The sequence below is a fragment of the Salipiger sp. PrR002 genome (genome assembly GCF_010500775.1).
Lineage (GTDB): Bacteria > Pseudomonadota > Alphaproteobacteria > Rhodobacterales > Rhodobacteraceae > Salipiger.
The window spans coordinates 167618-278669 of sequence record NZ_JAAGOU010000003.1 but is presented as its reverse complement, the minus strand read 5'-3'; the positions used below and the strand labels follow the sequence as shown (position 1 = coordinate 278669).

Genomic DNA, 111052 nt, shown 5'->3' with positions numbered 1-111052 from the left:
GACGACGTGCGCAAGGCAGAGCTGACGATGACGGTGAAGGGCGAGGATGGTTTCGTGCTCAACGGTGCCTCGTCGATGAGCCAGATCAGCCGCGATCCGGCGTCGATCGTCGGCCAGACCATCGGCCGCCACCACCAGTATCCCGACGGGTTCATGCTGTTCCTCGGCACGCTTTTCGCGCCGACCGAGGACCGCGACGCACCCGGTCAGGGCTTCACCCATCACGTCGGTGACGTGGTAACCATTTCCGAACCCGCGCTCGGTGCGCTAGAGAACACCGTACGCCTGTCGACCGAGGCCCCGGAATGGACCTTTGGCGCTGGCGCATTGATGCGCAACCTATCCCGGAGAAACCTTCTGTGACCGCTTTCCTCGCCCTCGGAGAATGCATGGTTGAACTGTCGCAGGCCGGAGACGGCCTCTACAAGCGCGGCTTTGCCGGCGACACGTTCAACACTGCATGGTACGCCCGCCGCCTGCTCCCGGAGGAGTGGTCGGTGAGCTATGGCACCTGCGTGGGCGAGGACGCCGTGAGCACCGAGATGCTCGATTTCATCTCGGGCGAAGGGGTCGACGTGTCGACGGTCAAGCGTGTCTCGGACCGCACCGTCGGGCTCTACATGATCTCGCTCGACGGCGGAGAGCGCAGCTTCTCCTACTGGCGCGGCCAGTCGGCGGCAAAGCTGATGGCCGACGATCTGACGTGGCTCGACGGCATTCTGAAGGGCCGCGAGATGATCCATTTCTCGGGCATCACGCTGGCCATCCTGCCGCCGAAGCAGCGCGAGATGTTCTGCGGCGCACTGGCGCGGGCGCGCAAGAAGGGCGCGATCGTCTCCTTCGACACCAACTTGCGGCCCAAGCTGTGGGAAAGCACCGAAGCGATGCGCGCCGGGCTGACCATGGGCGCCCGCACCGCCGACATCGTGCTGCCAAGCTTCGACGAGGAAGAAAGCCTTTTCGGCGATGCCACCCCCACCGAAACCATCGAGCGTTACCGCGAAGGCGGGGCCGACATGGTGGCGGTCAAACAGGGCGGCGACGCGCTGCACCTGTGGCAGCGCGAGGCCGGGATGCACCAGATCGAGGCGCAGACCGTGACCGATGTGGTCGACACCACCGCCGCGGGCGACAGCTTTGCCGCCGGTCTGCTGGCCGGGCTGGCACAGGGCAAGGCGCCGCAGGACGCCGCAGCCGAGGCGATGCAGCTGGCCGCCAAGGTCATTCAGGCGCGCGGCGCGCTGGTGCCCGGCATCTTTGCCTAAGACATTGCTTTAGAACGATGTACCGGCGCCGCGTCAGGCGCCGGTCTCTCAGGCGCCGGTTTTCTGCGCGATCCAGATCGTATGTTTGGCGCCGCGCTTGGTCCGCCCGGCGCGCACCATATGCGCCTTGGCGGCAAAGCCGTTCTGCCCGAGCCGCCGGGTGAACCCCTGATCCTGCGCCGCCGACCAGACCGCCAGCACGCCGCCCTTGCTCAGCGCCCGCCGCGCGTGCTGCAGCCCGCGCTCCCCATAAAGCGAGTCGTTGCCCGCCCGTGTCAGCCCGTCGGGGCCGTTGTCCACGTCGAGCAGGATGGCATCGTAGCTGCCCGCCTCGGCACCGCGGATCTCTGCGGCCACGTCGCCAGTGCGGATCTCCACCCGCGGGTCGTCGAGGCAATCGCCAAAGACCGCGCCCATATGCTCGGTGGCCCAGCCGACAAGCTCCGGCACGATTTCCGAGACGATCAGACGCGCGTCCTTGGCGGCCACCTCCTGCGCCGCGCGCAGGGTGAAGCCCATGCCGAGCCCGCCAATCAGCACCCGCGGCGCGGCGCGCCCGCCGAGCGCCTCTAGCGCCAGCGTCGCCAGTGCCTCCTCCGAGCCGCTGAGACGGCTGCTCATCAACTCGTTGCCGCCCTGCAGACGGATCGAATATTCATGCCCGCGCCGCAGCAGCCGCAGCGTGTCGCCCTGCGGCGCCTGCGCCGTCGCGAGAAGTTCCCATGGCTGCATGATGCGGTCCTCAAGTGGTGGCTGCGCCCGCCCTACCCGATCCGGCCCGCCAAGAGAAGCGGCGCAAGGAAAAGCCCCCGCCAGCGGCAGGGGCCAAATCTCTTGCAAGAGATTTGCAACGTCCTTCGGAGGACGTTGCGCCTCAGTTCACCCGGCTCAGTTCACCGCCTTCAATTTACCGGCGTCAGCAGGTCCTTGCCCGCAAGGAAGGCCGCGACGTTGTCGCGCTGCAGCTGGCCCATCGCCGCGCGGGTCTCATGCGTGGCCGAGGCCTGATGCGGCTGCAGCACGGCGTTCTCCAGCGTCAGAAAGCGCGGGTCCGGGTTCGGCTCGTTGAGGAACACGTCCAGCCCGGCACCCTGAATGGTGCCCTTCTGCAGCGCTTCGATCAGCGCCTCTTCGTCCACCGTGGTGCCGCGCGAGATGTTGATCAGCACGCCGGTCGGCCCCAGCGCCTCGATCACCTCTTTCGAGACATAGCCTTCGGTGGCCGGGCCGCCGACGAGGGCGATCACCAGAAAATCCACCTCGCGCGCCAGCGCCACCGGATCGGCGTGGAAGGTCCAGCCCGGCGTCTCCTTCTCGGAGCGCGCGTGATAGTGCATCTCCATCTTGAAGGCGGCCAGCCGGTCGGCGACCTCGCGCCCGATGCGGCCCATGCCGAGGATCCCGGCCTTCTGCCCGCTCATCTTGCGCTGCAGCGGATGCGGGCCTTTGTTGCCCCAGTCGCCCGAGCGCACATGCGCCTCGGCGCCGCGCATGTCGCGGCAGAAATCCAGCAGCATCGCCACCGCAAGATCGGCCACATCATCGTTCAGCACATCGGGCGTGTTGGTCACCTTGATGCCGCGCGCCGAGGCATCACCCACGTTGATCGCGTCATAGCCGACGCCGAAGTTGGCGATCAGCCCAAGCGCCGGGAAGGCCTCCATCTGCGCGCCTGCAAAGGGGCTGTGACCAAAAAAGGCGATGGCCTTCACGCCCTTGCGGGTCTCTTCACCCAGCGCCTGCGCGGCGTCGAGGCTTTCCACATGGGTCCAGCCCAGTTCAGCCAGCGCCTCGCGGCTTTTCTGGTCGGGGCTGCCGACCGCCAGTACATCCGTCATCTCAACAATCCTTGTTGGGTCAATTCAGCGCCGCGCGCAGGGGCGCGAGCCAGCCGAGACCGGCCTTCGTATCCCCGCCGCGCGGCTTGTATTCCGCGCCCACCGGCGCCGCCCAGCCCGCCTCGGCAAGACCGGCCAGCAGGCGTTCGAAGCAAATCTCGCCGCCATCGGGCTCGCCCCGGTCGGGCACTGCGGCGATCTGCACATGGCCGACCAGCGGCAGATGCGCCTTGAAGCGCATCAGCAGATCGCCCTGCATGATCTGCGTGTGATAACAGTCGAACATGATGCGCAGGTTGTCCTTCCCCAGCGCGTCGATGATCTCGGCGGCATGTTCGACACGCGACAGGTGATAGCCCGCCACGTCGCGATGATTGATCGGCTCGATCAGCACGCCCATGCCCTTCTCGCCCGCCAGATCGCAGGCAAGGCTCAGCGTCTCGCGATAGGCCGCCTCGGCCTCGGCGCCGCCATCGGTCCGACCGGCCATCACATGCACGTTCTGCGCGCCGATCGCAGCGCCATAGTCCACCGCCTGCTTCACCGCCGCCGCCGCCTCATCGCGACGACCGGCAAGCGCGGCAAGGCCGAAATCCCCGCCCGCCACATCGCCGGGCACGGTGTTGAGCCCGAGCATGGCAAAGCCGGTCTCGTCGAGCGCCGCCTTCATTTCGGCCGCAGGCACGTCATAGGGGAAATGGCACTCCACCGCGTCGAACCCGTCGCGCTTCGCGGCGCGGATACGCTCGGGCAGCGGCAGCTCGGTGTAGAGAAATCCGATGTTTGCGGAAAACTTCATGTCTCAGTCCCACTCCACGTCAAACTTGTCGACCACCTGCTTCACCTGTCCAGAGGTGAGCATGCGCGGCCGGTGCCCCTGCAGCAGCAGCGCCAGCTTGGCGGTCTCTTCCAGTTCTTCCATCGCATAGACCGCTGCCTCGAGATCCTTGCCCGCGACCACCGGGCCATGGTTGGCCAGCACCACTGCCGAGCGCTTGCCCGCCAGCCCGCGCACCGCATCGCCCATGGCCGGATCGCCCGGCACGAAGAACGGCAGCAGCCGCACCTTGCCGAGCCGCATGACCGCATAGGCGGTGAGCGGCGGCAGCAGGTTCTCGGGATCGATGTCGGGCATCATCGACCACGCCACCGCATGGCTCGAATGCAGGTGCACCACGGCCCCGGTCTTGCCGCGGGTCTCGTAGAAGGCGCTGTGCAGCGGCATCTCCTTGGTCGGTTTGTCGCCGCCGATCAGCATGCCGCGGTCGTCGAAACGCGACAGCCGCGCCGGATCGAGGCTGCCGAAGCTGGAGCCGGTGGGCGAGACCAGCAGCCCGCCATCCTCGGTGCGCGCCGAGATATTGCCCGATGCGCCGCCGGTGAGGCCGCGCTGGAACATCGAGGCGGCCATCTCGCAGATCTGCTCGCGCAGCTTGGTCTCGCTCATGCGCCCTGCTCCATCACGCGCGCGGCCTTGGCAAAGAAATCCGCCCCGCCGAAGTTGCCCGACTTCAGCGCCAGCACCATCTCGCCCGCGCGCATGACCGGCACGCCGGGATCGATCTCCGGCCCGATCTCCAGCGCCTCGGGAGCCAGCGCCTCGACCACCGCGCCCGAGGTCTCGCCCCCGGCACTGATGATCCGCTTTACGCCCTTGGCGGCCAGCGCGGCGGCGGTCTGCGCGAAAAGCCCCTCCAGCGCCGCGGCGACCGTCTCGCGCCCGTGCTTTTTCTGCGCTTCGGCCACCGTCGCTGGCTCTGCCGAAGAGTAGATCAGCGGCAGCCCATCTTGGGCCACCGCCCACTCAGCCAGCGTCTCGGCGGTCAGCCCGCCAAGCGCCTCTTCTGCGGTGACCTCGCGCTTCGGCCCACAGTGGGCCGCGACCTGCGCGCGGGTGGCGTTCGAGCAGGACCCCGAGAGCGCGACCACCTGCCCGCCCTGCCCCGTCCATGCCCCGGCCTTGCCCGAAAGCGCGAAGTTGCCCGGCAGACCCAGCGCAATGCCCGAGCCGCCGGTGAGCAGCTTGCTGCCCCCCAGCGCCTTGCCCCAAGTCAGCAGATCCGCGTCGCGGATCGCGTCGGCGATGACGAAGCCGCGCCCCGCCTCCGCCTCTTCCGCAAGCCGCGCGCGGATCGCCTCCGGCCCCTGCCACACCGCGCTGGCGGGCACATGGCCGACATCGCGCGACACCTGCGCGGCCAGCACGCGGCGCAGGTCGGGGTCTGTCATCGGGGTCAGCGGATGGTTTTCCATGCCGCTTTCGGACAGCAGGTGATCCTGCACGAAAAGATGGCCCTGATAGATCGTCCGCCCCGTCGCCGGAAAGGCCGGGCAGAAGATCACGCTCTGGGTGCCGAGCGCATCCGCCAGCGCCTCGGCGACCGGGCCTATGTTGCCCGCTGCGGTCGAGTCGAAGGTCGAGCAATATTTGAACAGAAACTGCTGACAGCCCTGCGCCTGCAGCCACTCCAGCGCCTGCAAAGACAGTCTCACCGCCTCGGCGGCGGGAATGGAGCGCGACTTCAGCGCCACCACCCCGGCCTCGACCTCCGGCGCCGCATCGCCCGTCGGCACGCCAACGTATTGAACCGTGCGCATGCCCTGCTTGACCAGCGTGTTGCCAAGATCGCTCGAGCCGGTGAAATCATCGCCGATACAGCCCAGCAGCATCACGCGTCTCCCGGCAAGGTGAGACCCGCCGCGCGAGCATAGACCTTGATCACCGCCGCATCATCGATCAGCCCGTCGCCGGCCTCGGCCGCGGCCTTGAACTGCGACAGCGCCGCCTCGGTCATCGGCACCGGAAGATGCGCCTCACTGGCGATGCCGCCGACGATGCCCAGATCCTTGGGCCAGATGTTGACCGCCGAGCGCGGGGTGTAATCGCCCTCGACCACATGCGGGCCGCGGTTCTCGAACATCCAGCTGGTGCCCGCCGAAGCCGAGATCACCTCGACGATGCGCGCCGGATCAAGGCCTTGGCTCACGCCCAGCGCCATCGCCTCGCCCATGGCGGCGATATGCACCCCCGCCAGCAACTGGTTCACCGCCTTCATCGCGCTGCCCGCCCCGGCCTCATCCCCAAGCGGATGCACGGTGGCCGCCATGGCGTCCAGCGCGGGCTGCGCCGCGGCAAAGGCCTCGGGCGTGCCCGACGCCATGATCGACAGCGCGCCCTGCGCCGCCTTCACCGCGCCGCCAGAGATCGGCGCGTCGAGATAGTGCAGCCCTTTCGCCGAGGCCTCAGAGGCGAACTCGCGCGCCTGACTGGGCGCGATTGTGGCGCAGGAAATGATCGCCGCGCCCTGCGGCAGATGCGCCGCCGCGCCTGCCTCTCCGAACAGCACCTCGCGGGTCTGCGCGGCGTTCAGCACCACGCAGACAAGGATCGAGCTTGCCGCCAGCGCCTCGGCGAGACTGCCCTCGGCACCGCCTTCGGCCCTGAAGGCCTCCATCCGCTCGGTCGAAATATCCAGCCCGTGCACGACGTGTCCTGCCCGCAGCAGCGATTGCGCCATGCCCATGCCCATCGAGCCGAGCCCGATCACCGTGATCTCTGCCAAAGTGCTCCTCCCGCAAAATGGTATACCAAATGAAGATGAAGCCTGCGGCCCGGAGTGTCAATGCGGCTGGTGGCGGTAACACGCCATTCCGGCCAAGGCAGGTCCTGCACTTCTTCTCTTTGAAAATACGCCGGGGAGCGCGAGGGGCAGCGCCCCTCGCCCTGCTGCGCGCCACGCAAGCTCTGTGGCCGGGCACGAAAAAGCCGCGCTCGGCGGGCGGCGCGGCTTTGGGGTATTTTGTGTCAGGGTGCGTTCGATCAGGCGACGTTTCGCCTCCTACGCCGGGTCAGGCGCGATGCGCCCCATCGGCGAGGGATTTGACGAATCCCAGCACCTCGGCGACCGGCTTGCCCTCCGCCATGGCCGCGACGATGGCCGAGCCGACGACGCAGCCATCGGCGACACCGGCGATGCTCTCGGCGGTTTCCGGCGTGCGGATGCCGAAGCCGACGATCACCGGCAGATCGGTGCCCGCCTTGATCCGCGCGACCTCGGGGCCGACATCGGTGGCCTGCGCCGCAGCGGCGCCGGTGATCCCGGTGATCGAGACGTAATAGACAAAGCCCGAGGTGTTCTGCAGCACTTTCGGCAGGCGCTTGTCATCGGTGGTCGGCGTGGCGAGGCGGATGAAATTCAGACCCGCCTTCTGCGCCGGGATGCAAAGCTCTTCGTCTTCCTCGGGCGGCAGGTCGACGATGATCAGCCCGTCGATGCCCGCCTCGCGCGCCTCTTCAAGGAACTTGTCCACGCCGTGGCTGTAGATCGGGTTGTAATAGCCCATCATCACGATCGGCGTGCTGTCGTCGCCCTTGCGGAATTCCCGCACCAGTTCCAGCGTGCGGTTCAGCGTCATGCCTGCTTCGAGCGCGCGCTGCCCGGCCAGCTGGATGGTTTCGCCATCGGCCATCGGATCGGTGAAGGGCAGACCCAGTTCGATCACGTCGACACCCGCCTCGGGCAGACCGCGCACCAGTTCCAGCGAGCGGTCGAAATCGGGGTCCCCGGCCATCACATAGGCAACGAATCCCTTCTTGCCCTCTTCCTTCAGGGCGGCGAATTTGGCGTCGATGCGGGTCATGGCGGTCCTTCCCTTCGCAGGCGGGCGCGCGGGGCGCCCGGAATGTCGCGAAAGCTCTGCCGGATACCCAAGGGAAAATCAAGCGCATGTCTGACGGCGGCGGCCCGCTCGGCACGCCATGATGCTGCGGGAGCCCGCCAAATCCTCCGCCGCCTCTGGACCTCGCCGCGCCCCACGCCTTAGCTGCACGGCGAGGAGACATCACGAGGAGACCCCCATGCGCATTCTGTTCACCGGCGGCAGCGGCAAGGCCGGGCGCCATGTCGTGCCGCATCTCGCGGCACGCGGCCACCGCATCCTGAACGCCGATCTCGCGCCGCTCGGGCATTCCGGCGTGCACGATCTGATCACCGATCTTGCCGATCCCGGACAGGTCTGGGGCGCGCTCACCTCCTACGCGGGCTTCGACGAGCTCGAGACCGGCACCGGCCTGCCGAAGTTCGATGCGGTGGTGCATTTCGGCGCGCTCGCCCGCATTCTGATCCAGCCCGATTGCGAGACCTACCGGGTCAACACGCAATCCACCTACAACGTGCTGGAGGCCGCCGCCAAGCTGGGCATTCCCAAGGTGATCTTCGCCAGTTCCGAGACGGTCTATGGCATCTGCTTTGCCGATGGCCCGCGCCAGCCCGCCTATCTGCCCATCGACGAAGAGCACCCGACCGTGCCCGAGGATGCCTATGCGATCTCGAAGGTCTGCAACGAGGCCACCGCGCGCAGCATCCAGAAGCGCAGCGGGCAGGACATCTACGGGCTGCGCATCTCCAACGTCTGCGAGATCGAGGATTATCACCGCGACTTCCCGGCCTTCGCCGAGGACCCCGGCCTGCGGCTGCGCAATATGTTCGGCTATATCGACGTGCGCGATCTGGCGCAGATGGTCGAGCGCTGCCTCGACACCGATGGGCTGGGATATGAGGTGTTCAACGTGGTCAACGACGACCTTGCCGTGCCGCAGGACAATGAGGCACTGCGCAGCCAGTTCTACGACGGCGTGCCGGTGAAAACCCCGATGCAGCCGCGGCAGGCGTTCTTCAGCAACGCCAAGGCGCGGCAGATGCTCGGTTTCGCCCCGCAGCATGATTGGCGCAGCGTATTGCGCGGATAAACCGCTGGGCGGGATTTGACAGGTATCAAAGGCAGGCGCAGGCTTTGGGCGTAGGCTGGGACATCACATGCCCAGCCGCCGCCGAGGAGTTCGCGATGACCCAGATGCCCAAGACCCCGCAAGCAGATGAGCCCACCGCCGACACTCCGGCCGTGGCGCCGGATGGCGCCGCCGCTCCCGAGATCGCCATCCCCCCGCATATGCCGCATCACCGCGGACCGACCCCGGACGAGATCCGCCACGCGTTCGAGACCGGCGAGTATCCCTATGCCAAGAAGATGGCCCGGCGCAGCTACGAACGGCAGAAGGCGCAGCTTCAGGCCGAATTGCTGAAGGTGCAGCTTTGGGCGCAAGAGACCGGCATGAAGTTCGTGCTGCTCTTCGAGGGGCGCGACGCCGCTGGCAAGGGCGGCACGATCAAACGCTTCACCGAGCATCTCAACCCGCGCCACGCCCGCGTCGTCGCGCTCAACAAACCCAGCGTCGAAGAGCGCGGGCAATGGTATTTCCAGCGCTACGTCGAACATCTGCCCACCGCGGGCGAGATCGTGCTCTACGACCGCTCGTGGTACAACCGCGCGGGCGTCGAGCGGGTGATGGGGTTCTGCGAGCCCAATGATTACCTCGAGTTCATGCGCCAGACCCCCGAGCTTGAACGCATGCTCGTGCGCTCGGGCATCCGGCTTTACAAATACTGGTTCTCGGTCACCCGCGAAGAGCAGAAGTCCCGCTTCCAGAGCCGCGAGACCGACCCGCTGAAACAGTGGAAGCTCTCGCCGATCGACAAGGCGAGCCTTGGCAAATGGGACGACTACACCGAAGCCAAAGAGGCAATGTTCTTCTACACCGACACCGCCGACGCGCCATGGACGGTGGTGAAATCCGATGACAAGAAGCGCGCGCGCATCAATTGCATGCGGCACTTTCTGTCGACGCTGGACTATCCCGGCAAGGACCGCCGCATCGCCACCCCGCCCGATCCGCTGATCGTCGGCGGCGCGGCGCATGTGATCCACCGCTCCGAGCATATTCTGGGCACGGCGCTGAGCCCGACGCCTGCCGCGCCAGCAGCCAAGCAAAGCGCGCCCGAGTGAGCGTCAGAGCCGCTGGCCCAGCCAGTCCTGCAATGGTTGCAGCCGCGCATAGCACTGCTGCAACGCACCCACCGGGTCCGGGCTGAGCGTATCGTAAATGCCGTCGATCCAGAGCACGCAGCCCGGCCGCCGCATCAATTCCGACCGCGGCCCGGAAGGGACCATCTGGTCTGGATCCGGTGCCGGATCGATCCGCGCGCCGCTGCGCTCGATGAAGCGCTCCAACTCTTCCCCCTCATGCCCCATAAGCGCCGCCTGCCACGCCAGCATCTGACGCGCGTCGAATTTGAGAATCCCCGCCCCCGCGGTGGCGTAGCTGGGCGACAGCGCGAAATACCATGCCCTGCCGTCGGGCAGCGCCCAGAGCGCATGAAGATGCGTGTGAAACGGCAGTTTGTCGTCACTGAAGCGCACATCCCTATGCGCCCGGAACAGCTTGGGTCGGGGCCGCTCGCCGCACAGGGTTTCAAGCTCGGGGGTGAGTTGCGCCATCATGAGTTCGGCGGGGCGTTTCACCTCGCTGTCGTAGCGTTGCCGGTTCGTGTGAAACCACGCCCGGTCGTTATTGGCTTCAAGCTCGGACAAAAACTGCCGGGCCTGTGGGGCGAACCCCGTCAGATCAATCAAACTTGCCATAAAAATTTCCCAAGGGAATCATGTCTCAAATGAGGCCACCCTAGCACGAAGCCGCCGAAGCTCGGGGCAAAAGCTTGTGGCGGCTTCGAAACGCTGTAACGTCGCGCCGCCATGCACCCTTTTCGAAAACTCCTTCGCCGTCTCGTCGCCCTGCCCGCCGCCGCATTGCTCTGCGCCCCGGTCGCGCAGGCGCATCCGCATGTGTTTGCGGATGTGGGGCTGGCGCTGGACCTCGATGCCGAGCGCAATGTCGTCTCGGTCGAGGTGACTTGGCGCTACGACGATTTCTTCTCGCTGCTCATTCTCGAGGACATGGGGCTCGATGCCGACGGCGATGGCGCCCTCACGCCTGCTGAACTCACGGCGCTGGAACGCTTCGATCTCGACAATTGGTACGAGGGCTTCGAAGGCGATCTTTACATGTATTCGGGCGAGCAGAAGCTGACCCTCGGCGCGCCAGAGTTCGTCTCCGTCTCGGTCGACGAGGGGCGGATCACCTCGGTGCATCGCCGCAGCGTCAGCCCTGCCCCCGCCGATGGTCTGGTGATCGAGCCCTATGACCCGACCTATTACATCGCCTTCGAAGCGAGCCTGCCGATCACCCTGCCCGCCCCCTGCACGGCGGCGGTCGCAAAGCCCGACCTCGACGAGGCCGCGCGCAAGATGCAGCAGGAGCTGGCGCAGATCCCCGAGGATCAGTTCCTCGAGATCGAGCCCGGCCGCGACTTCGCCGACCGCATCGAGGTGACATGCGCCGCCTCCTGACGCTCGCCGCCCTGCTGGTGCTGGCGGCGGCGGTCTGGCTCTGGGGTTTTGGCGGTGCGGACCGGCTGGCCGTGATGGCGATGGAAGGCCAGCGCGAGGCGCAGAACGCCATGGCGCGCGGCCTCCGGGCTCTGCGGGCTGGCGAGCCGGGAGCGATGATGGCGCTGATGGCAATCTGCTTCGGCTACGGCTTTTTCCATGCGGTCGGACCGGGCCACGGCAAGCTGCTGATCGGCGGCTACGGGCTGGGTCGGCGCGTGGCACTGTTGCGACTGTCGGCACTGGCGGTGGCCTCGAGCCTCGCGCAGGCCGCCGCGGCGGTGCTGCTGGTCTATGCCGGGGTTTGGCTGCTGCGCTGGGGGCGCGAGCGGATGACCGCCGCCGCCGAGGAGTGGTTCGCCCCGGCAAGCTACGCCGCGATCGCCGGGATCGGCCTTTACCTGCTGCTGCGCGGGCTGCGCCGCCTTCTGGCCAACCGCCACGCGACACACGTCCACCACGACCACGACCACGACCACGACCACGACCACGACCACGAGGGCATCTGCCAGACCTGCGGCCATGCCCATGGCCCCAGCCTTGAACAGGCGCAAAAGGTGCACTCCCTGCGCGACGCGGTCCTGCTAATCGGTGCCATCGCCATCCGTCCCTGCACCGGCGCGCTGTTCCTGCTCATCCTCACGTGGCGGATGGGCATCGGCATGGCCGGCATCCTCGGCGCCTTCGCCATGGGGCTGGGCACCGCCTCGGTGACGCTCGTGGTGGCGCTGGCCTCGGTCTCGCTGCGCGAAGGCGCGCTGACCCGCTTCGCCTCCGGCCCCGGCACCGCCCGCGCGCTGGCATTGCTCGAGGCGGCGGCGGGCGCGATTGTCACACTCTTCGCGGCCCAACTCCTGTTGCGCACACTCTGAGGTTGCGCGAACAATTGCGTCAGAATAAAGCCCGTATATGACGCAAGACCTGCCATATTCCGCCCATATCCGCGCCGTTCTGGTGATGGGCCTGCCGTTGATCGGCGGCCATCTGGCGCAGCTCACCATCGGCCTGACCGATACGGTGATGATGGGGCGCTATGGCGTGCCGGAACTGGCTGCCCTGACACTGTCGATGACGCTGTTTCAGGTGCTGTTCCTCTTTGGCTCGGGGTTTGCCTTTGCGGTGATGCCGATGGTCGCGCAATACGCCGCGCGCGGCGACGAGGTGCATGTGCGCAGGGTCGCCCGCATGGGCCTGTGGCTGTCTGCCGCCTTCTTCCTGCTGGCGCTGCCGATCCTGTGGTTCTCGGGCCCGCTGCTGCGGCTGCTGGGACAGGACGATATCGTTGCGGCAAACGCCCAGACCTACCTGCGCATCGCGGGCTGCGGCCTGCTGCCCGCGCTCGGCGTCATGGTCTTCAAAAGCTATCTGGCGGCGCTTGAACACACCCGCGCGGTGCTGTGGATCACCGTCGCGGCGGCGCTGGTCAATGCGGCGGCGAATTACGCCCTGATCTTCGGCAATTGGGGCGCGCCAGAGCTTGGCATCCGCGGCGCCGCCATCGCCTCGATCTGCGCCCATAGCGCGTCGTTCTTCGGGGTGATCCTCTACGCGCGGCTGCGCCTGCCCGAGCATCAGATCTGGTTCCACTTCTGGCGCCCCGACATGGAGATGCTGCGCGAGGTGTTCCAGCTTGGCTGGCCCATCGGCCTCACCACGCTGGCCGAGGTCGGGCTGTTTGCCGCCACGGCGGTGCTGGTCGGCTGGCTGGGCACGCTGCCGCTGGCGGCGCATGGCATCGCGATGCAGCTTTCGGGCGCGATCTTCATGATCCACCTCGGCTTTTCCAACGTCGCCACGGTGCGCGCCGGTCAGGCCATGGGCCGCAGCGACCTGCCCTTCCTGACCCGCGGTGCCATGGCCGCGCAGATCCTCTCCATCGGCACCGTGATCCTGACGGTGATCCTGTTCCTCGGCATGCCCGAGACGCTGATCGACCTCTTCTTGTCGGACGACGAGCCGCGCCGCGCCGAGATCCTGCGGCTCGGCACGCTGCTGCTGCTGCTCGCCGCGGTGTTCCAACTGGTCGACTCGATTCAGGTGATCGTGCTGGGCGTGTTGCGCGGGCTGCAGGACACCAAAGTGCCGATGATCATCGCCGCCGTGTCCTACTGGCTGATCGGCCTGCCCGCCGCCTATGTGCTGGGCTTCCCGCTGGGCTATGGCGCGGGCGGCGTCTGGATGGGCCTGAGCCTCGGCCTCGGCGTTGCGGCGCTGCTGCTCTACTGGCGCTTCTGGTACCGTCAGGTGCCGCATCTGTCGGGGCTGGCGCTTGCAAGGGGCGCGGGCGGCGACTAGAAGCGGCGCGACCGCAAGAACGCCAAGCCCGAGCCTTAGGAGCACGACATGGGATTTCGCATGGGGATCGTGGGTCTGCCCAACGTGGGCAAATCGACCCTTTTCAACGCCCTGACCAAGACCGCCGCCGCGCAGGCGGCCAACTTCCCCTTCTGCACGATCGAACCCAATGTGGGCGACGTGGCGGTGCCCGACAGCCGCCTCGACACGCTGGCGCAGATCGCCGGGTCGAAGCAGATCATCCCCACGCGGATGACCTTCGTCGACATCGCCGGGCTGGTGAAGGGCGCGTCGAAAGGCGAGGGCCTCGGCAACCAGTTCCTCGCCAACATCCGCGAGACCGACGCCATCGCCCATGTGCTGCGCTGCTTCGAGGATGACGACGTCACCCACGTCGACGGCCGTGTCGATCCGGTGGCCGATGCCGAGACCATCGAGACCGAGCTGATCATCGCCGACATGGAGAGCCTCGAGAAGCGCCTGCAGAACATCGTGCGCAAGGTGCGCGGCGGCGACAAGGAGGCGATCCAGCAAGAGCGCCTGATGAAGGACGCCATGGCGATGCTCGAAGCGGGCAAGCCCGCGCGCCTCGTCGAGGTCGATGCCGAGGACGCCAAACAGTGGCGCATGCTGCAGCTGCTGACCTCCAAGCCGGTGCTCTACGTCTGCAACGTCGACGAGGATGAGGCCGCCACCGGCAACGCGCTGTCGGAAAAGGTCGCCGAGATGGCCGCCGCGCAGGGCAACAGCCACGTGGTGATCTCCGCCAAGATCGAGGAAGAGATCAGCCAGCTCGACGGCGAGGAAGCCGAGATGTTCCTCTCGGAGCTGGGCCTCGAAGAAGCCGGGCTCGACCGCCTCATCCGCGCCGGTTACGAGCTGCTGCACCTTGAAACCTATTTCACCGTCGGCCCCAAAGAGGCCCGCGCCTGGACCATCCCGCAGGGCACGCTCGCCCCGCAGGCCGCTGGCGTCATCCACGGCGATTTCGAGCGCGGCTTCATCCGCGCCGAGACCATCGCCTATGATGATTTTGTCGCCTGCAAGGGCGAACAGGGCGCCAAGGAAGCGGGCAAGATGCGCGCCGAGGGCAAGAGCTACATGGTCAAGGACGGCGACGTGCTGCACTTCCTGTTCAACACCTGAGCCCGCCACAGGTCTGAATTCTCGAACGCGGAGCCTCCCCGGAGGCGCCGCGTTTTTCTTTGCCCGCGCGCAGCGCCGCCCTCCCCCGCGCAGCCCACGAAAAAAGGCGCCGCCCCGCCGGACCGCGCCCCTTCTTCTCTTTGCCAAATACGCCGGGGGAGTCCGCGTCAGCGGACGGGGGCAGCGCCCCCTCCCGGCACCAGCGCTCAGGCTGCCGCGGCCTCGGCCCCCTCAAGCCCTGCGGCCTCGTCGCAGCCGAGCATGATGTTGAGGTTCTGCACCGCCGCGCCCGACGCGCCTTTGCCGAGGTTGTCGAGCACGCCGATCAGCGTCACCGCGCCGGTCGCCGGGTTGCCATGCACGGAAAGCGCCAGCGCATTGGTGCCGTTGAGCCGCTGCGGCATGACCCGCGGCTCATGCACCGATGCCTCGACCACCGACACAAAGCGCTCACCGGCATAGGCCTTGCGCAGCGCCGCCTCGGCCGCGGCCTGGCCCTCGCTGCCCATGGCGGGCAGTTGCACCGCCACCGCCATGCCCTGCGCATAGGCGCCCACGGAGGGCACGAACACCGGCACCGCGCTCAGCAGCCCGTGCTTGACGATCTCGGGCAGGTGCTTGTGGCCCTGCGACGCGCCATAGAGGAACGAGCCATTGGTCTCGCCGCTTTCATACTCGGCAATCATGCCCTTGCCGCCGCCGGTATAGCCCGACACGCCGGAAATGGCCGGCCCTGCGGCGGGGTCGATCAGCCCCGCCTCCACCAGCGGGCGAATGAGCGCGATGGCGCAGGTCGACCAGCAGCCGGGGTTGGACACGAATTGCGCCGCGGCGATCGCCTCGCGCTGGCCCTCGGCCATCTCGGCGAACCCGAAGACCCAGCCTTCGGCGACACGGTGCGCGGTGGAGGCGTCGATGATCTTGGTGCCATGCGGCTCGGCCAGCCGCACGGTCTCGCGCGCGGCATCATCGGGCAGGCACAGGATGGCCACATCGGCTTCGGCCAGCGCCTCGGAACGCGCATCGGCGTCCTTGCGTCGGGCCGGGTCCACCTGAACGAGCGTGATATCCGCGCGCGCTTCGAGCCGCTCGCGGATTTGCAGACCGGTCGTGCCAGCCTCGCCGTCGATGAACACCTTATGGGCCATGGCCTCTCTCCTTAGGTAAAGATGCCGCCGCCATAACATGGCCGCAGCACAAAAGGAACTATGCCAGCGGCGGGCGCGGTCAAAAGCCTTCGACGGCTTTTGCAAGTTTCTTCGAAGAAACTTGCCTAGCCCTTCTCGTGGAAGAAATCGTAGATGCGCTCGGCCAGCGCCTCGCTGACCCCGTCCACCGCCTTCAGATCCGCCAGATTCGCCCGCGCCACCGCCTTGGCCGAGCCGAAATGCTGCAGCAGCGCCCGCTTGCGCGCCGCGCCGACGCCGGGCACCTCATCGAGCGGGTTGGCCATCTGCGACTTGGCGCGCTTGGCGCGGTGCGTGCCGATGGCGAAGCGGTGCGCTTCGTCGCGCAGGCGCTGGATGAAGTAGAGCACCGGATCATTGCGCTGCAACGCAAAGGGCCGCTCGCCGATGCGGTGGAATTCTTCCTTGCCATGGTCGCGGTCGATGCCCTTGGCGACGCCCACCATCGGGATATCCTCGACGCCGTATTCCTGCATGATCTCCCAGACCGCCGAGACCTGCCCGGCGCCGCCGTCAATCAGCAGCAGGTCGGGCCAGAGCCCTTTGTCGCGCTCGGGGTCTTCCTTCAGCAGCCGGGTGAAGCGGCGCGTCAGCACCTCTTTCATCATGCCAAAGTCGTCGCCCGGCACCAGATCCTCACCGCGGATGTTGTACTTGCGGTACTGGTTCTTCATGTAGCCTTCCGGCCCGGCGACGATCATCCCGCCGACGGCGTTGGTGCCCATGATGTGCGAGTTGTCATAGACCTCGATGCGCTGCGGCGGCCCGTCGAGCCCGAAGGCCTCGGCCACACCGCGCAGCAGCTTGGCCTGCGTCGCGGTCTCGGCCATGCGGCGCCCGAGGCTCTCACGCGCGTTGCGCGCCGCGCCCTCGACCAGCTCCGCCTTCTCGCCGCGCTTCGGCACCGCGATCTCGACCTTGCGGCCCAGCTTGCCGCTGAGCGCCTCGGACATCAGATCCGGGCTCTCGATCTCATGGCTCAGCAGCACCAGCCGCGGCGGCTCCTTGGTGTCGTAGAACTGGCCGAGGAAGGCTTCGAGCACCTCCGCCTCCTCCACGTCATCGCCGACGCGCGGATAGAAGTCGCGGTTGCCCCAGTTCTGCCCCGAGCGGATGAAGAACACCTGCACGCAGGCCTGCCCGTGCTCCATATGCAGCGCCACGACGTCGGCCTCTTCCACGCCCTGCGGGTTGATGCCCTGCACCGACTGCACCTGCGTCAGCGCGCGAATGCGGTCGCGCAGCGCCGCGGCGCGCTCGAACTCCATCGCCTCGGAGGCGGCCATCATCTGATCGGCCAGCCGTGCCTGCATCTCGGTAGATTTGCCCGACAGGAAGCGCTGAGCGTCGCGCACCGATTCCGCGTAATCCTCGGCGCTGATCTCGCCCGTGCACGGCCCCGAGCAGCGGCGGATCTGAAACAGCAGACAGGGCCGCGTGCGGCTGTCAAACATCGAGTCCGAGCAGTTGCGCAGCAAGAACACCCGCTGCAGCTGCGTCAGCGTGCGGTTCACCGCCCCGGCGCTGGCGAAGGGGCCGTAGTAGGCTCCTTTCTCGCTCTTCGCGCCGCGGTGCTTCTTGATCTGCGGAAAGTCATGCTCGGTGGTGACAAGGATGTTCGGAAAGCTCTTGTCGTCGCGCAGCAGCACGTTGAACTTCGGCTTGAGCTGCTTGATCAGGTTCTGTTCCAGCAGCAGCGCCTCGGTCTCGGTGCGCGTGGTCAGGAACATCATCGACGCGGTTTCCGAGATCATCCGGCTGATCCGCCGCGAGTGCTGCGCCGAGGGCCGCGAATAGCTCGACACCCGCGCCTTCAGATTGCGCGCCTTGCCGACGTAAAGCACCCGGCTCTGGTCATCCAGCATGCGATAGACGCCCGGACTGGAGTCGAGCGTCTTGAGGTAGCCGTGGATGACCTCGTAGCCGCGTTTCGGCGCCACTTTCGGAATGTCTGCTTCGTCGTTCATCACGTCGTTTCCGGTCTGTTCACCGCTTGCCTTGATTCTGCATCTCGCTGCAATGCCGGCCCCCTGAGATCAAGGAAGAATACATCCACTGTTCCTGTGGATAACCCTGAGGGGGAATTCCGGGGTTCTGCGTTTTTCCCTTGAATCCTTGCCGTTTCGTCGATTTGCACAAAAATTGTGCCAAAAAATAACGTATTGATTTTGCTTGAAAGATTTACGCCGCTTCGCGCAAACCCTTGAAAGCTTGATGCTTTCCTAACACTTGGGTAACGCGCGTGTGACAGGTGCACAACTTGTCGCAGCCGCCCCGCCGCGACCTTAGTCGCGGTCGCAGGTGTCGGGTGTCTGCCATGCCAGATGCTGGCCGCCATCGGTGCAGAGGAACTGCCCGGTCACCCCCGGCGCATCGAGGAAATATCCCAGCGCGCCGCAGATGTCCTCGGGGTTCGATCCGCGCTGCAGAACCGTCGCCGCGCGCTGCGTGGCGAAGCCCTCGGCGCTCTGATCGGCGCCCTGCAATGTCGGCCCCGGCCCGATGGCGTTGATCCGCACGTTCGGCGCCAGCGCCCGTGCCCCGGTCTGGGTCAGCGTCCAGAGCGCCGATTTGGCCAGCGTGTAGCTGATGAACTCCGGCGTCAGCTTGCGCAGCCGCTGGTCGAGCATATTGACGCAAAGCGCGCGGGCCCGCGGCTCGCCGCGCGCGTCGGTCTCGGCCTCGGGCGCCTGCGCCGCGAAGCTCTGCAGCAGCACGAAGGGCGCGCGCAGGTTCGATTCCATCGCCCGGTCCCAGCTGTCGCGGGTCGCGGTCGCCATGTCGTCATGCTCGAAGATCGAAGCGTTGTTGATCAGCAGGCCGAGCGGCCCGCCAAGCGCCTCGGCAGCGCGCCCCACCAGCGGGATCACTTGCCGCTCGTCCAGCAGATCGGCCTGCAGCGTCACCGCGCGGCCGCCCTTCTCGCGCACCAGCGCCGCGACCTCTTCGGCCGCCTCCGCCGAGCCGCCGTAATGCACCGCCACGTCAAAGCCGCGTTCTGCCAGATACAGCGCCATCGCCCGGCCCAGCCGCTTGCCCGCGCCGGTCACCAGCGCGCGTTTCTCGATACCCATATGTCTTCCCCCCGAAACCGATCAGATCAGAACGTAGCTGACATATCCGATGTAAAGCGCCGAGAGGACCACCCCCCAGACGCGTCCGATGTCGCGCTTCATGAAGACGAAGGGCACGAGGATCAGCGAGGCCGCCAGCATCACCCACAGATCGAAGCTCAGGAATTGCGGATCCACCGGCATCGGCTTGATCAGCGCCGCGACGCCGATGATCGCCAGCAGGTTGAAGACGTTCGAGCCGATGACGTTGCCAAGCGCCACATCCGCCTGCCGCCGGATCGCCGCCATCACCGTGGTGGCAAGCTCGGGCAGCGAGGTGCCAAGCGCCACCAGCGTCAGGCCGATCACCGTGTCGGGCACGCCGAACATGGCGGCGATCTCGGTGGCGCTGTCGATCAGCAGGTTGGCGCCCACCGGCAGGCCGACGAGGCCCAGCACCAGATAGAGCGCGATCTTCCAGCCCGGCATATCCGGGTCGGCACCCTCGGGCTCTTCCAGATCCTCAAGCTCGGCATCGGCCTTGCCGTTCTTGCGGTGGCTCAGCGCGTCGCGCACCGAATCCCACAAGATCAGCGCCATGACGCCCAGCATCACCAGCCCCGCGATCCAGTCGAAGGTGCCGCGGAAGGCCAGTGCGATGAACAGCACCGAGGCGCCGATCATGATCGCATAGCTTTTACGCGTGTCGTGGCCGGAGGTGTGCAGCACGGTGATCAGCGCCGGAATGCCCAGCACCAGCAGCACGTTGGCGGTGTTCGAGCCCACCACATTGCCCAGCGCGATCCCCGGAACGCCGTCGAGCGCGGCCTGTATCGAGATCAGCAACTCGGGCGCGGATGTGCCGAAGGCCACGATGGTGAGGCTGACGATCAGCGCCGGGATCCCCATGCGCAGAGACAGGTTCACCGCCCCCTTGACCAGCGCATCCCCCGCCAGAAGCAGGATCACAAGGCCTAGGGCCGCGTAGACAAAAACCATTTCAGACCTTTCGTTCGCCGCAGGGACAGGGCCCCTTGCCGATCTTATGCCGGCCGCAGCGCGGACATTTCTTTCCCGCCTCGCGGCGGCTCAACCGCCCCACTCCCGGCATGCGCAGCTTGCCGAAGATCCCCAGCACCGCGATGACCACAAGGAAGAGGGCGACAATCTTTGCAAGCATGTCAGAGCCCGAAGCGCGCGAAGCCCGCGCGTTCCTCGATCAGCCCCATCGTCTCTTCGGCAAGGCTCAGGCCCAGCTTCGGGATCAGCCGCTTCTTCAGCCCATAGCGGCGGAATTTCACCTTGTCGCCGAACCGCGCCTTCATCCCCGGCACCAGATGCGCGGTGCCATCGGCCAGCCCGACCTCCACCGCCGAGCGCCCGATCCAGATCTCGCCGGTGAAGAGGTCGGGATCATTGGCAAGCTTGCCGCCCCGCCGCTCCTTGATCTGCGCGATGAAGGTCTCGTGCAACTGGCCGAGGATACGCTCGAGACGGGCCACGTCCTCTTCGCTCTCGGGACGGAACGGATCGAGCATGCTTTTCGATTTCCCGGCGGTATGCACCCGCCGCTCGATCCCTTGCCGGCTGAGAAAGACATGCGCGCCGAAGCCCGCCGAGATCACCCCGATCGAGCCGAGGATCGAGCTTTCGTCGGCAAAGATCTCATCCGCCGCCGAGGCGATCCAATAGCCGCCCGAGGCCGCCACATCCTCGACAAAGGCATAGACCGGCACTTTGGTCTCTTCCGACAGGCGCCGGATGCGCGCGCCGATGAGCGAGCTCTGCACCGGCGAGCCGCCGGGCGAATTGATCTCCAGCGCCACCGCCTTGGGCTTGCCGCGCCGGAACGCGCGTTCCAGCACCGGGGCCAGCGTGGTGTCGTTGAGACTGCCGCGTCCCGCCATGCCGATGGCGCCCTGCAGGCGCACGACCGAGACGGTGGGTTTGCTTTTCAGGAAGGGGATCGGGCTTTTCATCCCGGTGATGTAGACACGCCCCCCCGTGACGACAAGGCGGGGCGCAAAAGAACTCTCAAGTGATGCAGCCCGTCGCGCAAAGCGCGGGCATTTGCCGAATATGCCGACTGAATTCCGGCATTTGCGGCCCGCCTCCAACGCAGCCACCGCAACCACGCCCAATCGCCGGACGGCACAGAAAAGGGCAGAGCGCGCCCACGCCCTGCCCTTCTTCTCTTTTACAAATACGCAGCGTTCCACGCGCGCAGCCTCGGGCCCGGCGCAAACCGCCACCCGCCCAAGACCCGCATCTCAGGCCCGCAACCTAAGCCTGCGGCGGCTGGCCGTTCGAGGCCGACAGCCCGCCATCCACCGCAAGGTTCACACCATTGATGAAACAGGCATCGCGCGAGGCCAGAAAACAGATCGCCGCGGCCACATCCTCGGGCTCGCCGGGGCGGCCCAGCGGCAGGCGCTCCATGAATTTCTGCAGCAGGTCCTCGTTCTCGAACATATCTTCGGTCAGCGCCGAGCGGGTGATCGAAGGGTTCACCGCGTTCACCCGCACGCCGCTTTCACGCGCATCCAGCGCCAGCGCATGGGTCAGATTGGTCACCCCGCCCTTGGCGGCATTATAGGCGAACATGTTCCAATCGCCCCCCGTGCCCGAAACCGACGAGGTGTTGACCACATTGCCGCGCGCCCTGCGCAGCGCGGGCCAAGCCGCACGGGTGACCATGTAAAGCCCGGTGAGATCGGTATCGATCACCTTGTCCCAGCTTTCGCGATCCACCTCCTCGATGCTGCCCATGACGGCGGTGCCGGCGTTGTTCACCAGCACGTCGATGGCGCCGAAATGCGCCAGCGTCTCCGCCGAGATGCGCTTGGCATCCTCTTCCCTCGACACATCGGCGCTGATTTTCAGCACCCGCGCCTCGGGCAGCCCCTCTGCGGCCTCGGTGAGGTCACCTTCGCTGCGTGCCACCATGGCGACATTGGCCCCCTCCAGCACGAAGCGGCGGGCGGTGGCGCGGCCAATGCCGGTGCTGGCGCCGGTGACGATCACCGTGGCGCCCTCGAAACGGTCGAGGCTCTCATAGGGCTGCGGGGCGATGGCGGGCTCTGCAACAATATCTTTCATCTCAATCTCCATTTGGTCCGGTCCGGCGCGCCGCGCTTCGGCGCTGCGGGTCAAAGATCAAACGGAAAGGCCCCCCTGCCCTGTTCCCGCCGCGCGGGCCACATCGGCGTGAACGTGGTGCCCGCCCGGCCCGATGAAACGCCCGGACCGGTGAAACGCAAAGCGCCCCCGCGATGGCTCGCAGGGGCGCTTTGATGGCGGGGTCTTGGCCGCCGTGTCAGCCTGCGGCGCGGGCCGAGGGCTTGAAGCTGATCCGGTCGGAGACGGTGAACCGCCCGCCGCCGGTCTTCTCGATCTTACCGTCGCGCAGAAGCTGGCCGAAGCTGCGCAGACGATCCTCGCGGCTCGAGTCCTCCCCGTCCACCTGACGCACTTTGGTCATCAGCTGCGGGCGCGAGAACTGGGCGCGGCCCTCGATATACGACAGGTAAGAGGCTGCGGCCTCAAGAAGATCCGGCAGGTCGTGCGCGCCGACGCTTTCGGCGTAGCTGGCGAAATCGCCCTGAACGCCTGCGGGGGCTTGCTCTTCCAGATCGGCCAGCGTCACCCGGCGCGGACGCAGCGGCGCTTCCGGCGCATCCGCGGTTTCGTTCACGCGCTGCTCGGCAACCAGCTTCAGCGGCGCGGGGCGCAGCGGAGCCTCGGCGGCGGGGCGCTCGGTGGCACCCTGCGGGGCCGGAGCGGGGCGGCGCGGACGCACCACATCCGCCAGATCCTCGCGGTAGGGCTGCGCCTGCTCTTCGGCGTCCTTCTTGCGGCCCAGCAGACGGTCGGCACGGGTTGCGGCCACGGCGGCGCGCAGATGCGCGATGGCGCTGCGGCGGCGGTTGCCCTCGGGCTCTTCAAGCTGGGTGTTGGTCTCGTTCAGGATGCGCGAGGTGTCATTGTCCTCGACGCTGGTCTCGGTCAGCATCACGCGCGCCGGGCTCGAGAGCTTCACCGCCTTGCGCACGTCCTGCTGCGCGACGCGGATCATCTCTTCGATCTCACCGTCCTGATCGTCACCGTCTTGATCATCACTGGCCTGATCGTCCCAGTCTTGATCGTCACCGTCCTCATCGGCCTCATCCAGCGGCGCGTCGAATGCTTCGGCGAAATCCTCGGCCAGATCGTCGTCTTCGTCATCCTCATCGTCGAGCAGGGCATCGCGGGCGGCTGCGGAGGCGGCGAGGTCTTCCTCGTCGTCATCCTCATCGTCCCAATCGTCGTCGCCCCATGCTTCGTCGTCGAAATCCTCATCCTCAAGGTCGTCTTCGAGGTCTTCGTCGTCCCAAGCGCTCTCTTCTTCGGTCTCGGCCTCAAGCTCGGCAAGCAGCGTCTCGGCAGGCACGGGCGTTTCCGCCTCAGCCACGTCCGCCGCCGCGCGGATCTGGTCGAGGTCGTCGACCTCGTCCCATTCATCCTCGAGACCGGCGGCCAGCTCGGCCTTCACCGCTTCAAGCTCGCGGGCAAGGTCGGCCTCGTCATCGGCGCTGAGGCTGCTCTGGGCAGGCTCTTGGCGCACTTCTTCCAGCGCACCCGTCGCCACGGCGGCGTCAAAGGCAGCGCGGCTCACCTTCACCACGCGCACCCGGCGCGGTTTGGACGGCTTTGCGGCCTCCGGCGCGGTGTCGGTGGCGGTGTCGGTGGCGGCTTCTGCGGAAGCCTCATGTGCAACCCGGACCACTTTTGCGGGGGCCGCAGCTGCGGGCTCAGCCGCCTCGACCTCGGCCTCGATCTCTGCCTCTTCAGCATGGTCCGGCGCGGCGGCAAATGCCTTGGTCAGCGCAAAGGGGGCGTCCGCGACGGGCGCGTCAAGCTCTGCCTCAAGCTCTGCATCCGTGGCATCCTCTGCGACATCCTCTTCGTCGTCCCAATCTTCGCCCTGCAGCACCGACAGATCGATCTGCATGTCGTCCGCGTCGTCCGCGTCTTCATCGCGGGCCGCATCACGGACCTCGGGCGCATCCATGTCGAGCGTGCCGAGCATGGCGGAGACGGCGGCAACCGTGTCTTCACCGTCCTGATCGGCGTCTTCGCTCACGTCCGGCGCGGTCGCGGCAACGGCCCCGCCCGACACAACGGCGCGAATGCGGCGCAGCTTGGCGGCAACGCTGTCGTCGGAGGCCGGAACGATGCCTGCAACCGGCGCGGCGGGCGCCGCAGCAGCGGCAACCGGCTCGTCGTCGTAATCATCGTCAAAGGCGTCAAGGGCGGGCGCGGCGCTTTCCGCCGCAAAGAACGCCGCCTCGGCGGAGAGGCTGTCATCGCCTTCGGCCAGAATCTCGGCCTGCGTCTCGATCTGCGTGGATTCGGCGGCGGATTTGGTGGCGGCTTTGGCAGCAGCCTCCGCTTCGCGCTGCAGCTCAGCTTCCTCGGCGGCGGCTTCGGCGGCAGCGCGCTCGGCGGCCTCGCTCAGTGCCTTTTCCATGCCGCGCTCGGCGTCGGGGCCGACCACATCGGCACCAGCCGGCGCTGCCGCAGGCATCGCCGCATCGGCCAGCGGCCCGCGCAGCACCAGACGGCCGCTCTGCGCGTCGGCACTGACCTGCGCCTGCATAAGCTGCGCGGCAAGCTCGGGATCAAACTGCGGCGGCTCGGCACCGAAGAAGCGATCTTCCCGCACCACACCACGGAAGAAATTCGTGCTCTCCTTGACCACCGCGAGGGGATCCTCGAACCCTTCTGCCGTACAGGAGAAGGTGCCGTAGGAGACCGTCAATATCTTGCTGGAACTCACCATGTGCCGCTCACTCTTTCACTCGATCTGCAACAAACTGTTTACCATCTACTAGGAGACCAAAGCTGACCGAATCTGAGGTTTTCACCGTATCATTTCATGACCAAATTGTGGTCGTTTTCGCGAAAAGCCACTAAAAAGCCATGAATCCCGGAACTTCCGAACGTCTCAGGTCCGACGGACCCGTCTTGCTGGCGGGCGGCGGAGACTGCCCGCCCGACCTCTTGTCGCCGCTGCTGGACAAGGCCCAGCTGCGCGTGGCGGCCGATGGCGGCGCAGATGCGCTGCTGGCAGCCGGGGTGATCCCCGATGCGGTGATCGGCGATCTCGATTCCCTGACAGACGACGCCCGCGCCGCGATCCCGCCAGAGCGAATCCACCTTATCACGGAACAGGACAGCACCGATTTCGACAAGTGTCTGCGCAACATCGCGGCACCTCTGGTCTATGCGGCGGGCTTTCTTGGTGCACGGCTTGATCACCAGCTTGCGGCGATGACGGTTCTGGCGCGTCACCCCGACCGCCGCTGCCTGCTGGTGGGCCGCGATGACGTGGTGGCGCTCTGCCCGCCGCGGATCTCGCTCGACCTGCCCATCGGCTGCCGCTTTTCGCTTTATCCGATGGCGGACTGTGGCGGCACCAGTTCCGGGCTGCGCTGGCCCATCGACGGGCTGCGTTTCCGCCCCGATGGGATCACCGGCACGTCGAACCAGACCGATGCGCCGCGTGTGGATCTGAGCTTTGATGCCCCGAAGATGCTGATCATTCTGCCGGCGCAGCATCTGGCGCCACTGGCGCACGCGCTGCTGCAAGCCGACGCGCGATGGCCCGCTCGCGCATGAGGATATAAAGCCCCGAGGCGACGGTGATGCAGATCCCCACCGTCGCCAGCCCGTCCGGCAGGTCGTTCCAGACCAGAAAGCCGAACAGCGTGGCGAAGGGAATCTCCAGATATTGCATCGGGGCCAGCGTCGCGCCGGGCGCAAAGCGCAGCGACCATGTCATCAGCAGATGCGCCAGCGTCCCCAGCAGGCCAATGCCAAGGATCAGCCCCCAGACCTCGGCCCCCTCGCCGCTCCACTCCAGCGCGGGCAGCATCGCCCCCGGCAACAGCGCCAGCACCGGCACGAGGATCAGCACCGCCAGCCCGCCCGAGATCGCCTGCAGCGAGATCGCATCGGTTTCGCGCGCGATTTGACGCGTGACCAGCATGAAGAGCGAGAAGTTCAGCGCCACGCCCAGCGGCAGCAGCGCCGGCCAGCCGACCTCGGCAAAGGCGGGCTGCACCACCAGCAGCGTGCCGACAAACCCGACGCCGCAGGCCGCAAGCCGCCGCCAGCCCACCTCCTCGCCCAGCACATAATGGCCGAGCAGCAGCATGAAGAACGGCATGACAAAGGCGATGGCCACCGCATCGGCCAGCGGCAGATGGCGCAGCGCGGCGAACATCAACCCAATGCCCAGCATATGCAGCAGGGTGCGCAGCGCGGTCAGGGCGAAGATTCGCCGCCGCATCCGCCAGACCCGATGGGTGGCGATCACCAGCGGTGCCAGCACCAGCGCCTGAATGGCAAAGCGCAACAGCAGCAGCTGGCCGATCGTGACCTTGTCCCCAAGCAGCTTGGCCGTCGCGTCGCCCATCGGGGCGACGATGCAGAAGCCAAGCATCAAAAGGACACCAAGAAGAGGACGATCACCAACCATGAGGCGAACGGTAGCCGCACCCTTTCACTCAGACAAGAATTTCTGTCATGTGCTGCACCGGGTCTGAGCGAAAATCCCCCGCTCTCAGCCCCATCGAGGGCCGCCCGGCCGCTGCGCCCAAGAGTGCGTATTTGTGGAACAATGAAGCGCGGGCGGCGCGAGGTTCTGCGGCTGTTTTCGCGCCTCGCGCCTGACCTCCATCCTGACGTCCATCCTGACTTACATGCCGCAACGGGCGGCTGCCGCCGCATTGCCGCCAAGAGCCGGGTTGCGTGTGCAGTCGCCTTGCCCTACACAGCGCCCGTTCAACACAGCCGGAATGCCTGAGACGCCCCATGGAAAACGTGATCCTCATCGTGCACCTCCTCCTTGCGCTCGCGCTCATCGGCGTGGTGCTTCTGCAGCGATCCGAAGGCGGCGGCCTTGGGATGGGCGGCGGCGGCGGTGGCGCCATGAGCCAACGCGCAGCAGCCACGGCACTGGGCAAGATCACCTGGGGGCTCGCCATCGCCTTCATCATCACCTCGATCACCCTGACGGTGCTCGCGGCGAGCGATGCAAGCGGCACCTCGGTCATGGACCGGCTCACCGGCGGCAGCTCCGCCGAAGAGAGCGACGGCTCCGCTCCGGCACCTCTCGACACGGATGGCCTGCTGCCGCCGCCGTCGGGCGATACGGGCACCGATTCTGGCGCAGATGCGCCGATGGTTCCCAGCGCGGACTAATATCCGCCAGACTAACAACAGCTTGAGGGCCGCCTGTCAGCCGCAACAGCATCTTGCGGTTGGCTAGACAGTGCGGCCCGAATCCTTTATACGTGGACTCCCGTGATGCTGCGGCTCGTTGGGCCGTGGGTGTCCTACATTTTGACGCAAATCACGGGGTCGCGCTGCCAATGGCACGTTTCATCTTCATCACCGGCGGTGTCGTTTCTTCGCTCGGCAAGGGTCTGGCTTCCGCGGCGCTTGGCGCGCTGCTGCAGGCGCGGGGCTTTTCGGTCCGCCTGCGCAAGCTCGATCCGTATCTCAACGTCGATCCGGGCACTATGAGCCCCTTCGAACACGGCGAGGTCTTCGTCACCGACGACGGGGCCGAGACCGATCTCGATCTTGGCCATTACGAACGCTTCACCGGCGTTCCCGCGCGCAAGACCGATTCCATCTCGTCGGGCCGCATCTATACCAATGTGCTCGAGAAAGAGCGCCGCGGCGACTACCTCGGCAAGACCATTCAGGTCATTCCGCATGTCACCAACGAGATCAAAGACTTCATCTCGATTGGCGAGGATGAGGTGGATTTCATGCTCTGCGAGATCGGCGGCACGGTCGGCGACATCGAGGGCCTGCCCTTCTTCGAAGCCATCCGCCAGTTCAGCCAGGACAAGCCGCGCGGCCAATGCGTGTTCATGCACCTGACGCTGCTGCCGTGGATCAAGGCCTCGGGCGAGCTGAAGACCAAGCCGACGCAGCACTCGGTCAAGGAACTGCGCTCGATCGGTCTCGCGCCCGATATTCTCGTGTGCCGCTCCGAGGGGCCGATTCCCCAGAAGGAACGCGAGAAGCTCGCGCTCTTCTGCAACGTCCGCCCCGACAGCGTGATCGCCGCGCAGGACCTGTCGTCGATCTACGACGCGCCGCTCGCCTATCACCGCGAGGGGCTCGATCAGGCGGTTCTCGATGCGTTCGGCATCACCCCGGCGCCGCGCCCCAACCTCGAAAAGTGGGAAGACGTCTCGGAACGCATCCACAACCCCGAGGGCGAGGTGAATGTCGCCATCGTCGGCAAATACACCCAGCTCGAAGACGCCTATAAGTCGATCGCCGAGGCGCTGACCCACGGCGGCATGGCGAACCGGGTGAAGGTGAATGTCTCTTGGGTCGACGCCGAGCTCTTCGATCAGGAAGACCCGGCGCCGCATCTCGAAGGCTTCGACGCGATCCTCGTGCCCGGCGGCTTCGGCGAGCGCGGCACCGAGGGCAAGATCAAGGCGGCGCAGTTCGCCCGCGAGCACAAGGTGCCCTACCTCGGCATCTGCCTCGGCATGCAGATGGCGGTCATCGAAGCGGCGCGCAACGTCGCGGGTGTGGCCAAGGCGGGCTCGGAAGAGTTCGACCACGAGAAGGGCGAGAAGCGCTTCGAGCCGGTGGTCTATCACCTCAAGGAATGGGTGCAGGGCAACCAGCGCGTGAACCGCTCGGTGAGCGACGACAAGGGCGGCACCATGCGCCTCGGCGCCTATGACGCGGTTCTGACCGAGGGCTCGAAAGTGGCCGAGATCTACGGCACCACCGCCATCGACGAGCGTCACCGTCACCGCTACGAGGTCGACATCAAGTACCGCGAGGCGCTGGAAAAAGGCGGGCTCTGCTTCTCCGGCATGTCGCCCGATGGCCGTCTGCCCGAGATCGTCGAATGGCCCGATCACCCGTGGTTCCTTGGCGTGCAGTTCCACCCGGAACTGAAATCGAAGCCCTTCGATCCGCACCCGCTGTTCAAGGATTTCGTGCGCGCGGCGAAAGAAGCCTCGCGTCTGGTCTGAGCGCCACCAGCGCAGACATTGAAAAGGCCCGGGCATACGTCCGGGCCTTTTTGCGATAGGGCCTGCGCCCGCGGATCACCGCAGCGCGCCGCGCCCGGCCAGCGCGGGCATCGCGCCCACCGCCCAGCCTTCCAGCGCAAAGACATGCCGCCGCAGCCGCAGCGCCGGGCGCTCGATCAGCACCCACGACAGATGCGCCACCAGCGCCGTCACCGGCAGCGACACCAGCGTGATCCAATACCATTCGCGCAGACCGGGCAGCAAATAGGCCACCAGTTGCTCGATGATGAAGTGATACAGGAAGATGCCATAGCTGAGATCGGCCCGCTTCAGCACACCAAGCCGCGGCGCATTCATCAGCCCCAGCCCCACCGTCACGTAAGAGATTGCGAAAATCCCCACGTATTGGCCCAGCCCGCTGAGGCTGAACGCGATCACCGCGATCACCGCGCCGGCCAGCACGAATCCAAACCGCACGGCGATCACTTCGCGCCACGCATGCAGGCAGACGCCGCAGACGAAGGCCAGCACCAGCGCGCGTCCGGTGACCGTGCCGACCCAAGGGTCGAAATGCCAGCCGGTGCTGAGCCCCATCTTCACCACCGACAGCGTCAGGAAGGCCAGCAGACCCAGCAGCAGCACGCGCCGGTCGCGCCGCGCGCCAAGCAGCGTCAGAAGGCCAAGGCCGATGTAGCAATAAAGCTCGTAGGGCACGGTCCACAGCTGACCGTTCGCCATGCCCTCCTGCGGGTTGCCCGCGAAGACCCCCGGCAGATACATCGACTCGTTGCTCACATGGCCGGTGGCGTTGAGCAGGTAGCGGGCAAACTCCTCGGCGGCGAAATATTCGGGCCATGCCAGCGAAGTCACCAGCGGCCCCAGCACCACCGCCGACAGCACCACCTCCACCGCCAGCGCCGGATAGATGCGGATGAACCGCAGCCCCATGAAGGAAAACAGCGTGCGGCAGCGATAGAGGCTGCCCGCCACCAGAAAGCCCGACAGGGCAAAGAACATCGGCAGCACGGTCATCGCCAGCCCGTCGCTGGGGAAATGGCTCCAGATCACCTCCATGTAGAATTGCTGCCCATAGGCGATCTGCACGCTGTGAATTGCCAGAACCAGAACCGAGAGCAGCAGTCGCATATAGTCAAAGCCGCTCGGGCGGCCCTCGGCCGCCGTCATGAAGTCCTCGATTGTCACGGTTTCGCTCCTCGGCGCGGCAGAGGGGCGTCCCTTCCTCTCGCAGCCGCGCCTACAAATGTTTAAAAATTTATTCCATCAATGACCGCAGCATCGCGCGCGTGGCAGGGCCCCACAAGGTCAAACCACCCGCGCCGCCGATGTGGGCGCTCTGTTGCTCGCATTTGCGCCGCCCTGCGCGCCGACCTGCCCAGCACGGCGGCAGGCCGAAAGCACGCGCCAAAGGCCACCGGCTCGACAGGGCGCGCCGCAAGGGCTATCTGCTGCGGCATATGCATGGGTTGTGCATGCTTTGTGCATCGCTTGTGCCCCCCTGCTCCGAGGCCCAGATGCTTTCCTACCAACACGCCTTCCACGCCGGGAACCTCGCCGATCTGCAAAAGCACGCGCTGCTTGCAGAGCTGCTGTCCTACCTCACGAAGAAGGACAAACCGCTCACCTATATCGAGACGCATGCCGGTCGCGGGCTCTATGATCTGACCTCCGACGAGGCGGTGAAAACCGGCGAGGCGGCGCAGGGCATCGGTGCCCATGCAGGCATCTTCGGGCAGGACCATCCCTATCTTGCCGCGCTGGATGCGGTGCGCCGCGAGCATGGGCCCAACGCCTATCCGGGCTCGCCGCTCATCGCCTCCAAGCTGCTGCGCCCGAAGGATAAAATCCACCTCGCCGAGCTTCATCCGCAAGAGCATCAGGCGCTGACGCTGGCGCTGCGCGCGCCCAATGTGACGCTGCACCGGCAGGATGGGTTCGCCCTCGCCCACAGCCTCTGCCCGCCCGAGCCCCGGCGCGGCGTGCTGCTCGTCGATCCGCCCTATGAGCTCAAGCAGGACTACGTCGAGATCCCGAAATTCTTTCGCCAGATCAACAAGAAGTGGAACGTCGGCGTGCTGGCGCTCTGGTATCCGATCCTCAGTTCCGCCGCGCATGTGCCGATGCTGGCAGCACTGACCGAGGATTTCCCCGACGCGCTCTGCCACGAGATCCGCTTTCCCCCCGTGCGCGAAAATCATCGGATGATCGGCTCGGGCATGTTCGTGGTGAACCCGCCGTGGGGTCTGTCCGAGGCGGCAAGCGCCCTCACCGATCGGCTGCGCCGTGCCAAGGCCGCGCGCTGACCGCGCAAGACCATTGCCCGCCGCCGGAACCTGACGCAAAGTAAGTCAGGCGACACTCAGCGAACAGGGCCGAAATGCAACCGACCATGCATAAGCGCAGCCGCGCGCACCTAGGCTAAGACTTTGCCGCGCGGTCTGAAATTCTGGATGGCAGCCCCCGAGGCGACGCCGCTCGAACCCTGCGATGTGCCGCTGGCGCTGGGGGCATTGCTGCTGCGCGCCGCCGCCGAGGCGCAGGGCCAGCCGCCATTGCTGCGCGTGTCGGTGGTCGATGCGGTTCTGGCCCGCCGCCACGAATTGACCCCGCGCGAGGCCGCCGAGATGCGCATCTCCTGTCAGGCCGTCGCGGCGGCGGCCCCAGACACCGCCTGTTTCGCCGCGCTTCTGGCCCGCGCGGTCGGCTATCGCGAGCGGCTGGCGCTGGCGCATTGTCTTTATGAGGTCATGGCCGACGCCGAAGCGCCCGCCGCCTCGCTGCAGAGCGCGCTATGGCTGTCGGAACATCTGCTTTTCGTGACGCCGCAGGACCTTGCCGAGCCCAACCGCGCGAATTGACCACCGTAGCTGGGGGCTCTGCCCCATCCGCTGACGCGGATTTCCCCCGGGATATTTGCCTCTAGACGAAGCCGGAAACCGTGGCACACAGCTTCGTGCGGCCCCCGCCGCGCTCTGCCGTTGGCGCGGCGGCAAGAGGCGGCTATATCTTGCCTATGTTTGCGGATTTTCTGAAACGGCTGGTCGATCCCGGCCCCGAGCTCCTGCCCGACGCCGATGCGCGGCTGGCGCTCTGCGCTTTGCTCGTGCGTGTGGCGCGGGCCGATGAAACCTACGACCAGTCCGAGCAGGACCGGATCGACCGCATTGCCGCGACGCGCTATGGCCTGTCGCCCTTCGAGGCCAGCAAGCTGCGCCGCGAGGCCGAGGCGCTGGAGGCCGAGGCCCCCGATACCGTGCGTTTCACCCGCGCGATCAAGGACGCCGTGGCCTATGAGGATCGCATCGCGGTGATCGAGGCCTTGTGGCAGGTGGCGCTGGCCGACGGCAGCCGCGACGACGAGGAAGACGCGCTGCTGCGGCTGGTGTCGAACCTGCTCGGCATCAACGACAGAGATTCGGCGCTGGCCCGGCAAAGGGTCGAAGCCGCGGGCTGAGCTGCCTCCGAAAGGTCTGATTTCCGGGCAATTGCTCGGTTACGCCGCGCAAACTCGGCCACAGGGGCTGTTTTGCGCATGGACATCGCGGGGGGTTTCCGCTCATTCTCCCCGCCAGTTTCTGCAATAGCCCAAGAAGGTGAGGCTTGACCGATCCCGCTCCTGCAGCCGCCCCGGCCACCGCGACGCCCCTCGATCCGGTTATCGAGATCCGCGATCTGCACAAGGCCTATGGCGAGCTTGAAGTCCTCAAGGGCGTCAGCATCACCGCCAAGCGCGGCGACGTCGTCTCGCTGATCGGTTCTTCGGGCTCGGGCAAATCCACCCTGCTGCGCTGCTGCAACCTGCTTGAAGACAGCCAGCAAGGCGAGATCCTGTTCAAGGGCGAGCCGGTGCGCTGGCACGGCTCCGGGCACAACCGCCGCCCGGCGGATCCCAAGCAGGTGCTGCGCATGCGCACCAATCTTTCCATGGTGTTCCAGCAGTTCAATCTCTGGGCCCATATGACCATCCTGCAAAACGTGATGGAAGCGCCGCTCACCGTGCTCGGCCGTCCGCGCACCGAGGTCGAGGCCGCCGCGCGGCGCTATCTCGACAAGGTCGGCATCGGCGACAAGGCCGACGTTTTCCCGGCGCAGCTTTCCGGCGGCCAGCAGCAGCGCGCGGCGATCGCGCGCGGGCTGTGCATGGAGCCCGAGGCGCTGCTCTTTGACGAGCCGACCTCGGCGCTCGATCCCGAGCTGGAGCAGGAAGTGGTCAAGGTGATCAAGGATCTGGCCGCCGAAGGCCGCACCATGATCATCGTCACCCACGATATGAAGATGGCCCATGACGTGAGCGATCACGTGGTGTTCCTGCACAAGGGGCGCATCGAGGAAGAAGGCGCCCCGGCCGAGCTGTTCGGCGCGCCGAAATCGGAACGACTGCAGGGCTTCCTGCGGTCGACCAGCCATGTCTGACAAGCGGCCAAGAACCGCAATCGGACGCGTAAACCAGGGAGCAAGTTACATGAAATCCATCCTTCTCGGCACCGCCGCGCTGGCGCTGACCGCCAGCGTTGCGCTGGCACAGGACGTGGTGCGCATGGGCACCGAGGGCGCCTACCCTCCGTACAACTTCATCAACGACAGCGGTGAAGTGGACGGTTTCGAGCGCGAGCTGGGCGACGAGCTCTGCACCCGCGCCGAGGTGACCTGCGAGTGGGTGACCAACGATTGGGATTCGATCATCCCCAACCTCGTGTCGGGCAACTACGACACGATCATGGCTGGCATGTCGATCACCCCCGAGCGTGAAGACGTCATCGCCTTCACCCAGAACTACACCCAGCCCGATCCCTCGGCCTACCTCGTGCTTTCGGGCATGGAAGACGTCGATCTGAAGGGCGCGGTGGTCGCTGCGCAGACCGGCACCATTCAGGCCGCCTTCGTTGCTGAAATGGGCGCGACCCTCGTGGAATACGCCACCCCGGACGAGACCGTCGCCGCCGTGCGCAACGGCGAAGCCGACGCGGTTCTGGCCGACAAGAGCTATCTCGCGCCGGTCGCCGACGAGAGCGACGACGTGGTGCTGCTCGAGCAGGAAGAGCTGATCGGTGGCGGCGTCGGCATGGGCCTGCGCCAGAGCGACACCGAGCTGAAAGAGAAGTTCGACGCGGCGATCCAGTCCATGAAGGACGATGGCTCGCTCAACGAGCTGCTCGTGAAATGGGAAATCGGCGCTCCTTTCTGAGCGCCCCAAGACGAGGGGGCCTGTCCGGCCCCCTCGACGGCTGATCCGACATGTTCTCTTGGTGTACCGACCCCGACGCGATCTCTGGCCTGAGCTGGCTGAGCTGCTACCTGACCACGGGCAAGCACATGTCGATCTATGTCTCGGTCGGCACCGTGCTGCTGCTGCTGGCGATCACCGCGCCGGTGGCGCTGGCCTTCGGTTTCGGCGGCGCCATGGCGGCCCGCTCGCCCTTCCCGCCGCTATCGTGGCTGGGCAAGGGCTATATCGCCATCGTGCGCGGCGTGCCGGACATCGCCTTTTTCCTGTTCTTCGTCATCGCCCTCGACCAGTTCTTCGAGTGGATACGCCACGAGGTGAAATGCCCCGACTGGGATCAGCCGATCCGGCAGGGCAATGACTTCGTGGTCTGTCCCGAGGCCAAGCTGCCGCTCTCGACCGCGGCGCAATGGGTGCATGAGACCTATGGCTTCTCGCTGGCGGTGCTGACCTTCGCCATCGTCTTCGGCGCTTTCGCGGGCAATGTGCTCTTTGGCGCCATGCGCGCCGTGCCGCATGCCCAGCTCGAGACCGCCGAGGCCTATGGCATGACCCGGCGCCAGACCTTCTGGCGCATCCTCGTGCCGCAGATGTGGGTCTATGCGCTGCCCGGCCTGTCGAACCTGTGGATGGTGCTGATCAAAGCCACGCCGCTGCTTTTCTTGCTGGGGGTCGAGGACATCGTTTACTGGGCGCGCGAACTCGGCGGCTCGAAGACCGCGCGCTTCACCGACTATCCGCACCCCGACTGGCGGGTGTGGTATTTCGCGGCGCTGCTGGTCTTCTATCTGGTCTTCACCCGCGTGTCGGAGATCGTCCTTGACCGCATCATGAAGCGCCTCACCCACGGTCAGGCGACCATGGGCGGCGAAGCGCAGAGGAAGGCCTCATGAGCTGCTGGGAAACCATCGCGGACTACGGGCTGCGCTCGATCGGCATCGGCGAGCGGCTGCTGCCGCGTGACAATTTCACCCTGTGCCAGCAATTCACGCTGATCGGCTCGGGGATGCTGTGGAACATCTACTTCGGCATCGTCAGCCTGATCACCGGCTTCTGCCTCGCCACGGCGCTGGCCATGGGCAAGGCATCAAAGATCACCCCGCTGCGCAAGCTGGCGGAATGGGTGATCTTCGTGTTCCGCGGCTCGCCGCTCTTCATCCAGTTCTTCTTTGCCTACTTCCTGTTCCTCAGCCTCAAGAGCGTCTCGCCGGTCTTCGATCCGCTGACCTCGGCGTGGCTGGGCGCGGCGATCGTGCTGTTCTTCAACACCGCCGCCTATTCGGGCGAGATCTTCTACGGCGCGCTGCTGTCGGTGCCCAAGGGCGATGTGGAGGCGGCTGACGCCTACGGTTTCTCGGGGCTCCCGCGCTTCCGCCGCATCGTCTGGCCGACCATGCTGCGCCTCGCGTGGCCTGCCTACACCAACGAGGCGATCTTCCTCTTCCACGCCACCACGTTGGTGTTCTTCTCGGGCTTCCCGGCGTGGCAGCAGCGCGGTGACGCGCTCTATTACGCGAATTACTTCGCCGACAAGACCTTCAACCCGTTCATCCCCTACCCGATCCTTGCGGGCTATTTCATCCTGCTGACGCTCTGCGTGGTCGGCGTCTTTGGGCTGATCAACAAGCGGCTGAACCGGCATCTGCCTAAAGAGCGTCGCCAGAAGATCCGGATGCGTCCGCGGCTTTTGCTGCGCTGAACCAATGGCACGTGAGGCGCTCCGTCTGAACGCCTCAGCCCAACGCCCCTACCCTGCCCTGGCATGTCTTGCGCCGCCCCCGGAGCCCGGGCGCCCGGCCATATTTCGCGTGGCACGCCGCCGCTCTGCGCGCCCGCTCTTTCATCTTTCCAAAAATACTCATCTCCTCCCGCCAAGCCCCCGCTTGCCAGCGTGCATCCGAGTCGCTACGCTTAATTTGATCAAATTTCCGGATAGACCATGACAGACCCGAAAACCTGGCTCCGCAAGAACCCCCAGGTCCGCACCATCCGCGTCGCCGCCTGCGATCTCAACGGCCAGCCGCGCGGCAAGCGCGTGCCCTCCCGTTTCGCCCATAAGGTCGTCGAGGATGGCACCCGCTTCCCCTTCTCGGCCCTCAACCTCGACATCTGGGGTGAGGACATCGACGACAGCCCGCTGGTGTTTGAAAGCGGCGACCGCGACGGCGTGCTCAAGCCCACCGAGCGCGGCTTCGTGCCGATGCCGTGGCTCGAGGCGCCCACCGCGCTTCTGCCGATCTGGATGTTCCACGAGGGCGGCAAACCCTATGAGGGCGATCCGCGCCACGCGCTGGCGCAGGTGGTGCGCCGCTACAAGAAGCACGGGCTGACCCCCGTCGTGGCGCTGGAGATGGAGTTCTTTCTGATCGACGACAGCACCCGCAAGCTGCAGGTGCCGGTCTCGCCGCGTTCGGGCAAGCGCCGCAAGGCCGCCGAAGTGCTCTCGATCCGCGCGCTCGACACGTTCGACATCTTCTTCACCGATCTCTACGACGCCTGCGAGGACATGGACATCCCCGCCGACACCGCCATCTCCGAGGCGGGTCTGGGCCAGTTCGAGATCAACATGATGCATCAGGACGACGCGCTGCGCGCCGCCGACGATGCGTGGCTGTTCAAGATGCTGCTGAAGGGGCTGGCGCGCCGCCACGGATTTGCCGCCTCCTTCATGGCCAAACCCTATGAGGATTACGCCGGTTCGGGGATGCATATGCATTTCTCGGTGCTCGACGAGGATGGCAACAACATCTTCGACGACGGCGGGCCCAAGGGCACCGATGTGCTGCGCCATGCCATCGGCGGCTGCGTCGAAGCCATGCACGACAGCACGCTGATCTTCGCGCCGCACCTCAATTCCTACGAGCGGCTGATCCCCGAGAACCACGCGCCCTGCGGCATTTCCTGGGCCTATGAGAACCGCACCGCGGCGATCCGCGTGCCCTCGGGCAGCCCCGCGGCGCGGCGCATCGAACACCGTGTGGCGGGCGGCGACGTGAACCCCTACCTGCTGATCGCCACCATCCTCGGCGCTGCGCTGAACGGCATCGAGGACGAGGTCGAGCCCCCCGCGCCGATCACCGGCAACGCCTACGCGCAGGACCTGCCGCTGATCCCGGCGGATTGGGAATCGGCGATGGACGCCTTCGAGGCGAGCCCGATCATGCCGCGCATCCTGCCGCCCGAACTGATCCGCAACCTGCTGCTGACCAAACGGCAAGAGCAGCTCTACATGGCGGAACTCTCGCCGCAGGAGCAGGTGGAAATCTATCTCGATACGGTCTGAGCACCACCTTGCCGCCCTCGGGCGGCAAGGCTACCTTCGGCGCAGAACGCCCTGGCCTGAAAGACGCGCCAGACAAACCGCGCCACATAAACCGCGCCAGCGAAACCAACGTGTGATCCATGAAAATCGGCATCCTGCAAACCGGCCTCGTCCCCGCGGAACTCGCGGCAGAGACCGGTGAATATCCCGCCTTCTTCGCCCGCCTTCTCGATGGCTACGGCTTCGACTTCGCCAGTTGGTCCGTGGTCGAGGGGCAGTTCCCCGAAGGCCCCGAAGCCGCCGACGGCTGGCTGATCACCGGATCGCGCCACGGCGCCTATGAAGAGCACGACTGGATCCCGCCGCTCGAACAGCTGATCCGCGACATCTACGCCGCTGGCAAACCGCTGATCGGCGTCTGCTTCGGCCATCAGATCATCGCGCAGGCGCTTGGTGGCAAGGTCGAGAAGCACCCCGGCGGCTGGATCATCGGCCCCACCGCCTATCACTTCGAGGGTGGCGACAAGATCATCAACGCATGGCATCAGGATCAGGTGACCGAGCTGCCGCCCGGCGCCGAGGTGATCGCCAGTTCGGACTATTGCGATTATGCCGCGCTGCTCTATCCCGGCCATGCCTACACGGTGCAGCCGCACCCCGAGTTCGACGACAGTTTCACCCGCGCGCTGATCGACACCCGCGGCCCCGGCGTGGTGCCGCAGGACAAGCTCGACGCCGCCGACAAGGCGCTTGGCACGCCGCTCGACCAGCGCGCGCTCGCCGATCAATTCGCGCATTTCTTCAAACAAAAGGCTCTCGCATGACCGAAGACTGGACCGGCCAGCTTCCGCAACCCGCCACCGCCTATCTCGAAGGGCGGCGGCTCGACGAGGTCGAATGCGTGATCGCCGACCTGCCCGGCATTGCCCGCGGCAAGGCGGTGCCTGCGTCGAAATTTGCCCGGCAGGACTATTTCCACCTGCCGGAGTCGATCTTCTACCAGACGATCACCGGCGACTGGGGCGAGGCGGCGGATGAAAACGAGGGTTTCATCGAGCGCGACATGATCCTGCGCCCGGACATGACCACTGCCACCGCCGCACCGTGGACGGCCGACTGGACACTGCAGGTGATCCACGACGCCTTTGACCGCAAGGGCGAGCCGATCCCCTACGCCCCGCGCAACGTGCTGAAGCGGGTGGTGGAGCTGTACCGCAAGCAGGGCTGGGAGCCGGTGGTGGCACCGGAGATGGAGTTCTTCCTCGTGGCGCGCAACGTCGATCCGGCGATCGACATCAAGCCGATGATGGGCCGTTCGGGCCGCCCCGCCGCCGCCCGTCAGGCCTATTCGATGACCGCCGTGGACGAGTTCGGCCCGGTGATCGACGACATTTACGACTTCGCCGAAGCGCAGGGCTTCGAGATCGACGGCATCACGCAGGAAGGCGGCGCCGGTCAGCTCGAGATCAACCTCCAGCACGGCGATCCGGTGAAGCTGGCGGACGAGATCTTCTACTTCAAGCGGCTGATCCGCGAGGCGGCGCTGCGCCACGACTGCTTTGCCACCTTCATGGCCAAGCCGATCGCCGATGAGCCGGGCTCGGCCATGCACATCCACCATTCGGTGATGGAGATCGAGACCGGGCGCAACATCTTCTCCGGCCCCGCCGGCGGCGAGACCGACGCCTTCTATCACTTCATCGGCGGGCTGCAGGCGCATCTTCCGGCGGCGATCGCCGTGCTGGCGCCCTATGTGAACAGCTACCGCCGCTACGTGCGCGACAGCGCCGCGCCGATCAACCTCGAATGGGGCCGCGACAACCGCACCACCGGCATCCGCATCCCGATCTCGGGTCCGTCGTCGCGGCGCGTCGAGAACCGTCTCGCGGGGATGGACTGCAACCCCTACCTCGGCATCGCCGCCTCGCTGGCCTGCGGCTACCTCGGCCTGATGGAAGAGCGGCGCCCGTCGAAGCAGTTCCGCGGCGACGCCTATGAGGGTGAGGGCGACATCCCGCGCGTGCTGGGACAGGCGCTGGATATCTTCGACGAGGCGACCAAGCTGCACGAGGTGCTGGGGCCGGACTTTGCCCGCGTCTACTCGATCGTGAAACGTACCGAGTACGAAGAATTCCTCGCGGTGATCTCGCCGTGGGAACGCGAGCACCTGCTGCTCAACGTCTGAGCCGGGGACGGGCGCGAACAGGCCGGGGGCGCTGCCCCCGGACCCCCGGGATATTTGCATCTAGACGAAGCGGAGGCGGTGTTTCATGGACCTGCTGTTTTCCAACGACCGGCGCGGGGAATACCCGCAAAGCTGGTACGCGGCCACGGCGGATGCGCTGCCCCCCTTCCCCGCCCTCGAAGGCGAGGCGCGGGCGGATGTCTGCATCATCGGCGGCGGCTATACCGGGCTGTCGGCGGCGCTGCATCTGGCCGAAGCCGGGCTCGACGTGGCGCTGCTGGAGGCGCATCGGGTCGGCTTTGGCGCTTCGGGGCGCAATGGCGGGCAGCTTGGATCGGGGCAGCGGCAGGATCAGCTGAGCCTCGAGAAGATGGTCGGTGAGGCCGACGCTCGGGTGCTTTGGGATCTTGGCGAGGAAGCCAAGGACCTCTGCCGCGACCTTATCGCGAAGCACGGTATCGACTGTTATCTGCGCGACGGCGTGGCATGGTGCGGCTCCAGCAAGGGCGACGTGCAGCACCTGCATGAGTATGCCGAGCATATGGGCACGCGCTATGGCTACGAGATCGAGCGGCTCGACGCCAGGGCCTTCCATGAGCTCTGCCCCTCGCCCGACTATTGCGGCGGCGTGCTCGACATGGGCGCCGCGCATCTGCACCCACTGCGCTTTGCCCAAGGACTGGCGAAAGCGGCGGCAGGCGCCGGGGCACGCATCTATGAGACCAGCCATGTCACCAAGGTCGATCAGGGCCCGGAGGCGGTCATCCACACGGACAAGGGACGTCTGCGCGCGGGCCATGTGATCTATGCCTGCAACGGCTATCTTGGGGATCTGCAGCCCAAGGTCGCGGCGCGCGTCATGCCGATCAACAATTTCGTCGTCGCCACCGAGCCGCTCGGGGAGCGCACCCGTGAAGTGCTGACCCGCGACGTGGCCGTGGCCGACAGCAAATTCGTGGTGAACTACTTCCGTCTCAGCCACGACGGGCGGCTGCTGTTCGGCGGCGGTGAGAGCTACGGCTACCGCTTCCCCTCGGACATCCGCGCGCTGGTGCGCAAGCCGATGCTGGAGATTTTCCCTCAGCTTGAGGATGTGAAGATCGACTACGCTTGGGGCGGCACGCTGGCGATCACCATGAAGCGCCTGCCGCTGCTGGCGCGGCTGGGGCCCAACGTGCTGTCGGCCTCGGGCTATTCCGGCCACGGCGTCGGCACGGCGGTTCATGCCGGGCGGCTGCTCGCCGAGGCGGTGCGCGGCCAGTCGGCGGGCTTCGACGCCATGGCGGCGCTGCCGGTGCCGAGCTTCCCCGGCGGCGCGGCGCTGCGCTCGCCGCTGCTGGTGCTTGCGATGAGTTGGTACGCGCTGCGCGACCGCCTCGGAATCTAAGAAAAAATCCGCCGACCCCCGCAAGGCCCCCGTTTTTTGCGGGGGCTTTATACTTGGCTGTCACAAACACGGTGTTTAAGGTTTTCGAAAGAGACAATTCGGGATTTGTGAAATGAGCAGCCTTCCCAACATGCATGACGCCGAGCCGATCCCCGAAGAAGCGCGGGCCGAGATCGAGCGTCTGCTGCAATCGGGCGACCTTTTCCGCTACACCGCCCCCGAGGATGCGCCGGTCGCGCTGCTGGAACGCGAGTTCGCGGCGATGATGGGCAGCAAATACGCGCTGGCGGTGTCGAGCTGCTCGGCGGCGCTGTTTCTGTCGCTGAAGGCGCTCGGCCTGCCGCGCGGCGCAAAGGTGATGATCCCCGGCTTCACCTTCGCGGCCGTGCCTTCGTCGATCGTCCATGCCGACTGCGTGCCGGTGCTTTGCGAGGTGGGCGAGAACTACCGCATCGACCTGAGCGACTTCGAGGCCAAGCTCGGCGACGTGCAGGCGGTGATCATCAGCCATATGCGCGGCCACACCTCGGACATGGACGCGATCCTGTCGCTCTGCGACGCGCGCGGCGTGCCGGTGATCGAAGACGCGGCGCATTCGCTGGGCACCACTTGGGCGGGCCGCAACATCGGCACGCTGGGCAAGGTCGGCTGCTTCAGCTTTCAGAGCTACAAGCTGGTCAACGCTGGCGAGGGCGGCATCCTGATCACCGATGATGCCGATCTGGTGGCGCGGGCGGTGATCCTTTCGGGCGCCTACGAGCACAATTGGAAAAAGCACATGACGCCGGGCGACAATTCGGCTGAGCTGGAAGAGGCTTTTGCCCGCTGGCAGAACCGGCTGCCGCTTTATAACCTGCGCCTGTCGAACCTTGCCGCCGCAGTCATCCGCCCGCAATTGCCGCAGGTCGCGCGCCGGGTGCGCGACGGGCGCCGCAACCACGATCACGTGGCCGCCATCCTGAACCGCTCGCCGTGGATCGAGGTGCCGGAAAAGCTTGGCCCCGAAGAGCGCGCGCCGGACTCGCTGCAGTTCAACCTCGTGGGTATGGATGCCGCCGAGATGCGCGGCTTCATCGAGGCCGCGGCGGAGGCGGGCGTGAAGGTGCAGCTCTTTGGCCTGTCGACCGACAACGCCCGCGCCTTCTGGAACTGGCAGTTCCTCACCGAGATCCCCGAGCTGCCGCGCACCCGCGCCATGCTCGAGCGCGCCTGCGACACGCGGCTGCCCGCGCGGCTGACGCTGGAGGAATGCTCTGCGGTGGCCGAGGTTCTGGTCAGCGCGGCGGAAAGCGTGATGGGGCCGCTGCGCGCCTACGGCACCTGAGTGCTGCCCTTTGACCGGCGCTTGGGCTGGCGGCGCAGCCGCGCCGTCAGCCGCCCGTCGGTCACCAAGAGCCCCAGCGCGATCACCGCAAGCCCGAGGTAGACCCCCGGGGACAGACGCTCGCCAAGGAAGAGCGCGCCCAGAAGGATCGCGAAGGGCGGGATCAGCAGCGTCACCAGCATCAGGTTCGCCGCGCCAGCCCGTGCGAGAATGGCGAAATAGAGGATGAAGGCCAGCGCCGTGGCCAGCAGCGACAGCGCCAGCAGCGCGCCCCAGACCTCGGCCGGATAGTCGAGGCTCGGCAGCCCCTCGCGCCAGATCACCAGCGGCAGCAGCAACGCCGTGCTTCCGGCCAGCATCCCAAAGGCGTTGACCAGCGGCGGCTGCCCCGCAAGGCGCAGCTTGGCCCAGACGCTGGCGAGCGAATAGCTCAGCGCCGCCAGCAGCACTGCCCCCTGCCCGAGGTTGCGCGGGTCGAGCGTCGTCAGCCGCTCGGGGCCGATCACCACCGCCACCCCGCAAAGCCCCAAAGCTGCGCCCGCCAGCTTGTGCCAGCTCAGCCGCTCGTCGCGCAGCAGCAGCCCGGCGACCACCGCGCCCAGCACCCCAGTCGAGGCATTGAGGATGGCGGCCAGCCCGCTTTCGATATGGGTCTGCCCCCAGAAGATCAGCGTGAAGGGGATGGCGTTGTTGAGCCCGCCCATCACCAGATAGGCACCCCAGACACGCGCGCTGCGCGGCAGGGCAAGCCCGCGCCAGCGCAACACCAGCCAGAGTGCCGGCAGCGCCAGCGCCACGCGGTGCAGCGTCACCTGCATCGGGCTGAGCGCGCGCAGGGCAATCTCGGCAAAGAGGAACGTGCTGCCCCAGAGCGCCGCGAGGGCGAGCAGCAGCAGGGCGGCGGTGCGGTCGATACGGGGGGAAGCTGCATGATCCATGCCCCCGCTTTGCCCGATCCGGGGCGGCGGGGAAATCCGGATCCTGCGCAAAGCGGCCGAGAACGCGGCGCCAAAAAGCAGATCGGGCCCCGAAGGGCCCTGGATCATTTGGGTATCTTGATCACTTGTCCATCTTGGAGAGCTTCTGCTGCAGCTCGGCGAGTTGTTTCTTGATCGCCGCGAGGTCTTCCTCGCTCTCGCCGCCGCTCTCGTCTTCCTTCGAGGGGCCGGACCAATTGCCGCCCATCTGGCCAGACATGGCTTTCAGGAAAGCTTCTTGCTGCGCCTGCATCGCCTCGAGGCCGGGGATCTTCGGCATCATCGGATTGACCTGCGCCATGCCCTCGGCCCATTTGCTCTGGCTGTCGCGGAACATCTCGAAGCTGGCCGCAAGGAACTGCGGCACCGCCGAGGTGGCCTGCGTCGTATAGCTGCGCACGAGGTCGGTCAGAACGTTGATCGGCAGCACGCTCTCGCCGCGGCTTTCATGCTCGGCGACGATCTGCAGCAGATATTGACGCGTCAGGTCATCGCCCGATTTCAGATCGACGATCTGCACGTCGCGACCGTCGCGGATGAAACCCGAGATGTCCTCGAGCGTCACATAATCGCTGGTCTCGGTATTGTAGAGCCGCCGGCTCGCATAGCGCTTGATGAGCAGCGGTTTTTCGGTGTCAGCCACGTTGGACCCTCCCTCCACGCAGAGTTGAGGAAAAGCCTATGCGAGCGCAGAAAAAAAGAAAAGCACCAGTTTCACCGACACTTGCCGGACGGCTCACCGCCGCGATGCTGCAACATGCTGCATCGCGGCCTGAAAAATGCTGCGCAGCATTAGCCCTGCGGCGCCGCGGCGAAGATACGGTCGACGAATTCCTGCGTGCCACGGCAGAACTCCAGCGGCAGCGGATAGTCGGCCTCGCCCTTCACCGCCCTGTTGAACGCCTCCACCTGCAGCACGTAATGATTCTCGGCGGGCCAGCGCCACGTGCGCGTCTCCGTTCCCGGCCCGTACAGTTCGATGCGCGCTTCGCCAAAGACCTGCGCGTTGTACGGCACCGGCAGGCGCATCACCGCCTTGGTGCCATGCAGCACGATCTCTTGCCAAGGCGCCGCCCGTGTCGAGACCCGCCCGGTGTAGAGAAACCCCGGAAACTGCGCCATCACATGCGCCGAGGCATCCACACCGTTCTGCCAGTCGATCTGGGCCGCGAGGATCTCGCCGGGCTCCTGCCCGGTGATCAGCCGGATCGAGCCAAAGGCATAGACCCCGACGTCGCGCATCGCGCCGCCGCCGACATCGGCCTGATTGCGGATGTTCTGCAGGTCGTCGTTGTAGAAGCTGTGGGTCGAGTCGACGCGCACGAGATCCCCAATTTCACCTGCCTGCAGCAACTCGCGCGCCTTGGCATATTGCGGGTGATGGGCAACCATCCACGCCTCGGCGATCAGCTTGCCGGTCTTCTGCCGCACCGCCACCAGATCGTCGATCTCTTCGGCCTGCATGGCGATGGGCTTTTCGCAAAGCACATGTTTGCCCGCCTCCGCAGACTTGCGGCTCCATTCTACGTGCAACGCGTTGGGCAGCGGGATGTAGACCGCGTCGATCTCGGGGTCGGCCAAAAGCGCGTCGTAGCTGTCATGCACCCGCAGGCCGGGCGCAAAGGCGGCGAAGGGCTCGGCCTTTTCGGGCTTGGAGGTCGCAAGCGCGGTCAGCGCCCCGCCCCGCCCCGCATGGATCGCTGGCCCCATGTGGTTCTTTGCGAAATTCGCAGCGCCAAGAATGCCCCATCTGACGTAATCACCCATGCTCAAATCCTTTCAGCCTTTGCGCAGATGGTAGCGTTGCCGCGGGGGGCTGCAAGCAGAACGCCCGCCGCGGGTGCGACGGGCGTTCGGGGACACGTTCGGGAGGCGCGGCGTCAGGCGTCGCTCAGCATTCCCTGTTCCTGCGCAAGCTCTCGCATGCGCTTCTGCAGCTTCTCGAAGGCGCGCACCTCAATCTGGCGGATACGCTCGCGGCTGACGTCATAGACGCTCGACAGCTCCTCCAGCGTCACCGCCTGTTCGGCAAGACGGCGCTGGGTGAGAATGTCCTTCTCACGGTCATTCAGCACATCCATGGCCTGCGCCAGCATCGCACGGCGCGCATCCATCTCGTCACGCTCGGCATAGTCGGCAGCCTGATCAGCGTCCTCGTCTTCAAGCCAGTCCTGCCACTGCATCGAGCCTTCGCCCTCAGCGCCGACGGTGGCGTTGAGCGAGGCGTCGCTGCCCGACATGCGCCGGTTCATCGAGATCACCTCATCCTCGGACACACCGAGATCGGTGGCGATACGCTCGACGTGCTCGGGACGCAGATCGCCGTCCTCCAGCGCGCCAATGCGGTTCTTGGCCTTGCGCAGGTTGAAGAACAGCTTCTTCTGCGCCGAGGTGGTGCCCAGCTTCACAAGGCTCCACGACCGCAGGATGTATTCCTGGATCGAGGCGCGGATCCACCACATGGCGTAGGTCGCAAGGCGGAAGCCTTTCTCGGGGTCGAAGCGCTTCACCGCCTGCATCAGGCCGACGTTGGCCTCCGAGATGACCTCGGCCTGTGGCAGACCGTAGCCGCGATAGCCCATGGCGATCTTGGCCGCGAGACGCAGGTGGCTGGTGACCATCTTATGGGCCGACTCGGCGTCCTGCTCTTCGACCCAGCGCTTGGCCAGCATGTATTCTTCTTCCGGCTCCAGAAGCGGGAACTTCCGGATTTCTTGCAAGTACCGGCTGAGGCCGGCTTCCGGCGACGGCGCCGGCAGATTGGCGTAGTTGCTCACGTGTCCGTTCCTCCAATGTTATGGGGGTTAACATGCCATATGGGCAGGCCCCCGGATCATTTCAAGGCCGCGATGTTAGCGGTCTTACGAAGGTTTCACGTTTCTAACGCATGGATCCGTCGCGCGGATCCGTATTTCGCCGCTTTCACGCAGATGGGAAGCTTATGTCATTCCCCGCGCAGCACCTGCAAAAGATCGGCCATGTCTGCGGGAAGCTCTGCCTCGAAGCGCAGATGCTCGCCGGTGACCGGATGCTCAAAGCCCAGCAGAGCCGCGTGCAGCGCCTGCCGGTCAAAGCTGGTCGCCGCCGCCAATGCCTCGGGCGACAGCGCCTTTGGCGAGAGCTTGCGCTTGCCGCCATACACCGGATCGCCGATCAGCCCGTGACCGGCATGGGCCATATGCACACGGATCTGATGGGTGCGCCCGGTCTCCAGCCGGCATTCGACCAGCGCCAGCGACGGCGGCGTGCCAAAGCTTTCCAGCACCCGCGCGCGGGTGGTGGCGTGGCGCCCCTGCCCGTCGAAATAGACCGCCTGCCGCTGCCGGTCGGTCTTGTGCCGCGCCAGCCCCGACTGAATGCAGATCACCTCGCCCGGCTCGACCGACACGCCGCGCACCCCGCGCAGCCGCGGATCGGCGGTCGAGGGCACACCGTGCACCACCGCCAGATAGGCGCGCTCGGCGCTGTGCTTCTCGAACTGCGCAGCCAGCCCGTGATGCGCGCGGTCGGATTTGGCCACGACCAGCAGGCCGGAGGTGTCCTTGTCGATCCGGTGCACGATGCCCGGTCGCTTCATGCCGCCGACCCCAGACAGATCGTCGCCGAAATGGAACAGCAGCGCGTTGACCAGCGTGCCCGAGGGCGTGCCCGGCGCGGGATGCACCACCATGCCCGCGGGCTTGTTCACCACCACGAGGTCGGCATCCTCCCAGATGATGTCGAGCGGGATGTCCTCGGGTCCGATGTGGCTCTCTTCGGCCCGCGGCACAGAGATCTCCAGCACATCGCCCTCGGCCACTTTGGCCTTGGGGTCCGACAGCACCTCGCCGCCACGGGTCACCGCGCCCTCGGCGATGAGCCGGGCCAGCCGGGTGCGCGAGAGGGCCGCTTCCTCTGGCACATCGCGCGCCAGCGCCTTATCAAGGCGCGGCGGCGGGGCTTCCCCGATGACGATGCGCAGAGGCTGCTCCATGTCCAATACTCCCGAAAATCCTGAGGATTTGCCCGAACCCGCCAACCTGCGCTTCCTGCGCCGGCTGGTGACGTTGCTGACGGCGGTGATGATCGCAGGGCTTGTAGCGATCCTGTCGCTGATTGTCATCCGCTTCACGAACGCCCGCGCGCCGCTTCCCGACGAGATCACCCTGCCCTCCGGCGCCAAGGCAACAGCCTTCACCCAAGGCTCGGATTGGTATGCGGTGGTGACGGCGGACGATGAGATCCTGATCTTCAACCGCGAAAACCACAAACTGCGCCAGACCATCGCGGTCAAGACCAACGAATAGACCTTCGTCTAGACGAAAATATCCCGGGGAGTCCGCGCGCCCGCGCGGACGGGGCAGCGCCCCGAAACACCCGCATCCACCCACCAGGCGAGCGGCCATACGAGCGACATCTGTCCTGCAGCGCAACATGCAATTTTCCGAAGGGGGGAGATGGTACCGCCTTCCCGGTTCGAACGGGAGACCTCTTGATCCACAATCAAGCGCTCTAACCTACTGAGCTAAGGCGGCACGCTCGGGGGGAATAACGCCCTCCATTTTCGAATGCAAGCAGAAATCCGGCACTAAATTTGCCGCTCCCAATGCTGTTCGACCAGCGCCTGCCCGAAGCTGGTCACAGGTGTCGACGAGACAAGGGAAAACCCGTTCTTGGCGTAGAGCGCGCAGGCGGCCTTGTGGCTTTCATGAGTCCAGAGCGTCATGCGCCCGTAGCCCGCCTCGCGCGCGAATCCCATGCAGGCGTCGAGCAAGCGCTGCCCCAGACCCAGCCCGCGCGCCTCGGGCACCAGCAGAAAGAGCCGCAGCTTCGCCAGCCCTTCGCCCGCGCGCACGCAAAAGATGCTGCCGAGCCGCTGCTCGCCCGCCCATGCAATCCAGCCGCGCTCGCAGGTAGGATCATGCGCGGCCTCGAACTCCTTCAGGATGCTCTCCACCAGCACGCCGAAGCTTTCGTCGAACCCTTCGGCCTTTGCGTAAAGCTGGGCGTGCTGCGCCACCAGCCAGCCGCGATCGGCGGGCTTATAGGGTTTCAACGTGACCTGATCGCTTACCTGATCCATGGACTTCCGCCCCCGCGCTTGCATTATGATCGGTGCGGGACTAAGTCCGCGCAATTCCATTCTGATGAGGGTGATCATGGGGATCAACAGCGAACGCGACATCGAGGCCAACCTGCAGATCGGCCCGACCGACCAAGGTATGGTGCGCCTTTACGTCTTTGCCGGCGACCTCGAGATCCCGATGGATTTCGATCCCGAAGAGGCCGAGGAAATCGCCGAAGAACTGCGCGCCGCAGCCGCCACCGCGCGCAAGGTCAAGCGCTGAGCCAGCGCCGCAGCTAACTCACCCCCAGGCGTCGAGGCGCGCCTCGGGGTCGCGCAGCGCCTGCAGGCGCCGCGCCGCATGGATGGCGAAGCGCCGGATCAGCGCGTTGCGCCGCGCGCCGCTGAGCTTCACCTCTGGCGCCATCCGCAGCACCTCCGCATCGTAGGCATCGGCGATGATCAGCCCCGTCCCTTCCGGCAGCAGATCGGTCGGGAAGGCCTCATCCACCGCCCAGAAATAGCGGTCGCACCAGTCCAGATAGCCCTCCCATTTGCCGTCCGACATGAAATCGGCGCGGCTGCTCTTGCATTCGACCACCCAGATCTCGCCCTTCGGCCCCAGCGCCATGACGTCGACGCGCTTGCCACGCTCGGGGGTGAACTCCTCGACCACGGCAAAGCCGAGGCTGGCAAGATGACGGCACACGCCCCGCGCCAGAAGCTGGCCGGGCATCAGCGGGATATCACTCTGCGGGATCATGGCCCCAATATGAACAATACGTGAACAAAAGCAAGCGCAGAGCCGCTCACTCTTTTTTGCGCCGCCTGCGCGCCTATTTCTTGTCAAATGGTTGCAGGAGGCCAGACGCATGACCGCCACGACTGACGACGCCGACAGGACCGGCGATATCCGCTCCGGCCAGTCCAAGACACGCGGGCTGCGGCACGCGCGCGAGCTGGAATCGCACCTCGGCTGGCTCGACACGTTTTCCGGCACCGCGCTCGGGGTTCTGTCGGTCGCTTCGGGCATTTACACCTATCTCGGTGTGTCGTCGCTGCTCGAAGAAGGCGGCGCTTTCACCGTCTTCGCCGCCGTCGCCTATTCGGTCGCGGTCTCGGTCGGGATCTTCGTCTTCTGGTCCTACCTGATGCGGCTTTTCCCGGCGATGCGCTCGACCCGGGCGCGCATGGGGCTGCTGGGGGCCATGGGGCTCGGCTCGCTGGCGATCATCGCCATGTCGTCCTGGCTCAACGCCGCGGCGCTGGCGGGCTCCGCGGCGGTCGAACAGCATCTCGCCACAACCGTGCAGCAGTATCAGGGCGCGCTGGAGCGCACCCATGAGATCGCCCTCACCGGACAATCCCTCGAACGCGACGTGGCGCGCGTCCGGCAGAGCTTTGAGGATCTGTCGGAACAGGAGGCGCAGGGCTCGCTGTCCGGCCTCGCCGGGCGCGGCGCGGTGTTCCGGGTGCTGCGCCAGAAGGCCGCCGAACTGTCGGCGCTCGAGGCGCAGATCGCCGAGCAGACACCGCTGGTCGACAGCGCCTTCGCGCAGGGCAACGCCATCCTGTCGCGGATGCGCGCGCTGACCGTCGAGCCCGGCCCGGTGGAGCCGCGCTCGGTGGAGTTTTCCGAGGCCGCGGTGGAACTGCAGGGGCTGATCGCGCAGCTGCGCCAGCTCTCGGTCGCGCCGCTGGTGGAACGCGCGGCGCAGGATCTCGCCGCCTCGGTGGTGCTGCCCGAGCTTGACGGCCAGAGCGACGCCGACCGCGGCAATCAGGCCGCCACCATCACCTCGGTGCTGGATGTGCTGGCGCAGCGCGCCACCACGCTGGAACGCGCCGCGCAAAACGTGCTGGCGCTGCAGCCCGCCGCCGAGGTCACCTATACGCCGGTCTCTGCCGCCGACGCGGTGATCATGTACGCCCGCAACTTCGTGCCGTCCTGGGCCGGGGCGATCGCCATCGACCTGCTGCCCGCGGTGCTGGTGCTGATCCTCGCGGTCACCCATGGCGCCATCCGCCATGGCCGCGAAGGTGCCGAGATCGAGGACACGCTGACCCTCGCCGAGCTGCGCGCCGCGCTGCACGCCATGCGCGACGTCGAGGCCACCATGGCCCGCACGCCCGCTGCCGCCGAAGCCGCGCCGGTCGCGCCCGAAGACACCCCAGAGCGCGACTCTGCAGTTCCCCCCGCAGATCACCCTGAGGTCTCGCGCTTGCCGGGACGCGGCACATGAAACTCAGCGTCTCGCGCGCGCTGACCGGTGCGCTGGTGCTGCAGATCGCACTGGGGGCCTTTCTGGTCGTTGGCGATCTCGGAACCTCCGATTTCTCCCTGCCCCGCTTCGGCCCCTCCGCCCCGCGGCTGTCGCAGCCGGTGCAGCCCGGCGACCAGCGCCGCACCTTCGCGCCGAACCGCGATCTGCCGCCGCTCTCGCCGCTGCGCGATCCCGGCGATCTGCCGGATCGGCTGACGCTGACCCAGACCGAGGGCGCCACGTGGCGGCTGGAAGGTACAATTGCCGAAGGGGACGCCGAGCGCGTCATCAAAGCCCTCGACGAGTCGCAGCCAGAGACGGTGATCCTGCAAAGCCCCGGCGGCTCGGTCCCGGACGCGCTGGCCATCGGGCGCCACATCCGCGAGATGGGCCTCGGCACGCGCATGCTGAAGGGTGAGTTCTGCTATTCCGCCTGCCCCTATCTGCTCGCCTCCGGCGTCACCCGCGACATCCCCGAGGGCGCCTCGGTCGGCGTGCACCAGCATTACTTCGGCGAAAGCACGATCCTGCCCGCCTTTGTCGCGGTCGAGCAGATCCAGCGCGGTCAGGGCGAGGTGATGGAATATCTCGACGAGATGGGCATCGACCCGATGCTGCTGCGCCCGGCGCTCGCCACGCCCTCCGATCAGATCTACGTGCTGCTGCCCGAGGAGCTGACCCGTTACAACTTCGTGACCGGATCATGACGGTGCCGCGCCGAGGATTTGCACCCTGCCCCTTGCCGCGAGGCCGCGCAGAGACTATCTGCGGCTCAGGCGGGTTCTGACCTTTGCGTGCATGGTTGCATTCCGGTGGCCTTAAGCAATTCCGAGGGAGTTGGCTCTGTCCGGGCCCTGGTCCGGTTACCTGACGCCCACCTGTATATACAGGTCCTCGGGAATGAGATAACCCCACGGAAGGACCGGTTCCCGCCACTTCTCCCCCCTTCAAGATTTCCGGTCGCGACGCAGGTTAGGGCGCGGAAATCTGCCGTTCCTCCCCGAGCGGCCCCGCTCCCGCCCCCCCCCGGAAACGAAAAAAGCGCCCCGCAAGGAGGCGCTTCGATTCGGCAAACAGACCTGAGGCGATCAGAGATGGCGGCGCTTGCGCGGCGCGTCCACCGGCACGCGGATCGGCATCGGCTCAAGCGCCATGCGCTTGCCACCAGCCGGCGGAAGCGCGTCGTCGCCCATGCGCATCACGGTCATCGCGAATTGCACGCTGGCAAAGACCAGACCGTTGAAAAGCCACAGAAGAAACACCGCCAGACCACCCATGTCGGAATGCGTTACCAGATGCTGCAGGTTGGCGACGTTCTGCCACAGCAGCAGAGCCACAAAACCCGCCGACAGGCCAAAGCCAATCGCGCATTGGGTGATGTAGAGGCGGACGAGTTTCGGCATATGACTCTCTCCTTCATCAGGTCGACAGAGCGTAACGTAACCTCTGCAAAGCTCAAGTCTCTTGCAAGATTCCGCTCCGTCACATTCAAATGTAGGGATACTTTTACGAAACGCAAGCAATCCTGCCGCGACGAAAGCGCTGCCGGGCCAAGTCCCGCCCAGCCACGCCCGCTAGATCACACGCAAGTAGCTCTCATGCAAAAAGGCCGGCGTCCCCCGACCCTGGCCCCTTCTTCTCTTTAAAAATACGCCGGGGGAGTCGCGGCGCAGCCGCGGCGGGGGCAGCGCCACCCCTCTCTCCCCAGAACGCCTCAGAACGCCTCGGGCTTGGCCTCGCGCGCCATGTGGTCGAGGATCGCGTTGACGAATTGCACTTCGCGGCCCTCGGGGAAAAACGCCCGCGCCACGTCGAGGAACTCGGTGATCACCACTTTCGGCGGCGTGTCGAGCGCCACCATCTCGGCCCCGGCGGCACGAAACAGCGCGCGCAGGATCGGATCAATGCGGTCGATCGGCCATTTCGCCACCAGCGCGCGGTCGGTCATCTGGTCGATCTTCGCCTGCCAGTTCACCGCCTCGCCGACCAGCTTGCCGAAAAGATCAATGTCACCCTCGACCAGCTCCACGCCCTCTTCGACCTCCGCGCCGAAGCGGTAGTCGTAGAATTCCTGCATGGTCTTCTCGGCCGTCGTGCCCGAGAGCTCCATCTGATAGAGCGCCTGCACGGCATAGAGCCGAGATGCGGATTTCATACGGCGTTTCTGATTGCCGGAGGGGGGGACCGGGGTCGTCATGCGCTATGCTTTCCTTTGGAAGCGCCCGCGATCTGGTACTCGTCCTGGGCAGGAACGAATCCCACCCCCTTGCGGGCGCCGCCCCACCTACGTTCGAGCGCGATAAGATGCAAGGCCGCAGCAGCCGCGCCGCCGCCCTTGTTCTGGCCTTTCGCCTCGGCGCGCACCCGCGCCTGCTCGTAGTTCTCAACCGTGAGGATGCCGTTGCCAATGCACAGGCCCTGCAGGCCCAGCAGCGTCAGCCCGCGCGAGCTGTCGTTGCAGACGGTGTCGTAATGGGTGGTCTCGCCGCGGATCACGCAGCCAAGCGCCACATAGCCGTCGAAGTTCGACATGCGCTCGGCGATGCCGATGGCGGTGGGCACTTCCAGCGCGCCGGGCACTTCGACGATCTCGTGGAAGCCGCCCACGGCCTCGATTTCGGCGATGGCACCGGCGATCTGCTCGTCGGCGATTTCCTTGTAGTAAGGCGCGACGACGATGAGGATTTTCACCGGCTTGTCGAACTCGGCGCGCGGCAGGGTGTAATGGGTTTCGTTCGAGGCCATCACTTCTCTCCGATCTTGCGGGTGCCGACGATCTCGAGCCCGTAGGCCTCGAGCCCGACGACGCGCGGGGTGGGCGAGTTGGTCAGCAGCACCATCTTCGACAGGCCGAGCGACGACAGGATCTGCGCGCCCAGACCGTACTGCCGCAGGGTGCGCGGGGAAACGTCGTCATGCAACTCCAGTTTCATCGAGGTGTCGCGCAGCAACACGACCACGCCGCGGCCCTCTTCGGCGACTTCTTTCATCGAATCGCGGAACTCGTCCGAGCGGCCGCCGTGGCCAGTGCCGATGATGTCGAGCATAGGGTCGAGCGCATGCATCCGCACCAGCACCGGCTCTTCGCCGGAGATGTCGCCCTTGGTCAGCACGATATGCTCGTCGCCATGGGACTGGTCGGTGTAGATGCGCATGTTCCAGTCGCCGCCGAACTCCGAGTGGATCACCTCTTCGGAGCGCACGCGCACGAGGTTGTCGTGGCGGCGGCGGTAAGCGATGAGATCAGAGATCGTGCCGATCTTCAGGCCGTGGCGCTGTGCGAAGGCGACCAGTTCAGGCAGGCGCGACATGGTGCCGTCTTCGTTCATGATCTCGCAGATCACGCCCGCGGGGTTGAGCCCGGCAAGGCGCGAGACGTCGACGGCGGCCTCGGTATGACCGGCCCGCACCAGAACGCCGCCATCCTTGGCGCGCAGCGGGAAGACGTGGCCCGGCGTGGCGATATCGGCGGCCCCCTTCGACGCGTCGATGGCAACGGCAACGGTCTTGGCACGGTCGGCAGCAGAGATGCCCGTGGTCACCCCTTCGCGCGCTTCGATCGAGATGGTGAAGGCCGTCTCGTGGCGCGAGGAATTGTTGACCGACATCAGATGCAGGCCCAGCTCGTCGATCCGCTTGGAAGTCATCGACAGGCAGATCAGACCGCGGCCGTGGGTGGCCATGAAGTTGATCGCGTCGGGGGTCGCCCATTGCGCGGGGATCACCAGATCACCCTCGTTCTCGCGGTCCTCGTGGTCGACGAGAATGAACATCCGCCCGTTGCGGGCATCCTCGATAATCTCCTCGACCGAGGAAATCGCGTCTTTCCAGTTCTCTTCAACCGGACCCGGGTTTTCGTAATCCGCCATGTCGCCTCTCAATTCTGCACCCGCCAAATAAGACAGGCGGGCGCGAAAGACTAGGCCGGTTTTTGTGCGTGGCTGTATTGCACCCTGTGCAAGACGGTCAGTCGAAAATATCGTCCAGAAGGTCGAACATGCCCGACAGCGCTTTTTTCGCCGGCGACTTGCGCTTGCGCTTCTTCGCCTTCTTGGTGGCCTTGCGCGCCGCCTTCTCGGCCTTGCGCAGCATGTCCCGGTCCGGATGCGGCTTGGGGTGCAGGATGACCCCGGCCCGCGATTTTTCGGCTTTCAGGTTCTTCAACTGCCGTAGCGGCGCCCCGCAGGAGGCGCAACTGAGTTCGTGACGGGCCGTCCCGTCCAGCACAAGCGCGGCGCGGGCGCCGCAGTAACAACAGGTCGCAATCGTCTGGGCCATCAGCAGCATATGGGCGCGGCGGGCGCGCCCCGCAAGCTCAGGGCTTGGCCGCGTAAAGCGCCACCGCTGCCGCGTTCGAAACGTTGAGCGAGCCGAAGCCGCGGGCGAAGTCGATCTTCACCAGTTGATCCACCGTCTCCTTGGTACGCTGGCGCAGCCCCGGCCCCTCGGCGCCCAGCACCAGCGCCACGGCGCGGTCGCGCTTGCCCTCGAGCGCCTCTTCGATGGAGGCCTCCGCCTCGCCGTCGAGGCCCAGCACCAGATAGCCCATGCCCTGCAGCGCAATGATCGTGTCCGCAAGGTTGCGCTCGCGCAGGTAGGGCTGGCGTTCCAGCGCGCCCGAGGCGGTCTTGGCCAGCGCGCCCGTCTCGGGTGCCGAATGGTGCAGCGTGCCGATCACCGCCTGCGCGCCGAAGACCTCGGCAGAGCGCAGGATTGCCCCGACGTTATGCGGATCGGTCACCCGGTCGAGCAGCACCAGGCGCGGCGGCAGCGTGCCATCCCCCAGCGCCACATCGTCCAGGCGGCCCCAATCCAGCGGCTTCACTTCCAAAGCGGCGCCCTGATGCACCGACTGCGGATCGAGCGGCGCGCCGAATTTGCGCGGGTCGTGGATCTCGGGCTCGATTCCCCCCGCTTCCAGCGCATCCTCCAGTTTTGCCTTGGCATTCAGGGTCAAGATCAGCCGCAGCTTCTCGCGCTTGGGGTTCATCAGCGCGTCGCGCACCGCATGCAGGCCGAACAGCCAGACGGTCTCGGCCGCCTTGGCCTTTTTCGACTGTTCTTTCTCGACCACCCATTTCGGTTTCTTGACCATGGCACGCGTCCCTTTTTCCTGAGCTTCGGTCTCTGCATCGCCCTGTGACGCGCTGCAAGAGATTTTCCTGTTGACGGCAGTTTTCACTGATTGTAGTCAGCGCCCCACGACGCCGGGCAGCCGGCGGAGGACACCGCCAGACGGTGGAAAGTGGGCGACAGGCCGCAAGGTGTGGCAGGGGACTGTAACTCCCTCGCGGAGACGCACGCTTGGTTCGATTCCAAGGTCGCCCACCACTTTCCCTCTTCAAATCAGAGACCAAAGTGGCAGCTTTCTGCGGCATGTCCAGCCGTGGCTTTGCGCGTTTCGCGCGTGCCTCACAGTATCCTGCACCTTTCTGTCTCAGCGCAGCGCCCCCTCTCTCATCACGAAAAATCTTCATCAAATGAAGCACCTGCGGGAACCCGCAGCGCTGGCGCCTGTTAATGTCCTGCGACTGGCCTGACTTTTCCGCCTCCGGCAAGCCGACCGGCGCATCCAGAGAATCAGAGAAAGCAGGACACCCATGGCAGAATCATCGGGAGAAAGCCCCATTGCGGTCTACGGGGCGCTCGCAGCCAATCTTTTGATTGCCGTTGCCAAATTCGCCGCCGCGCTCTTTACCGGCAGTTCGTCGATGCTGTCCGAGGCGTTTCACTCTGTGGTCGACACCGGCAATGAGGGGCTGCTGCTGCTTGGCCTCGCCCGCAGCCGCAAAAAGCCCGACGCCAAACACCCTTTCGGCTACGGCAAGGAGCTTTACTTCTGGTCGCTGATCGTCGCGATGCTGCTCTTCGCCATCGGCGGCGGGCTCTCGGTCTATGAGGGAATCGTCCACGCGATGAACCCCGAGCCGATCGAAGAGCCGATGTGGAACTACGCCGTTCTGGGAATCGCCTTTCTGGCCGAGGGCGCCTCTTGGATCATCGCCCTGCGCGCCATGCTCAAGACCCGCAAAGAGGGGGAGAGCGCGCTGCAGACCTTCCGGCGCAGCAAGGACCCGTCGGTGTTCACCGTCGTCGCCGAAGACACCGCCGCACTTCTTGGGATCATCGCCGCCGCGCTTGGCGTCTATCTGTCGGTGACCTTCGACGCGCCAATTTTTGACGGCATCGCTTCGATCGTGATCGGCGTCATCCTCATTGCCGTGGCCTGCCTGCTGGTGTCCGAGACCCGCTCGTTGATCATGGGTGAAAGCGCCGACAGCGAAGTGACCCGCTCGGTCCGCAACATCGCGCTGGAGGAGCCCGCGATCTCCGAGGTGTCGAGCCTGCTCACCATGCACTTCGGCCCCAAGCAGGTACTTCTGAACATGGAGGCGCGGTTCCGCACCGACTTGAGCGCCGCCGATATCTTTGAAACCGTCGAGCGGGTGCAGGCCCGCATTCAGGAAGCGCACCCCGACGTGCGGCGCATCTTCTTCGAAATCGAAGCGATGCGGCGGCCGGGCGCGCAAGCGGCCTGAACGGGGGCGACCGTCTGGCATCCTTGGGGCATCGGCGATAGGAGGTCGCCTCCTTCGCCGCCTTTTTATATAGAAGAGGCGGTTACACTGCGGCACCGGCGGCCCGGCGGCTGCCCTCTGCCACTTGGATGCGCCGAACCCGATGTTTTTGTACCGCCTGCTTCTGTCGCTCTTTGCCATCGCGATCCTTGGCCGCGCCGCGCTCCGGCGCGACGGCGACACGCTGCGGGCGCGGCTGGCACTCGGCCCCGGCAACCCCGGTGCGCATGTCTGGCTGCATGCCGCGTCGAACGGCGAATTGGCCTCGGCCAAACCGGTGATCGAAGCACTGCGCGCCTCGCGCCCGGACCTGAAGCTGCTGATTACCTGCAACTCCGCCTCCGGTGTCAGCCTTGCCGAAAGCTGGGGGCTGGTGGCGTGTCTGGCACCGCTCGACCTCGCGCGCGCCTCGCGGCGCATGCACCGGCGCTGGAACGTGCGCACCCATATCACCATGGAATCCGAGCTCTGGCCGAACCGGCTGCTCACCTGCCCCGGCCCGGTGCTGGTGCTGGGCGGGCGGCTGTCCGAGGGCACCGCCCGCGGTTGGCGCATCTTTGGCGGCCTGCAGGCGCGGGTGCTGCGGCGCATCGCCTTTCTTTCGGCGCAGGATTCCGGCTCGCGTGATCGCTTCATCGCCGCCGGGCTGCGCCCCGAAGCGCTTGGCCCCGTGGTCGACCTCAAGGCGCTCTACATCCCACCCGAGCAGCGCGACCCGGCGCTGGAAGCAGAATTCCCCCGCGCCTCCACTTGGCTGGCGGCCTCGACCCATGAAGGTGAGGATGAGATCGTCCTCGCCGCCCATGCCGAAGCCCGAAAACACGAGCCGGGCCTGCGGCTGATCCTCGCCCCGCGCCACCCGCGCCGGGCCGAGCAGATCACTCGCCTTATCGCCGCGCAGGGCCTGAGCTGCGCCCGCCGCAGCTTGGGCGAGCCGCCGCAGGGCGCCGACGTCTATCTTGCCGACACGCTTGGAGAGATGGCGCTCTTCTACCGGCTCGCGGGGCGCGTGTTCATCGCCGGAACGCTCACCGACCGCGGCGGTCACACGCCCTATGAGCCCGCCGCTTTCGGCGCGGCGCTGATCCACGGCCCGGACGTGCGCAACTTCCGCGCGCCCTTTGGCCTGCTCGATGCCTCGGGCGCGGCGCTGCAGATCAAGGATTCCGCCGAACTTGCCGCTGCGCTGCAAAGGTTGCGCACCCCCGGCGCGCAGAACGCCGCCGGAGGTGCCGCCCGAAGCCTGCTCGAACCCGAGGCGTCGGCGCATGACCTCGTCTCCCTGCTTACACAATATGTAGACGTAGCCGAAAAATAGGCGCAAGATCCCGGAAAAAGACCACGAGCAGGGATCTAGGATGAAAGCGTTGCCGGCCCTCGCCGTCCACAGCCTCAGCCAAGGGCGGCAGCCTCAGAACACCCAAGTGCAATACGCCGCGCTGTGCTTTCGCGTGCGCAACGGCAAGCTCAAAGTGCTGCTGATCACCAGCCGGGGCCGTGGTCGCTGGACGCTGCCCAAAGGCTGGCCGATGCCCGGTCACAGCCCGGCTGGGGCCGCCGCCCGGGAGGCTTGGGAAGAGGCCGGCATCCGCGGACGCGCACATGAGGTCTGCGTCGGCTCCTACACCTATCGCAAGCGCAACTCCCCGCACCCTCATCTGGCGCTGGTCTACCCGCTCGAAGCCGCCTCGCGCGACCGCAAGTTTCCCGAGCGCGGCGAACGCAAACTGCGCTGGGTCAGCCCCAAGCGCGCGGCGCATCTGGTCGAGCATCCCGAACTGGCACGGCTGCTGCGCAACCTCAGGCCCGCCTGCGACGGCGGGCAGATACGCTTGATCTCCGCGTAAAAAACATTACGTATCAGGGATCATTTCGGAAACTGCCGCATGATCCAATATTCTCTCAAATGCGCGGAAGATCACCGCTTCGACAGCTGGTTCCAATCGGCCAGCGCCTTCGACAAGCTGCAGGCCGCGGGCATGGTGGCCTGTGCCACCTGCGGCTCCACCAAGGTGGAAAAGGTGCCCATGGCGCCGCGCGTGAACAATGGCGCCCCCGTCCCCAAGCCCGAAGCGCCGAGCCTCTCCGAACCGGCCAATCCCGCCGAACAGGCGCTGCGCGCCCTGCGCGAGCATGTGGAGAAAACCTCGGATTACGTGGGCCGCGACTTTGCCCGCGAAGCACGCGCCATGCACAGCGGTGACGCGCCGCAGAGGGCGATCTGGGGCGAGACCCGCGGTGACGAGGCCAAGGCGCTGATCGAAGACGGCGTGCCCGTCGCCCCCCTGCCCTTCATGCCGACCCGGAAATCGAACTAGGACATTCCCATGCGACTGCTCATCACCGGCGCCAACCGCGGCATCGGCGCCGCGCTGGCCGACACGCTGCGCGCCCGCGGCAACGAGGTGCTGGGCACCGCCCGCAGCACCGAAGGCCTGCTGAAGCTCGACGTGGCCGACCCCGCCTCGCCGCCCGCGCTGGCGGCCCAGCTGGGCGAAGCGCCGCTCGATGCGCTGATCTGCAACGCCGGGGTCTACTTCGACAAACCCGAGACGCTCGACACCGGCTTCCCGGCGCAGATGTGGGCCGATATGTTCGCGGTCAATGTCACCGGCGTCTTCCTGACGGTGCAGGCCATGCTGCCGCTGCTGGAGCGCGCCGCCACGCCGAAGATCATGATCATCAGCTCGCAGATGGGTTCGAACGCGCTCGCCAAAGGCAATGCGCTGATCTACCGCGCCTCCAAGGCCGCGGCACTGAACCTTGGCAGCAACCTTGCCGTAGCCCTGAAGCCCCGCGGCATCGCGGTGGGCATCTATCACCCGGGCTGGGTCGGCACCGAGATGGGCGGCGCTGGCGCCGATCTCACCCCGGCGCAATCCGCCGAAGGGCTCGCCGACCGGTTGGACGCGCTGAGCCTCGATGCCACCGGCTGTTTTGAGACATGGGATGGCCGCGCCCACCCCTATTGATCTGCCGCAGCGGCCCGGAGATTTCCCCGCCGCTTTCGCCCGCGCATGGGCCACGCGCGAGGGCGCGGCCATCGCCGCGCTCTTTGCCGAGGACGCCGAGTTCGTGAATGTCACCGGCCTATGGTGGCAGGGCCGCGCAGCGATCGCCCGCCCGCATGACTACGCGCTGAAAAGCTTCTTTGCCGAAACCACCCTGCGGCCCGGCCGTATCTCCACCCGGCATTTGGGCGAGGACCACGCGGTGGTGCGCTGCCGCTTTCACATGACCGGCCAGCGCGCCCCGGATGGCAGCGCCGCCGGTCCGCGCCAGACCATCCTGATCTTTGTCCTGCAGCGCACCCCGCAAGGCTGGCAGGCCGTCTCCGCGCAGAACACCGAGGTCATGCCTGGGCAAGAGACCTATGTGGCACAGGGCGGGATCTCGACCGCCGATTACCGCAAGCCATGAACCTCTCCTGCGCCCCTTCCCGCGCCCCGACCGGAGCGCGCGCAAGGAACCGGGATAGGAAGGCGCTTTCATCTTTCCAAAAATACTCAAAAGCCCCCTGCCCGCGCAGTGATCGCTCACGGCGGCGGTGCAAGGCTCTTGCGCAGCCCGCCCCCCGCGCGTAAACGACCGCTGATTCAAAGGCCACCCCGGGGAAAACGCCATGCCCGTGCTCGTGATGAAATTCGGCGGCACCTCCGTCGCCACGCTGGACCGCATTCGCCGGGCCGCGAAACGCGTGGGCGTTGAGGTCGCCAAGGGCTACGACGTGATCGTCATCGTCTCGGCCATGTCCGGCGAGACCAACAAGCTGGTCGGCTACGTCGAAGAGACCTCGCCACTGTTCGACGCGCGCGAATATGATGCCGTCGTCTCTTCGGGCGAGAATGTCACTGCGGGGCTGATGGCGCTGACGCTGCAGGAAATGGACGTGCCGGCGCGCAGCTGGCAGGGCTGGCAAGTGCCGCTGCAGACCACTTCCTCGCACAGCGCGGCGCGGATCGTCGACATCCCCACCGACAACATCAACCGCAAGTTCGGCGAGGGCATGAAAGTGGCCGTGGTCGCGGGCTTCCAGGGCATCAGCGCCGAGGGCCGGATCACCACGCTGGGCCGTGGCGGCTCGGACACCACCGCCGTCGCCTTTGCCGCCGCCTTCGAGGCCGAGCGCTGCGACATCTACACCGACGTCGATGGTGTCTACACCACCGACCCGCGGATCTGCGAGAAGGCCCGCAAGCTCGACAAGATCGCCTTCGAGGAGATGCTCGAACTGGCCTCGCTCGGCGCCAAGGTGCTGCAGACCCGCTCGGTCGAACTTGCGATGCGTTACAACGTGAAGCTGCGGGTGCTCTCCAGCTTTGAAGAACAGTCCGACGAAGCCGGTACGCTCGTCTGCGACGAGGAGGAAATCATGGAACTGAACGTCGTTTCCGGGGTCGCCCATTCGCGCGACGAAGCCAAGATGACCCTTGTTTCGGTCGCCGACCGTCCGGGCATCGCCGCGGCCATCTTCACCCCGCTCTCCGAGGCGGGCATCAATGTCGACATGATCGTCCAGAACATCTCGGACGAGGGCCGCACCGACATGACCTTCTCGTGCCCCACCAATCAGGTGGCGCGCGCCGAGAAGACCCTGCAGGACTGCAAGGAAGCTGGCAGCATCAATTTTGCAGAGCTGAAGGCCGACACCGAAGTGTGCAAAATCTCGGTCGTTGGCATCGGCATGCGCAGCCAGCCGGGCGTCGCGGCAAAGATGTTCAAGGTGCTTTCCGACGAGGGCATCAACATCAAGGTCATTACAACCTCAGAGATCAAGATTTCGGTGCTTATCGACCGGAAATACATGGAACTTGCGGTGCAGGCGCTGCATGATGCCTTCGAACTCGAGAAGGCGGCCTGACAGACACCGCGGGCTCCCTTCCAAATAATTAGGGACAGGGTGGCCGAATGCCGGACGGCACGGAAAGCGAAAGTCGCAAGCTTCTCGGGCGGCTGCGGGACACCATGGCCGAGGATGCCGCCGGACAGGCGCGCCTCGACAAGATCACGCATCTGACCGCCGACTCGATGGGCACCGAAGTGTGCTCGATCTACCTCTTCCGCGATGAAGAGACGCTGGAGCTCTGCGCGACCGAGGGCCTCAAGAAAGAGGCCGTGCACCAGACCCGCATGCGCATGGGCGAGGGTCTGGTGGGCCGCGTCGCGCGCAGCGGTAAGGTGGTGAACACCGCCGATGCGCCCTCGGCCAAGGGCTTCCGCTACATGCCCGAGACCGGCGAGGAGATTTACTCCAGCTTCCTCGGCGTGCCGATCCAGCGCCTCGGCGAGACGCTGGGCGTGCTGGTGGTGCAGACGCGGGCCAAGCGCGAGTTCACCTCGGACGAGGTTTATGCGCTGGAAGTCGTCGCCATGGTGCTGGCCGAAATGACCGAGTTGGGCGCCTTCGTCGGCGACAGCGCGGCACTTTCGGCACGGCACACCCAGCCCACCCTGCTGCGCGGCGGCACCGGACAGGAAGGCACCACCGAAGGCCACGTCTGGCTGCATGAGCCGCGGGTGATGGTCACCAATTTCGTCGCCGATGACCCCGAGCGCGAGCATGAGCGGCTGAGCGAGGCGATCGAGCGGCTGCGCGTCAGCGTCGACGAGATGCTCGCTGGCGCGGGCCATGACGCTGAACAGCTTGAGGTGCTCGAAGCCTACCGGATGTTCGCCAACTCCAAGGGCTGGCGCCGCCGCATGGAAGAAGACATCCAGCGCGGCCTCTCCGCCGAAGCGGCTGTAGAGAAAGAGCAATCCGCCGCCCGCGCCCGCATGAGCCAAGTGGCCGACAACTACCTGCGCGAGCGGCTCCATGATCTCGACGATCTGTCGAACCGCCTGCTGCGCATCCTCACCGGTCAGGGCAGCGACACTGGCGCGTCGATGCCGCATGATCCGATCCTCGTGGCCCGCAACATCGGCCCCGGCGAGTTGCTGGAATACGGCCGCCAGTTGCGTGGCATCGTGCTCGAGGAAGGCTCGGTCGGCAGCCACGCCGCCGTGGTCGCCCGCGCGCTGGCGATCCCGCTGGTGATCAACGCGCCGCGCATCACCACAGAGGCGCTCAACGGCGATCACATCATGGTCGACGGCGATCAGGGCCTCGTGCACCTGCGCCCCGATGACACGGTGGTGTCGGCCTTCCGCGACAAGATCGCCATGCAGGCCGAGGCGCAGGAACGCTATGCCTCGATCCGGCAAAAGCCGGCGATCTCGCTCTGCGGCAAGCGCATCAGCCTTTACATGAACGCGGGCCTTCTGGCCGATGTCCCGTCGCTCGAAACCTCGGGCGCCGAGGGTGTGGGCCTCTTCCGCACCGAACTGCAGTTCCTCGTACGCAACAAGATGCCCAACCGCACCGAGCTGGCGGCGGTCTACAAGCGCGTGCTCGATGCCGCGGATGCCGCCGGAAACAAGCCGGTGGTGTTCCGCACGCTCGACATCGGCTCGGACAAGGTGCTGCCCTACATGAAGCCCACCGACGAGCCCAACCCGGCGCTCGGCTGGCGGGCGATCCGCGTCGGCCTCGACCGGCCCGGCGTCATGCGGATGCAGCTGCAGGCACTTTTGCGCGCCGCCGAGGGCCGTCCGCTGACGCTGATGTTCCCCTTCGTCGCGCAATGGGAAGAATTCAGCGCCGCCCGCGAAGAAGTCTATAAGGCCATCGCTTTGGAGAAGAAGCTGGGCCATGTGGTGCCGGACAAGATATCGGTCGGCACGATGCTGGAAACCCCCAGCCTCGCCTACGCCTCGAACAAGTTTTTCGAAGACGTGGAGTTCCTGTCGATCGGCGGCAACGACCTCAAGCAGTTCTTCTTTGCCGCCGACCGTGAGAACGAGCGCGTGCGCCGGCGCTATGACACGCTCAACGTCAGTTTCCTGACCTTCCTCGAACAGATCGTGCAGCGTTGCTCGGCCACCGGCACACCGCTGAGCTTTTGTGGCGAGGATGCGGGTCGCCCGATCGAGGCGGTCTGTCTGGCCGCCATCGGGCTGCACCGCCTGTCGATGCGCCCGGCGTCGATCGGGCCGGTGAAGAGCCTGATCATGCGCACGGATCTAGACGCGCTTTATGACGTGATCTGCGACGCACGTGAGCGTGGCGAGCAGTCGGTGCGCGACGCGGTGATGGAATACATGCGCTGGCAAGGCTGAGGCGGGGCACGATCAACAAAGGATCAACCAGTGCCTTCGGCTTTGTTCCGGGCGTTCTTTGACCTTTCCAATTTACGGGACCAAGGCTCGCCCGGCGCATCGGTCCCCCGCGCCCCGGGCGATTTGGATGTTGCGCGCATCGCCGGCCGTTCTGGCACGGGACACAACCCGCACCTTCTGCGCGGGCGTTGCGGCGCGGGTTTCACCGCGCCTCGCGCAAGGCTCTAAGCCATTAACCTTGCGAAGCGGTTAACCGATCTGCTTCTGCAGTGCCGCCACCAGTTCGGCACGCGGACGCCCGGTCTGCTGCGACAGTTTCAGCAGGCCGAACTGCACATGCGCCATTTCCTGATAATAGCTGGTGTAGGCGTAGTTCGTCGCGGCCCCGGCGGCCGCGCCCAGCACGGGGATCGTCTGCGCCGCCAACTTCTGCCCCATCGCTGTCGCCAGACGCGGCGCAACCTTGCCGATCAGCCCGTGCACCGTCGCGCCGGTCAGCGTGACCCGCGTCGCCAGAAACCCCAGATCCGCGCCATCATCCGTCGCCAGCGGACCGGCGGAGGCAAAGACGGCCAGACACTCTCGGCGGATCTCCGGCATGTCGGGGTCAAACCCATATTCCGCCGCGATGCCCTGAATGGCCCGCAGCAGCACGGTGACGGTCACCGGCAGTTCGGCCATGGCTGTTGGTAGCCCGCCCGCGCCGCCAGCGGCGCCCATGGCGGTGGCCAGCGCGGTGTTGAGCCACCCCTTCTGATCCGGCACCGCCCGGCGCGATCCCGAGGCCGCCTTCAGCGACAGTTCCAGCGCCTTCGCCGTACTGCTTTCGAGCCGGTTCTTCACCGAGTCGGGCAGCCGTTCGAGCAGGTTCTCCGCCTTGCCGCCGATGAGGTTGAGCACCTGCAGCCCGACCCCGCCCGCGGCGCGGTGGCGCCGGGCAAGCGCGGCGATCTCTGCCTCGATGCTGACGGGAACAAGCTCGGTTCCGGGGACTGCTGCGGTCATCTTGCGCCTCCTAGGGACTTTCTAAGAAGATCGGCCCCGCCCCCGAAATTTCAAGCTTTGCGCGTGACCTCGCCGGTCACACCTGCCCATGCGCCGGGGCGCAGTTCCATCGCCAGCACCCGCTCGGGGTTGGTCGGCGGCGGCATCTCGACCCCGTCGATCTTGGAAAAGCCGAAACGGCGGTAATAGGGCTCGTCACCCACCAGCAGCACCCGGCCCCATTCCAGCGCCCGCGCCCGCTCCAGCGTGTCGCGGATCAGCGCCGCGCCCAGCCCCTCGCCCTGCGCCGTGGGGTGCACCGCGACCGGCCCCAGAAGCAGCGCCTGCACTTCGCCCACGCGCACCGGCCAGTAGCGGATCGCGCCGCCGATGATGCCGCTCTCGTCCTTGGCCACGCGGCACAGCTCGGCCACCGGCGGCACGCCGTCGCGCAGGCGGTAGGACGACAGCAGCGTCCGCCCCGGCGCAAAGCTGAGATCATAGAGGGCCTCGACCTCCCAGACATCATCCGGGCGTTCCTGAAACAAGCTGTACAGAGGGGTGCTCTCCCGTGGCGTTTTGGCTGAATTGGCCCTATCACGGGTCCAAAGACCGCGCAAACAGCTGAGAGGACAGGCATGTTCTACCGCCCCGAAGACGGCCACGGCCTGCCGCACAACCCGTTCAACGCCATCGTCACCCCCCGCCCTATCGGCTGGATTTCCACCCGCGGGACGATGGGCGACAACCTCGCGCCCTATTCTTTCTTCAACGCGGTGGCCTATGTGCCGCCGCAGGTGATGTTCGCCTCGACCTCGGCCAAGGACGACCGCGACGGCACCAAGGACAGCGTGGCGCAGCTGCGCGAAAGCGGCGTGTTCTGCGTCAACATCGTCGAATACGCGGCGCGCGACGTGATGAACCTCAGCTCCGGGCCGTGGCCCGCGGGCGAGGATGAGTTTGCCCTCGCCGGGATCGAGAAAGCCGAGTGCGAGACCATCGACTGCCCGCGCGTGGCCGGGGCGCCTGCCTCGCTGGAATGCAAGGTGACCCAGATCGTGCAGCTGGAAGGCGTGGCGAATTTCGCCGTCTTCGGCGAGGTCACTGGCGTTCACATGCGCGATGACTGCCTCAAGGATGGGCAGTTCGACGTGACCACCTTCCAGCCACTCACCCGCCTCGGCTACCGCGACTATGCGGTGATCCGCGAGGTCTTTTCACTCAAGCGTCCGGGAGAGTGAGCGCGCTTTCCCGCGCCGCCCTTTCGCGCTAGAGTGCCCCTGTTCACCGATGGAGGGAGCCATGGACCAGCACCTTTGAAACCCTGACAGATGCGTTTCGAAAGGAGGCTCCCATGCCCTTTACCCTTCCCTCCGCGGAGGAGAGTCACCCCATCATCCTGCCCGATGGCACCCCGCACGCGGGCACCGTGCATCTGCGCGCGGTGCTCGACCATCCCTGCATCGAGGTCGGCCGTTTCACCTATGCCTCGGATTTCGATCCGCCCGCGGTCGACGGCTGGGCGGCGCGCCTCGCGCCCTACCTCTTTCCCTTCTCAAAAGACCGGCTGAAGATCGGCAACTTCTGCCAGATCGCCCATGGCGTGCGTTTCATCGGCGGCTCGGCCAACCATGAGACGCGGGGGCTCAGCACCTACCCCTTCAGGGTGTTCGACCGCGAGGCCATTCAGGCCACGCAGCCCGACGCGCGAGGCATCGAGATCGGCCATGACGTCTGGCTGGGAACCGGCGCGATGGTTCTGGCGGGCGCAAAGATCGGCTCGGGTGCGATCATCGGCGCGGGTGCCGTGGTGCGCGGCGAGGTGCCGCCCTATGCGGTGGTGACCGGCAACCCCGGACGCGTGGCGAAGATGCGCTTCGATCCCGAGACCATCGACCGGCTCCTGCGCCTCGAATGGTGGCATTGGCCCGCAGAGCGCATCGCCGCGGCCCGCGGCGCGCTCGAAGCTGCGGATATCACCGCGCTCAAAGCGCTGGCGCCGGGCTAAGCCTCAGCCCCGGCGGCGGTAGCGGAACACGCCCGAGCCCTTCGCGATAAGCTCGCCGGTCTCATCGGTGATCGTCGCCTCGGCAAAGAAGGTGCTCTTGCCGCCGCCGGTGCGCGTGCCCTCGGCGATCAGCCGCGTGCCCTTGGGGCGAGACAAATACTGCACGTTGAGCGAAAGCGTCAGCGCCATCAGCTTGTCGTCCGCATCCCCGGTGAAACAGCCCGCAAACCCCATCGCCGTGTCGAGCAAAGCCGCGTGAACCCCGCCATGCGGGTTCTCGTGCCGGTTCATATGCTCGCGGCCCAGCTCCAGCTCGAAGCGGGCAAAATCGGCGCGCCATTCGGTCATCGCCGCGCCAAGGTGCTGCAGATAGGGTGCGGGGCCTTCGAGGAAGGGATCAGTCATGCGGCTCTCCTGTTGCGCGCCCCTGTGTCGGCGCTGCGCGCGGCAGGGTCAAGCCGGGGCCCCTTGCATCAGCCGGAGATCAAACGCGGATCAGTCGCGCAACTCGAGGAAGGTCAGCCATTGCGCCACAAGCGCGGGCTTGTCGCGGCCCTGCCCCTCGACCTCGATCTCCACGTCCCAATGCACGGTGAGCCGCTCTTCCTCTTCCTCGACCCCGCCAACGGTGAAATGCCCGCGCACCCGCGAGCCCACCGGCACCGGGGTGACAAAGCGCACCCGGTCAAAGCCGTAGTTCACATTGGCGACCTGTCCCGGAAAGGGTGGCACCGCGTCGGCGCACATGGCCGAGAGCAGCGACAGCGTCAGAAACCCCTGCGCCACCGGCTCGCCAAAGAGGAAATCGGCAGATGCCCCCGCGTCCTTGTGAAAGAACTTCAGATCGCCGGTCACCGCGCCGAATTGCGCGACTTTCTCCGCGTCCAGAAGAAACCAGCGCGAGACTTTCGGCTCCATCTCTAGGATCGCCTCAGCTGGCATGTCGCCCCGCCTGCCTGTTGCTGCTGCCCCGGATCATCGCCTCTCCTTGCGCCTTGCCAAACCCGAGGCAGATTGGCGGATCGGCCCCGCCGCTGGCAAGAGGAAATCCCGATCAGCCGCAGGGCATCAGCCCGCCGCATCCTCGCCCTGCATCTCAAGCTCCAGCGGTGCCGGTGCCGCAGCGGCCAGATCATCCACCCGCAGCGGCCCCGAGGGCTTGGCCAGGCGGTTGCGCACCACCCAATGCAGCCGGTCGGAGGCGCGGGTGATGGCCACATAGGCAAGACGTTTCCACAGCGGCTGCCCGGCCTCGACGCGCCCCATGCGCGCAGCGGTGTAAAGATCGGGCGCAAAGACCTGCACGTTCTCCCACTGCGAGCCTTGGGCCTTGTGGATGGTCACCGCCGCGCCATGCAGGAAGGTCGCCCCCATGCGCGCGGCGAAGGGGATAAAGGGCTCTTCCTCGTCGGGCTTTTCGATTTTCACGATGGACGCCGCCGAGACCTGCGGGTCGGGCGCGCCCATCACGTGCAGCCGCGAGAAGCCGGGTTTCTTGCCCGGCCCGAGATAGACCACCTGCGCGCCCTTGATCAGCCCGCGCGCCTCCAGATCGAGCCGTTTCTTGCGGTGCTTGAGCGGCAGTTCGATGCCGTCGCAGATCAGCGGCTCGCCGGGCAGAAGCTCGGTCTCGGGCGCGCCATGCACGGCACGGAAGGCGTTGATCAGCCGGATGCGCGTGGCGTTGCGCCAGACCAGCACCGGCGAGCGCGCCATCAGGTCCACCTCGACCCGCTGGCCCCAGATCACCCGGTCGTCCTTGGCTGCCATCTCCTCGACCAGCCGCTCGAAACGGTAGAAATCCACCTCCGGATCGGCCAGCGCATGGGCCAGATCGAGGATCGGGCTCGAGGCCTCCTGCCGGTGGATGCGCGAGAGCTCCATCTTGCGGTCCTCGGGCACCGCGTCGAACACCATCTTGCCCGACTGGTTCACCGGCGCCAGCTGCGCCGGATCACCAAAGAGCAGCAGGTTGGGGAAGATCTCGCGCAGATCCTCGAACTGCCGGTCGTCGAGCATCGAGGCCTCATCGACAAAGCCGATGTCGAGCGGCTCTTCGCGGCGTTTCCATCCGGTGATGAAATCGCTGCCGCGCAGCCCCGCGGCGGCCAGCGCCGCCGGCACCGACTTGTGGCCCTGATACGCAGCATAGGCCCGATCGAGCGCCTCATCGGTCAGCGCCTCGATCTCCGGGCGCTCCTCGTTGCCCATCAGCCATTCGGCGATGCGCTCGTAGACCGGATCATAGACCGGCGTGTAGAGAATGCGGTGGATGGTGGTGGCGGGCACGCCGCGCATGCGCAGCACAGAGGCCGCCTTATTGGTCGGCGCAAGGATCGCAAGCGTGCGCTTGTCGCGCTTGCGGCGGCTCTCGAAATCGCCCGAGACCACCTCGCAGCCCGCCTCCTGCAGCGCCTTGCAAAGCTCAGCCAAAAGCAGCGTCTTGCCCGAGCCGGCCTTGCCCATCAGCGCCATGACCTTCGAAAGGCCCTCGCGCGCGGGCTCGGTGGTGCCTTCATCCAGATCGACGCCAGCGCCGCGCAGCATCTCGGCCACGCGGTCCCAGGCTTCGGCCTGATCCTCGGAAAAACTGATCGCGGGCGCCGTCATGCGCGCGACCCTACTAAAGCGGCGCGCCGCGTACCAGAGCGCAGCGGAACGCGTTTCGCTTTTCCCGGCGGAAAGCGCCTCTGGCGCGCGCCGGACCGCCTCCGGCGGGCGTATTTGGAAAGAGAAGAAGCCGGGTTTCGCACCCTTCTTCTCTTTAAAAATACGCCCGAAAAATATGCCCGAAAAATATGCCTGGGGGTGAGGCGCGCAGCGCCGAGGGGGCGGCGCCCCCTCGACCGCGGTTCAGCCCTGACCGAGCTTTGGCGAGGGGCGCACCGGCGCAAGGGGCGTTTCCGACAGGCGGATGGGGGTGCGGATGCCGGGCACCCCGCCTGCCTCCACCGCCATACCGCGCGCGATCACCTGCGGGTTGTCGAACACCTGATCGACCGAGTTGATCGGCCCGGCGGGCACGGTGGCCTTCTCCAGCGCGGCCAGAAGCTCGGCCCGGTCCCAGGCCGCCAGCGCGCTCACCAGCGCGGGCCGCAGCAGGTCGCGATGCGCCACCCGCGCCTCATTGGTGGCAAAGCGCGGATCCTCGGCCAGCGCCAGCCCCAGCACATCGCAGAGCCGGGCGAACTGCCCGTCATTGCCGACCGCGAGGATCATGTCGCCCGAGCCGGTGGGCAGCACCTCATAGGGGGCAATATTCGGGTGCGCATTGCCGAGGCGCCGCGGTGCCTTGCCGGTGGCGAGGTAGTTCATCCCCTGATTGGCCAGCACGCCCACGGCGCAGTCGAGCAGCGCCATGTCGACGAGCTGCCCCCGGCCGGTGCGCGCGCGCGCCGCCAGCGCCGCCTGAATGCCGATCACCGAATAGAGCCCGGTGAAGATGTCGGCAAAGGCCACGCCGACCTTCTGCGGCTCGCCGTCCGGACTTCCGGTCAGGTCCATCCAGCCCGCCATGCCCTGGATCAGGAAGTCATACCCCGCCCTTTCGGCATAGGGGCCATCCTGCCCGAAGCCGGTGATCGAGCAATAGACCAGCCCGGGGTTCACCTCGCGCAGGCTTTCGTAGTCGAGGCCGTATTTGCGCAGCCCGCCGAGCTTGAAATTCTCGATCACCACATCGGCTTCGGCCACCAGCTCGCGCACCTTCGCCTGCCCTTCGGGCGTGCGGAAGTCGGCGATGACCGAGCGCTTGCCACGGTTGGTGGCATGGAAATAGGCAGCCGAGCGGTCGCCCTCGCGCTCGATGAACGGAGGGCCCCAGCGGCGGGTGTCATCGCCCTGCGGCGCCTCGACCTTGATCACCTCGGCGCCCAGATCGGCCAGCACCTGCCCGGCCCAGGGCCCGGCGAGGATGCGCGCCAGTTCGATCACGCGCACCCCGTGCATCGGCGGCAGCGGGGGAACCTGCATCAGAAGAACGCCTGAATGCCGGTCTGCGCCCGCCCGAGGATCAGCGCGTGCACGTCATGGGTGCCCTCATAGGTGTTCACCGTCTCGAGGTTGGCCGCATGGCGCATCACGCCGTATTCGATCTGGATGCCGTTGCCGCCGTGCATGTCGCGGGCCATCCGCGCGATATCCAGCGCTTTGCCGCAGTTGTTGCGCTTGATCAGCGAGACCATCTCGGGCGCGGCGCGACCCTCGTCCATCAGCCGACCGGTGCGCAGGCAGGCCTGCAGGCCAAGCGCGATCTCGGTCTGCATGTCGGCGAGCTTTTTCTGGAAGAGCTGCGTGCCCGCCAGCGGCTTGCCGAACTGCTTGCGGTCGAGGCCATAATCGCGCGCCTGATGCCAGCAGAACTCGGCGGCGCCCATGACGCCCCATGCGATACCGTAGCGCGCGCGGTTGAGACAGCCGAACGGCCCCTTGAGGCCCTCGACATTGGGCAGCAGCGCGTCCTCGCCGACCTCGACGTCATCCATGACGATTTCGCCGGTGATGCTGGCGCGCAGGCTGAGCTTGCCGCCGATCTTCGGCGCGCTCAGGCCCTTCATGCCCTTCTCCAGCACGAAGCCGCGGATCTTGCCGCCATGCGCCTCGGACTTGGCCCAGACCACGAAGACATCGGCGATCGGCGCGTTCGAGATCCACATCTTGGAGCCCTTGAGCACATAGCCGCCCTCGGTCTTCACCGCCCGTGTTTTCATGCCCGCCGGATCCGAGCCCGCGTCGGGCTCAGTCAGGCCAAAGCAGCCGATCCACTCGCCGCTGGCGAGCTTCGGCAGATACTTCATGCGCTGCTCTTCCGAGCCGTAGGCGTAGATCGGGTACATCACCAGCGAGGATTGCACCGACATCATCGAGCGGTAGCCGCTGTCCACACGCTCCACCTCGCGCGCCACGAGGCCGTAGGCCACATAGCCCGCGCCGATGCCGCCGTAGGCCTCGGGGATGGTCGAGCCGAGAAGGCCCAGCTCGCCCATCTCGCGGAAGATCTCGGGGTCGGTGTGCTCTTCGAGATAGGCATGCTCGACCCGCGGCAGCAGCTTTTCCTGCGAGAAGGCATGGGCGGTATCGCTGATCATCCGCTCTTCCTCGGTCAACTGCTCGCTGAACAGAAACGGGTCCTCCCAGTTGAACGAGGCAAGCGCGGGCTGTTCCTTGGGCTTGAGGTGGGACAGGTCGGTCATCGGAAGGCTCCTCCGGAGGGATCATGCGTTTGGCGCGCAGCCTAGCGCCGGGGCGGACCGCTGGGAAACGATTTGAATTGCTCATGTCATGATCAAAACTCATAATCTGCGCATCCAGAGGAGTCCCGGATGCGCAAACCCTATATGCCCCGCGTCGGCGAGCTGGAGGCCTTTGTCGCCTGCGCCCGGCGCGGCACCACCACCATGGCCGCCGACAGTCTGAACCTTACGCAGAGCGCGATCTCGCGCTCGCTGGCGGCGCTTGAGGACCGGCTCGGCGTCGCCCTTTTCCTGCGGGTGCGCCAGAGGCTGGTGCTTTCGCCAGCAGGGCAGGCCTTTCTGCTGCAGGCCGAGAAGGTGCTGGGCGAGCTTGACAGCGCCGCCATGGGGGTCATGGCGTTCGGGGGGCAATCCGCCGTTCTGCGCCTTGCGGTGCTGCCGAGCTTTGCCCGCACATGGCTGATCCCGCGCCTGCCGAGCTTTGCCGAAGCCGCCCCCGGCATCACCCTCGATCTCTCTGCCCGGCTGCAGCCGGTGGAGTTCAGCCGCGATCCCTTTGACCTTGCGCTTATGCGCAGCCAGCATGAAACCCCCGGCACCAGCGCCGAGACGGTGGCGCGCGAAGAGATGGTGGTTGTCGCCGCCCCTGCCCTGCTTGCGGGGCGCGCCGAGCTTTCGGACGCCGAACTGCTCGAGTTGCCACTGCTGCAGCAATCCACCCGCCCGACGCTCTGGCTCGACTGGTTCCGCGGCAGCGATACCGACGCCCGCCGCATCCTGCGCGGCGCCCGTTTCGACCATTTCGACATGATCCTCGATGCCGCGATGGCGGGGCTTGGCGTGGGCATCGTGCCGCAGATCATCGCCCGCCCGGCGCTTGCCAGCGGGCAGCTTGCCCTCGCCGCGCAACGCCGCTTCGACACCGGCGAGAGTTACGCGCTGATCCAGCCCGAACGCAGCGCCGACAGCGCCAGCGTGCAGGCGTTCCGCGACTGGCTCTTGCGCGAAATCGCAGCCTGACGCGGCGACGCACACGCAGGGCCTGAACACATCGCTTGAGCTGCCCGATTATTCAGCACAGGCTTGCGCCGCGGCGCGCTGCCCGCATGCGGGCCTTTGCAAAAGTCCGAACTTTCTACTTCAGTAACGCAGACCAAACGGAAGGACACCATGGCCGAGGAGATCACCCGCAATGCAGGCACGGAAGACGCCTTCACGCTCGCCCTGAACGCACAGGCCGCCCCCGGCACCCAGTGGACCGAAGCGCAGAATGCCATCCTCAGCGACGCCGGTTTCGCCACCGCTGCGGGCACCATCCGCGCTTGGCCCGGCTACACCGAGACGCCGCTGGCTGCCCTTCCCGCGCTCGCCGCCGAGATCGGCGTTGCCGCGCTGCACTACAAGGACGAGAGCACGCGCTTCGGGCTCGGCAGCTTCAAGGCGCTTGGCGGGGCCTATGCGGTGGCGCGGCTGCTGCAAAAGGAACTGTCGGCACGGCTGGGCCGCGATGTGAGCATGGACGAAATCACCGCCCGCGCGATCCCCGAGGCGGCGCAGATCACCGTCTGCTGCGCCACCGACGGCAACCATGGCCGCTCGGTCGCCTGGGGGGCGCAGAGCTTTGGCTGCAACTGCGTGATCTTCATCCACGCCACCGTCTCCGAGGGCCGCAAGACCGCCATCGAGGCCTTTGGCGCCGAGGTCCGCCGCACGCCGGGCAATTACGACGACTCGGTGCGCGAGGCGCAGGAGGTGGCGAGCGCGGAAGGCTGGTTCGTGGTCTCCGACACCTCGTACCCCGGCTATATGGACGTGCCGCGCGACGTGATGCAGGGCTATGAGATCATGGCCGCCGAGGCGCTCGACGCCCTGCCCGAGCCGCCCACCCATATCTTTCTGCAAACCGGCGTTGGCGGCATGGCCGCTGCGGTCACCGCGCAGGCAGTGCGCCGCTATAGCGCGGACAGGCCGAAGATTGTGCTCTGCGATCCCGATCAGGCCGCCTGCTTCCTTGCCTCCTACCGCACCGGCGCGCGCACGGCGGTGCATGGCGATCTCGATACGCTGATGGCGGGGCTTGCCTGTGGCGAGGTCTCGGCGCTGGCGTGGGAGATTCTGCAAGACCATGGCGACGCGGTGATCGCGCTTACCGATGCCGCTGCCATCGCCGCCATGCGCCGCCTCGCCTACCCCGAGGGCGGCGATCCTGCGCTGGTCGCGGGCGAGTCGGCCGTCGCGGGCATCGCCGGGCTGCGCCTTGCCATGGAAGACCCCGAGGCGCGCCAGATGCTCGGCCTCGACGCCACCTCCCGCATTCTCACCTTCGGCACCGAGGGCGACACCGACCCCGAGCTTTATGAGCAGCTCATCGGCGCCCCGGCCTCCCAGATACGCCCCTAGAAAAGGACCGCCCCCATGAGCCGCAAGTTCACCGTCGCCGCCGCCCAGCTTGGCCCCATCGCCAAGGATGAGCCGCGCAGCTCTGCCGTGGCCCGCCTCTGCGCGATGATGAAGGAGGCCAAGGCCCGCGGTGCCTCCCTCGTGGTCTTCCCCGAACTTGCGCTCACCACCTTCTTTCCGCGCTGGTTCATCGAGGCGGGCCCCGAGCTGGATCAGTGGTTCGAGACCGAGATGCCGAATGAGGCCACCGCGCCGCTCTTCGCCCTCGCCAAAGAACTGCAGATCGGCTTTCACCTCGGCTATGCCGAGCTGACGCCGGACGGGCACCATTACAACACCGCGATCCTCGTCGGCCCCGATGGCGAGATCGCCGGAAAATACCGCAAGATCCACCTCCCCGGCCATTGGGAGAACGAGGAATGGCGCCCCTTCCAGCACCTCGAGAAGCGCTATTTCGAAAAGGGCGATCTGGGCTGGCCGGTGTTCGAAATGCTCGGCGGCAAGATGGGCATGTGTATCTGCAACGACCGCCGCTGGCCCGAGACATGGCGCGTGCTGGGTCTTGGCGGGGCCGAACTGGTCTGCCTTGGCTACAACACCCCGATCCATTTCGCGCCCGCGCCCGAGCATGACCACCTGCAGTATTTCCACAACGAGCTGTCGGTGATGGCGGGCTGCTACCAGAACGGCACATGGGGCGTGGCTGTGGCCAAGGCCGGGCTGGAGGAAGGCTCTGTGCTGATCGGCGGCAGCATCATCGTCGCTCCCACTGGCGAGATCGTTGCCAAGGCCAGCACCTCGGGCGACGAGGTGATCACGGCAGAGGTCGATCTCGACCGCTGCGCCGAGATCCGCGCAAATGTCTTCAACTTCGAAGAGCACCGCGAGCCGCAGGACTACCTGCCGATCACCGCGCCCAAGGCGAAGCGCAAGGCGGCGGAATAAGCCCCTTCCCGGGCGCTCTGACCGGCGCCCGGACTGCCACCGCAGCCAGACCGTCTGGAACCGAAGCTCCCCTGAGGCGCTTATCCCTACACATTAGTGGGGAACGATATGACCGACCGGCCACTCGAAGGAATTATGCACGACCTCTCGGAACTCGGAGACAGCGACGGCTGCATCGAGGTACAAGAGGTGGTGCGCACGCTGGAATCGCGGGGCTTTGGGCCACTGCTCATCGTGCTGGCGGCCTTCCTCATGCTGCCGATCGGAATGATCCCCGGCGTGCCCGCGCTGATCGGCCTTTTGTTCATCCTCTGCGGCGCGCAGATGATGCGCGGCAAATCCGGGGTCTGGCTGCCTTCGAAGATCGCCAGCATCGAGTTCCCCGCCGACAAATTCACCGCCAGCATCAAGAAGGCTTGGCCCAAGGCCCGGAGCCTTCGTCGCTATCTTGGCTCGCGCATGACATGGGCGGCCAGCGGCACCATCTCGCGCATCATCGCCGTGCTGCTGATCTTTGCAGGCGCGGCAGTGATCGGCCTTGGATTCATCCCCGGCCTGCCGTTCCTCGTCGCCGTGCCGGTGCTGCTGTTCGGGCTTGGCCTGACCTTGCGCGATGGCCTGCTGATCATCTTGGCCTTCGCTCTGCTCGGCCCGGCGATCTGGGCGGGCGCGGCTTGGGCAATGTAAACGGGGGCAATGTAGGCGCAAAGTAAAAGCGCGGGGTCAGGTCAGCCCTGCCCCGCGCTTCGTTGCGTCCAACGCTCTGCGGCGCGCGCCTTACTCTTCCAGTTCGATCAGAAGATCCTTGGCGTCGATCTGGCTGCCGGGCGTCACATGCACCGCCTTGATCACCGCGTCGCGTTCGGCGTGCAGCCCGGTCTCCATCTTCATCGCCTCGATGGTCAGCAGCAAATCGCCCTCCTTGACCGAAGCGCCCGCCTGCACCGCGATCGAGGCGACAACGCCCGGCATCGGCGCGCCGATGTGGTTGGCGTTGCCCAACTCGGCCTTGGGCTTGGCACCGCTCGCAGCCTTGGCCTTGCGGTCGGGCACGCGCACCGCACGCGGCTGGCCGTTGAGTTCGAAGAACACCCGCACCTCGCCGTCATCCTGCGTCTCGCCGACGGTGATCAGGCGGATCTCCAGCGTCTTGCCGGGGTCGATCTCGGCGGTGATCTCGGCACCCGGCTCCATGCCGTAGAAATAGGCCAGCGTCGGCAGGGTGCGCACAGGGCCGTATTCCTCGTGGCGCGCGATGTAGTCGGTGAAGACCTTGGGGTACATCAGGTAGCCGTTGAAATCCTCGTCGTCGAATTCGACATCGGGGAATTTCTCCTGCAACTCGGCGCGCAGTTTGGCGAAATCGGCGGGCGGCAGATGCTTGCCGGGGCGCTCGGTGTTGGGTTTCTCGCCCTTCAGCACCTTCTTCAGAATGCCCTCGGGGAAGCCACCCGGCGGCTGGCCGAGGTTGCCGCGCATCATGTCGATCACCGAGTCCGGGAAGCTGACGTCGCTCTTGGGGTCCTCGACCTGCGCGCGGGTCAGCCCTTGGCTCACCATCATCAGCGCCATGTCGCCCACCACTTTCGACGACGGCGTCACCTTCACGATATCGCCGAACATCATGTTCACGTCGGCATAGGTCTTGGCGACCTCGTGCCAGCGCTCTTCCAGCCCCAGCGAGCGCGCCTGCGCCTTGAGGTTGGTGAACTGCCCGCCCGGCATCTCGTGCAGATACACCTCCGACGCGGGGGCCTGCATGCTGCTCTCGAAGGCCGCATATTGGCCGCGCACCGCCTCCCAGTAGTTCGAGACCTCGCGGATCACGCCCACGTCGAGCCCGGTGTCACGCTCGGTGTGGCGCAGCGCCTCGACGATAGAGCCGAGCGTGGGCTGCGAGGTGTTGCCCGAGAGCGCATCCATCGCCGCATCCACCGCGTCGACCCCGGCGCGGCTCGCCTCCATGATCGTAGCAATGGCGGCGCCCGACGTGTCATGGGTGTGGAAGTGGATCGGCAGCCCCACCTCTTCTTTCAGCGCGGTGATCAGCGCACCTGCGGCCGAGGGTTTCAGCAGGCCCGCCATGTCCTTGAGACCCAGCACATGCGCCCCGGCCTCTTTCAACTGCTTGCCCATCGCCACGTAGTACTTGAGGTCATATTTGGCACGCGCCGGATCGAGGATATCGCCGGTGTAGCACACCGTGCCCTCGCAGATCTTGCCGCTGTCGATCACCGCATCCATGGCGACGCGCATGTTCTCGACCCAGTTCAGCGAGTCGAAGACGCGGAACACATCGACGCCCGAGTCCGCCGCCTGCGCGACGAAGCTCTGCACCACATTGTCGGGGTAGTTGGTGTAGCCCACGCCGTTGGAGGCGCGCAGCAGCATCTGCGTCATGACGTTGGGCATCTTGGCGCGGATGTCGCGCAGGCGCTGCCACGGGCATTCCTGCAAGAAGCGGTAGGCCACATCGAAGGTCGCGCCGCCCCAGCACTCCACCGAGAAGAGGTTCGAGAGGTTCGCCGCGTACGCAGGCGCCACTTTGATCATGTCGAGCGAGCGCATCCGGGTGGCCAGCAGCGACTGGTGCCCGTCGCGCATGGTGGTGTCGGTGATCAGCAGCTGCTTTTGCGCCGCCATCCAATCGGCCACCGCCTGCGCGCCCTTCTCCTCAAGCAGCGTGCGGGTGCCCGGCGGCGGCGTTTCGGCGCGCAGTTCGGGGGCACGCGCGGGCTTCAGCTCGGCATGGGGCTTGGGGCGGCCCTGCACCTCGGGATGGCCGTTGACGGTGATGTCGGCGAGATAAGTCAGCACTTTGGTGCCGCGGTCCCGGCGCTTCTTGAAGTCGAAAAGCTCGGGCGTCGTGTCGATGAACTTCGTGGTGTACTGGTTGTTCAGGAACACCGGGTGCTTGAGCAGGTTGATCACGAAGTCGATGTTGGTGCTCACGCCGCGGATGCGGAACTCGCGCAGGGCGCGGTCCATACGGGCGATGGCCTTCTCGGGCGTCGGCGCCTTGGCCGTCACCTTCACCAGCAGCGAGTCGTAATAGCGGGTGATCACCCCGCCCGCGTAGGCCGTGCCGCCATCGAGGCGGATGCCCATGCCGGTGGCCGAGCGATAGGCGGTGATGCGGCCATAGTCGGGGATGAAGTTGTTGGTCGGATCCTCGGTGGTGATCCGCGTCTGCAGCGCGTGGCCGGTGAGGCGCACGTCGTATTGGCTGGCCTTGCCGGTGGCCTCTGCAAGGCTCTTGCCCTCGGCGATCATGATCTGCGCCTGCACGATGTCGATGCCGGTCACCTCTTCGGTGACGGTGTGCTCGACCTGCACGCGCGGGTTCACCTCGATGAAGTAGAACTTGCCGCTGTCCATATCCATCAGGAACTCGACGGTGCCGGCGCATTCATAGTTCACATGAGCGCAGATCTTTCGGCCCAGTTCGCAGATCTCCTCGCGCTGTGCCTCGGACAGATAGGGCGCGGGCGCGCGCTCGACGACCTTCTGGTTGCGGCGCTGCACCGAGCAATCGCGCTCATAAAGGTGGTAGATGTTGCCCTGCTTGTCGCCGAGAATCTGCACCTCGACGTGGCGAGCGCGGATGATCATCTTCTCGAGATAGCCCTCGCCGTTGCCAAAGGCCGCCTCGGCTTCGCGCCGCCCTTCGAGCACCTTCTCTTTCAGTTCCTTCGACGACTCGATCGGACGCATCCCGCGCCCGCCGCCGCCCCAGCTGGCCTTGAGCATCAGCGGATAGCCGATCTCTTCGGCCTCCTTGGTGATCGCGTCGAAATCATCGCCCAGCACCTCGGTGGCGGGAATCACCGGCACCCCGGCCTCGACCGCCACTTTGCGGGCGCTGGCCTTGTCGCCAAGCGCGCGCATGGTTTCCGCCTTGGGCCCGATGAAGGTGATGCCCGCCTCGACACAGGCATCGACGAACTCGGGGTTCTCGGACAGCAGACCATAGCCCGGATGGATCGCGTCAGCGCCCGATTCCTTGGCAACACGGATGATCTCGGGAATCGACAGATAAGCCGCCACGGGGCCCAGCCCCTCACCGATGCGATAGGCCTCGTCGGCCTTGAAACGGTGGAGCCCCAGCTTGTCTTCTTCGGCATAGACGGCGACCGTCTTCTTCCCCATCTCGTTCGCGGCGCGCATGATGCGGATCGCGATCTCGCCCCTGTTGGCGATGAGAATCTTCTGGAACTCTGGCATTATCTTCCTCCGTCACTACCGCCATGCCTGCGGGTGACGTGGAGTGAACGCCATGCTGCGATGCGGCGCAAGATGACTATGCAAAGTTAGCACCCGTGAGCGCCAACTTTGCAAAATGCCGCCGATGTCAGCCGTTGCTTGCGTCCTGCTCCTCGGGTTTGTGCAGCGGCTCGCGGGCCGGCGCCTCATCAAGGCACATGATGTTGATGCTGACATGCGGCCAGCGGATCAGCGCGCCTTCTGGCCCACCGAACTGCGGGAAGAAGTCGAGCAGCACGTTCTGGATATAGGCCAGCGCCCAGCCCCGGCCGTTGATCGGTTCTTCCAGTTCCATGATCCAGAAGAAGGCCTCCATCGCCGTGGCATTGGCTTCGCTCACGATGAAGGGGATATTGACGATCCCGCCCGTGGCGAACTCGGTATTGAAATGCAGCGTGGTGGTCTGGCGGATCGGACCCAGCGCCGCGATTCCTCCGCGCAGCAGCTCCCAGGGGCGCGAGACGTCGAATAGACCCTCGAACTTATTGTCGCCACTCAGATCGCCATAGGGCGCGAGATAGCGCGTAAGTTCTGGGTCCGGCTCGCCCGGCGGGGATTGCAGGTGCAAAGGAAGGCCGCTGATCTCTGGCACCAGCGGCGCGCCCGGGCGGGTGAAGGACACGCCCATCGCGGTCACCGTATCGCCATGCGGGATCGAGGCCAGCCGCGCCACATTGAGCGGCAGCTTGGTTTCACACTCATCGCCCGCGGGCGTCCTGACCACGTAATCTATGAAGGTGTGCTGATCGCGAATCCACAGCATGAAGCCCGGCTCATGGTGGATCCCGGCGCCGATCTTGCCACGGATCATGTCGCTCGACGGCGGAGAGTCCTTCACCGCGATCTGCGCGATGCGCTGCGTGTAATCGAGGCCAAAGATCGTCTGGTCGGTCTGCGCCGTCGCATCGGCACTGCCCTCCTTGTCGACCCCACGATTAGGCACCGGCCCGTCGACGGTCAGGAAATCGAGCGTTTCGTTGTATTGGTTCGCCAGCACCCGGAAGTCGCCACTGGCATCGGTGAAGAAGGGCAGCGCGATCATGTTCCAGCCGCGGCCCTCGAATCCGGTGGTCAGCCCCTCCTTTGCGTTGATCCATTTGCCCGGCAGCTTGCTCAGCGCGCCCAGCTTCTCTGGTTCGGACCTGTCGGCAGGCCGTATGTCGCGATTGCCGTATTCGTGAACCTTGGCTTCCAGTTTGAGTTCCATCGATCCCTCCTCCAGAATCTCTGTCTTGAAATGGATTTCGGCCCTTGGTCGCCGGGAGCGAGCCGTGGTCAAAGGCGGCCTCCGCAACCGGCGGGTGCAAATGCGATCTGAAAATCCCGTTCATTTTAGACACCGCGACCGCCCCCCACGAGTGCGGAAAACCTCCATGGAGTCCGCCCGCACAGTGATTTTTGGAACAAATAAAGAACGCACCTTTCACAGGCCGCCGCGCCGCGCTAGATTTGCGCCATGAGCAGCTTTGACGACATGGATGCATTCGAGGGGGCCTCGCTGTCGCAGCGGGCCATGGCGGCGCGCCCCGCGCCCTATCTCGACGACCTCAACCCCGCGCAGCGCGAGGCGGTGGAACGGCTCGACGGGCCGGTGCTGATGCTGGCCGGTGCCGGCACCGGCAAAACCAAGGCGCTGACCGCCCGTATCGCGCATCTGCTGACCACCGGCCGCGCGAGGCCGAACGAGATTCTCTCGGTGACCTTCACCAACAAGGCCGCGCGCGAGATGAAAGAGCGTGTGGGCCGCCTGCTCGGCCACGCGGTCGAGGGCATGCCGTGGATGGGCACCTTCCACTCGATCTGCGTCAAGCTGCTGCGCCGCCACGCCGAACTGGTGGGGCTGAAGACGAATTTCACCATCCTCGACACCGACGATCAGATCCGCCTGCTGAAACAGGTGATCGCGGCCAACAATATCGACGAAAAGCGCTGGCCCGCCCGGCAACTATCGGGGGTGATCGACAACTGGAAGAACCGCGCCTGGACGCCCGACAAGGTTCCGGCGTCCGAGGCTGGCGCCTTCAACAACCGTGGCACCGAGCTTTACGCCCAGTATCAGACCCGCCTGCGCGAGCTGAACGCCTGCGATTTCGGCGACCTGCTGTTGCATGTGGTGACGATCTTCCAGCAGCACGCCGATGTGCTCGAGCAATACCAGCGCTGGTTCCGCTTCATCCTCGTGGACGAGTATCAGGATACCAACGTCGCCCAATACCTCTGGTTGCGGCTGCTGGCGCAGGGCCACACCAACATCTGTTGCGTCGGCGACGACGATCAGTCGATCTATGGCTGGCGCGGCGCCGAAGTGGGCAACATCCTGCGCTTCGAAAAGGATTTCCCCGGCGCCCATGTGGTGCGACTGGAACAGAACTACCGCTCGACCGCGCATATCCTCGCCGCCGCCTCCTCGGTGATCCGCGGCAACGAAAACCGGCTCGGCAAGGAACTCTGGACTGAGGCGGACGGCGGCGAGAAGGTCCGCCTCATCGGCCATTGGGACGGCGAGGAAGAGGCGCGCTGGATCGGCGAAGAGATCGAGGCGGCGCAGCGCGGATCGCGCGGCATGCGGCCAATCTCGCTTGATGACATGGCGATCCTCGTGCGCGCCTCGCACCAGATGCGCGCCTTCGAAGACCGTTTCCTGACCATCGGCCTGCCCTACCGGGTGATCGGCGGCCCGCGCTTTTACGAGCGGCTCGAGATTCGCGATGCCATGGCCTATTTCCGGCTGGTGGTCTCGCCCGAAGATGATCTCGCCTTCGAGCGTATCGTGAACACCCCCAAGCGGGGCCTCGGCGACAAGGCGCAGCAGAAGATCCAGATCAAGGCGCGCGAGAACGGCACGACGCTGCTCAACGGCGCGCGGCTGCTGCTGCGCGACAAGGAGATCACCGGCAAAGGCGCGGGCAAGCTGGCCACCTTCGTCGAGCAGATCGACCGCTGGCACGAGGTGGCCCGCCAGCAGCTGGGCCTGCCCTCGGAGGTGCAGCAAGACGACGACGATCTGGTGCTGATCGACGAAGACAAGCCGCTGGCCAAGACCATGAGCCATGTGGAACTGGCCGAGGTCATGCTCGACGAGAGCGGCTACACCGAGATGTGGCAAAACGACAAGAACCCCGATTCCCCAGGCCGGCTGGAAAACCTCAAGGAACTGGTCAAAGCGCTGGAGAATTTCGACAACCTGCAGGGGTTCCTCGAACACGTCGCGCTGATCATGGACAATGAGACGGAAGAGACCGGGGCCAAGGTCTCGATCATGACGCTGCACGCGGCCAAGGGTCTCGAATTTCCCGCGGTGTTCCTGCCGGGCTGGGAGGACGGGCTCTTCCCCTCGCAGCGTTCGATGGACGAAAGCGGCCTCAAGGGGCTCGAGGAAGAGCGGCGCCTCGCCTATGTCGGGATCACCCGCGCCGAGGAGCTTTGCACCATCTCCTTCGCCGCCAACCGGCGCGTCTTCGGGCAATGGCAATCGGCCATGCCCTCGCGTTTCATCGACGAGTTGCCCGAGCAGCACGTCGAGATTCTCACCCCGCCCGGCCTTTACGGCGGCGGCTATGGCGCTGCGGGCATGAACAGCGGCTTTGGCGGCGGTTCAGGGCTGGAAAGCCGTGCCGCCGAGGCCAATGTCTACAATTCCCCGGGCTGGAAACGGCTGCAGGAACGCTCCTCCAGCGCCCGCTCGGTCAGCCAGCCGCGCGAGAGCCGCACTCAGGTGATCGACCTGCAGGCAGTTTCGGCCTTCGAGACCGGTGAGCGCGTCTTCCACCAGAAATTCGGCTATGGCGAGATCGTCGCCATCGAAGGCGACAAGCTCGAGATCGACTTCGAGAAGGCGGGCGTCAAGAAAGTGGTGGCCCGCTTCGTGACCGCCGCAGATTCGGCGGGCGACGTGCCGTTCTGACGCGCCGCCGGGGCGGGCTGTAGACGAAACCGCCGCACACCGTGATACAAAAGAAGGCCCGGGGCGCATTGCTCCGGGCCTTCTTCTCTTTCCAAATACGCATGTCGCAACCGACGGCTCAGCGCTCCGCCCCGATCAGCGCGGCAAGGATCTCGCCGTCGCTCCGCCCCGAGGCGCGGGCGATCGAGGCAAGGCTCTCCTCCTGCCCGCCGACCGCAAACCCCGCCTCCGTCAGCGTGGCGCCGAGGTCGGCTGCAGGCACGTCGATCAGCGCCGCCACTTCGGCCACGCTGCCCTCGAGCACCAGCCCGGCGGCGGCGAACTGCGGCGGACGCCCGCCGCCTGCCGCACCGTCCGCGCCCGACAGCGACGGCACCACGAAGGCCACAGCCATCACCAGCGACGCCACCATCGCCAGCCCGAAGGCAGGCTTGCGCATATAGGCGGTCATCGGGCGCCAGTTCTTCCACAGGTGCAGAGCGAAGGGCAGGATCAGCACCATGCTCAGCCATTCGTGCATGCCGTGAAACCAGCCCATGTTCCAATGAAAGAACAGCGCGATTCCCGAAATGAGCGAGACGAGGAAAAGACCGGTGATGAGCGGCGTGGCGTAGCGTTGGATGACGGGTTTCATGCTGCGGATGCTCCGATGCTGGCGTTCGAAAGGCCGCGCCCTCCCCCGCGCGCCCATATCCGATACGCGCCGCCGCGAAGTTTCCGTCGCGTTTTGCTGCGCTTTTTTGCTGTCCGGGAAATTTCCGGCAAAAACCTGAATTTTCCTCTTGCGGAGGTCTGCGGGAAACTCTAAATCGCCCACACCAACAAGGAAGCGGGCGTAGCTCAGGGGTAGAGCATTACCTTGCCAAGGTAAGGGTCGGGCGTTCGAATCGCCTCGCCCGCTCCAGTTGGACCTCCGGCAGCAGCCGGGCCGGTGAAAGGCCGGATCGACAGACGGGCAGAGGCCTGAAAGTCGCACATGATGAATGGTTTGCGGGCGTAGCTCAGGGGTAGAGCATTACCTTGCCAAGGTAAGGGTCGGGCGTTCGAATCGCCTCGCCCGCTCCATTCACAACTTTCCTTCCAGACGAAGTTTCCAGACAGACTGGTCGACCTACAGGCCGCTAGACGGCTTTGCGCACTTTAGTTGACGCCCTTGCCCCAGCGCGGACGGGCGACCCGAAGGCCGCCCTGTGGCGGCTCAGAACGCCTTGAAGGTCAGCGTCGTCAGCGAGCGCTCGATTCCCGGCACATCCAGCAGATTCTCGTTGATGAAATGCCCCACGTCGGCACCCTCGGGGATGTAGAGCTTGAGCAGCAGGTCCCAGTCGCCCGACGTCGAATAGAGCTCGGAGTGAATCTCGCGAAGCGCGATCTGATCGGCCACCTGATAGGTGGTGCCGGGCTTGCAGCGGATCTGCACGAAGACGCAGGTGGTCATGGTCGGGGCCTTTCGTTGATATGCGGGCAAGCTGTCACACCGCCCCCGCCGCCGCAAGCGTGCCCGCGGCCTGCTGAACGCGCGGGGCTTGGCGCGCGCCCTGCCCCGCCCTATAAGCCCCTGCGAGACATCGAGGAGTATGGTCCATGCGCAAGGCCGAGGTAAGCCGCAGCACCGCCGAAACGAAGATCGAGGTCGCGCTCGATCTCGACGGCACCGGCAGCTACGACATGAAGACCGGCGTGGGGTTCTTCGACCACATGCTGGACCAGCTGGCACGCCATTCGCTGATCGACATGGTGGTGCGCGCCGAGGGCGATCTGCACATCGACGATCACCACACCGTCGAGGACACCGGCATCGCCATCGGGCAGGCGCTGGCCAAGGCGCTCGGCGACAAGCGCGGCATCCGCCGCTATGGCTCTTGTCTGCTGCCGATGGACGATGCGCTGGTGCGCGCCGCGCTCGACCTCTCGGCCCGTCCGTTCCTCGTGTGGAAGGTCGAGCTGCCCACCGAGAAGATCGGCAGTTTCGACACCGAACTGGTGCGCGAGTTCTTTCAGGCGCTGGCGACCCATGGCGGCATCACCCTGCACGTCGAGGCCATCGATGGGGTGAACTCGCACCATATCGTCGAGGCGGCGTTCAAGGCGGTGGCCCGCGCCCTGCGCGAAGCGGTCGAGCCGGACCCGCGCAAGGGCGACGCGATCCCTTCGACCAAGGGCGCGCTCTGAATTTTTCGCGGGTCAGCGAGGGGCCAGCCCCTCGCGCGCCCCGGAGTATTTGCGGAAAGATGAAAGGGGCCGGGACTGCACCGGCCCGGAAAGGTGAGCCACATGCTGACGGCGATCATCGACTACGAGAGCGGCAACCTGCATTCGGCCGAAAAGGCCTTTCAGCGCATGGCAAGCGAACTGGACGCCGGCACCGTGGTGGTGACCGACGACCCCGAGGTGGTGGCCCGCGCCGACCGGCTGGTGCTGCCCGGCGACGGCGCCTTCCCCGCCTGCGCCAAGGCGCTGCGCCATTCGGGCTGTTTCGACGCCATGGTCGAGGCGGTGACCCAGAAGGGTCGTCCCTTCCTCGGCATCTGCGTCGGCATGCAGCTTATGGCGCGGGTCGGCTATGAATATGAAGAGACCCCCGGCCTTGGGTGGGTCGACGGCGAGGTCGAGAAGATCCTGCCCGAGGACCCGGCGCTGAAAGTGCCGCATATGGGCTGGAACGAGCTGGTCATCGACCACGAGCACCCGGTTCTGCACGGCGTGCAGAGCGGCGATCACGCCTATTTCGTGCATTCCTACCAGATGCGCATGCTGACCCCCGCGCACCGCATCGCCCATGTGGACTACGGCAGCACGGTGACCGCGGTCGTTGGAACCGGCACCATGCTGGGCTTTCAATTCCACCCCGAGAAGAGCGCCGAGACCGGGCTGCGGATGATCGGCAACTTCCTCACCTGGGCGCCCTGATCCTTGGTGCAGGCGCGGGCTGCCTTTGCGGCAGCGCGCGGATTGCAAAGCGCGCCCCGGCGCGGCTATAGGGTGCCCGACACCGATCCTGTCACTGACCTTTTGCGGAGCCGCGCCATGATCCTCTACCCCGCCATCGACCTCAAGGACGGCAAGGCCGTGCGCCTGCTGCGCGGCGATATGGAGAAGGCCACGGTCTTCAACGACGATCCGGCCGCGCAGGCGATGGAGTTCGTCGAGGCGGGCTGTGACTGGCTGCACCTCGTGGACCTCAACGGCGCTTTCGCCGGGGAGCCGGTGAACGCGACGGCGGTCGAAGCGATCCTCGCGCGCACCAAGGTGCCCGCGCAGCTGGGTGGCGGCATCCGCGATATGGCGACCATCGAGCGCTGGCTCGACAAGGGGCTGGCGCGGGTCATCCTCGGCACCGTGGCGGTGGAAAACCCCGCGCTGGTGCGCGAGGCGGCCAAAGCCTTCCCCGGCAAGATCGCCGTGGGCATCGACGCCCGCGACGGGCGGGTGGCCACCAAGGGCTGGGCCGAGGTCACCGATGTGGACGCGGTGGATCTGGCGCGCAGCTTCGAGAACGACGGCGTGGCGGCGATCATCTACACCGACATCAACCGCGATGGCGCCATGCAGGGGCCGAACATCGATTACACCGCCGCCATGGCGCGCGCCGTGTCGATCCCGGTGATCGCCTCGGGCGGCGTGTCGTCGCTGGCCGACCTCATCGCCCTGCGCGACTGCGGCGCGGAGCTCAACGGCGCGATCTCGGGCCGGGCGCTTTACGACGGGGCCATCGACCTGAAAGAAGCGCTGGCCGCCCTCAAGAGCTGAGCCTAGCGCCGGAGCCAAGCAAAAGGGCCGCCCACTTGGGGCGGCCCTTTGTGCATTCCGGGAGGCGTTAGTAGTTAAAGCGGCTCCGTGCGGTAGAGCTTCACCTTCAGGCTGCCATGGGCGACCGGCGCCCCCGTCGGCAGGAAGCGCAGGCCGGTGGCCTTGGCCAGACCCGGCTCGGTGGTGATGATCCCCACGCGCCAGCCGCCGAACTTCTCTTTCAGCACCGCGCCCAGCGAGGCGTGCAGCGCGTGCAGCGGGCCCTTCTCGCCAATCCGCGCGCCGTAGGGCGGGTTCACCATGACAAGCCCCGGCGGGCCTTCGGGACGCTCCAGCTCGCTCACCGGGCGGCAGTCGAAGCGCGTCCAGTCGGTCACCCCGGCACGCTCGGCATTGGCGGTCGCCGAGCGGATCGCCCCCGCGTCCCGGTCGGATCCATAGTAGAGCGCGGAGGGCGTGCGCAGCGGACCCTGCCGCTTCATTCCCTTGAGGTCCGCCGGCGCAAAGACCGCCAGACGCTCGAAATCGAAGGCCCGCGCCCGGCCCGGCAGCAGGCCCGCGGCGATCTCGGCCCCCTCGATGGGGAAGGTGCCCGAGCCGCACATCGGGTCGAGCACCGGCTCGACGCCATCGTAGCCGCAGGCGCGCATGAAGAGCGAGGCCAGCGTCTCGCGCATGGGCGCCTTGCTCACCGCCTGTTTGAGGCCGCGTCGGTGCAGCGGCTGGCCGGAGGTGTCGACGGAGAAGGAGACGAGGTTGTTCTCGATCCGCGCGAGGATGCGCACGCCGTCCTCGGCGATGGGCGCGCCCAGTTCCTCGGTGATTGCCCGCTCGATGCGCTGCTTGGCGGCGCCCGCGTGGTAGATCTTGGACTTGCGGCTCAGCGCCTCGACCTTCACCGGCACATCGGCGCGCAGGATGTCGCCCCAGGGGAACTTACGGGCCCGCTTGTCGAGCTGCGCCAGATGCAGCGCCGGAAAGCCGCCGATGCGGGCCAGCACCCGCGCCGCGCCGCGCAGTTCCAGATTGGCGCGCGCCACCTCGGGCCAGCCGCCCTGAAACGACACGCCGCCCTGCTCGGGCTTCAGCGGGCCGAAGCCAAGCGCCTTGGCCTCCTGCACCAGAACCGGCTCCAGCCCCGGCGCGCAGGCGAGGAAAATCTCGAAGGTGTTTTCCATGGCTCAGAGCAGATCCAGCACGCGCTCGGGCGGACGGCCGATCACCGCGCGTTCGCCCTCGAAGGCGACCGGGCGCTCGATCAGCTTGGGCGTTTCGGCCATCGCGCGCAGCAGCGTCTCATCGTCGCTGTCCTTGCTCAGCCCCGCCGCCTTGAACTCGGCTTCCTTGATCCGCATCATCGCGATCACCGGCACGCCAAGCGCGGCGTGCGCCGCCTTCAGCTCGTCATAGCTCGGCGCGTCTTCGAGATAGCGGCGGACCTGCGGCGCGACGCCCTTGTCTTGCAGCAGCGCCAGCGCCTCGCGCGACTTGCTGCAGCGGGGATTGTGCCAGAGGATCATGTCCAGTCTCCGCGCCCGGTGCCCACCGCTTCCTCGACCGAGGCAAAGCCGTCGCGCGCCAGCAGCGCATCGAGCCCCACGGCGATGTCCTGCACCAGCGACAGCCCGCCGTAGACCAGCGCGGTGTAAAGCTGGACCGCAGACGCCCCGGCGCGGATCTTCTGATAGGCCTGCTCGGCCGAGCCGATGCCGCCGACACCGATGAGCGGCAGCTGGCCCTCGGTCAGCTGCGACAGATGCGCCAGAACGCGGGTGGATTTCTCGAACAAAGGCTGGCCCGACATGCCGCCCGCCTCGGAGGCATGGCTCGAGCGCAGCCCTTCGCGCGAGAGCGTGGTGTTGGTGGCGATCACCGCGTCGACCTTGGAGGCCATGGCCACCTCGGCCACGTCCTTGAGCCCCTGCTCGTCGAGGTCGGGCGCGATCTTGAGGAACACCGGAATGCGATCGTCGAGGTTCGCCCGAGCCTCCATAACGCCGCCCAGCAGTGCCGCCAGCGCATCCTTGCCTTGCAGGTCGCGCAGCCGCTCGGTGTTGGGCGAGCTGACGTTGACGGTGGCGAAATCGAGATGCTCGCCGCAGCGCGCCAGCACCTTGGCGAAATCCGCCGCGCGGTCGTCGCTGTCTTTATTGGCACCGAGGTTGAGCCCCAGCACCATGTCGCGCGGGCGATGCACCAGCCGCCCGACGGCGGCCTCCATGCCCTCGTTGTTGAAACCGAACCGGTTGATCGCCGCCTGATCCTCGGTCAGCCGGAACAGCCGCGGCTTGGGGTTGCCCGGCTGCGCGCGGGGGGTGATCGCCCCCACCTCGACAAAGCCGAAGCCCGCGCGCGACAGGCCCGAAAGCGCCTCGGCATTCTTGTCGAACCCGGCGGCAAGCCCGATCGGGTTGGGCAGCCGCAGACCCGCTACATCGCAGCGCAGCCGGTCCGAGGTGATCAGACCGGGCGCCGGTGCCAGACCCATCTTCAGGGCAAGAACCGCGGCCCGATGCGCCTGCTCGGGGTCAAGCTTGTGAAACAGCGGCAGACCTGCCTTCTCGAGAAATCGCATCATGCCAGATCATCCGGAAACACATGCGCCCCGGAGCTGCCCACCGGCAGCGGACGCGCCCATTTGAGCCCCGCCATTGGCAAGGCGGCGTAGAGATGCGGGAACAGCGCGCCACCGCGCGACGGCTCCCAGCGCAGCTGGTCACCCAGATCCTCCGTCTCGTAGCAGAGCAGATGCAGCCCCTCGACGCCAGAAAAATGCTTCGAGGCCGTCTCGCGCACCTGCTCGGCGGTCGAGAAGTGAATGTAGCCATCGGCCACGTCGATGGGCGCCCCGGCGGTCTCGCCCTGCGCCTGCAGCGCCGCCCATTCGTCGGCCCGGAGGATTTTGTAAATCAGCATGGGCTCCAGATGCCGTGGAACCCTGCGCCGGTCAATCCCCGCCTACCGAAAGGCAGGCGCAAGACGGCTCAGAGCCAGCGCCCGCAGTGCCGCTGGATGCGTGGGATGATCACCCAGACCATCGAGAAAACCATGATCGGGACAAACAGCAGGTTGCGCTGCCAGACCTGCCACTCGGCGGTGATGGGACCGATCAGATAGAGCAGCAGCGTGACAAGCGGATAGACGGCAAGAAACACGAAGATGGCGAACCGCAGACGGGACGGGGTCCGCGGCGTGGCTGTCGTGGCAGTCATGGGAGGACTCCATTTATCGGAACGATACGTTCCGTTCCATAATATCTGGCGTGCACGCCTGTAAAGGGCTATGCGAATGGGACCCGCCCTTTTCGCAGCAAAGCCTATCCGATGACCGAAAAACGAGCCTCCATCGGCGCCCGCCGCAACCCCGACACGGAAACCGCCGTGCTCGACGCCGCCGCAGAGGTTCTGGCCGAAAAGGGCATCTCGGGTCTCAGCATGGAGGCGGTGGCCAAGCGTGCGCGGGCTGGCAAGGCAACGCTCTATCGCTGGTGGCCGACGCGGGGCGCGCTGCTTCTGGCGGTCTACCGCCGCATGAAGTTCGACGATCATTACCCCGACACCGGCGCGCTCGAGAGCGACATCGCCGGGGTGCTCGCCTTGGTCCTCGACCATTGGCGCGGCGGCACGGCGCAGGTCTTCCGTTCGATCATCGCCGCCGCGCAGGCCGAGCCGGACGTCAACGCCGCTCTCACCGAGTTTCGTCTCGAGCGGCGCGATGCGCTGGTCCGCGTCATCCACCGCGCCGAGGCGCGCGGCGAGCTTGCCCCCGGCCTCGCTCCCGAAGCACTGGCCGACGCGGTGATCGCCATGCTCTGGCTCAAGCTCCTGTCGGATCAGACAGACGCCGATCCCGCCGAACTTGCCCGGGTTCTAACCCACGGCTGGACGCAAGGCTGACTTTTCCCTCAACGTGTTTTGACAGGCCGCAGAAGGCGTTGCAGGATCAGAAGATAATAACACGACAGAGAGGATTCCCATGTCGCTTCGTCTTCTGACCGGCGCCGCCGCGCTGGCGCTGACCGCTGGAACTGCCAGCGCCGACTATTCCATCACCATCCTGCACACGAACGACTTCCACGCGCGCTTCGAGCCGATCAGCAAGTATGATTCCACCTGCGGTGAAGAAGACAACGCGGCGGGCGACTGTTTCGGCGGCTCGGCCCGCCTGCAGACCGCCATCACCGAAGCCAAGGATCGCGCCGGGAACTACCTGCTGGTGGACGGCGGCGACCAGTTTCAGGGCACGCTCTTTTACACCTACTACAAGGGCAAGCTCGCCGCAGAGATGATGAACCAGATGGGCTATGACGCGATGACCGTGGGCAACCACGAGTTCGACGACGGCCCCGAGGTGCTGCGCGGCTTTGTCGATTCGGTCGACTTCCCGGTGCTGATGTCCAACGCCGATCTCAGCGGCGAAGATCTGCTGAAAGGTGAGATCCAGAAATCCGTGGTCATCGAGAAGGACGGCGAGAAGATCGGCCTCATCGGCCTGACCCCGGTGGACACCAAGGAACTGTCCTCGCCGGGCAAGAACGTTGTCTTCACCGATCCGGTCGATGCGGTTCAGGGCGAGGTCGACAAGCTGACCGCCGAGGGCGTGAACAAGATCGTGGTGCTGTCGCACTCGGGCTATCACACCGACCTGCGCGTCGCCGAAGAGACCACCGGCGTCGACATCATCGTCGGCGGCCACTCGAACACGCTGCTGGGCGACATGGACGGTGCCGAAGGCCCCTATCCCACCATGGTCAAAGACACGGCGATCCTCTCGGCCTATGCCTACGGCAAGTTCCTCGGCGAGCTGAACGCGACCTTCGACGATGAGGGCAACCTTGTCGAAGCCTCCGGCCAGCCGCTGATCATGGATGCCAGCGTAACCGAGGATGAGGCCACCAAGTCGCGCATCACCGACGCGGCCAAGCCGCTCGACGAAATCCGCAACAAGGTGATCGGCGAGTCGACCGCCGAGATCAATGGCAGCCGCGACATGTGCCGCGCCGAGGAATGCCCGATGGGCAATCTCGTCGCCGACGCCATGCTGGATCGCGTGAAGGATCAGGGCATCGACATCGCCATCACCAACGGCGGCGGGCTGCGCGCCTCGATCGACGCGGGCGAGGTGACCATGGGCGAAGTGCTGACCGTGCTGCCGTTCCAGAACACCCTCTCGACCTTCGAGGTCACCGGCGCGGTGATCAAGGAGGCGCTGGAAAACGGCGTCAGCCAGATCGAAGAAGGCGGCGGGCGCTTCCCGCAGGTCTCGGGCATGAGCTTCACCGTCGATCCCTCGGCCGAAGTTGGCAGCCGCATCTCCGACGTGATGGTCGGCGAGGCCGCGCTGGACGAAAGCGCCACCTACGGAGTGGTGTCCAACAACTTCGTGCGCAATGGCGGGGATGGCTACTCCATGTTCACCACCGCCGAGAACGCCTATGACTTCGGCCCCGACCTCGCCGATGTCACGGCCGAATTCGTCGCTGCAAACAGCCCCTACGAGCCCTTCACCGAGGGCCGGATCACCGTGAAAGAGTGACCCCCATCTGAGGCACAAACGCCGAAGGGCGCGCCAAGCGGCGCGCCCTTCTTGGTTTCAGGCAGGCGCGCAGGCACGCTGCGGCGCAACATCCCCTTCCCCCCGCGGAAATTCCGCACTATCACAGCGCCATGTTGAAGACCCGCATCATCCCCTGCCTCGACGTGGCCGATGGCCGCGTGGTCAAAGGCGTCAACTTCGTCGACCTGCGCGATGCCGGCGACCCGGTGGACGCCGCCCGCGCCTATGACGCCGCTGGCGCCGACGAGATCTGCTTTCTCGACATCCACGCCACCCATGAAAACCGCGGCACCATGTTCGACGTGGTCACCCGCACCGCCGAGCAATGCTTCATCCCGCTTACCGTGGGCGGCGGCGTGCGCACGGTCGGTGACGTCCGGGCGCTGCTGCTGGCCGGGGCCGACAAGGTCTCGTTCAATTCCGCCGCAGTGGCCAATCCCGACGTGGTGGCCGAGGCCGCGGATCACTTCGGCAGCCAATGCATCGTCTGCGCCATCGACGCCAAGACCGTGGAACCCGGCCGCTGGGAGATTTTCACCCATGGCGGTCGCCGCCCCACCGGCATCGACGCGGTGGAGTTCGCCATCACCATGGCGCGCAAGGGCGCGGGGGAGATCCTGCTCACCTCGATGGACCGCGACGGCACCAAGGCGGGGTTCAACCTGCCGCTGACCCGCGCCATCGCCGATGCGGTGCCGATCCCGGTGATCGCTTCGGGCGGCGTCGGCACGCTCGACCATCTGGTCGAGGGCGTGACCGAGGGCCATGCCTCGGCGGTGCTTGCCGCCTCGATCTTCCATTTCGGCACCTACACCATCGCCGAGGCCAAGGCGCATATGGCGCAGGCCGGCATCCCCGTGAGGCTCTGACATGTCGCAGATGACACTGGAAAAGCTGGAACAGGTGGTCGCCGACCGCGCCTCCGCCTCGCCCGACGAAAGCTGGACCGCCAAGCTGCTCGCCAAGGGCCCGGAGAAATGCGCCGAGAAATTCGGCGAGGAAGCCATTGAGGCGATCATCGAAGCGGTGAAGGGCGATCGCGAGAAGCTCGCCTCCGAGGCCGCCGACGTGCTGTTCCACTTCCTCGTGATGCTGCGCGCGCGCGAGCTGCCGCTGTCAGAGGTCATGGCCGAGCTTGAGCGCCGTCAGGGCCGCTCGGGCATCGCCGAGAAGGCCGCGCGGCCCAAGGGCTGAGACCACCGGTCAGGGGGCGCTGCCCCCTCGCCGCTGCGCGGCTCACCCCCGGCGTATTTTCAAAGAGAAGAAGCCAAAAAGAAGAAGCACAGGGGCCGGGACCCTGCGGCCTTCGTCTAGACGCAAATATCCCGGGGGAGTCCGCGCAGCGGACGGGGGCAGAGCCCCCTTCCCTTAGCCCTCGTCAGCCACCCACGGCGTCGGCGAGCGGCATGGACGCCCCAATGAGGCGCTCGTATTCGATCTTCGTGCAGCGGTTCTGGATCACGTCGATCCCCTTCGCCTCGGCCTTGGCGGCCGCTTCGGCATGTTCAACGCCAAGCTGCATCCAGATCGTGCGCAGCTGCGGCAGATGCGACAGCGCCGCGCCGACCACCGAGGGCACCGCGTCGTGGCGGCGGAAGATGTCGACCATATCCACCGGGGCGTCGATCTCCGAGAGACCGGCACGGAAGTCCTCGCCGAACAGCGTCTGGCCCACATGGCCGGGATTGACCGGAATGATCCGATACCCCCGCTGATGCAGGAAGCGCGAGACGTAGTGGCTCGGGCGCATGAGATTGGTCGAGACACCGACCACGGCGATCACCCGCGTGCGGGTCAGGACATCTTTGAGAAATGCGTCGGAATAGCTCATGCGAACAGCCTGTCACAGCGCCGGGGGAAGCGAAACTGGGAAAAGAAAAAGCGTCCGGGAGAAACCCGGACGCCAGTTACGGAACGAGGGACAGTGAAGGGGCTGCGGAAGTTCCGGTTCCGCGCCTCTGCATCAGAGATAGGCAAAAATGCCACGAATGTAAGACCCCTCGCGCTTACGTGATGAAAAAATCTTGACCTTCCCTTCTTCACGTGCTGGCGAACCTCACTCAGCCGCCATGGCAGCGCCGTTCAGCATCTGCCAAACCCGGTGCGGCGTGAACGGCATATCGGCCTGACGAATCCCCCGCTCCCACAGTGCGTCCTGCACGGCGTTCGACACGGCGGCCATGGAGCCCACGGTCCCCGCCTCGCCGCAGCCCTTCATGCCCATCGGGTTGCCGGTGGAGGGCACGGGCTCGACATCGAAGGCGATCCACGGCGCATCCTTGGCGCGCGGCATGGCGTAATCCATGAAGGTCGCGGTCAGCAGCTGGCCATCCTCGTCATAGACGGTGTGTTCGGTGAGCGCCTGGCCCAGCCCCTGCACCACGCCGCCATGCACCTGCCCCTCGGCCAGCATCGGATTGATGAGATTGCCGAAATCATCGACCACCGTGTATTTCACCACCCGCGTCACGCCGGTCTCGGGGTCGATCTCGACCTCGCAGAAATGCGCCCCATTGGGGTAGGAGCGCGCGTCGATGGCGGTGCGCGCGGACCAGCTCAGCAGATCCTCGCGGCCCTTCTCGCGGGCCAGAGCGGCAGCCTCGAGCATGGTCGGGTGCAGGTTCGAGCCTTCGGCGCGGAACTGCTCGTCATCGAAGCGCACGTCGTCGGGATCGACACCCATCTCGCCGGCAAGGAACTCGCCAAAGCCCGCGATCATGTCGCGCACCGCGGTCAGCGTCACCGTCGCCTGCGTGGTCACCGAGCGTGAGCCCCCGGTGCCACCGCCGCGCGGGATGCGGTCGCTGTCGCCCTGCACGAAGCCGATCTTCTCAACCGGGATGCCGGTCTGGTCGGCGAGGAACTTGGCGAACACCGTCTCATGGCCCTGCCCGTTCGACTGGGTGCCGACGTAGATGGTCGCGCCGCCGTCCTCGGTGAACTCCACCTTCACGTCCTCTGCGGGATCGCCAAGGATGCTTTCGATGTAATAGCACAGACCGAGCCCGCGCAGTTTGCCCTGCGCCTCCGAGGCCGCCTTGCGCGCCGGGTAGCCCGCGATGTCGGCATCCGCCTCGGCATGGGCCAGCACGCGGGAGAAATCGCCCACGTCGTAATTCTCGCCGGTGACGGTCTTATAGGGGAACTCCTGCACGAAGTTGATGCGGCGCAGTTCCATCGGATCGACGCCGAGCTCGCGCGCGGCACGGTCCATCACCCGCTCAAGCGTGTAGATCGCCTCGGGGCGGCCCGCGCCGCGATAGGCGTCGACCTGCGTGGTGTTGGTGTAGAACCCCTCGACCCGCATATAGGCCGCCTTGATGTCATAGGTGCCGGTCAGCACCTTGGCATAGAGCGCGGTCTGGATCGCCTGCCCGAAGTTCGAATTATAGGCGCCAAGGTTGCAGCGGGTGTGGTTGCGGTAGCCAAGGATGCGGTTGTCTTCGTCGAAGGCAAGCTCCGCCAGCGTCACCAGATCGCGGCCCGCGTGGTCCGAGAGCATCGCCTCGGTGCGGTCGGACATCCAGCGCACCGGCTTGCCCAGCTGCTTCGCCGCATAGGCGATGGCGAAATACTCGGGGTAGCCCGGAGCTTTCATACCGAAGCCGCCGCCAACATCGGGGTTGGTCACGCGGATCTGCTCGACCGGCAGGTCGAAGGCCTGCGCCAGTTCCGACTTCAGCCCCCAGACGCCCTGCCCGTTAAAGGCCACATGCAGCTTCTCACCGTCCCATTCGGCATAGGCGCCGCGCGGCTCCATGGCGTTGACGATGACGCGGTTGTCGCCGACCTCGAGGCTGACCACCTTGGCGGCCTTGGCAAAGGCCTCGTCGGTTTCGGCCTCATTGCCGAGACCATAGTCAAAGGCGCGGTTGTCCGGCGCCTCGGGGTGGATCGGATCGCCGCCCGCCGCCAGCGCCATATGCACCGGCAGATCCTCGAAATCGAACAGGATCGCCTCGGCGGCGTCCTTCGCCTCGATCATCGTCTCGGCCACGATCAACGCCACCGGCTCGCCCACATGGCGCACGTGGTCCTTGGCCAGCACCGGACGCATCGGGTCGGCGGCCTTGCTGCCGTCGCGGTTGTTGATCACCGTGCCGCCCATCGAGATGTCCATGCCGGAGGCCAGCAGATCCTCCACCGTCGCCACCAGATGCACACCCGGCATCTCGCGGGCGTCGGTCACGTCAAGCTCGGTGATCTTCGCATGTGCTACCGGCGAGCGCAGGACAAAGGCGTGCAGCGCGCCCTCGGGTGCAATGTCATCCACATAGCGACCGTGCCCGGTGAGAAAGCGCACGTCCTCGGTGCGCTTGAACGACTGGCTCTTGCCGAATTTTTCCATCTGGCTGGTCCTCCCGCGATGCGTCTTCGCGGGCGACTGTAGAGGCCATATCGGCAGAGTCCAGCGCCCGGGACTGTGATCTCAGGACTGTTTTTCGATTTCCACGACTCTGCGTACACCATAGCCGTTGAAGCCGGTGACGAGCGCGCGCGAATAGGCCCCCATGCCCTCGAAGAGCAGGTAGTCCCCCTCCGCCAAGTCACCGGGCAGCGCCAGCAATTCCGGCAGCCGGTCGATGCTGTCGCAGGTCGGGCCAAAGACGATGCGCCGCCGCAAAGCGCCGCAAAGCGCACCGCCCGCAGCAGCCACCGGGCGCACCCGGCTCATCGGTGCGATGTCGCGCCATTCCGCCAGGCCGCCGTAGACGCCATCGTTGAGAAAGACCGCCTCCTCGTCCACGCCCTTCACCCGCAGCGCCAGCGTCAGCGCCTCGGCGGCTAGCGCGCGGCCCGGCTCGCAGACCAGCTGCGGCGCGGTGTCGAAGGCGCCTTCGGTGACCTCGCGGATGGTGTCGAAGATTGCCTGCAGATCGGGACGGTCGGTGTCGCGATGCGCCGGAAAGCCGCCACCCACGTTAAGCCGGTGCAGCACCACTTTGGCCGAGCGCGCCACCGCGGCGGCCTCGGCAATGTAGCGCGCCCAAGGCTCGGGCGAGGCGCATTGCGTGCCGGGATGGAAGGTGAGCGAGGGGGTGAAGCCCAGCTCGGCCACACGCCGGAGCAGCGCCGCCGCCTGATCGGGCGTGGCGCCGAACTTGGCCCCGAAGTCATAGGCCGCGCCCGCCACCGGCAGCTTCAGGCGCACGGCGATCTCGGTGCCTGCGGGCAGGCCGCGCAGCTTCTCGAGCTCGCTGGCGCGATCGACGGACCACGAAACGCAGCCCGCCTCAAGGCCCGCCGCGATCTCTGCCGCCGAGCGCACCGGGTTGTGATAATGCAGCGCAGCGCCGGGCGCATGGGCGCGCACCAGCGCCATTTCTGCGGGCGAGGCGACGTCGAAGGCGGTGATCCCTGCGGCGTGCAGCGCGCGGATCATCTCGGGCGCAGGGTTGGCCTTCACTGCGTAAGTCACCAGCCCGGGAAAGCCCGCCCGAAACTCTCGCGCCACTTCGGCCAGCCGCTCCGGGTGAAAGAAAAACACCGGCGCGTCGGGCGCATTGGCCGCGAGCCAGCTTTCCGGCGTCGGCGATAGGCTGGGGTCGATCCGCATGTGTCACTGCCTCCTGCTGCGTTTTCTTTAAGCATGACGCAGAAAACGCTCGGATCCGCGTGGCAGATGGAACAGAATGTCAGGCATCATGCCGCAGATTGACAACCGAACTGGACAGATCGACGAAACCGACCGTCAGCTCATCGCCCTGCTCGAGGCCGATGCCCGGCTGCCGGTGGCCGATCTTGCGCGTCGGCTGGGGCTGGCGCGCACCACGGTGCAGGCGCGGATCGACCGGCTGCTCTCGCGCGGGATCATCGCTGGCTTCACCCTGCGCCGCGGCGCCGCGCTGAAGGCGCCGATCCGCGCCACGGTGCTGGTCTGCATCGAGCCGCGCAGCCAGCCCGAGGTGCTTGCCCGGCTGCGCCAGATGCCAGCGGTCGAGGCGGCGCATACCACCTCGGGCCGGGTCGATCTGCTGGTGCAGGTGAGCGCGCGCAGCACCGAAGAGCTGGACGCCACGCTCGACAAGATCGCCGAGGCTCGCGGGGTGAAAAGCTCCGAGAGCCTGATCCACCTGAGCACGAAGCTGAACCGCGCCGGGTAGAGGCGCGCGCCCTGCTCCCGGATCGCAGCCGTCAGAAAAAGCTCTGCGGGTCGATGTCGATCGCCATGCGCAGCTCGCCCTTGAGCCGGAACTGCCCGGCCCATTCCGCCAGCGCCGCCTGCAACGCCACGCCCTTCGGGGCCTTCACCAGCAGCCGCACCCGGTGCCGTCCGCGCACCCGCGCGATCGGCGCTGGCGCGGGGCCGTAGATCTGCGCCCCGATCCGCCGCAGCGGGCCGTCCTGCCGCGCCATGGCGTTGCCCAGATCGAACACCTCCTGCACCTCGGTCGACGACAGGATCACCCCCGCGAGGCGGCCATAGGGCGGCATCCCGGCGGCGCGGCGCTCATCGGCCTCGGCCTTCCAGAAGCCCTCTTCGTCGCCCGAGAGGATCGCCCGGATCACCGGGTGCTCTGGCTGGAAGGTCTGCAAGAGCGCCGTGCCCGGCTTCTCGGCCCGGCCCGCGCGCCCGGCCACCTGCCGCATCAGCTGAAAGGTGCGCTCGGCGGCGCGCAGGTCCGAGCCCTGCAGCCCAAGATCGGCGTCGATCACCCCCACGAGCGTCAGGTTCGGAAAGTTGTGCCCTTTCGCCACCAGCTGCGTGCCGATGACGATGTCGGCCCCGCCCATGGCGATCTTCTCGATCTCAGCCTTCAGCTGCCGCGCCGAGCCGAAAAGGTCCGACGACAGCACCGCCAGCCTTGCATCGGGAAAGACCTCCGCCGCCTCTTCGGCCAGCCGCTCGACCCCCGGCCCCACCGCCGCCAGCTTGCCCTCGACCTCGCAGGACGGACATTTCTCGGGCTTCGGCGTGCTCTCGCCGCATTGATGGCAGACGAGCCGCTGCAGGAAGCGGTGCTCGACCATCCGCGCGTCGCAATGCGGACAGGCGATCTGGTGGCCGCAAGCGCGGCAGATGGTGACCGGCGCATAGCCGCGACGGTTGAGGAAGAGCATCGCCTGCTCGCCGTTCTCGATCCGCCGCTTCACCGCCGCCTGCAGCGAGGGCGAGATCCAGCGGCTGCCCGGCAGATCCTCGCCGCGCATGTCCAGCGCGCGCATCTCCGGCATCACCGCAGGGCCGAAGCGCGAGACCAGATCGAGCCGCTCATATTTGCCCGCATCGGCGTTGGCCCAGCTCTCCAGCGAGGGCGTGGCCGAGGCCAGCACCACCCGCCCCGAACAGATCGAGGCGCGCAGCACCGCCATGTCGCGGGCGTTGTAGAGCACCCCTTCCTCTTGCTTGTAGGAGGTGTCGTGCTCTTCATCGACCACCGTCAGCCCCAGATCGCGGAACGGCAGGAAGAGCGCCGAACGCGCGCCGACCACCAGCTGCGCGCCGCCCTCGGCCACCTGCCGCCAGACCCGCCGCCGCTCGGTCACCGTGACGCCCGAATGCCATTCGGCGGGCCTTGCGCCGAAGCGCGCCTCGACGCGGGTCAGGAACTCCGAGGTCAGCGCGATCTCGGGCAGCAGCACCAGCGCCTGCCGCCCCTGCCGCAGGCATTCGGCCACCGCCTCGAGATAGACCTCGGTCTTCCCCGAGCCGGTCACCCCTTTCAGCAGCACCGTGCCGTATGTGCCGGAGCGCACCCCGGCGCGCAGCACCTCGGCGGCCTTGGCCTGATCCTCGGTCAGCGCCTTGCCGCCATAGTCCGGATCGAGCCGGGCAAAGGCGGTGTCGCGCGGCGCCTCTTCCTCGCGCACGGCCCCGAGCTTTGCCAGCCCCTTGACCACCGAAGAGGTCACCCCGGCGGCATCGGCCAGTTCCTTCAGCGTCAGCGACAGGCCGCCCATCTCGTCGAGCACCTCCAGCACCCGGCGCCGCGCATCGGTGAGCCGCTCGGGCACGCTGTCACCGCGGCGGTAGATCTTGCGCATCGAGGGCGCCTCGCCCAGCCCCGGCGCGCGGGTGGCAAGCCGCAGCATCGCGGTGCGCGGCGTCAGCGTGTAATCCGCTGATCGCTCAAGGAATTCCCGCAGTTCCGCGCGCATCGGCGCCGCCTCCAGCACCCGCGACGCGCCGCGCACTTTGGCGGGATCGAAGCCGCCCTGCCCCGGCCCCCAGACCACGCCGAACACCTTGCGCGGCCCCAGCGGCACCTCGACAAACGCCCCCTGCGCGCAGCCACCCGCAGGTGCCTTATAGTCCAGCAGCCGATCCAGCGGTTGCGTGGTCAGCACCGAGATCAGCGTGCCTTCGTCGTAGTAATCATCCATTGAGGGCAGGTCCGTTAGCGCTATTTTCAAGGGGGTTCCCGCCCCTCACCTCATGAGGTAAGACAGGCGCGACCGAATGCCAAGCCAAGCCTGGAGGGCTTACCCAGATGAAATTCTTTGTCGATACCGCCGATGTCGATGCCATCCGCGAGCTGCACGAGCTCGGCATGGTGGACGGCGTCACCACCAACCCCTCGCTGATCGCCAAATCCGGGCGTGACATCCTCGAGGTCACCAAGGAAATCTGCGAGATGGTGCCGGGCCCCGTCTCCGCCGAGGTGGTCGCGCTCGAGGCCGAGGCGATGATCGAGGAAGGCCGCAAGCTGGCCGAGATCGCCCCCAATATCGCGGTGAAAGTGCCGCTGACCTGGGACGGCCTCAAGGCCTGCAAAGTGCTCTCGGAAGAGGGCAATATGGTCAATGTGACGCTCTGCTTCTCGGCCAATCAGGCGCTGCTCGCCGCCAAGGCTGGCGCGACCTTCATCTCGCCCTTCATCGGTCGCCTCGACGATCTGAACCTCGACGGGCTGCAGCTGATCGCCGACATCCGCCAGATCTACGACAACTACGGCTATGAGACGCAGGTGCTGGCCGCCTCGATCCGCTCGGCCAACCACATGTCGGATTGCGCCAAGATCGGCGCCGACGTCTGCACCGCGCCGCCCGCCGTGATCAAGGCGATGGCCAACCACGTGCTGACCGACAAGGGCCTCGCCGCTTTTGTCGCCGATGCCGAAAAGGCTGGCATCAAGATCGTCTGATCGCCTCCTCCCATCCGGGAGATCGCCCATCCGGGATTTTAAAGGTCCGCCTCCGCCGAGGCGGGCCTTTTTCTTTTGCATTTCCGAAACCTATGGGCTCTCGCCGCCCCGGCGGCGCGCCCCGCCGCCATGTTCCGCCGTGCGTATTTTCAAAGAGAAGAAGCAGGGGAGCGCGCGGGTCCACCCCGCGATCCGGCACCCCGGGAAAGCAACAAGGCCGCGGGACCGCGAGGCTTCTCCTCTTGCGGTCATCGGCTCGCCAGCCTGTACCGCATAGCCACACCTATGCGATCAGGGTTAACGGCAGATTACCCTCAAACCTCTTCGCGGCGCCTTCCGCTTCTTCTCTTTTCAAATACGCACATCCGGCGGCGGAGCCAGGGCTGACCTCAGAGGTTGGGCTCGCCCTGCAGCCCCAGCAGCTTGCGGAACCCGGTCCAATAGCCCGGCAGTCGCGGCGGCTGCGAGAGCCCCTCCAGAGCCTCCTCGGCAAAGCGCGGCATGGCGCGCGGAGCGAAGTCGCGGCCCCAGTCGAGATAGGCGCCCGCATGCTCGGGGCGCAGGCGGCAGGCCGAGCCGACGAGGCCGACCAGCGTCTCGGGGGCCGAATACCATTCGTCCTGAATGCCGGTGACCTTGGCCTTGAGGAAGGGGCCGACCCAGCGCATCAGGCGCTTTTCCGAGAACAGCAGCAGAAGCTCACCCATCTCGTCGCGGCTGTAGCCGATCAGCGGCGGGAAGGTGTCGTAAAAGATCGCCTGACCGTCCAGCACCGCGAAGTTGCGAATCGAGGGGTGGAAGCCCACCCGCCCTTCAAGCTGGTCGGCGTTGTTCCAGAACTGCGCGATGACCTGACCCGCGGCCTCCATCATCGCCAGCGTCGAGGCCAGATCCTCGCGTTGCATGCGCGGGCGCATCAGCGCGCTTTCGGGCAGCGCCTCTTGGAGGATCACCGGAATGCGGCCCTGTTCGGTCTGCATCAGCAGGAACTCGGTCTGCGGCAGCGGCACGCCGGTCTGCTCGAGCGCCGCGACATAGGCGTCATGCGCCTGCGCCAGCCGCTCCAGCTTCGCGCCGTCGGGCAGCCCACGATAGACTTTGATCACCTTGTCGGCGAAAGGGCCGTCGGCGGGCCGGAAGGGCGCGCAGAAATACCCGAGCCGCGAGATCGGCTGGCCCTGCCCCTCTTGGTGGCGGCGGATCGTCTCGGCAAGCGCGGCGTGGTCTGTGGTATCGGTCATCTCGGTCATGGGCGGGCATGTCTCCTGTTGCGGCACGCTTTACCCGTTTGCCAGCGCCTCCGCCACCTCTGCCGTCAGCGCGGCGACCTCAGCGCGGGCCGGGGTCTTGCGCCCTTCGGCGGCGCTTTGCCCCCGCCCGAAGGCCTCGGCATAGGCCACCCGGTTGGCCAGTTGCGCGGCGGCGATGCGCACGTCCATAGCGCCCACCGCCTCAGAGATTTCGCCCGAAAGCCGGGTGCCGGGGCGGGTGCGGTTGAGCACCACCATCGCCTCACGGTTCTCGCGACGGGCCAGATCGAGCACCCCCTCGGTGGCCCAGAGGTCGAGATGACTCATCGAGACCGGCACCACCACCAGATCGGCGGCGCGCAGCGCCGGGCGCAGATCGCTGTCGGCCTTGGGCGGCGTGTCGACGATCACCACGTCATGGCTGCCCGACAGCTTGCGGCATTCGTAGGTGACCCCCCAAGCCGAGGAGGTGGCGAACTCCAACGCGCCCAGCGCCTCGGGATCGCGTTCCAGCCGGGTCATGAACCAGCGCCCGAGGCTACCCTGCGGGTCGATGTCCACCAGCGCCACGGATTTGCCCTGCGCAAGAAACCCGATCGCCAGATTGGCCGAGAGCGTGGTTTTGCCCGAGCCCCCCTTCTGCTGTGCGACGGTGATCACCGATCCGGTCATGGCTGCCCCTCCCCGCCCCTCTCAAGGGCTGTTTTGCATCCGCAGCATATCCGATCGCGGCACTCCGTCCAGTGCCCAGATGACGCGTGGTCGCCAAGGGATCGCCGAGCGGTCGCCATGGGATCGCCAAGCGCTCGCCAAGGGTCCTGCGCCATATTCACCCCACGTTAACCACGTCCGGAGCAGGCTTTCCGCAAGGGAGGCGCTTATGCGGAGGTTGGCACGGCTCGGTGTGCTTTGCGGGCTGCTCTGGCTCTGCGCCGGGCCGCTGCAGGCGGGGGCTTGGCTGCAAGAGCGCGGCGCGGGTTTCGCCAGTTCGACCACGCGGCTCACATGGCCGCAGAGCTATGGGATTCAGGGGTGGCAACTGCCCAGCGGGCGGTATGACACGCTCTATGTCGAATATGGGCTGAGCCCGCGGGTGACGATCGGTGCCGACCTCGGGCGGGCGATCTCGGGCGCGGGAAAATCGCTGCTCTTCCTGCGCCTGCCGCTGATAGGCGCGGGCCCGATGCGGCTGAGCGCGGAACTGGGGGCCGGACGGATCGAAGGCCATCAGGCGCTGCGCCCCGGGCTGTCGCTGGGGCTCAGCCACGCGCGGGGCTGGCTCAATGCCGACATACTGGCGGAGCTGCGCGGCACGGCGGGCACCGACGTGAAGATGGACCTGACGCTTGGGCTCAACCTGCCGCAGCGGCGCAAGGCGATACTGCAGGTGCAGACAGGCGTGCAGCGCGGCGATCCCGGTTTCGTGCGGCTGGCCCCATCGGTGGTGCTGCCGCTGCGCGAGCGGCTGCAGGCCGAGATCGGTGCCAGCTGGGGGCTGGTCGGAGACACCAGCGCGGGGCTTCTGCTTGGCCTCTGGACGCAGTTCTGAAACGGCACCAGCGCCTTTTGGCGCCGGTCCGGTCCGCCGATGTGCAGAGTCACGTGTCCATGCGCACCAGCAGCGTCAGATCGCCAAGCACCGGCTCGGGCCAGATCACATGCACGTCGGATGCCCCGCTGCCCTGTTCCGCCGAGGTATAGGGCGTGACAAAGGCGGTGACATTCGCGCCATTGCGCGGCCGCGAGGTGAGCACGAGGCTTTGCACCTGCCGCGCGCGGCCGCCGAAGGGCAGCTTGTTGCCGGTTGCGACCACCCATGTCGCGGCATGGGTGTTCTGATCGTGGGTCACCTGCAACGGGTTCTCGGTCTGCAGGTCGATATTGTGGAAAGTATTCTCTTGCATGAACACCCGGCGCATCGCGCCCAATTCGAGCCCGGCAAAGGAGGTGTCGACCCGCTCGACCCGGGTGATCGTGCCGCCCACGGCGCGGAAAAGATTGCCCGAGACGTTCATGCCGTTGACCATATGGCCGCTGCCATAGGGCTTCACCACGATGAAGGAAAACCAGTCGGCGACGTTCGAGCACAGCATGACATTGCCGGTGATCGACAGGCCCGCAAAGCCGAAACCGCCCGAGAAATCCGGCTCGGGCTCGCGCTCATTGGTCCATTCGATGAAGCAATTGTCGATGTAATTGCCAAAGATCGTGGTGCTGCAGGCACGCAGGCACAGCACGATCCCCGCCGAGCGGATGCCGCTGCCGGTCTCGTCACCCTGAAAGAAATGGTTGCCCGAGATCACCGCCTGCGCGCCCGAGATCACCGCGAAATGGCGGAACTGCGAGGCGCGGTTGTTGCGGATTTTCACGTCGTTGGCGTTGGTGTTGATCGCCACCGACTGGCGGCTCTGCGTGGCCAGCCCACCCTCGGCGCTGATGAATTGATTGTGGTCCACCAAAAGCCCCTGACAGCCCTCGCCAATCGAGGTGATGCCGCGATGACTGGGACGGTTGAACACGCAGTTGCGGATCACATTCACCGTGCCGAGCGGCGGCAGCATCAGCCCGCTGGCCAGTTCCAAGCATTGGAACTCCACATCCTCGACCTCGAACTTCTCGAGCTTGGTGAACCCCGAGAAATCCAGCATGTAGCGAAAGCGGGTGAAGGTGTAGCTCTGCGTGCCCACCGCGTCCGACAACGGCTGCGAGAGGGTGATTTCCTGCGCGCCGACGTTCTTCGACTTCACGTAGATCTCGCGCCCCACCCCGGCCCCGGTGACAAGGCTGCCGACCTCGATATTGGCCACATTGGCCACATTGGTCAGCCGCCACTGGTTCGAGGCGGAATAGGTGGCGGTGCTGGTGACGCTGGTCGCTCCCCAGCCGCCGCTGTCCTCGGCCCGCAGCTGGCCGTTGCGCAGCACCCGGCGCTGCGAATAGGTGTCGCGGTTAGGCACGGCGGCCTGCACATCCAGCGGGCCGTTCATCGAGACGCGGCGCCCCCCCATGTCAAAGCTCTCGTGGTCGGCGTTGTTGAGCAGCGACTGCAGCCCCTTGGCCAAGGCGATCTCTTCGTCGCCGCCGAAAGCATCGGAATAGGCGGGCAGGTTGAAGTCCTTGGTCAGCGACAGGATCGCCGAGGCTGGCATGCTCAGCTGTCCCTCGAAGCGCACGTGGTGTTCCAAAGTGACCGAATTGGCGAGACGATAAGTCCCCGAGGGCACGATGATCAGCCGCCCGTCCGCCGCCGCGTCGGCGGCCTCGAAGGCGGCGCTGTCGTCGGTGCTGCCGTCGCCAAGCGCGCCATAATCGCGCACATCGACGCTCGCCAGCATCTGCCGCAGGAAGACCTCGGTGATATCCTCGATCTGCAGATCGTCGATGCGCACCACCCCGCCGTTCAGCCCCGTCAGGTCGAGCCCGAAATGCCCGTAGCTCGGCCCGGTGCCCCAGATCAGATCGACGCCCGCGCGCGACCCGGCCCCCACGATGGCGGAGACTTCGACCACCTCGCCATAGCTGCTCAGCGCCACCGCATCCCCCTGCATCGGCACGCCGCTCACCGCCACATCATTGCCGGTGCCAGCCCAGCCCGCGATGCGCACCGACGGCAGATTGCCCGAGATCGCCTTCACCCGCGCCGTCACCCGCAGGTAGACGCCGGGCAGGATCGGCGTCTGCCCCATGTAGCGCAGCTTTTGCGTGGTGTCGGTCTTCTGCAATTCCAGACAGCCGCCGAAATCCGCATCCGCCGGAACATAGGCCGCCGCCACAGACGAGGCGTAGGTGTCCGACCCCGGTCGCCCGTCGCCGCGCGACCACACATCCAGCCCTTCGGAAAATGGCGTGGGGGTCAGCACCACCCCGTCGGTCACCGCAATGTTCATGCCCTGCTTCCTCTGCTCTGATCGCCTCACGGGCCGCGCAGACCCAATGGGCAAAGAGCTAGAGGAGGCAGGTTAACGGCGCCCAGTGACACCGCGCGCCGGACCGCCGCCGCGGGCAACGGCAGATGGCGCTCAGACTGAGGCTTCGGGCAGGTCCAAGAGGCGCACACCGGCGATGCGCCAGCGTCCGTCGATCTGCTCCATCAGGTATTGCAGAGCATGGGCACGGCCCGCTGTGTCGGTGACATAAACGTTCTGCGCCAGATAGTTGCCACGCTCGTCAAGCCCGCCAAAACGGATCTCTCCGGGATGCCAGACCATCGGATAGCCCTCGCGCACCATCCGCGAAAAGTTCTCCGGCGTGCCAAAGAGCCCCTGAATGCCGGGGCTGGCAAAGGTAAAGGCGGTCTCGGCGTCTTCGGCCAGAAAGGCCTCCATCTGGCTGCGGATGGTGCCGGCGATCTCGTCTTCCTGCGCCAGTGCCGGGCCCGTCAGAGCTCCGGCCAGCAGGAGTGCGGCAAGAAATTTGCGCATAAAAAACCTCCCTGAATGCTCAGGGAGGTAGTCTTTACTTACGTTGGGTCAAACCTGCGGGTCAAACCCACGGGTCAGGCGCAATGGGTTCAGCCCAGTTCGCCCGCCAGCCCCTTGCGGATCAGCGCTGCGGTCTCGTCGACGCCGTAGAGGGCGATGAACCCGCCGAAGCGCGGCCCTTGGCTCTGGCCAAGCAGCACCTCGTAAAGCGCCTTGAACCACTCGCGCAGGTTCTCGAACTCATGCGTTTTGCCGACCGAGAAGACCATGGTCTGCAGCGCCTCGTCCTCGACCGCGCCATCGTAGCCCTCAAGCTGGGCGGCAAGGTCTTCCATCGCCGCACGTTCCTGATCGGTGGGCGCGCGGAACTGCTTCGTCGGTTTGACGAAGTCGTTGTAGTAGCGCACCGCGTAGCCGGCAGCGGCGTCGAGGTCGGGATGCGTCTTGGGCTCGGCCTCGGGCGCGTAGCGGCGGATGAAGCCCCACATCGCTTCCTTGTCCTCGGCACCGGCGGCCGAGGCGAGGTTGAGCAGCATCGAGAAGGGCACCACCATCTTGGTCTCGGGCACGTCACCGCCGTGGATGTGCCACACCGGGTTGTTGAGCTGCGCCTTGGCATCCTGCGTCGGATAGGCGCGCAGCTGCTGGTGGTACTCGTCCATCGCTTTGGGAATCACGTCCCACCACAGCCGCTTTGCGGTCTTCGGCTTCTGGTACATGAAATAGGACAGCGACTCCGACGAGGCGTAGGTGAGCCACTCGTCGATCGACAGGCCGTTGCCCTTGGACTTCGAGATCTTCTCGCCGTTCTCGTCGAGGAAAAGCTCATAGGTGAAGTGCTCGGGCGCGCGCACGCCGAGCGTGCGGCAGATGCCGTCGTAAATCGGCGTGTTGGTCGAGTGGTCCTTGCCGTACATCTCGAAGTCGACGCCAAGCGCGGCCCAGCGAGCACCGAAGTCGGGCTTCCACTGCAGCTTCACGTTGCCGCCGGTCACCGGAACGGTCCATTCCTTGCCATCGTCATCGTCGAAGGTGATCGTGCCTTCCTTGGCATCGACATTCTTCACCGGCACATAAAGCACGCGGCCCGTCTCGGGGTGGACCGGCAGGAAGATCGAATAAGTCGAGGCCCGCTCTTCGCGCAGCGACTTGAGCATGATCTTCATCAGATCATCGTATTTCTCGCAGCAGCGCAGCAGGATCTCGTCGAACTGGCCCGACTTGTAGAAATCGGTGGCCGAATAGAATTCATACTCGAAGCCGAAGGTGTCGAGGAAGCGGCGCAGCATGGCGTTGTTGTGGTGGCCAAAGCTCTCGAATTCCTCGAAGGGATCGGGGACCGAGGTCAGCGGGCGCTGCAGATTCTCGTGCAGAAGCTCTTGGTTCGGCACGTTCTCGGGCACTTTGCGCATGCCGTCCATATCGTCCGAGAAACAGATCAGACGGGTCGGGATGTCCGAGATCACCTCGAAGGCGCGGCGGATCATCGTGGTGCGCGCAACTTCGCCGAAGGTGCCGATGTGCGGCAGACCCGACGGACCATAGCCGGTCTCGAACAGCACATATCCCTTCTCGGGCGGCGTCTTCTCGTAGCGTTTCAGCACCCGGCGCGCCTCTTCAAAGGGCCAGGCCTTCGAGCTCATTGCTGCGTCGCGCAGTTCGGACATTGAAACACTCCTTAGGGAAGAAACGCCCCGATTCACGGGGCAGTGCGCCCGCGTCCTATTGCAGCCGGGGCATGGGGTCAATAAATTGCGCGTAGCATGATTTTTCCGGAGTATTCCAGTGTCTGAAGCCGCCCCGCATCCGATGACCCCGCAAGACTGCCTCGTCGCCCTGATGATCGCGGTCTCGGCCTCTGACGAGAACATGCGCACCGCCGAGCTGGTGAAGATCGAATCCTCGGTCAACATGCTGCCGATCTTCAGCAACTACGACATCGACCGGATGCGCGTGGTCACCGATCTGGTGTTCGACCTCTTCGAACAGGAAGACGGGCTCGACGCGCTTTTCGGCCTGCTGCGCGACAACCTGCCCGAGCGGCTGAACGAGACCGCTTACGCGCTGGCCTGCGATGTGGCCGCCGCCGATGGCACGCTGCGCGAAGAGGAACTGCGGCTGCTCGAGGAAATCCGCTACGAGCTCGACATCGACCGGCTGCATGCCGCCGCCATCGAACGCGGCGCCCGCGCCCGTCACCTGCACGGCTAAGCGTCCCAGTCCATACCCAGCCCTATCGCCTACCATACCTTCTGCCCTGCCCGGTTTCGGCAGGGCCGCAAGGCCATGGGCGGAAAACACCCTATCCGTGTGCGCCTTCCGCACCGCAGCGTGACGACGGATGGTTTTTCGAATATGATGTAATTGTGCGTATTACAGCACTTAATCCACCACTCATTCTTTCCGAGTCGTTTCTGTTTTCACTGCATTTTCAAGGAAGACAGCCCATGTCACGTCACCACGTGACCCGTCACCGGTTCACCCTGTTCGCTGCACTGCTGCTTTGCCTGCTTCCGATCCTCGGCGCATTGGCATTGTGAGCACCCCGCTGGCCTGCCCTACCGGTCATCCGGCCGGGCGAGCGCGGCGCCTCCACGCCCCATTCAGGGCGCGGCGCTTTGCGGCGTGGCGACACTGCCGGACGAGGTTTGTGTGGTCGGCGTGACATCGGGGCTGGCGTTCGCCACGGCAGCAGCAGGCTCGGGTCCGGTGCCCTTGGGGAAGCGCACCGCCCAGCGTTCGAT

The 111052-nt window shown here is 66.2% G+C and carries 110 protein-coding genes and 4 tRNA genes (2 of these 114 cut by a window edge); 56 read left to right on the top strand and 58 right to left on the bottom strand.

The window, feature by feature from the left end:
* Positions 1 to 363, top strand: partial view of a fumarylacetoacetate hydrolase family protein gene (locus G0A00_RS05325; protein WP_164182388.1) — the 3' end only. It extends 789 nt beyond the left edge of the window; the window shows 363 of its 1152 coding nt (coding positions 790-1152); its start codon lies off the left edge, out of view; the stop codon is at positions 361 to 363.
* Positions 360 to 1265 carry a sugar kinase gene (locus G0A00_RS05320; RefSeq protein WP_164182387.1) on the top strand — a complete coding sequence of 302 codons (906 nt, stop codon included), beginning with the start codon at positions 360 to 362 and terminating at the stop codon, positions 1263 to 1265. The genes G0A00_RS05325 and G0A00_RS05320 overlap by 4 nt, the downstream gene beginning before the upstream one ends.
* Positions 1266 to 1313: 48 nt before the next feature.
* Here G0A00_RS05320 and G0A00_RS05315 read toward each other — a convergent pair whose 3' ends face one another.
* The 7 genes from G0A00_RS05315 to trpA form a co-directional block, all read right to left on the bottom strand.
* On the bottom strand, positions 1314 to 1997 hold the full coding sequence (locus tag G0A00_RS05315) for a spermidine synthase (protein ID WP_164182384.1): 684 nt from the start codon (positions 1995 to 1997) through the stop codon (positions 1314 to 1316).
* A 170-nt stretch (positions 1998 to 2167) separates the two neighbouring features.
* Entirely contained in the window at positions 2168 to 3103 is a 936-nt protein-coding gene (locus G0A00_RS05310) for a 2-hydroxyacid dehydrogenase (protein ID WP_164182382.1), read from the bottom strand.
* Positions 3104 to 3122: 19 nt separating this feature from the next.
* The gene (locus tag G0A00_RS05305) at positions 3123 to 3902 is read right to left on the bottom strand and encodes a hydroxypyruvate isomerase family protein (RefSeq protein WP_164182380.1); all 780 of its coding nucleotides are present in this window, start codon (positions 3900 to 3902) and stop codon (positions 3123 to 3125) included.
* A 3-nt stretch (positions 3903 to 3905) separates the two neighbouring features.
* Positions 3906 to 4550, bottom strand: a complete 645-nt coding sequence (otnC, locus tag G0A00_RS05300; protein ID WP_164182378.1) for a 3-oxo-tetronate 4-phosphate decarboxylase — start codon at positions 4548 to 4550, stop codon at positions 3906 to 3908.
* On the bottom strand, positions 4547 to 5773 hold the full coding sequence (gene otnK, locus G0A00_RS05295; protein WP_164182376.1) for a 3-oxo-tetronate kinase: 1227 nt from the start codon (positions 5771 to 5773) through the stop codon (positions 4547 to 4549). Before otnK ends, otnC begins: the two co-directional genes overlap by 4 nt.
* Complete coding sequence (gene ltnD / locus G0A00_RS05290; RefSeq protein ID WP_164182375.1) at positions 5773 to 6666, bottom strand: L-threonate dehydrogenase; 894 nt, start codon at positions 6664 to 6666, stop codon at positions 5773 to 5775. Before ltnD ends, otnK begins: the two co-directional genes overlap by 1 nt.
* A 286-nt stretch (positions 6667 to 6952) precedes the next feature.
* Positions 6953 to 7744 (bottom strand): tryptophan synthase subunit alpha, encoded by a 792-nt coding sequence (gene trpA, locus G0A00_RS05285; protein ID WP_066104822.1) that lies wholly within the window; start codon positions 7742 to 7744, stop codon positions 6953 to 6955.
* A gap of 217 nt (positions 7745 to 7961) precedes the next feature.
* On the opposite strand from trpA, the gene G0A00_RS05280 reads away from it, so the two are divergent.
* Both G0A00_RS05280 and ppk2 read left to right on the top strand, forming a co-directional pair.
* A complete protein-coding gene (locus tag G0A00_RS05280; protein WP_164182373.1) occupies positions 7962 to 8852 on the top strand; it encodes an NAD(P)-dependent oxidoreductase in 891 nt (296 codons plus the stop codon).
* Between the two features lie 200 nt (positions 8853 to 9052).
* The gene (gene ppk2 / locus G0A00_RS05275) at positions 9053 to 9946 is read left to right on the top strand and encodes a polyphosphate kinase 2 (RefSeq protein ID WP_235953104.1); all 894 of its coding nucleotides are present in this window, start codon (positions 9053 to 9055) and stop codon (positions 9944 to 9946) included.
* Between the two features lie 3 nt (positions 9947 to 9949).
* Here the strand turns inward: ppk2 and G0A00_RS05270 are convergent, their stop codons facing one another.
* Entirely contained in the window at positions 9950 to 10582 is a 633-nt protein-coding gene (locus tag G0A00_RS05270) for a DUF2461 family protein (RefSeq protein ID WP_164182369.1), read from the bottom strand.
* A 111-nt stretch (positions 10583 to 10693) separates the two neighbouring features.
* Between G0A00_RS05270 and G0A00_RS05265 the strand changes: the two genes are divergently transcribed.
* From G0A00_RS05265 to ychF, 4 genes are read left to right on the top strand one after another with little or no spacing between them, the layout of a single operon-like run.
* Entirely contained in the window at positions 10694 to 11347 is a 654-nt protein-coding gene (locus G0A00_RS05265) for a DUF1007 family protein (protein ID WP_164182367.1), read from the top strand.
* On the top strand, positions 11332 to 12258 hold the full coding sequence (locus G0A00_RS05260; protein ID WP_164182366.1) for a nickel/cobalt transporter: 927 nt from the start codon (positions 11332 to 11334) through the stop codon (positions 12256 to 12258). Before G0A00_RS05265 ends, G0A00_RS05260 begins: the two co-directional genes overlap by 16 nt.
* 37 nt (positions 12259 to 12295) lie before the next feature.
* Positions 12296 to 13681 carry an MATE family efflux transporter gene (locus G0A00_RS05255; protein WP_164182364.1) on the top strand — a complete coding sequence of 462 codons (1386 nt, stop codon included), beginning with the start codon at positions 12296 to 12298 and terminating at the stop codon, positions 13679 to 13681.
* Between the two features lie 48 nt (positions 13682 to 13729).
* Positions 13730 to 14827 (top strand): redox-regulated ATPase YchF, encoded by a 1098-nt coding sequence (gene ychF, locus G0A00_RS05250; RefSeq protein WP_164182362.1) that lies wholly within the window; start codon positions 13730 to 13732, stop codon positions 14825 to 14827.
* A gap of 206 nt (positions 14828 to 15033) precedes the next feature.
* Here ychF and argC read toward each other — a convergent pair whose 3' ends face one another.
* The 8 genes from argC to G0A00_RS05215 all read right to left on the bottom strand — a co-directional run bounded on the left by argC (position 15034) and on the right by G0A00_RS05215 (position 24888).
* A complete protein-coding gene (argC, locus tag G0A00_RS05245; protein WP_164182360.1) occupies positions 15034 to 15975 on the bottom strand; it encodes an N-acetyl-gamma-glutamyl-phosphate reductase in 942 nt (313 codons plus the stop codon).
* A gap of 125 nt (positions 15976 to 16100) precedes the next feature.
* A complete protein-coding gene (uvrC, locus tag G0A00_RS05240) occupies positions 16101 to 17981 on the bottom strand; it encodes an excinuclease ABC subunit UvrC (protein ID WP_164182358.1) in 1881 nt (626 codons plus the stop codon).
* A 318-nt stretch (positions 17982 to 18299) separates the two neighbouring features.
* On the bottom strand, positions 18300 to 19088 hold the full coding sequence (locus G0A00_RS05235; protein WP_164182356.1) for an SDR family oxidoreductase: 789 nt from the start codon (positions 19086 to 19088) through the stop codon (positions 18300 to 18302).
* Between the two features lie 21 nt (positions 19089 to 19109).
* Positions 19110 to 20066 (bottom strand): calcium/sodium antiporter, encoded by a 957-nt coding sequence (locus tag G0A00_RS05230; protein WP_164182354.1) that lies wholly within the window; start codon positions 20064 to 20066, stop codon positions 19110 to 19112.
* 1 nt (position 20067) lies between these two features.
* Positions 20068 to 20247, bottom strand: a complete 180-nt coding sequence (locus G0A00_RS26485; protein WP_066104794.1) for a hypothetical protein — start codon at positions 20245 to 20247, stop codon at positions 20068 to 20070.
* Between the two features lies 1 nt (position 20248).
* Positions 20249 to 21046, bottom strand: a complete 798-nt coding sequence (locus tag G0A00_RS05225; protein WP_164182352.1) for a S49 family peptidase — start codon at positions 21044 to 21046, stop codon at positions 20249 to 20251.
* A 304-nt stretch (positions 21047 to 21350) separates the two neighbouring features.
* Positions 21351 to 22166 (bottom strand): SDR family NAD(P)-dependent oxidoreductase, encoded by an 816-nt coding sequence (locus tag G0A00_RS05220; protein ID WP_164182350.1) that lies wholly within the window; start codon positions 22164 to 22166, stop codon positions 21351 to 21353.
* A gap of 217 nt (positions 22167 to 22383) precedes the next feature.
* Positions 22384 to 24888 (bottom strand): hypothetical protein, encoded by a 2505-nt coding sequence (locus G0A00_RS05215; RefSeq protein WP_164182348.1) that lies wholly within the window; start codon positions 24886 to 24888, stop codon positions 22384 to 22386.
* Positions 24889 to 25028: 140 nt separating this feature from the next.
* On the opposite strand from G0A00_RS05215, the gene G0A00_RS05210 reads away from it, so the two are divergent.
* Positions 25029 to 25727 (top strand): thiamine diphosphokinase, encoded by a 699-nt coding sequence (locus G0A00_RS05210; protein ID WP_164182346.1) that lies wholly within the window; start codon positions 25029 to 25031, stop codon positions 25725 to 25727.
* On the opposite strand, the gene G0A00_RS05205 is transcribed toward G0A00_RS05210, so the two are convergent.
* Complete coding sequence (locus tag G0A00_RS05205; protein WP_164182344.1) at positions 25648 to 26589, bottom strand: DMT family transporter; 942 nt, start codon at positions 26587 to 26589, stop codon at positions 25648 to 25650. The genes G0A00_RS05210 and G0A00_RS05205 overlap by 80 nt on opposite strands.
* Positions 26590 to 26924: 335 nt before the next feature.
* Here G0A00_RS05205 and secG point away from each other — a divergent pair, with 335 nt between their 5' ends.
* Positions 26925 to 27314: a preprotein translocase subunit SecG gene (secG, locus tag G0A00_RS05200; RefSeq protein WP_164182343.1), complete on the top strand. Its 390-nt coding sequence runs from the start codon at positions 26925 to 26927 to the stop codon at positions 27312 to 27314.
* Between the two features lie 170 nt (positions 27315 to 27484).
* Positions 27485 to 29128, top strand: a complete 1644-nt coding sequence (locus G0A00_RS05195; RefSeq protein WP_066104775.1) for a CTP synthase — start codon at positions 27485 to 27487, stop codon at positions 29126 to 29128.
* Between the two features lie 75 nt (positions 29129 to 29203).
* Here G0A00_RS05195 and G0A00_RS05190 read toward each other — a convergent pair whose 3' ends face one another.
* Positions 29204 to 30331, bottom strand: coding sequence for an acyltransferase (locus G0A00_RS05190; protein ID WP_164182341.1), 1128 nt, complete (start codon positions 30329 to 30331; stop codon positions 29204 to 29206).
* A gap of 329 nt (positions 30332 to 30660) precedes the next feature.
* On the opposite strand from G0A00_RS05190, the gene G0A00_RS05185 reads away from it, so the two are divergent.
* From G0A00_RS05185 to G0A00_RS05130, 12 genes are all read left to right on the top strand, one after another.
* Entirely contained in the window at positions 30661 to 31449 is a 789-nt protein-coding gene (locus tag G0A00_RS05185) for a 23S rRNA (adenine(2030)-N(6))-methyltransferase RlmJ (RefSeq protein WP_164182339.1), read from the top strand.
* A 147-nt stretch (positions 31450 to 31596) separates the two neighbouring features.
* Positions 31597 to 32004 (top strand): hypothetical protein, encoded by a 408-nt coding sequence (locus tag G0A00_RS05180; RefSeq protein WP_235953100.1) that lies wholly within the window; start codon positions 31597 to 31599, stop codon positions 32002 to 32004.
* Positions 32005 to 32159: 155 nt separating this feature from the next.
* Positions 32160 to 32600, top strand: coding sequence for a TerB family tellurite resistance protein (locus G0A00_RS05175; protein WP_066104767.1), 441 nt, complete (start codon positions 32160 to 32162; stop codon positions 32598 to 32600).
* Between the two features lie 146 nt (positions 32601 to 32746).
* Positions 32747 to 33559: an ABC transporter ATP-binding protein gene (locus G0A00_RS05170; RefSeq protein WP_164182335.1), complete on the top strand. Its 813-nt coding sequence runs from the start codon at positions 32747 to 32749 to the stop codon at positions 33557 to 33559.
* Positions 33560 to 33608: 49 nt separating this feature from the next.
* Positions 33609 to 34331 carry a transporter substrate-binding domain-containing protein gene (locus G0A00_RS05165; protein WP_164182333.1) on the top strand — a complete coding sequence of 241 codons (723 nt, stop codon included), beginning with the start codon at positions 33609 to 33611 and terminating at the stop codon, positions 34329 to 34331.
* A 50-nt stretch (positions 34332 to 34381) separates the two neighbouring features.
* Complete coding sequence (locus tag G0A00_RS05160; RefSeq protein WP_164182331.1) at positions 34382 to 35263, top strand: ABC transporter permease; 882 nt, start codon at positions 34382 to 34384, stop codon at positions 35261 to 35263.
* Positions 35260 to 36069 carry an ABC transporter permease gene (locus tag G0A00_RS05155; protein WP_164182329.1) on the top strand — a complete coding sequence of 270 codons (810 nt, stop codon included), beginning with the start codon at positions 35260 to 35262 and terminating at the stop codon, positions 36067 to 36069. Before G0A00_RS05160 ends, G0A00_RS05155 begins: the two co-directional genes overlap by 4 nt.
* A gap of 240 nt (positions 36070 to 36309) precedes the next feature.
* The gene (locus tag G0A00_RS05150) at positions 36310 to 37653 is read left to right on the top strand and encodes a glutamine synthetase family protein (RefSeq protein WP_164182327.1); all 1344 of its coding nucleotides are present in this window, start codon (positions 36310 to 36312) and stop codon (positions 37651 to 37653) included.
* A 119-nt stretch (positions 37654 to 37772) separates the two neighbouring features.
* Positions 37773 to 38456 carry a type 1 glutamine amidotransferase gene (locus G0A00_RS05145; protein ID WP_164182325.1) on the top strand — a complete coding sequence of 228 codons (684 nt, stop codon included), beginning with the start codon at positions 37773 to 37775 and terminating at the stop codon, positions 38454 to 38456.
* Positions 38453 to 39817, top strand: a complete 1365-nt coding sequence (locus tag G0A00_RS05140; protein WP_164182323.1) for a glutamine synthetase family protein — start codon at positions 38453 to 38455, stop codon at positions 39815 to 39817. The genes G0A00_RS05145 and G0A00_RS05140 overlap by 4 nt, the downstream gene beginning before the upstream one ends.
* Positions 39818 to 39902: 85 nt before the next feature.
* On the top strand, positions 39903 to 41204 hold the full coding sequence (locus G0A00_RS05135) for an FAD-binding oxidoreductase (protein WP_164182321.1): 1302 nt from the start codon (positions 39903 to 39905) through the stop codon (positions 41202 to 41204).
* 112 nt (positions 41205 to 41316) lie between these two features.
* On the top strand, positions 41317 to 42528 hold the full coding sequence (locus G0A00_RS05130; RefSeq protein WP_164182319.1) for a DegT/DnrJ/EryC1/StrS aminotransferase family protein: 1212 nt from the start codon (positions 41317 to 41319) through the stop codon (positions 42526 to 42528).
* Here G0A00_RS05130 and G0A00_RS05125 read toward each other — a convergent pair.
* From G0A00_RS05125 to G0A00_RS05105, 5 genes are all read right to left on the bottom strand, one after another.
* Entirely contained in the window at positions 42516 to 43466 is a 951-nt protein-coding gene (locus G0A00_RS05125; protein ID WP_164182318.1) for a DMT family transporter, read from the bottom strand. The genes G0A00_RS05130 and G0A00_RS05125 overlap by 13 nt on opposite strands.
* 121 nt (positions 43467 to 43587) lie before the next feature.
* Positions 43588 to 44148: a polyhydroxyalkanoate synthesis repressor PhaR gene (gene phaR, locus G0A00_RS05120; protein ID WP_066104738.1), complete on the bottom strand. Its 561-nt coding sequence runs from the start codon at positions 44146 to 44148 to the stop codon at positions 43588 to 43590.
* Between the two features lie 149 nt (positions 44149 to 44297).
* Complete coding sequence (locus G0A00_RS05115) at positions 44298 to 45272, bottom strand: Gfo/Idh/MocA family protein (protein WP_164182317.1); 975 nt, start codon at positions 45270 to 45272, stop codon at positions 44298 to 44300.
* Positions 45273 to 45385: 113 nt separating this feature from the next.
* Positions 45386 to 46282 (bottom strand): RNA polymerase sigma factor RpoH, encoded by an 897-nt coding sequence (gene rpoH / locus G0A00_RS05110; RefSeq protein ID WP_066104732.1) that lies wholly within the window; start codon positions 46280 to 46282, stop codon positions 45386 to 45388.
* Positions 46283 to 46449: 167 nt separating this feature from the next.
* Positions 46450 to 47478: an RluA family pseudouridine synthase gene (locus G0A00_RS05105; RefSeq protein WP_164182316.1), complete on the bottom strand. Its 1029-nt coding sequence runs from the start codon at positions 47476 to 47478 to the stop codon at positions 46450 to 46452.
* Here G0A00_RS05105 and G0A00_RS05100 point away from each other — a divergent pair.
* Complete coding sequence (locus G0A00_RS05100) at positions 47477 to 47791, top strand: DUF6476 family protein (protein ID WP_164182315.1); 315 nt, start codon at positions 47477 to 47479, stop codon at positions 47789 to 47791. The genes G0A00_RS05105 and G0A00_RS05100 overlap by 2 nt on opposite strands.
* A gap of 151 nt (positions 47792 to 47942) precedes the next feature.
* On the opposite strand, the gene G0A00_RS05095 is transcribed toward G0A00_RS05100, so the two are convergent.
* Positions 47943 to 48019 (bottom strand) — tRNA-His (locus G0A00_RS05095).
* A 53-nt stretch (positions 48020 to 48072) separates the two neighbouring features.
* Entirely contained in the window at positions 48073 to 48567 is a 495-nt protein-coding gene (locus tag G0A00_RS05090) for a GNAT family N-acetyltransferase (protein WP_164182314.1), read from the bottom strand.
* A 76-nt stretch (positions 48568 to 48643) separates the two neighbouring features.
* On the opposite strand from G0A00_RS05090, the gene G0A00_RS05085 reads away from it, so the two are divergent.
* Complete coding sequence (locus G0A00_RS05085; RefSeq protein WP_066104720.1) at positions 48644 to 48832, top strand: DUF6324 family protein; 189 nt, start codon at positions 48644 to 48646, stop codon at positions 48830 to 48832.
* Positions 48833 to 48850: 18 nt separating this feature from the next.
* Here G0A00_RS05085 and G0A00_RS05080 read toward each other — a convergent pair whose 3' ends face one another.
* Positions 48851 to 49312, bottom strand: coding sequence for an MmcB family DNA repair protein (locus tag G0A00_RS05080; RefSeq protein WP_164182313.1), 462 nt, complete (start codon positions 49310 to 49312; stop codon positions 48851 to 48853).
* A 109-nt stretch (positions 49313 to 49421) separates the two neighbouring features.
* On the opposite strand from G0A00_RS05080, the gene G0A00_RS05075 reads away from it, so the two are divergent.
* Together G0A00_RS05075 and G0A00_RS05070 are read left to right on the top strand one after the other, a co-directional pair.
* Positions 49422 to 50792 carry a hypothetical protein gene (locus G0A00_RS05075; RefSeq protein ID WP_235953099.1) on the top strand — a complete coding sequence of 457 codons (1371 nt, stop codon included), beginning with the start codon at positions 49422 to 49424 and terminating at the stop codon, positions 50790 to 50792.
* Complete coding sequence (locus G0A00_RS05070) at positions 50789 to 51520, top strand: hypothetical protein (RefSeq protein WP_164182312.1); 732 nt, start codon at positions 50789 to 50791, stop codon at positions 51518 to 51520. The genes G0A00_RS05075 and G0A00_RS05070 overlap by 4 nt, the downstream gene beginning before the upstream one ends.
* 381 nt (positions 51521 to 51901) lie before the next feature.
* On the opposite strand, the gene G0A00_RS05065 is transcribed toward G0A00_RS05070, so the two are convergent.
* The 6 genes from G0A00_RS05065 to rlmB form a co-directional block, all read right to left on the bottom strand.
* On the bottom strand, positions 51902 to 52216 hold the full coding sequence (locus G0A00_RS05065; RefSeq protein ID WP_164182311.1) for a hypothetical protein: 315 nt from the start codon (positions 52214 to 52216) through the stop codon (positions 51902 to 51904).
* 311 nt (positions 52217 to 52527) lie between these two features.
* On the bottom strand, positions 52528 to 53010 hold the full coding sequence (nusB, locus tag G0A00_RS05060) for a transcription antitermination factor NusB (protein WP_066104706.1): 483 nt from the start codon (positions 53008 to 53010) through the stop codon (positions 52528 to 52530).
* Complete coding sequence (locus tag G0A00_RS05055; protein WP_164182308.1) at positions 53007 to 53558, bottom strand: 6,7-dimethyl-8-ribityllumazine synthase; 552 nt, start codon at positions 53556 to 53558, stop codon at positions 53007 to 53009. Before G0A00_RS05055 ends, nusB begins: the two co-directional genes overlap by 4 nt.
* Positions 53558 to 54682, bottom strand: coding sequence for a 3,4-dihydroxy-2-butanone-4-phosphate synthase (gene ribB / locus G0A00_RS05050; RefSeq protein WP_164182306.1), 1125 nt, complete (start codon positions 54680 to 54682; stop codon positions 53558 to 53560). The genes G0A00_RS05055 and ribB overlap by 1 nt, the downstream gene beginning before the upstream one ends.
* Positions 54683 to 54779: 97 nt before the next feature.
* The gene (locus G0A00_RS05045; protein WP_203595277.1) at positions 54780 to 55100 is read right to left on the bottom strand and encodes a hypothetical protein; all 321 of its coding nucleotides are present in this window, start codon (positions 55098 to 55100) and stop codon (positions 54780 to 54782) included.
* Between the two features lie 28 nt (positions 55101 to 55128).
* A complete protein-coding gene (gene rlmB / locus G0A00_RS05040) occupies positions 55129 to 55908 on the bottom strand; it encodes a 23S rRNA (guanosine(2251)-2'-O)-methyltransferase RlmB (RefSeq protein WP_066104695.1) in 780 nt (259 codons plus the stop codon).
* Between the two features lie 152 nt (positions 55909 to 56060).
* Here rlmB and G0A00_RS05035 point away from each other — a divergent pair.
* The 9 genes from G0A00_RS05035 to ptsP all read left to right on the top strand — a co-directional run bounded on the left by G0A00_RS05035 (position 56061) and on the right by ptsP (position 64549).
* A tRNA-Tyr gene (locus G0A00_RS05035) sits at positions 56061 to 56144 on the top strand.
* A 269-nt stretch (positions 56145 to 56413) separates the two neighbouring features.
* Positions 56414 to 57352 carry a cation diffusion facilitator family transporter gene (locus tag G0A00_RS05030; RefSeq protein WP_164182304.1) on the top strand — a complete coding sequence of 313 codons (939 nt, stop codon included), beginning with the start codon at positions 56414 to 56416 and terminating at the stop codon, positions 57350 to 57352.
* Between the two features lie 142 nt (positions 57353 to 57494).
* Positions 57495 to 58709 (top strand): 3-deoxy-D-manno-octulosonic acid transferase, encoded by a 1215-nt coding sequence (locus tag G0A00_RS05025; protein ID WP_164182302.1) that lies wholly within the window; start codon positions 57495 to 57497, stop codon positions 58707 to 58709.
* Positions 58710 to 58749: 40 nt separating this feature from the next.
* Positions 58750 to 59238, top strand: coding sequence for an NUDIX hydrolase (locus tag G0A00_RS05020; RefSeq protein ID WP_164182300.1), 489 nt, complete (start codon positions 58750 to 58752; stop codon positions 59236 to 59238).
* Between the two features lie 39 nt (positions 59239 to 59277).
* Positions 59278 to 59709: a DUF1178 family protein gene (locus tag G0A00_RS05015; RefSeq protein WP_164182298.1), complete on the top strand. Its 432-nt coding sequence runs from the start codon at positions 59278 to 59280 to the stop codon at positions 59707 to 59709.
* A 9-nt stretch (positions 59710 to 59718) separates the two neighbouring features.
* Positions 59719 to 60363: an SDR family NAD(P)-dependent oxidoreductase gene (locus G0A00_RS05010; RefSeq protein ID WP_164182296.1), complete on the top strand. Its 645-nt coding sequence runs from the start codon at positions 59719 to 59721 to the stop codon at positions 60361 to 60363.
* Positions 60341 to 60811, top strand: a complete 471-nt coding sequence (locus G0A00_RS05005; protein WP_164182294.1) for an SgcJ/EcaC family oxidoreductase — start codon at positions 60341 to 60343, stop codon at positions 60809 to 60811. The genes G0A00_RS05010 and G0A00_RS05005 overlap by 23 nt, the downstream gene beginning before the upstream one ends.
* A gap of 202 nt (positions 60812 to 61013) precedes the next feature.
* Complete coding sequence (locus tag G0A00_RS05000; RefSeq protein WP_164182292.1) at positions 61014 to 62252, top strand: aspartate kinase; 1239 nt, start codon at positions 61014 to 61016, stop codon at positions 62250 to 62252.
* Between the two features lie 47 nt (positions 62253 to 62299).
* The gene (gene ptsP / locus G0A00_RS04995; RefSeq protein WP_164182291.1) at positions 62300 to 64549 is read left to right on the top strand and encodes a phosphoenolpyruvate--protein phosphotransferase; all 2250 of its coding nucleotides are present in this window, start codon (positions 62300 to 62302) and stop codon (positions 64547 to 64549) included.
* Between the two features lie 249 nt (positions 64550 to 64798).
* Here the strand turns inward: ptsP and G0A00_RS04990 are convergent, their stop codons facing one another.
* Both G0A00_RS04990 and G0A00_RS04985 read right to left on the bottom strand, forming a co-directional pair.
* Positions 64799 to 65554 carry an EcsC family protein gene (locus tag G0A00_RS04990; RefSeq protein ID WP_164182289.1) on the bottom strand — a complete coding sequence of 252 codons (756 nt, stop codon included), beginning with the start codon at positions 65552 to 65554 and terminating at the stop codon, positions 64799 to 64801.
* 50 nt (positions 65555 to 65604) lie between these two features.
* Positions 65605 to 66090: a GNAT family N-acetyltransferase gene (locus tag G0A00_RS04985; RefSeq protein ID WP_164182411.1), complete on the bottom strand. Its 486-nt coding sequence runs from the start codon at positions 66088 to 66090 to the stop codon at positions 65605 to 65607.
* An 81-nt stretch (positions 66091 to 66171) separates the two neighbouring features.
* Between G0A00_RS04985 and G0A00_RS04980 the strand changes: the two genes are divergently transcribed.
* The gene (locus G0A00_RS04980) at positions 66172 to 66774 is read left to right on the top strand and encodes a flavin reductase family protein (RefSeq protein ID WP_164182287.1); all 603 of its coding nucleotides are present in this window, start codon (positions 66172 to 66174) and stop codon (positions 66772 to 66774) included.
* Between the two features lie 113 nt (positions 66775 to 66887).
* On the top strand, positions 66888 to 67541 hold the full coding sequence (locus tag G0A00_RS04975) for a CatB-related O-acetyltransferase (protein WP_164182285.1): 654 nt from the start codon (positions 66888 to 66890) through the stop codon (positions 67539 to 67541).
* Between the two features lie 3 nt (positions 67542 to 67544).
* Here G0A00_RS04975 and G0A00_RS04970 read toward each other — a convergent pair whose 3' ends face one another.
* The 5 genes from G0A00_RS04970 to G0A00_RS04950 form a co-directional block, all read right to left on the bottom strand.
* The gene (locus tag G0A00_RS04970) at positions 67545 to 67946 is read right to left on the bottom strand and encodes a PaaI family thioesterase (protein ID WP_164182283.1); all 402 of its coding nucleotides are present in this window, start codon (positions 67944 to 67946) and stop codon (positions 67545 to 67547) included.
* A gap of 90 nt (positions 67947 to 68036) precedes the next feature.
* Positions 68037 to 68483, bottom strand: a complete 447-nt coding sequence (locus tag G0A00_RS04965) for a MaoC/PaaZ C-terminal domain-containing protein (RefSeq protein ID WP_164182281.1) — start codon at positions 68481 to 68483, stop codon at positions 68037 to 68039.
* A 126-nt stretch (positions 68484 to 68609) separates the two neighbouring features.
* Positions 68610 to 70151, bottom strand: coding sequence for an ATP-dependent RecD-like DNA helicase (locus G0A00_RS04960; RefSeq protein ID WP_066104650.1), 1542 nt, complete (start codon positions 70149 to 70151; stop codon positions 68610 to 68612).
* Positions 70152 to 70394: 243 nt separating this feature from the next.
* Entirely contained in the window at positions 70395 to 71513 is a 1119-nt protein-coding gene (locus G0A00_RS04955; protein ID WP_164182280.1) for a CaiB/BaiF CoA-transferase family protein, read from the bottom strand.
* Positions 71513 to 72733: an acyl-CoA dehydrogenase gene (locus G0A00_RS04950; protein WP_164182279.1), complete on the bottom strand. Its 1221-nt coding sequence runs from the start codon at positions 72731 to 72733 to the stop codon at positions 71513 to 71515. The genes G0A00_RS04955 and G0A00_RS04950 overlap by 1 nt, the downstream gene beginning before the upstream one ends.
* Before the next feature lie 129 nt (positions 72734 to 72862).
* Between G0A00_RS04950 and G0A00_RS04945 the strand changes: the two genes are divergently transcribed.
* The 4 genes from G0A00_RS04945 (at position 72863) to G0A00_RS04930 (ending at position 76765) form a co-directional block, all read left to right on the top strand.
* A complete protein-coding gene (locus G0A00_RS04945) occupies positions 72863 to 73753 on the top strand; it encodes a LysR substrate-binding domain-containing protein (protein ID WP_164182278.1) in 891 nt (296 codons plus the stop codon).
* A gap of 150 nt (positions 73754 to 73903) precedes the next feature.
* Complete coding sequence (locus G0A00_RS04940) at positions 73904 to 75133, top strand: diaminopropionate ammonia-lyase (RefSeq protein WP_164182277.1); 1230 nt, start codon at positions 73904 to 73906, stop codon at positions 75131 to 75133.
* Positions 75134 to 75148: 15 nt separating this feature from the next.
* Positions 75149 to 76078, top strand: a complete 930-nt coding sequence (locus tag G0A00_RS04935; protein ID WP_164182276.1) for an N-carbamoyl-D-amino-acid hydrolase — start codon at positions 75149 to 75151, stop codon at positions 76076 to 76078.
* 108 nt (positions 76079 to 76186) lie between these two features.
* A complete protein-coding gene (locus G0A00_RS04930; protein ID WP_164182275.1) occupies positions 76187 to 76765 on the top strand; it encodes an exopolysaccharide biosynthesis protein in 579 nt (192 codons plus the stop codon).
* A gap of 90 nt (positions 76766 to 76855) precedes the next feature.
* On the opposite strand, the gene G0A00_RS04925 is transcribed toward G0A00_RS04930, so the two are convergent.
* Positions 76856 to 80302: a pyruvate carboxylase gene (locus G0A00_RS04925; RefSeq protein ID WP_164182274.1), complete on the bottom strand. Its 3447-nt coding sequence runs from the start codon at positions 80300 to 80302 to the stop codon at positions 76856 to 76858.
* 127 nt (positions 80303 to 80429) lie between these two features.
* The gene (locus tag G0A00_RS04920; RefSeq protein ID WP_203595276.1) at positions 80430 to 81548 is read right to left on the bottom strand and encodes a heme-binding protein; all 1119 of its coding nucleotides are present in this window, start codon (positions 81546 to 81548) and stop codon (positions 80430 to 80432) included.
* Between the two features lie 249 nt (positions 81549 to 81797).
* Here G0A00_RS04920 and G0A00_RS04915 point away from each other — a divergent pair, with 249 nt between their 5' ends.
* Positions 81798 to 84245: an ATP-dependent helicase gene (locus G0A00_RS04915; protein WP_164182271.1), complete on the top strand. Its 2448-nt coding sequence runs from the start codon at positions 81798 to 81800 to the stop codon at positions 84243 to 84245.
* 118 nt (positions 84246 to 84363) lie between these two features.
* On the opposite strand, the gene G0A00_RS04910 is transcribed toward G0A00_RS04915, so the two are convergent.
* Positions 84364 to 84879, bottom strand: a complete 516-nt coding sequence (locus G0A00_RS04910; protein ID WP_164182269.1) for a DUF4405 domain-containing protein — start codon at positions 84877 to 84879, stop codon at positions 84364 to 84366.
* Positions 84880 to 85074: 195 nt separating this feature from the next.
* On the opposite strand from G0A00_RS04910, the gene G0A00_RS04905 reads away from it, so the two are divergent.
* Together G0A00_RS04905 and G0A00_RS04900 are read left to right on the top strand one after the other, a co-directional pair.
* Positions 85075 to 85149 (top strand) — tRNA-Gly (locus G0A00_RS04905).
* A gap of 86 nt (positions 85150 to 85235) precedes the next feature.
* Positions 85236 to 85310, top strand: a tRNA-Gly gene (locus G0A00_RS04900).
* A gap of 133 nt (positions 85311 to 85443) precedes the next feature.
* Here G0A00_RS04900 and G0A00_RS04895 read toward each other — a convergent pair.
* Positions 85444 to 85683, bottom strand: a complete 240-nt coding sequence (locus G0A00_RS04895; RefSeq protein ID WP_066104622.1) for an Lrp/AsnC ligand binding domain-containing protein — start codon at positions 85681 to 85683, stop codon at positions 85444 to 85446.
* 146 nt (positions 85684 to 85829) lie between these two features.
* On the opposite strand from G0A00_RS04895, the gene hisB reads away from it, so the two are divergent.
* The 3 genes from hisB (at position 85830) to hisA (ending at position 87995) form a co-directional block, all read left to right on the top strand.
* On the top strand, positions 85830 to 86417 hold the full coding sequence (gene hisB / locus G0A00_RS04890) for an imidazoleglycerol-phosphate dehydratase HisB (RefSeq protein WP_066104620.1): 588 nt from the start codon (positions 85830 to 85832) through the stop codon (positions 86415 to 86417).
* A 102-nt stretch (positions 86418 to 86519) separates the two neighbouring features.
* Positions 86520 to 87155, top strand: coding sequence for an imidazole glycerol phosphate synthase subunit HisH (gene hisH, locus G0A00_RS04885; RefSeq protein WP_164182266.1), 636 nt, complete (start codon positions 86520 to 86522; stop codon positions 87153 to 87155).
* 117 nt (positions 87156 to 87272) lie between these two features.
* Complete coding sequence (hisA, locus tag G0A00_RS04880) at positions 87273 to 87995, top strand: 1-(5-phosphoribosyl)-5-[(5-phosphoribosylamino)methylideneamino]imidazole-4-carboxamide isomerase (protein ID WP_164182264.1); 723 nt, start codon at positions 87273 to 87275, stop codon at positions 87993 to 87995.
* Positions 87996 to 88069: 74 nt separating this feature from the next.
* Here the strand turns inward: hisA and G0A00_RS04875 are convergent, their stop codons facing one another.
* From G0A00_RS04875 to G0A00_RS04855, 5 genes are all read right to left on the bottom strand, one after another.
* A complete protein-coding gene (locus G0A00_RS04875; RefSeq protein WP_164182262.1) occupies positions 88070 to 89173 on the bottom strand; it encodes a class I SAM-dependent RNA methyltransferase in 1104 nt (367 codons plus the stop codon).
* A gap of 3 nt (positions 89174 to 89176) precedes the next feature.
* Positions 89177 to 89515, bottom strand: coding sequence for an arsenate reductase (glutaredoxin) (arsC, locus tag G0A00_RS04870; protein WP_164182260.1), 339 nt, complete (start codon positions 89513 to 89515; stop codon positions 89177 to 89179).
* A complete protein-coding gene (locus G0A00_RS04865) occupies positions 89512 to 90570 on the bottom strand; it encodes a quinone-dependent dihydroorotate dehydrogenase (protein WP_164182409.1) in 1059 nt (352 codons plus the stop codon). The genes arsC and G0A00_RS04865 overlap by 4 nt, the downstream gene beginning before the upstream one ends.
* A complete protein-coding gene (locus tag G0A00_RS04860; RefSeq protein WP_164182258.1) occupies positions 90570 to 90911 on the bottom strand; it encodes a DUF952 domain-containing protein in 342 nt (113 codons plus the stop codon). The genes G0A00_RS04865 and G0A00_RS04860 overlap by 1 nt, the downstream gene beginning before the upstream one ends.
* A 68-nt stretch (positions 90912 to 90979) precedes the next feature.
* Entirely contained in the window at positions 90980 to 91207 is a 228-nt protein-coding gene (locus G0A00_RS04855) for a hypothetical protein (protein WP_164182256.1), read from the bottom strand.
* A gap of 111 nt (positions 91208 to 91318) precedes the next feature.
* On the opposite strand from G0A00_RS04855, the gene G0A00_RS04850 reads away from it, so the two are divergent.
* The 4 genes from G0A00_RS04850 (at position 91319) to G0A00_RS04835 (ending at position 94745) form a co-directional block, all read left to right on the top strand.
* A complete protein-coding gene (locus tag G0A00_RS04850; protein WP_164182254.1) occupies positions 91319 to 91891 on the top strand; it encodes a TetR/AcrR family transcriptional regulator in 573 nt (190 codons plus the stop codon).
* A 79-nt stretch (positions 91892 to 91970) separates the two neighbouring features.
* Positions 91971 to 93530 carry a bifunctional UDP-sugar hydrolase/5'-nucleotidase gene (locus G0A00_RS04845; RefSeq protein ID WP_164182253.1) on the top strand — a complete coding sequence of 520 codons (1560 nt, stop codon included), beginning with the start codon at positions 91971 to 91973 and terminating at the stop codon, positions 93528 to 93530.
* 131 nt (positions 93531 to 93661) lie between these two features.
* Positions 93662 to 94420 (top strand): imidazole glycerol phosphate synthase subunit HisF, encoded by a 759-nt coding sequence (gene hisF / locus G0A00_RS04840; RefSeq protein ID WP_164182251.1) that lies wholly within the window; start codon positions 93662 to 93664, stop codon positions 94418 to 94420.
* A 10-nt stretch (positions 94421 to 94430) separates the two neighbouring features.
* A complete protein-coding gene (locus tag G0A00_RS04835) occupies positions 94431 to 94745 on the top strand; it encodes a phosphoribosyl-ATP diphosphatase (RefSeq protein WP_164182407.1) in 315 nt (104 codons plus the stop codon).
* Between the two features lie 184 nt (positions 94746 to 94929).
* Here G0A00_RS04835 and G0A00_RS04830 read toward each other — a convergent pair whose 3' ends face one another.
* The 3 genes from G0A00_RS04830 to G0A00_RS04820 form a co-directional block, all read right to left on the bottom strand.
* Positions 94930 to 95382: a CoA-binding protein gene (locus G0A00_RS04830; protein WP_164182249.1), complete on the bottom strand. Its 453-nt coding sequence runs from the start codon at positions 95380 to 95382 to the stop codon at positions 94930 to 94932.
* A gap of 225 nt (positions 95383 to 95607) precedes the next feature.
* Entirely contained in the window at positions 95608 to 97899 is a 2292-nt protein-coding gene (locus G0A00_RS04825) for a xanthine dehydrogenase family protein molybdopterin-binding subunit (protein ID WP_164182247.1), read from the bottom strand.
* An 81-nt stretch (positions 97900 to 97980) separates the two neighbouring features.
* A complete protein-coding gene (locus G0A00_RS04820) occupies positions 97981 to 99108 on the bottom strand; it encodes an alanine racemase (protein WP_164182245.1) in 1128 nt (375 codons plus the stop codon).
* 88 nt (positions 99109 to 99196) lie between these two features.
* Here G0A00_RS04820 and G0A00_RS04815 point away from each other — a divergent pair, with 88 nt between their 5' ends.
* On the top strand, positions 99197 to 99655 hold the full coding sequence (locus G0A00_RS04815; RefSeq protein ID WP_164182244.1) for an Lrp/AsnC family transcriptional regulator: 459 nt from the start codon (positions 99197 to 99199) through the stop codon (positions 99653 to 99655).
* Positions 99656 to 99686: 31 nt separating this feature from the next.
* Here the strand turns inward: G0A00_RS04815 and G0A00_RS04810 are convergent, their stop codons facing one another.
* Positions 99687 to 101876, bottom strand: coding sequence for a primosomal protein N' (locus G0A00_RS04810; protein WP_164182242.1), 2190 nt, complete (start codon positions 101874 to 101876; stop codon positions 99687 to 99689).
* Between the two features lie 107 nt (positions 101877 to 101983).
* Between G0A00_RS04810 and fsa the strand changes: the two genes are divergently transcribed.
* Complete coding sequence (fsa, locus tag G0A00_RS04805) at positions 101984 to 102637, top strand: fructose-6-phosphate aldolase (protein ID WP_066104580.1); 654 nt, start codon at positions 101984 to 101986, stop codon at positions 102635 to 102637.
* Between the two features lie 389 nt (positions 102638 to 103026).
* Here fsa and G0A00_RS04800 read toward each other — a convergent pair whose 3' ends face one another.
* Positions 103027 to 103887 carry a DUF6206 family protein gene (locus G0A00_RS04800; RefSeq protein WP_368667662.1) on the bottom strand — a complete coding sequence of 287 codons (861 nt, stop codon included), beginning with the start codon at positions 103885 to 103887 and terminating at the stop codon, positions 103027 to 103029.
* A 30-nt stretch (positions 103888 to 103917) separates the two neighbouring features.
* Positions 103918 to 104559 (bottom strand): ParA family partition ATPase, encoded by a 642-nt coding sequence (parA, locus tag G0A00_RS04795; protein ID WP_066104578.1) that lies wholly within the window; start codon positions 104557 to 104559, stop codon positions 103918 to 103920.
* Between the two features lie 208 nt (positions 104560 to 104767).
* Here parA and G0A00_RS04790 point away from each other — a divergent pair, with 208 nt between their 5' ends.
* A complete protein-coding gene (locus tag G0A00_RS04790; protein ID WP_164182240.1) occupies positions 104768 to 105436 on the top strand; it encodes a hypothetical protein in 669 nt (222 codons plus the stop codon).
* A 49-nt stretch (positions 105437 to 105485) separates the two neighbouring features.
* Here G0A00_RS04790 and G0A00_RS04785 read toward each other — a convergent pair whose 3' ends face one another.
* The 3 genes from G0A00_RS04785 to G0A00_RS04775 all read right to left on the bottom strand — a co-directional run bounded on the left by G0A00_RS04785 (position 105486) and on the right by G0A00_RS04775 (position 109975).
* On the bottom strand, positions 105486 to 107774 hold the full coding sequence (locus tag G0A00_RS04785) for a glycosyl hydrolase family 28-related protein (protein ID WP_164182238.1): 2289 nt from the start codon (positions 107772 to 107774) through the stop codon (positions 105486 to 105488).
* 132 nt (positions 107775 to 107906) lie between these two features.
* Complete coding sequence (locus G0A00_RS04780) at positions 107907 to 108308, bottom strand: DUF4864 domain-containing protein (protein ID WP_164182236.1); 402 nt, start codon at positions 108306 to 108308, stop codon at positions 107907 to 107909.
* 89 nt (positions 108309 to 108397) lie between these two features.
* The gene (locus G0A00_RS04775) at positions 108398 to 109975 is read right to left on the bottom strand and encodes a lysine--tRNA ligase (RefSeq protein ID WP_066104567.1); all 1578 of its coding nucleotides are present in this window, start codon (positions 109973 to 109975) and stop codon (positions 108398 to 108400) included.
* Between the two features lie 118 nt (positions 109976 to 110093).
* Between G0A00_RS04775 and G0A00_RS04770 the strand changes: the two genes are divergently transcribed.
* Positions 110094 to 110519 (top strand): tellurite resistance TerB family protein, encoded by a 426-nt coding sequence (locus G0A00_RS04770; RefSeq protein ID WP_083191212.1) that lies wholly within the window; start codon positions 110094 to 110096, stop codon positions 110517 to 110519.
* A 392-nt stretch (positions 110520 to 110911) separates the two neighbouring features.
* Here G0A00_RS04770 and dacB read toward each other — a convergent pair whose 3' ends face one another.
* Positions 110912 to 111052 carry the end of a D-alanyl-D-alanine carboxypeptidase/D-alanyl-D-alanine-endopeptidase gene (gene dacB / locus G0A00_RS04765; RefSeq protein ID WP_368667661.1) on the bottom strand. 1371 nt of this gene lie beyond the right edge of the window, so the window shows 141 of its 1512 coding nt (coding positions 1372-1512); its start codon lies off the right edge, out of view — the gene reads right to left on this strand; it ends in the stop codon at positions 110912 to 110914.

Bases quoted from the DNA above. Each gene is read 5' to 3' on its own strand.
- G0A00_RS05315 (WP_164182384.1), bottom strand. From the start codon at position 1,997: ATGCAGCCATGGGAACTTCTCGCGACGGCGCAGGCGCCGCAGGGCGAC.
- G0A00_RS05310 (WP_164182382.1), bottom strand. From the start codon at position 3,103: ATGACGGATGTACTGGCGGTCGGCAGCCCCGACCAGAAAAGCCGCGAG.
- G0A00_RS05305 (WP_164182380.1), bottom strand. From the start codon at position 3,902: ATGAAGTTTTCCGCAAACATCGGATTTCTCTACACCGAGCTGCCGCTG.
- otnC (WP_164182378.1), bottom strand. From the start codon at position 4,550: ATGAGCGAGACCAAGCTGCGCGAGCAGATCTGCGAGATGGCCGCCTCG.
- otnK (WP_164182376.1), bottom strand. From the start codon at position 5,773: ATGCTGCTGGGCTGTATCGGCGATGATTTCACCGGCTCGAGCGATCTT.
- trpA (WP_066104822.1), bottom strand. From the start codon at position 7,744: ATGACCCGCATCGACGCCAAATTCGCCGCCCTGAAGGAAGAGGGCAAG.
- G0A00_RS05280 (WP_164182373.1), top strand. From the start codon at position 7,962: ATGCGCATTCTGTTCACCGGCGGCAGCGGCAAGGCCGGGCGCCATGTC.
- ppk2 (WP_235953104.1), top strand. From the start codon at position 9,053: ATGCCGCATCACCGCGGACCGACCCCGGACGAGATCCGCCACGCGTTC.
- G0A00_RS05270 (WP_164182369.1), bottom strand. From the start codon at position 10,582: ATGGCAAGTTTGATTGATCTGACGGGGTTCGCCCCACAGGCCCGGCAG.
- G0A00_RS05265 (WP_164182367.1), top strand. From the start codon at position 10,694: ATGCACCCTTTTCGAAAACTCCTTCGCCGTCTCGTCGCCCTGCCCGCC.
- G0A00_RS05260 (WP_164182366.1), top strand. From the start codon at position 11,332: ATGCGCCGCCTCCTGACGCTCGCCGCCCTGCTGGTGCTGGCGGCGGCG.
- G0A00_RS05255 (WP_164182364.1), top strand. From the start codon at position 12,296: ATGACGCAAGACCTGCCATATTCCGCCCATATCCGCGCCGTTCTGGTG.
- ychF (WP_164182362.1), top strand. From the start codon at position 13,730: ATGGGATTTCGCATGGGGATCGTGGGTCTGCCCAACGTGGGCAAATCG.
- argC (WP_164182360.1), bottom strand. From the start codon at position 15,975: ATGGCCCATAAGGTGTTCATCGACGGCGAGGCTGGCACGACCGGTCTG.
- uvrC (WP_164182358.1), bottom strand. From the start codon at position 17,981: ATGAACGACGAAGCAGACATTCCGAAAGTGGCGCCGAAACGCGGCTAC.
- G0A00_RS05235 (WP_164182356.1), bottom strand. From the start codon at position 19,088: ATGGGTATCGAGAAACGCGCGCTGGTGACCGGCGCGGGCAAGCGGCTG.
- G0A00_RS05230 (WP_164182354.1), bottom strand. From the start codon at position 20,066: ATGGTTTTTGTCTACGCGGCCCTAGGCCTTGTGATCCTGCTTCTGGCG.
- G0A00_RS26485 (WP_066104794.1), bottom strand. From the start codon at position 20,247: ATGCTTGCAAAGATTGTCGCCCTCTTCCTTGTGGTCATCGCGGTGCTG.
- G0A00_RS05225 (WP_164182352.1), bottom strand. From the start codon at position 21,046: ATGAAAAGCCCGATCCCCTTCCTGAAAAGCAAACCCACCGTCTCGGTC.
- G0A00_RS05220 (WP_164182350.1), bottom strand. From the start codon at position 22,166: ATGAAAGATATTGTTGCAGAGCCCGCCATCGCCCCGCAGCCCTATGAG.
- G0A00_RS05215 (WP_164182348.1), bottom strand. From the start codon at position 24,888: ATGGTGAGTTCCAGCAAGATATTGACGGTCTCCTACGGCACCTTCTCC.
- G0A00_RS05210 (WP_164182346.1), top strand. From the start codon at position 25,029: ATGAATCCCGGAACTTCCGAACGTCTCAGGTCCGACGGACCCGTCTTG.
- G0A00_RS05205 (WP_164182344.1), bottom strand. From the start codon at position 26,589: ATGGTTGGTGATCGTCCTCTTCTTGGTGTCCTTTTGATGCTTGGCTTC.
- secG (WP_164182343.1), top strand. From the start codon at position 26,925: ATGGAAAACGTGATCCTCATCGTGCACCTCCTCCTTGCGCTCGCGCTC.
- G0A00_RS05195 (WP_066104775.1), top strand. From the start codon at position 27,485: ATGGCACGTTTCATCTTCATCACCGGCGGTGTCGTTTCTTCGCTCGGC.
- G0A00_RS05185 (WP_164182339.1), top strand. From the start codon at position 30,661: ATGCTTTCCTACCAACACGCCTTCCACGCCGGGAACCTCGCCGATCTG.
- G0A00_RS05180 (WP_235953100.1), top strand. From the start codon at position 31,597: ATGGCAGCCCCCGAGGCGACGCCGCTCGAACCCTGCGATGTGCCGCTG.
- G0A00_RS05175 (WP_066104767.1), top strand. From the start codon at position 32,160: ATGTTTGCGGATTTTCTGAAACGGCTGGTCGATCCCGGCCCCGAGCTC.
- G0A00_RS05165 (WP_164182333.1), top strand. From the start codon at position 33,609: ATGAAATCCATCCTTCTCGGCACCGCCGCGCTGGCGCTGACCGCCAGC.
- G0A00_RS05160 (WP_164182331.1), top strand. From the start codon at position 34,382: ATGTTCTCTTGGTGTACCGACCCCGACGCGATCTCTGGCCTGAGCTGG.
- G0A00_RS05155 (WP_164182329.1), top strand. From the start codon at position 35,260: ATGAGCTGCTGGGAAACCATCGCGGACTACGGGCTGCGCTCGATCGGC.
- G0A00_RS05150 (WP_164182327.1), top strand. From the start codon at position 36,310: ATGACAGACCCGAAAACCTGGCTCCGCAAGAACCCCCAGGTCCGCACC.
- G0A00_RS05145 (WP_164182325.1), top strand. From the start codon at position 37,773: ATGAAAATCGGCATCCTGCAAACCGGCCTCGTCCCCGCGGAACTCGCG.
- G0A00_RS05140 (WP_164182323.1), top strand. From the start codon at position 38,453: ATGACCGAAGACTGGACCGGCCAGCTTCCGCAACCCGCCACCGCCTAT.
- G0A00_RS05135 (WP_164182321.1), top strand. From the start codon at position 39,903: ATGGACCTGCTGTTTTCCAACGACCGGCGCGGGGAATACCCGCAAAGC.
- G0A00_RS05130 (WP_164182319.1), top strand. From the start codon at position 41,317: ATGAGCAGCCTTCCCAACATGCATGACGCCGAGCCGATCCCCGAAGAA.
- G0A00_RS05125 (WP_164182318.1), bottom strand. From the start codon at position 43,466: ATGGATCATGCAGCTTCCCCCCGTATCGACCGCACCGCCGCCCTGCTG.
- G0A00_RS05115 (WP_164182317.1), bottom strand. From the start codon at position 45,272: ATGGGTGATTACGTCAGATGGGGCATTCTTGGCGCTGCGAATTTCGCA.
- G0A00_RS05100 (WP_164182315.1), top strand. From the start codon at position 47,477: ATGTCCAATACTCCCGAAAATCCTGAGGATTTGCCCGAACCCGCCAAC.
- G0A00_RS05105 (WP_164182316.1), bottom strand. From the start codon at position 47,478: ATGGAGCAGCCTCTGCGCATCGTCATCGGGGAAGCCCCGCCGCCGCGC.
- G0A00_RS05090 (WP_164182314.1), bottom strand. From the start codon at position 48,567: ATGGATCAGGTAAGCGATCAGGTCACGTTGAAACCCTATAAGCCCGCC.
- G0A00_RS05085 (WP_066104720.1), top strand. From the start codon at position 48,644: ATGGGGATCAACAGCGAACGCGACATCGAGGCCAACCTGCAGATCGGC.
- G0A00_RS05080 (WP_164182313.1), bottom strand. From the start codon at position 49,312: ATGATCCCGCAGAGTGATATCCCGCTGATGCCCGGCCAGCTTCTGGCG.
- G0A00_RS05075 (WP_235953099.1), top strand. From the start codon at position 49,422: ATGACCGCCACGACTGACGACGCCGACAGGACCGGCGATATCCGCTCC.
- G0A00_RS05070 (WP_164182312.1), top strand. From the start codon at position 50,789: ATGAAACTCAGCGTCTCGCGCGCGCTGACCGGTGCGCTGGTGCTGCAG.
- G0A00_RS05065 (WP_164182311.1), bottom strand. From the start codon at position 52,216: ATGCCGAAACTCGTCCGCCTCTACATCACCCAATGCGCGATTGGCTTT.
- nusB (WP_066104706.1), bottom strand. From the start codon at position 53,010: ATGACGACCCCGGTCCCCCCCTCCGGCAATCAGAAACGCCGTATGAAA.
- G0A00_RS05055 (WP_164182308.1), bottom strand. From the start codon at position 53,558: ATGGCCTCGAACGAAACCCATTACACCCTGCCGCGCGCCGAGTTCGAC.
- ribB (WP_164182306.1), bottom strand. From the start codon at position 54,682: ATGGCGGATTACGAAAACCCGGGTCCGGTTGAAGAGAACTGGAAAGAC.
- G0A00_RS05045 (WP_203595277.1), bottom strand. From the start codon at position 55,100: ATGCTGCTGATGGCCCAGACGATTGCGACCTGTTGTTACTGCGGCGCC.
- rlmB (WP_066104695.1), bottom strand. From the start codon at position 55,908: ATGGTCAAGAAACCGAAATGGGTGGTCGAGAAAGAACAGTCGAAAAAG.
- G0A00_RS05030 (WP_164182304.1), top strand. From the start codon at position 56,414: ATGGCAGAATCATCGGGAGAAAGCCCCATTGCGGTCTACGGGGCGCTC.
- G0A00_RS05025 (WP_164182302.1), top strand. From the start codon at position 57,495: ATGTTTTTGTACCGCCTGCTTCTGTCGCTCTTTGCCATCGCGATCCTT.
- G0A00_RS05020 (WP_164182300.1), top strand. From the start codon at position 58,750: ATGAAAGCGTTGCCGGCCCTCGCCGTCCACAGCCTCAGCCAAGGGCGG.
- G0A00_RS05015 (WP_164182298.1), top strand. From the start codon at position 59,278: ATGATCCAATATTCTCTCAAATGCGCGGAAGATCACCGCTTCGACAGC.
- G0A00_RS05010 (WP_164182296.1), top strand. From the start codon at position 59,719: ATGCGACTGCTCATCACCGGCGCCAACCGCGGCATCGGCGCCGCGCTG.
- G0A00_RS05005 (WP_164182294.1), top strand. From the start codon at position 60,341: ATGGCCGCGCCCACCCCTATTGATCTGCCGCAGCGGCCCGGAGATTTC.
- G0A00_RS05000 (WP_164182292.1), top strand. From the start codon at position 61,014: ATGCCCGTGCTCGTGATGAAATTCGGCGGCACCTCCGTCGCCACGCTG.
- ptsP (WP_164182291.1), top strand. From the start codon at position 62,300: ATGCCGGACGGCACGGAAAGCGAAAGTCGCAAGCTTCTCGGGCGGCTG.
- G0A00_RS04990 (WP_164182289.1), bottom strand. From the start codon at position 65,554: ATGACCGCAGCAGTCCCCGGAACCGAGCTTGTTCCCGTCAGCATCGAG.
- G0A00_RS04980 (WP_164182287.1), top strand. From the start codon at position 66,172: ATGTTCTACCGCCCCGAAGACGGCCACGGCCTGCCGCACAACCCGTTC.
- G0A00_RS04975 (WP_164182285.1), top strand. From the start codon at position 66,888: ATGCCCTTTACCCTTCCCTCCGCGGAGGAGAGTCACCCCATCATCCTG.
- G0A00_RS04970 (WP_164182283.1), bottom strand. From the start codon at position 67,946: ATGACTGATCCCTTCCTCGAAGGCCCCGCACCCTATCTGCAGCACCTT.
- G0A00_RS04965 (WP_164182281.1), bottom strand. From the start codon at position 68,483: ATGCCAGCTGAGGCGATCCTAGAGATGGAGCCGAAAGTCTCGCGCTGG.
- G0A00_RS04960 (WP_066104650.1), bottom strand. From the start codon at position 70,151: ATGACGGCGCCCGCGATCAGTTTTTCCGAGGATCAGGCCGAAGCCTGG.
- G0A00_RS04955 (WP_164182280.1), bottom strand. From the start codon at position 71,513: ATGCAGGTTCCCCCGCTGCCGCCGATGCACGGGGTGCGCGTGATCGAA.
- G0A00_RS04950 (WP_164182279.1), bottom strand. From the start codon at position 72,733: ATGACCGACCTGTCCCACCTCAAGCCCAAGGAACAGCCCGCGCTTGCC.
- G0A00_RS04945 (WP_164182278.1), top strand. From the start codon at position 72,863: ATGCGCAAACCCTATATGCCCCGCGTCGGCGAGCTGGAGGCCTTTGTC.
- G0A00_RS04940 (WP_164182277.1), top strand. From the start codon at position 73,904: ATGGCCGAGGAGATCACCCGCAATGCAGGCACGGAAGACGCCTTCACG.
- G0A00_RS04935 (WP_164182276.1), top strand. From the start codon at position 75,149: ATGAGCCGCAAGTTCACCGTCGCCGCCGCCCAGCTTGGCCCCATCGCC.
- G0A00_RS04930 (WP_164182275.1), top strand. From the start codon at position 76,187: ATGACCGACCGGCCACTCGAAGGAATTATGCACGACCTCTCGGAACTC.
- G0A00_RS04925 (WP_164182274.1), bottom strand. From the start codon at position 80,302: ATGCCAGAGTTCCAGAAGATTCTCATCGCCAACAGGGGCGAGATCGCG.
- G0A00_RS04920 (WP_203595276.1), bottom strand. From the start codon at position 81,548: ATGGAACTCAAACTGGAAGCCAAGGTTCACGAATACGGCAATCGCGAC.
- G0A00_RS04915 (WP_164182271.1), top strand. From the start codon at position 81,798: ATGAGCAGCTTTGACGACATGGATGCATTCGAGGGGGCCTCGCTGTCG.
- G0A00_RS04910 (WP_164182269.1), bottom strand. From the start codon at position 84,879: ATGAAACCCGTCATCCAACGCTACGCCACGCCGCTCATCACCGGTCTT.
- G0A00_RS04895 (WP_066104622.1), bottom strand. From the start codon at position 85,683: ATGACCACCTGCGTCTTCGTGCAGATCCGCTGCAAGCCCGGCACCACC.
- hisB (WP_066104620.1), top strand. From the start codon at position 85,830: ATGCGCAAGGCCGAGGTAAGCCGCAGCACCGCCGAAACGAAGATCGAG.
- hisH (WP_164182266.1), top strand. From the start codon at position 86,520: ATGCTGACGGCGATCATCGACTACGAGAGCGGCAACCTGCATTCGGCC.
- hisA (WP_164182264.1), top strand. From the start codon at position 87,273: ATGATCCTCTACCCCGCCATCGACCTCAAGGACGGCAAGGCCGTGCGC.
- G0A00_RS04875 (WP_164182262.1), bottom strand. From the start codon at position 89,173: ATGGAAAACACCTTCGAGATTTTCCTCGCCTGCGCGCCGGGGCTGGAG.
- arsC (WP_164182260.1), bottom strand. From the start codon at position 89,515: ATGATCCTCTGGCACAATCCCCGCTGCAGCAAGTCGCGCGAGGCGCTG.
- G0A00_RS04865 (WP_164182409.1), bottom strand. From the start codon at position 90,570: ATGCGATTTCTCGAGAAGGCAGGTCTGCCGCTGTTTCACAAGCTTGAC.
- G0A00_RS04860 (WP_164182258.1), bottom strand. From the start codon at position 90,911: ATGCTGATTTACAAAATCCTCCGGGCCGACGAATGGGCGGCGCTGCAG.
- G0A00_RS04855 (WP_164182256.1), bottom strand. From the start codon at position 91,207: ATGACTGCCACGACAGCCACGCCGCGGACCCCGTCCCGTCTGCGGTTC.
- G0A00_RS04850 (WP_164182254.1), top strand. From the start codon at position 91,319: ATGACCGAAAAACGAGCCTCCATCGGCGCCCGCCGCAACCCCGACACG.
- G0A00_RS04845 (WP_164182253.1), top strand. From the start codon at position 91,971: ATGTCGCTTCGTCTTCTGACCGGCGCCGCCGCGCTGGCGCTGACCGCT.
- hisF (WP_164182251.1), top strand. From the start codon at position 93,662: ATGTTGAAGACCCGCATCATCCCCTGCCTCGACGTGGCCGATGGCCGC.
- G0A00_RS04835 (WP_164182407.1), top strand. From the start codon at position 94,431: ATGACACTGGAAAAGCTGGAACAGGTGGTCGCCGACCGCGCCTCCGCC.
- G0A00_RS04830 (WP_164182249.1), bottom strand. From the start codon at position 95,382: ATGAGCTATTCCGACGCATTTCTCAAAGATGTCCTGACCCGCACGCGG.
- G0A00_RS04825 (WP_164182247.1), bottom strand. From the start codon at position 97,899: ATGGAAAAATTCGGCAAGAGCCAGTCGTTCAAGCGCACCGAGGACGTG.
- G0A00_RS04820 (WP_164182245.1), bottom strand. From the start codon at position 99,108: ATGCGGATCGACCCCAGCCTATCGCCGACGCCGGAAAGCTGGCTCGCG.
- G0A00_RS04815 (WP_164182244.1), top strand. From the start codon at position 99,197: ATGCCGCAGATTGACAACCGAACTGGACAGATCGACGAAACCGACCGT.
- G0A00_RS04810 (WP_164182242.1), bottom strand. From the start codon at position 101,876: ATGGATGATTACTACGACGAAGGCACGCTGATCTCGGTGCTGACCACG.
- fsa (WP_066104580.1), top strand. From the start codon at position 101,984: ATGAAATTCTTTGTCGATACCGCCGATGTCGATGCCATCCGCGAGCTG.
- G0A00_RS04800 (WP_368667662.1), bottom strand. From the start codon at position 103,887: ATGACCGAGATGACCGATACCACAGACCACGCCGCGCTTGCCGAGACG.
- parA (WP_066104578.1), bottom strand. From the start codon at position 104,559: ATGACCGGATCGGTGATCACCGTCGCACAGCAGAAGGGGGGCTCGGGC.
- G0A00_RS04790 (WP_164182240.1), top strand. From the start codon at position 104,768: ATGCGGAGGTTGGCACGGCTCGGTGTGCTTTGCGGGCTGCTCTGGCTC.
- G0A00_RS04785 (WP_164182238.1), bottom strand. From the start codon at position 107,774: ATGAACATTGCGGTGACCGACGGGGTGGTGCTGACCCCCACGCCATTT.
- G0A00_RS04780 (WP_164182236.1), bottom strand. From the start codon at position 108,308: ATGCGCAAATTTCTTGCCGCACTCCTGCTGGCCGGAGCTCTGACGGGC.
- G0A00_RS04775 (WP_066104567.1), bottom strand. From the start codon at position 109,975: ATGTCCGAACTGCGCGACGCAGCAATGAGCTCGAAGGCCTGGCCCTTT.